Origin of the sequence: Mesorhizobium sp. WSM3860, assembly GCF_002294995.1 — a bacterium.
Lineage (GTDB): Bacteria > Pseudomonadota > Alphaproteobacteria > Rhizobiales > Rhizobiaceae > Mesorhizobium.
The window spans coordinates 170,938-283,553 of record NZ_NSGF01000006.1; the positions used below are offsets into that span (position 1 = coordinate 170,938).

At 62.6% G+C, this 112,616-nt stretch carries 112 protein-coding genes, 4 tRNA genes and 2 pseudogenes (2 of these 118 only partly in view); 74 read left to right on the forward strand and 44 right to left on the reverse strand.

The features are described from left to right. On the forward strand, positions 1 to 721 hold the 3' portion of the coding sequence (locus CK220_RS12745) for an FHA domain-containing protein (RefSeq protein WP_095811860.1). Its footprint begins 170 nt before the window's first position; 721 of the gene's 891 nt are visible here — the last part of the coding sequence; its start codon lies beyond the left edge, outside the window; its stop codon occupies positions 719 to 721. Positions 722 to 946: 225 nt separating this feature from the next. Here the strand turns inward: CK220_RS12745 and CK220_RS12750 are convergent, their stop codons facing one another. From CK220_RS12750 to CK220_RS12760, 5 genes are all read right to left on the reverse strand, one after another. Then, a complete protein-coding gene (locus CK220_RS12750) occupies positions 947 to 1,150 on the reverse strand; it encodes a hypothetical protein (protein WP_095811861.1) in 204 nt (67 codons plus the stop codon). 2 nt (positions 1,151 to 1,152) lie between these two features. Further along, the gene (locus tag CK220_RS31895; RefSeq protein ID WP_176479070.1) at positions 1,153 to 1,311 is read right to left on the reverse strand and encodes a hypothetical protein; all 159 of its coding nucleotides are present in this window, start codon (positions 1,309 to 1,311) and stop codon (positions 1,153 to 1,155) included. 404 nt (positions 1,312 to 1,715) lie between these two features. Further along, complete coding sequence (locus CK220_RS31900; protein ID WP_176479071.1) at positions 1,716 to 1,892, reverse strand: hypothetical protein; 177 nt, start codon at positions 1,890 to 1,892, stop codon at positions 1,716 to 1,718. Positions 1,893 to 2,386: 494 nt separating this feature from the next. Beyond that, positions 2,387 to 2,572, reverse strand: a complete 186-nt coding sequence (locus CK220_RS31395) for a hypothetical protein (protein ID WP_141245131.1) — start codon at positions 2,570 to 2,572, stop codon at positions 2,387 to 2,389. 111 nt (positions 2,573 to 2,683) lie between these two features. Then, positions 2,684 to 2,758: transfer RNA gene (locus tag CK220_RS12760), tRNA-Asn, on the reverse strand. A gap of 216 nt (positions 2,759 to 2,974) precedes the next feature. Between CK220_RS12760 and CK220_RS12765 the strand changes: the two genes are divergently transcribed. The 9 genes from CK220_RS12765 to CK220_RS12805 all read left to right on the forward strand — a co-directional run bounded on the left by CK220_RS12765 (position 2,975) and on the right by CK220_RS12805 (position 14,351). Continuing rightward, the gene (locus tag CK220_RS12765) at positions 2,975 to 3,235 is read left to right on the forward strand and encodes a hypothetical protein (RefSeq protein ID WP_095811863.1); all 261 of its coding nucleotides are present in this window, start codon (positions 2,975 to 2,977) and stop codon (positions 3,233 to 3,235) included. 177 nt (positions 3,236 to 3,412) lie between these two features. Continuing rightward, a tRNA-Cys gene (locus CK220_RS12770) sits at positions 3,413 to 3,486 on the forward strand. A 126-nt stretch (positions 3,487 to 3,612) separates the two neighbouring features. Continuing rightward, a complete protein-coding gene (locus CK220_RS12775) occupies positions 3,613 to 4,287 on the forward strand; it encodes a protein-L-isoaspartate O-methyltransferase (RefSeq protein ID WP_095811864.1) in 675 nt (224 codons plus the stop codon). A gap of 183 nt (positions 4,288 to 4,470) precedes the next feature. Further along, positions 4,471 to 5,865, forward strand: a complete 1,395-nt coding sequence (locus tag CK220_RS12780; protein ID WP_095811865.1) for a TolC family outer membrane protein — start codon at positions 4,471 to 4,473, stop codon at positions 5,863 to 5,865. Positions 5,866 to 6,097: 232 nt separating this feature from the next. Further along, entirely contained in the window at positions 6,098 to 6,907 is an 810-nt protein-coding gene (locus CK220_RS12785) for a PopZ family protein (protein WP_095811866.1), read from the forward strand. Positions 6,908 to 7,129: 222 nt separating this feature from the next. After that, a complete protein-coding gene (locus CK220_RS12790; protein WP_095811867.1) occupies positions 7,130 to 9,913 on the forward strand; it encodes a valine--tRNA ligase in 2,784 nt (927 codons plus the stop codon). A gap of 361 nt (positions 9,914 to 10,274) precedes the next feature. After that, positions 10,275 to 11,522 (forward strand): OmpP1/FadL family transporter, encoded by a 1,248-nt coding sequence (locus CK220_RS12795; protein ID WP_095811868.1) that lies wholly within the window; start codon positions 10,275 to 10,277, stop codon positions 11,520 to 11,522. A gap of 290 nt (positions 11,523 to 11,812) precedes the next feature. After that, positions 11,813 to 13,537 carry a dihydroxy-acid dehydratase gene (ilvD, locus tag CK220_RS12800; RefSeq protein WP_095811869.1) on the forward strand — a complete coding sequence of 575 codons (1,725 nt, stop codon included), beginning with the start codon at positions 11,813 to 11,815 and terminating at the stop codon, positions 13,535 to 13,537. Further along, a complete protein-coding gene (locus CK220_RS12805) occupies positions 13,524 to 14,351 on the forward strand; it encodes a tetratricopeptide repeat protein (protein WP_095811870.1) in 828 nt (275 codons plus the stop codon). Before ilvD ends, CK220_RS12805 begins: the two co-directional genes overlap by 14 nt. A gap of 15 nt (positions 14,352 to 14,366) precedes the next feature. Here CK220_RS12805 and CK220_RS12810 read toward each other — a convergent pair whose 3' ends face one another. The 4 genes from CK220_RS12810 to erpA form a co-directional block, all read right to left on the reverse strand. Beyond that, the gene (locus tag CK220_RS12810; RefSeq protein ID WP_095811871.1) at positions 14,367 to 14,642 is read right to left on the reverse strand and encodes a hypothetical protein; all 276 of its coding nucleotides are present in this window, start codon (positions 14,640 to 14,642) and stop codon (positions 14,367 to 14,369) included. Between the two features lie 80 nt (positions 14,643 to 14,722). Continuing rightward, a complete protein-coding gene (gene xth, locus CK220_RS12815) occupies positions 14,723 to 15,517 on the reverse strand; it encodes an exodeoxyribonuclease III (protein WP_095811872.1) in 795 nt (264 codons plus the stop codon). Between the two features lie 7 nt (positions 15,518 to 15,524). Beyond that, a complete protein-coding gene (locus CK220_RS12820; protein ID WP_095811873.1) occupies positions 15,525 to 15,917 on the reverse strand; it encodes a VOC family protein in 393 nt (130 codons plus the stop codon). A 9-nt stretch (positions 15,918 to 15,926) separates the two neighbouring features. Continuing rightward, positions 15,927 to 16,274 carry an iron-sulfur cluster insertion protein ErpA gene (erpA, locus tag CK220_RS12825; protein WP_095811874.1) on the reverse strand — a complete coding sequence of 116 codons (348 nt, stop codon included), beginning with the start codon at positions 16,272 to 16,274 and terminating at the stop codon, positions 15,927 to 15,929. A 70-nt stretch (positions 16,275 to 16,344) separates the two neighbouring features. On the opposite strand from erpA, the gene CK220_RS12830 reads away from it, so the two are divergent. The 13 genes from CK220_RS12830 (at position 16,345) to CK220_RS12890 (ending at position 32,807) form a co-directional block, all read left to right on the forward strand. Beyond that, the gene (locus tag CK220_RS12830) at positions 16,345 to 17,562 is read left to right on the forward strand and encodes a deoxyguanosinetriphosphate triphosphohydrolase (protein WP_095811875.1); all 1,218 of its coding nucleotides are present in this window, start codon (positions 16,345 to 16,347) and stop codon (positions 17,560 to 17,562) included. Positions 17,563 to 17,623: 61 nt separating this feature from the next. Beyond that, positions 17,624 to 19,381, forward strand: a complete 1,758-nt coding sequence (gene argS / locus CK220_RS12835) for an arginine--tRNA ligase (protein WP_095811876.1) — start codon at positions 17,624 to 17,626, stop codon at positions 19,379 to 19,381. 103 nt (positions 19,382 to 19,484) lie between these two features. After that, on the forward strand, positions 19,485 to 23,270 hold the full coding sequence (locus tag CK220_RS12840; RefSeq protein ID WP_095811877.1) for an SPOR domain-containing protein: 3,786 nt from the start codon (positions 19,485 to 19,487) through the stop codon (positions 23,268 to 23,270). Positions 23,271 to 23,507: 237 nt separating this feature from the next. Then, on the forward strand, positions 23,508 to 24,527 hold the full coding sequence (gene nagZ, locus CK220_RS12845; protein WP_095811878.1) for a beta-N-acetylhexosaminidase: 1,020 nt from the start codon (positions 23,508 to 23,510) through the stop codon (positions 24,525 to 24,527). 62 nt (positions 24,528 to 24,589) lie between these two features. Further along, positions 24,590 to 25,390 carry a ScpA family protein gene (locus tag CK220_RS12850; RefSeq protein ID WP_095811970.1) on the forward strand — a complete coding sequence of 267 codons (801 nt, stop codon included), beginning with the start codon at positions 24,590 to 24,592 and terminating at the stop codon, positions 25,388 to 25,390. Next, on the forward strand, positions 25,387 to 26,142 hold the full coding sequence (gene scpB / locus CK220_RS12855; protein ID WP_095811879.1) for an SMC-Scp complex subunit ScpB: 756 nt from the start codon (positions 25,387 to 25,389) through the stop codon (positions 26,140 to 26,142). Before CK220_RS12850 ends, scpB begins: the two co-directional genes overlap by 4 nt. Before the next feature lie 179 nt (positions 26,143 to 26,321). Beyond that, positions 26,322 to 26,540 carry a twin-arginine translocase TatA/TatE family subunit gene (locus CK220_RS12860; RefSeq protein WP_095811880.1) on the forward strand — a complete coding sequence of 73 codons (219 nt, stop codon included), beginning with the start codon at positions 26,322 to 26,324 and terminating at the stop codon, positions 26,538 to 26,540. Positions 26,541 to 26,623: 83 nt separating this feature from the next. Next, a complete protein-coding gene (gene tatB, locus CK220_RS12865; protein WP_095811881.1) occupies positions 26,624 to 27,334 on the forward strand; it encodes a Sec-independent protein translocase protein TatB in 711 nt (236 codons plus the stop codon). Continuing rightward, positions 27,331 to 28,197, forward strand: a complete 867-nt coding sequence (gene tatC, locus CK220_RS12870; protein ID WP_095811882.1) for a twin-arginine translocase subunit TatC — start codon at positions 27,331 to 27,333, stop codon at positions 28,195 to 28,197. Before tatB ends, tatC begins: the two co-directional genes overlap by 4 nt. Before the next feature lie 109 nt (positions 28,198 to 28,306). Beyond that, positions 28,307 to 29,611 (forward strand): serine--tRNA ligase, encoded by a 1,305-nt coding sequence (serS, locus tag CK220_RS12875; RefSeq protein ID WP_095811883.1) that lies wholly within the window; start codon positions 28,307 to 28,309, stop codon positions 29,609 to 29,611. Between the two features lie 4 nt (positions 29,612 to 29,615). Continuing rightward, complete coding sequence (gene surE / locus CK220_RS12880; protein ID WP_067329562.1) at positions 29,616 to 30,374, forward strand: 5'/3'-nucleotidase SurE; 759 nt, start codon at positions 29,616 to 29,618, stop codon at positions 30,372 to 30,374. Beyond that, positions 30,371 to 31,024, forward strand: a complete 654-nt coding sequence (locus CK220_RS12885) for a protein-L-isoaspartate(D-aspartate) O-methyltransferase (RefSeq protein ID WP_095811884.1) — start codon at positions 30,371 to 30,373, stop codon at positions 31,022 to 31,024. Before surE ends, CK220_RS12885 begins: the two co-directional genes overlap by 4 nt. Positions 31,025 to 31,283: 259 nt before the next feature. Continuing rightward, complete coding sequence (locus CK220_RS12890) at positions 31,284 to 32,807, forward strand: LysM peptidoglycan-binding domain-containing M23 family metallopeptidase (protein ID WP_095811885.1); 1,524 nt, start codon at positions 31,284 to 31,286, stop codon at positions 32,805 to 32,807. Positions 32,808 to 32,909: 102 nt separating this feature from the next. Here the strand turns inward: CK220_RS12890 and CK220_RS12895 are convergent, their stop codons facing one another. After that, positions 32,910 to 33,782 carry an ATP-binding protein gene (locus CK220_RS12895; RefSeq protein ID WP_095811886.1) on the reverse strand — a complete coding sequence of 291 codons (873 nt, stop codon included), beginning with the start codon at positions 33,780 to 33,782 and terminating at the stop codon, positions 32,910 to 32,912. Between the two features lie 267 nt (positions 33,783 to 34,049). On the opposite strand from CK220_RS12895, the gene yajC reads away from it, so the two are divergent. The 4 genes from yajC to CK220_RS12915 all read left to right on the forward strand — a co-directional run bounded on the left by yajC (position 34,050) and on the right by CK220_RS12915 (position 38,391). Further along, on the forward strand, positions 34,050 to 34,388 hold the full coding sequence (gene yajC, locus CK220_RS12900; protein ID WP_067000009.1) for a preprotein translocase subunit YajC: 339 nt from the start codon (positions 34,050 to 34,052) through the stop codon (positions 34,386 to 34,388). Between the two features lie 54 nt (positions 34,389 to 34,442). Further along, positions 34,443 to 36,998, forward strand: a complete 2,556-nt coding sequence (gene secDF, locus CK220_RS12905) for a protein translocase subunit SecDF (protein WP_095811887.1) — start codon at positions 34,443 to 34,445, stop codon at positions 36,996 to 36,998. A gap of 127 nt (positions 36,999 to 37,125) precedes the next feature. Next, positions 37,126 to 37,515, forward strand: a complete 390-nt coding sequence (locus CK220_RS12910) for an Mth938-like domain-containing protein (protein ID WP_095811888.1) — start codon at positions 37,126 to 37,128, stop codon at positions 37,513 to 37,515. After that, positions 37,516 to 38,391, forward strand: coding sequence for a phytoene/squalene synthase family protein (locus CK220_RS12915; protein WP_176479072.1), 876 nt, complete (start codon positions 37,516 to 37,518; stop codon positions 38,389 to 38,391). A 38-nt stretch (positions 38,392 to 38,429) separates the two neighbouring features. Here CK220_RS12915 and CK220_RS32450 read toward each other — a convergent pair whose 3' ends face one another. From CK220_RS32450 to CK220_RS12940, 5 genes are all read right to left on the reverse strand, one after another. Continuing rightward, positions 38,430 to 38,585 carry a hypothetical protein gene (locus CK220_RS32450; protein WP_245429155.1) on the reverse strand — a complete coding sequence of 52 codons (156 nt, stop codon included), beginning with the start codon at positions 38,583 to 38,585 and terminating at the stop codon, positions 38,430 to 38,432. A 151-nt stretch (positions 38,586 to 38,736) separates the two neighbouring features. Further along, the gene (locus CK220_RS12925; protein WP_176479073.1) at positions 38,737 to 39,189 is read right to left on the reverse strand and encodes a hypothetical protein; all 453 of its coding nucleotides are present in this window, start codon (positions 39,187 to 39,189) and stop codon (positions 38,737 to 38,739) included. Positions 39,190 to 39,255: 66 nt separating this feature from the next. Then, on the reverse strand, positions 39,256 to 40,665 hold the full coding sequence (gene trmFO, locus CK220_RS12930) for a methylenetetrahydrofolate--tRNA-(uracil(54)-C(5))-methyltransferase (FADH(2)-oxidizing) TrmFO (RefSeq protein ID WP_095811890.1): 1,410 nt from the start codon (positions 40,663 to 40,665) through the stop codon (positions 39,256 to 39,258). Between the two features lie 349 nt (positions 40,666 to 41,014). Then, the gene (locus CK220_RS12935; RefSeq protein WP_095811891.1) at positions 41,015 to 41,155 is read right to left on the reverse strand and encodes a DUF1127 domain-containing protein; all 141 of its coding nucleotides are present in this window, start codon (positions 41,153 to 41,155) and stop codon (positions 41,015 to 41,017) included. Between the two features lie 51 nt (positions 41,156 to 41,206). Next, on the reverse strand, positions 41,207 to 41,347 hold the full coding sequence (locus CK220_RS12940) for a DUF1127 domain-containing protein (RefSeq protein WP_071031999.1): 141 nt from the start codon (positions 41,345 to 41,347) through the stop codon (positions 41,207 to 41,209). Between the two features lie 235 nt (positions 41,348 to 41,582). Between CK220_RS12940 and CK220_RS12945 the strand changes: the two genes are divergently transcribed. Together CK220_RS12945 and CK220_RS12950 are read left to right on the forward strand one after the other, a co-directional pair. Then, complete coding sequence (locus tag CK220_RS12945; RefSeq protein ID WP_095811892.1) at positions 41,583 to 42,701, forward strand: DUF2157 domain-containing protein; 1,119 nt, start codon at positions 41,583 to 41,585, stop codon at positions 42,699 to 42,701. After that, positions 42,698 to 43,279 (forward strand): GDYXXLXY domain-containing protein, encoded by a 582-nt coding sequence (locus CK220_RS12950; RefSeq protein WP_095811893.1) that lies wholly within the window; start codon positions 42,698 to 42,700, stop codon positions 43,277 to 43,279. The genes CK220_RS12945 and CK220_RS12950 overlap by 4 nt, the downstream gene beginning before the upstream one ends. Before the next feature lie 51 nt (positions 43,280 to 43,330). On the opposite strand, the gene CK220_RS12955 is transcribed toward CK220_RS12950, so the two are convergent. Both CK220_RS12955 and CK220_RS12960 read right to left on the reverse strand, forming a co-directional pair. Beyond that, a complete protein-coding gene (locus CK220_RS12955) occupies positions 43,331 to 44,263 on the reverse strand; it encodes a hypothetical protein (RefSeq protein ID WP_095811894.1) in 933 nt (310 codons plus the stop codon). 324 nt (positions 44,264 to 44,587) lie between these two features. Continuing rightward, positions 44,588 to 44,672 (reverse strand) — tRNA-Leu (locus CK220_RS12960). A 343-nt stretch (positions 44,673 to 45,015) separates the two neighbouring features. Here CK220_RS12960 and tig point away from each other — a divergent pair. The 4 genes from tig (at position 45,016) to CK220_RS12980 (ending at position 49,177) form a co-directional block, all read left to right on the forward strand. Then, positions 45,016 to 46,500 (forward strand): trigger factor, encoded by a 1,485-nt coding sequence (tig, locus tag CK220_RS12965; RefSeq protein WP_095811895.1) that lies wholly within the window; start codon positions 45,016 to 45,018, stop codon positions 46,498 to 46,500. Between the two features lie 178 nt (positions 46,501 to 46,678). Next, positions 46,679 to 47,203 (forward strand): hypothetical protein, encoded by a 525-nt coding sequence (locus CK220_RS12970; RefSeq protein WP_245429157.1) that lies wholly within the window; start codon positions 46,679 to 46,681, stop codon positions 47,201 to 47,203. 288 nt (positions 47,204 to 47,491) lie between these two features. Continuing rightward, positions 47,492 to 47,872: a cytochrome c family protein gene (locus tag CK220_RS12975; RefSeq protein WP_095811896.1), complete on the forward strand. Its 381-nt coding sequence runs from the start codon at positions 47,492 to 47,494 to the stop codon at positions 47,870 to 47,872. A 486-nt stretch (positions 47,873 to 48,358) separates the two neighbouring features. Further along, complete coding sequence (locus CK220_RS12980) at positions 48,359 to 49,177, forward strand: DUF2189 domain-containing protein (RefSeq protein WP_095811973.1); 819 nt, start codon at positions 48,359 to 48,361, stop codon at positions 49,175 to 49,177. Between the two features lie 39 nt (positions 49,178 to 49,216). Here CK220_RS12980 and CK220_RS12985 read toward each other — a convergent pair whose 3' ends face one another. The 8 genes from CK220_RS12985 to CK220_RS31405 form a co-directional block, all read right to left on the reverse strand. After that, complete coding sequence (locus CK220_RS12985; RefSeq protein WP_095811897.1) at positions 49,217 to 49,690, reverse strand: aminoacyl-tRNA deacylase; 474 nt, start codon at positions 49,688 to 49,690, stop codon at positions 49,217 to 49,219. 116 nt (positions 49,691 to 49,806) lie between these two features. Continuing rightward, positions 49,807 to 50,199 carry a cytochrome C oxidase subunit IV family protein gene (locus tag CK220_RS12990; RefSeq protein WP_095811898.1) on the reverse strand — a complete coding sequence of 131 codons (393 nt, stop codon included), beginning with the start codon at positions 50,197 to 50,199 and terminating at the stop codon, positions 49,807 to 49,809. Between the two features lie 26 nt (positions 50,200 to 50,225). Beyond that, complete coding sequence (locus CK220_RS12995) at positions 50,226 to 50,945, reverse strand: heme-copper oxidase subunit III family protein (protein ID WP_095811899.1); 720 nt, start codon at positions 50,943 to 50,945, stop codon at positions 50,226 to 50,228. A gap of 10 nt (positions 50,946 to 50,955) precedes the next feature. Next, positions 50,956 to 51,660: a cytochrome c oxidase subunit 3 gene (locus CK220_RS13000; RefSeq protein ID WP_095811900.1), complete on the reverse strand. Its 705-nt coding sequence runs from the start codon at positions 51,658 to 51,660 to the stop codon at positions 50,956 to 50,958. Continuing rightward, positions 51,657 to 53,426 (reverse strand): cytochrome c oxidase subunit I, encoded by a 1,770-nt coding sequence (gene ctaD, locus CK220_RS13005; protein WP_095811901.1) that lies wholly within the window; start codon positions 53,424 to 53,426, stop codon positions 51,657 to 51,659. The genes CK220_RS13000 and ctaD overlap by 4 nt, the downstream gene beginning before the upstream one ends. Before the next feature lie 17 nt (positions 53,427 to 53,443). After that, the gene (locus CK220_RS13010) at positions 53,444 to 54,328 is read right to left on the reverse strand and encodes a cytochrome c oxidase subunit II (RefSeq protein ID WP_095811902.1); all 885 of its coding nucleotides are present in this window, start codon (positions 54,326 to 54,328) and stop codon (positions 53,444 to 53,446) included. A gap of 243 nt (positions 54,329 to 54,571) precedes the next feature. Next, positions 54,572 to 54,817 (reverse strand): hypothetical protein, encoded by a 246-nt coding sequence (locus tag CK220_RS31400; protein WP_141245132.1) that lies wholly within the window; start codon positions 54,815 to 54,817, stop codon positions 54,572 to 54,574. A gap of 92 nt (positions 54,818 to 54,909) precedes the next feature. Next, positions 54,910 to 55,212: a hypothetical protein gene (locus tag CK220_RS31405; RefSeq protein WP_141245133.1), complete on the reverse strand. Its 303-nt coding sequence runs from the start codon at positions 55,210 to 55,212 to the stop codon at positions 54,910 to 54,912. A 205-nt stretch (positions 55,213 to 55,417) separates the two neighbouring features. Between CK220_RS31405 and CK220_RS13015 the strand changes: the two genes are divergently transcribed. From CK220_RS13015 to CK220_RS13050, 8 genes are all read left to right on the forward strand, one after another. Beyond that, positions 55,418 to 56,575, forward strand: coding sequence for an AraC family transcriptional regulator (locus tag CK220_RS13015; RefSeq protein ID WP_245429159.1), 1,158 nt, complete (start codon positions 55,418 to 55,420; stop codon positions 56,573 to 56,575). A 665-nt stretch (positions 56,576 to 57,240) separates the two neighbouring features. Beyond that, a complete protein-coding gene (locus CK220_RS13020) occupies positions 57,241 to 57,855 on the forward strand; it encodes a DNA ligase (RefSeq protein WP_095811903.1) in 615 nt (204 codons plus the stop codon). A gap of 367 nt (positions 57,856 to 58,222) precedes the next feature. Beyond that, positions 58,223 to 59,872 (forward strand): bifunctional diguanylate cyclase/phosphodiesterase, encoded by a 1,650-nt coding sequence (locus tag CK220_RS13025; protein ID WP_095811975.1) that lies wholly within the window; start codon positions 58,223 to 58,225, stop codon positions 59,870 to 59,872. Between the two features lie 155 nt (positions 59,873 to 60,027). Then, positions 60,028 to 60,549 carry a ubiquinone biosynthesis methyltransferase UbiE gene (locus CK220_RS13030; protein ID WP_095811904.1) on the forward strand — a complete coding sequence of 174 codons (522 nt, stop codon included), beginning with the start codon at positions 60,028 to 60,030 and terminating at the stop codon, positions 60,547 to 60,549. Next, positions 60,546 to 61,724, forward strand: a complete 1,179-nt coding sequence (locus tag CK220_RS13035) for a class I SAM-dependent methyltransferase (RefSeq protein ID WP_095811905.1) — start codon at positions 60,546 to 60,548, stop codon at positions 61,722 to 61,724. The genes CK220_RS13030 and CK220_RS13035 overlap by 4 nt, the downstream gene beginning before the upstream one ends. Continuing rightward, a complete protein-coding gene (locus CK220_RS13040) occupies positions 61,721 to 64,087 on the forward strand; it encodes a SpoIIE family protein phosphatase (RefSeq protein ID WP_095811976.1) in 2,367 nt (788 codons plus the stop codon). Before CK220_RS13035 ends, CK220_RS13040 begins: the two co-directional genes overlap by 4 nt. A gap of 1 nt (position 64,088) precedes the next feature. Beyond that, on the forward strand, positions 64,089 to 64,649 hold the full coding sequence (locus tag CK220_RS13045) for an ATP-binding protein (protein ID WP_176479074.1): 561 nt from the start codon (positions 64,089 to 64,091) through the stop codon (positions 64,647 to 64,649). A 17-nt stretch (positions 64,650 to 64,666) separates the two neighbouring features. Beyond that, the gene (locus CK220_RS13050; RefSeq protein WP_067000080.1) at positions 64,667 to 65,005 is read left to right on the forward strand and encodes a hypothetical protein; all 339 of its coding nucleotides are present in this window, start codon (positions 64,667 to 64,669) and stop codon (positions 65,003 to 65,005) included. A gap of 103 nt (positions 65,006 to 65,108) precedes the next feature. Here CK220_RS13050 and radC read toward each other — a convergent pair whose 3' ends face one another. The 4 genes and pseudogenes from radC to CK220_RS13070 all read right to left on the reverse strand — a co-directional run bounded on the left by radC (position 65,109) and on the right by CK220_RS13070 (position 67,514). After that, positions 65,109 to 65,870: a DNA repair protein RadC gene (gene radC, locus CK220_RS13055; RefSeq protein ID WP_095811906.1), complete on the reverse strand. Its 762-nt coding sequence runs from the start codon at positions 65,868 to 65,870 to the stop codon at positions 65,109 to 65,111. A 164-nt stretch (positions 65,871 to 66,034) separates the two neighbouring features. Continuing rightward, a complete protein-coding gene (locus CK220_RS13060; RefSeq protein WP_095811907.1) occupies positions 66,035 to 66,613 on the reverse strand; it encodes a DMT family transporter in 579 nt (192 codons plus the stop codon). After that, complete coding sequence (locus CK220_RS13065) at positions 66,604 to 66,933, reverse strand: EamA family transporter (RefSeq protein ID WP_095811908.1); 330 nt, start codon at positions 66,931 to 66,933, stop codon at positions 66,604 to 66,606. Before CK220_RS13065 ends, CK220_RS13060 begins: the two co-directional genes overlap by 10 nt. A gap of 8 nt (positions 66,934 to 66,941) precedes the next feature. After that, positions 66,942 to 67,514 (reverse strand): annotated as a pseudogene (locus CK220_RS13070) (NAD(P)H-dependent oxidoreductase). Between the two features lie 96 nt (positions 67,515 to 67,610). On the opposite strand from CK220_RS13070, the gene CK220_RS32785 reads away from it, so the two are divergent. From CK220_RS32785 to CK220_RS32795, 3 genes are read left to right on the forward strand one after another with little or no spacing between them, the layout of a single operon-like run. Further along, positions 67,611 to 67,889, forward strand: a complete 279-nt coding sequence (locus CK220_RS32785; RefSeq protein WP_280952728.1) for a LysR family transcriptional regulator — start codon at positions 67,611 to 67,613, stop codon at positions 67,887 to 67,889. Beyond that, positions 67,873 to 68,175 (forward strand): LysR family transcriptional regulator substrate-binding protein, encoded by a 303-nt coding sequence (locus CK220_RS32790; protein ID WP_280952729.1) that lies wholly within the window; start codon positions 67,873 to 67,875, stop codon positions 68,173 to 68,175. Before CK220_RS32785 ends, CK220_RS32790 begins: the two co-directional genes overlap by 17 nt. Continuing rightward, a complete protein-coding gene (locus CK220_RS32795; RefSeq protein ID WP_280952730.1) occupies positions 68,172 to 68,537 on the forward strand; it encodes a LysR substrate-binding domain-containing protein in 366 nt (121 codons plus the stop codon). Before CK220_RS32790 ends, CK220_RS32795 begins: the two co-directional genes overlap by 4 nt. Positions 68,538 to 68,590: 53 nt before the next feature. Here the strand turns inward: CK220_RS32795 and map are convergent, their stop codons facing one another. Next, a complete protein-coding gene (gene map / locus CK220_RS13080) occupies positions 68,591 to 69,418 on the reverse strand; it encodes a type I methionyl aminopeptidase (protein ID WP_095811909.1) in 828 nt (275 codons plus the stop codon). 210 nt (positions 69,419 to 69,628) lie between these two features. On the opposite strand from map, the gene CK220_RS13085 reads away from it, so the two are divergent. From CK220_RS13085 to CK220_RS13095, 3 genes are all read left to right on the forward strand, one after another. Then, on the forward strand, positions 69,629 to 70,024 hold the full coding sequence (locus CK220_RS13085; RefSeq protein WP_245429161.1) for a hypothetical protein: 396 nt from the start codon (positions 69,629 to 69,631) through the stop codon (positions 70,022 to 70,024). A 114-nt stretch (positions 70,025 to 70,138) separates the two neighbouring features. After that, a complete protein-coding gene (locus CK220_RS13090; RefSeq protein ID WP_095811911.1) occupies positions 70,139 to 70,375 on the forward strand; it encodes a hypothetical protein in 237 nt (78 codons plus the stop codon). Between the two features lie 199 nt (positions 70,376 to 70,574). Next, positions 70,575 to 70,880: a DUF982 domain-containing protein gene (locus CK220_RS13095; protein ID WP_095811912.1), complete on the forward strand. Its 306-nt coding sequence runs from the start codon at positions 70,575 to 70,577 to the stop codon at positions 70,878 to 70,880. A gap of 4 nt (positions 70,881 to 70,884) precedes the next feature. Here the strand turns inward: CK220_RS13095 and CK220_RS13100 are convergent, their stop codons facing one another. Continuing rightward, positions 70,885 to 71,571, reverse strand: coding sequence for an aspartyl/asparaginyl beta-hydroxylase domain-containing protein (locus CK220_RS13100; protein ID WP_095811913.1), 687 nt, complete (start codon positions 71,569 to 71,571; stop codon positions 70,885 to 70,887). Positions 71,572 to 71,925: 354 nt separating this feature from the next. On the opposite strand from CK220_RS13100, the gene CK220_RS13105 reads away from it, so the two are divergent. Beyond that, entirely contained in the window at positions 71,926 to 72,591 is a 666-nt protein-coding gene (locus CK220_RS13105; RefSeq protein WP_095811914.1) for an outer membrane beta-barrel protein, read from the forward strand. A 198-nt stretch (positions 72,592 to 72,789) separates the two neighbouring features. On the opposite strand, the gene CK220_RS13110 is transcribed toward CK220_RS13105, so the two are convergent. After that, complete coding sequence (locus CK220_RS13110) at positions 72,790 to 73,491, reverse strand: GNAT family N-acetyltransferase (RefSeq protein ID WP_095811915.1); 702 nt, start codon at positions 73,489 to 73,491, stop codon at positions 72,790 to 72,792. Positions 73,492 to 73,935: 444 nt separating this feature from the next. Beyond that, the gene (locus CK220_RS31415) at positions 73,936 to 74,118 is read right to left on the reverse strand and encodes a hypothetical protein (protein ID WP_141245134.1); all 183 of its coding nucleotides are present in this window, start codon (positions 74,116 to 74,118) and stop codon (positions 73,936 to 73,938) included. Between the two features lie 332 nt (positions 74,119 to 74,450). On the opposite strand from CK220_RS31415, the gene CK220_RS31905 reads away from it, so the two are divergent. Continuing rightward, positions 74,451 to 74,624 carry a hypothetical protein gene (locus tag CK220_RS31905; protein WP_095811916.1) on the forward strand — a complete coding sequence of 58 codons (174 nt, stop codon included), beginning with the start codon at positions 74,451 to 74,453 and terminating at the stop codon, positions 74,622 to 74,624. Between the two features lie 982 nt (positions 74,625 to 75,606). Then, the gene (locus CK220_RS13130; protein WP_095811919.1) at positions 75,607 to 75,888 is read left to right on the forward strand and encodes a hypothetical protein; all 282 of its coding nucleotides are present in this window, start codon (positions 75,607 to 75,609) and stop codon (positions 75,886 to 75,888) included. A 196-nt stretch (positions 75,889 to 76,084) separates the two neighbouring features. Here CK220_RS13130 and CK220_RS13135 read toward each other — a convergent pair. The 3 genes from CK220_RS13135 to phaC form a co-directional block, all read right to left on the reverse strand. Then, positions 76,085 to 76,159, reverse strand: a tRNA-Glu gene (locus tag CK220_RS13135). A gap of 451 nt (positions 76,160 to 76,610) precedes the next feature. Continuing rightward, positions 76,611 to 77,906 carry a YcbK family protein gene (locus tag CK220_RS13140; protein ID WP_095811920.1) on the reverse strand — a complete coding sequence of 432 codons (1,296 nt, stop codon included), beginning with the start codon at positions 77,904 to 77,906 and terminating at the stop codon, positions 76,611 to 76,613. A gap of 200 nt (positions 77,907 to 78,106) precedes the next feature. Then, entirely contained in the window at positions 78,107 to 79,948 is a 1,842-nt protein-coding gene (phaC, locus tag CK220_RS13145) for a class I poly(R)-hydroxyalkanoic acid synthase (RefSeq protein WP_095811921.1), read from the reverse strand. A 97-nt stretch (positions 79,949 to 80,045) separates the two neighbouring features. Between phaC and CK220_RS13150 the strand changes: the two genes are divergently transcribed. From CK220_RS13150 to recJ, 5 genes are all read left to right on the forward strand, one after another. Further along, a complete protein-coding gene (locus CK220_RS13150) occupies positions 80,046 to 80,456 on the forward strand; it encodes a hypothetical protein (protein WP_176479075.1) in 411 nt (136 codons plus the stop codon). 48 nt (positions 80,457 to 80,504) lie between these two features. Continuing rightward, on the forward strand, positions 80,505 to 81,722 hold the full coding sequence (locus CK220_RS13155; protein ID WP_095811922.1) for an LL-diaminopimelate aminotransferase: 1,218 nt from the start codon (positions 80,505 to 80,507) through the stop codon (positions 81,720 to 81,722). Between the two features lie 47 nt (positions 81,723 to 81,769). Next, the gene (locus CK220_RS13160) at positions 81,770 to 83,083 is read left to right on the forward strand and encodes a homoserine dehydrogenase (RefSeq protein ID WP_095811923.1); all 1,314 of its coding nucleotides are present in this window, start codon (positions 81,770 to 81,772) and stop codon (positions 83,081 to 83,083) included. Between the two features lie 148 nt (positions 83,084 to 83,231). After that, positions 83,232 to 84,215 (forward strand): class II fructose-bisphosphatase, encoded by a 984-nt coding sequence (gene glpX / locus CK220_RS13165; RefSeq protein WP_095811978.1) that lies wholly within the window; start codon positions 83,232 to 83,234, stop codon positions 84,213 to 84,215. A 141-nt stretch (positions 84,216 to 84,356) separates the two neighbouring features. Next, positions 84,357 to 86,141 carry a single-stranded-DNA-specific exonuclease RecJ gene (gene recJ, locus CK220_RS13170; RefSeq protein ID WP_095811924.1) on the forward strand — a complete coding sequence of 595 codons (1,785 nt, stop codon included), beginning with the start codon at positions 84,357 to 84,359 and terminating at the stop codon, positions 86,139 to 86,141. 13 nt (positions 86,142 to 86,154) lie between these two features. On the opposite strand, the gene CK220_RS13175 is transcribed toward recJ, so the two are convergent. From CK220_RS13175 to folE, 3 genes are all read right to left on the reverse strand, one after another. Continuing rightward, entirely contained in the window at positions 86,155 to 87,126 is a 972-nt protein-coding gene (locus tag CK220_RS13175; RefSeq protein ID WP_067000906.1) for a patatin family protein, read from the reverse strand. Positions 87,127 to 87,210: 84 nt separating this feature from the next. Next, positions 87,211 to 87,669 (reverse strand): phosphoribosyl-AMP cyclohydrolase, encoded by a 459-nt coding sequence (gene hisI, locus CK220_RS13180; RefSeq protein ID WP_095811925.1) that lies wholly within the window; start codon positions 87,667 to 87,669, stop codon positions 87,211 to 87,213. Between the two features lie 95 nt (positions 87,670 to 87,764). Next, complete coding sequence (gene folE, locus CK220_RS13185) at positions 87,765 to 88,391, reverse strand: GTP cyclohydrolase I FolE (RefSeq protein ID WP_095811926.1); 627 nt, start codon at positions 88,389 to 88,391, stop codon at positions 87,765 to 87,767. Positions 88,392 to 88,627: 236 nt separating this feature from the next. Between folE and CK220_RS13190 the strand changes: the two genes are divergently transcribed. From CK220_RS13190 to CK220_RS13210, 5 genes and pseudogenes are all read left to right on the forward strand, one after another. Continuing rightward, positions 88,628 to 89,074, forward strand: a complete 447-nt coding sequence (locus tag CK220_RS13190) for an iron-sulfur cluster assembly scaffold protein (RefSeq protein ID WP_095811927.1) — start codon at positions 88,628 to 88,630, stop codon at positions 89,072 to 89,074. A 191-nt stretch (positions 89,075 to 89,265) separates the two neighbouring features. Beyond that, positions 89,266 to 89,640 (forward strand): membrane protein insertion efficiency factor YidD, encoded by a 375-nt coding sequence (gene yidD, locus CK220_RS13195; protein ID WP_095811928.1) that lies wholly within the window; start codon positions 89,266 to 89,268, stop codon positions 89,638 to 89,640. 142 nt (positions 89,641 to 89,782) lie between these two features. Continuing rightward, a pseudogene (locus CK220_RS13200) lies at positions 89,783 to 90,101 on the forward strand (penicillin-binding transpeptidase domain-containing protein); the annotation flags it as partial. A gap of 240 nt (positions 90,102 to 90,341) precedes the next feature. Further along, positions 90,342 to 92,315, forward strand: a complete 1,974-nt coding sequence (gene thrS / locus CK220_RS13205) for a threonine--tRNA ligase (protein WP_095811929.1) — start codon at positions 90,342 to 90,344, stop codon at positions 92,313 to 92,315. A gap of 86 nt (positions 92,316 to 92,401) precedes the next feature. Next, a complete protein-coding gene (locus tag CK220_RS13210) occupies positions 92,402 to 93,343 on the forward strand; it encodes a lysophospholipid acyltransferase family protein (protein ID WP_095811930.1) in 942 nt (313 codons plus the stop codon). A gap of 93 nt (positions 93,344 to 93,436) precedes the next feature. Here the strand turns inward: CK220_RS13210 and CK220_RS13215 are convergent, their stop codons facing one another. Next, positions 93,437 to 94,402 (reverse strand): hypothetical protein, encoded by a 966-nt coding sequence (locus CK220_RS13215; protein WP_095811931.1) that lies wholly within the window; start codon positions 94,400 to 94,402, stop codon positions 93,437 to 93,439. 163 nt (positions 94,403 to 94,565) lie between these two features. On the opposite strand from CK220_RS13215, the gene CK220_RS13220 reads away from it, so the two are divergent. Genes CK220_RS13220 through CK220_RS13230 form a run of 3 tightly spaced genes read left to right on the forward strand, consistent with a single transcriptional unit; the run spans position 94,566 to position 96,464 of the window. Next, a complete protein-coding gene (locus CK220_RS13220; RefSeq protein WP_095811932.1) occupies positions 94,566 to 95,150 on the forward strand; it encodes a nitroreductase in 585 nt (194 codons plus the stop codon). A gap of 1 nt (position 95,151) precedes the next feature. Continuing rightward, positions 95,152 to 95,760, forward strand: a complete 609-nt coding sequence (locus CK220_RS13225; RefSeq protein ID WP_095811933.1) for a flavin reductase family protein — start codon at positions 95,152 to 95,154, stop codon at positions 95,758 to 95,760. 29 nt (positions 95,761 to 95,789) lie between these two features. After that, entirely contained in the window at positions 95,790 to 96,464 is a 675-nt protein-coding gene (locus tag CK220_RS13230; RefSeq protein ID WP_095811934.1) for an isoprenylcysteine carboxylmethyltransferase family protein, read from the forward strand. A gap of 8 nt (positions 96,465 to 96,472) precedes the next feature. Here CK220_RS13230 and CK220_RS13235 read toward each other — a convergent pair whose 3' ends face one another. Then, positions 96,473 to 97,354 carry a CoA ester lyase gene (locus CK220_RS13235; protein WP_095811979.1) on the reverse strand — a complete coding sequence of 294 codons (882 nt, stop codon included), beginning with the start codon at positions 97,352 to 97,354 and terminating at the stop codon, positions 96,473 to 96,475. Then, complete coding sequence (locus CK220_RS13240; protein ID WP_067000165.1) at positions 97,354 to 97,806, reverse strand: MaoC family dehydratase; 453 nt, start codon at positions 97,804 to 97,806, stop codon at positions 97,354 to 97,356. Before CK220_RS13240 ends, CK220_RS13235 begins: the two co-directional genes overlap by 1 nt. Positions 97,807 to 97,956: 150 nt before the next feature. Between CK220_RS13240 and CK220_RS13245 the strand changes: the two genes are divergently transcribed. Together CK220_RS13245 and CK220_RS13250 are read left to right on the forward strand one after the other, a co-directional pair. Continuing rightward, a complete protein-coding gene (locus CK220_RS13245; protein WP_095811935.1) occupies positions 97,957 to 99,078 on the forward strand; it encodes a DUF2336 domain-containing protein in 1,122 nt (373 codons plus the stop codon). A gap of 59 nt (positions 99,079 to 99,137) precedes the next feature. Next, a complete protein-coding gene (locus CK220_RS13250; RefSeq protein WP_095811936.1) occupies positions 99,138 to 99,479 on the forward strand; it encodes a nucleotidyltransferase domain-containing protein in 342 nt (113 codons plus the stop codon). A 471-nt stretch (positions 99,480 to 99,950) separates the two neighbouring features. Here CK220_RS13250 and CK220_RS13260 read toward each other — a convergent pair whose 3' ends face one another. Both CK220_RS13260 and parE read right to left on the reverse strand, forming a co-directional pair. Further along, positions 99,951 to 102,017 carry an FUSC family protein gene (locus CK220_RS13260; RefSeq protein WP_095811938.1) on the reverse strand — a complete coding sequence of 689 codons (2,067 nt, stop codon included), beginning with the start codon at positions 102,015 to 102,017 and terminating at the stop codon, positions 99,951 to 99,953. A 43-nt stretch (positions 102,018 to 102,060) separates the two neighbouring features. Next, positions 102,061 to 104,115: a DNA topoisomerase IV subunit B gene (gene parE / locus CK220_RS13265; protein WP_095811939.1), complete on the reverse strand. Its 2,055-nt coding sequence runs from the start codon at positions 104,113 to 104,115 to the stop codon at positions 102,061 to 102,063. Positions 104,116 to 104,369: 254 nt separating this feature from the next. On the opposite strand from parE, the gene cpaB reads away from it, so the two are divergent. The 9 genes from cpaB to CK220_RS13310 all read left to right on the forward strand — a co-directional run. After that, positions 104,370 to 105,308, forward strand: a complete 939-nt coding sequence (cpaB, locus tag CK220_RS13270) for a Flp pilus assembly protein CpaB (protein ID WP_095811940.1) — start codon at positions 104,370 to 104,372, stop codon at positions 105,306 to 105,308. Between the two features lie 115 nt (positions 105,309 to 105,423). Then, a complete protein-coding gene (locus tag CK220_RS13275) occupies positions 105,424 to 106,785 on the forward strand; it encodes a type II and III secretion system protein family protein (RefSeq protein ID WP_245429162.1) in 1,362 nt (453 codons plus the stop codon). 4 nt (positions 106,786 to 106,789) lie between these two features. Next, the gene (locus tag CK220_RS13280; protein ID WP_095811942.1) at positions 106,790 to 107,065 is read left to right on the forward strand and encodes a hypothetical protein; all 276 of its coding nucleotides are present in this window, start codon (positions 106,790 to 106,792) and stop codon (positions 107,063 to 107,065) included. Positions 107,066 to 107,078: 13 nt separating this feature from the next. Next, positions 107,079 to 108,293, forward strand: a complete 1,215-nt coding sequence (locus CK220_RS13285) for a response regulator/pilus assembly protein (protein WP_095780697.1) — start codon at positions 107,079 to 107,081, stop codon at positions 108,291 to 108,293. Further along, the gene (locus CK220_RS13290; protein ID WP_095811943.1) at positions 108,290 to 109,711 is read left to right on the forward strand and encodes a CpaF family protein; all 1,422 of its coding nucleotides are present in this window, start codon (positions 108,290 to 108,292) and stop codon (positions 109,709 to 109,711) included. Before CK220_RS13285 ends, CK220_RS13290 begins: the two co-directional genes overlap by 4 nt. Positions 109,712 to 109,714: 3 nt before the next feature. Beyond that, on the forward strand, positions 109,715 to 110,680 hold the full coding sequence (locus tag CK220_RS13295) for a type II secretion system F family protein (RefSeq protein ID WP_095811944.1): 966 nt from the start codon (positions 109,715 to 109,717) through the stop codon (positions 110,678 to 110,680). A 1-nt stretch (position 110,681) separates the two neighbouring features. Then, positions 110,682 to 111,644, forward strand: a complete 963-nt coding sequence (locus CK220_RS13300; RefSeq protein ID WP_095811945.1) for a type II secretion system F family protein — start codon at positions 110,682 to 110,684, stop codon at positions 111,642 to 111,644. Between the two features lie 134 nt (positions 111,645 to 111,778). Continuing rightward, positions 111,779 to 112,252 (forward strand): hypothetical protein, encoded by a 474-nt coding sequence (locus CK220_RS13305; RefSeq protein ID WP_095811946.1) that lies wholly within the window; start codon positions 111,779 to 111,781, stop codon positions 112,250 to 112,252. 174 nt (positions 112,253 to 112,426) lie between these two features. Beyond that, positions 112,427 to 112,616, forward strand: partial view of a GGDEF domain-containing protein gene (locus CK220_RS13310; RefSeq protein WP_095811947.1) — the 5' portion only. Its footprint extends 983 nt past the window's final position; the window shows 190 of its 1,173 coding nt (coding positions 1-190); its start codon is at positions 112,427 to 112,429; its stop codon lies beyond the right edge, outside the window.

Below are 112,616 nucleotides of genomic sequence, written 5' to 3' on the forward strand. Positions count from 1 at the left end.
CGATGACGTGCTCAGCCTTTTCGAGAGCTCGGAGGCGGCGCTGACGGCCGTACGCCAAATCAGCAGCCGACTGACGAAAGGGCCGTCGAGCGCCCGAATCGGATTGCATTTCGGGGCGGTCATTCGCGCGCGGGGCGCGGTATTCGGCGACGTTGTCAATGTCACGGCAAGGTTGTCCACCACGGCCAACCCCGGGGAGGTGCTGATCAGCCAGAGCTTCTTCGAAGCCCTTTCCGCGGATAGCCGCGGTGCCTTACGGCTCCTCGACAAAATGGCCTTCAAGGGAAAGCAAGAACTCTTCGATGTTTATACCCTGGGGAGCGACGACGGCGCCCTCAGTACGCAAATCGTCAGCCGGGGCACAATTGTCGAGAGACGCTCCGCCCCGCCGCGGCAGATCAATCTGGTCATCCGCTATGGAGATCAGTTGCGATCCTGCCGAAACAACGAATTCGTGACGATCGGCCGATCTCCGGAATGCAATATCGTGATCCAGCGGCCCTGGGTCTCAAGGCACCACGCAACCTTCACCATTTCGAATGGCAAGGCCGTGCTTATCGAGCGGAGCTCGTCGGGCACATTTGTGTCGATGGGACCTGACCATGAAGTATTCGTGCGCCGCGAAGATATTCTCCTCTTCGGCTCCGGCGTCATCTCGCCTGGACGGAGATCGTCCCTCGGCGACGGCCAGGTCCTTCACTACGAAATTATCTCAGGCTGACCCGGCCCCGGCTCGTTAGCCGCGACCGGCTGCAAAGCGGCCGCGACGATCTCTACAGCAATTCTGCAAGCGCGCGGCGCTGGATCCGGCAGCAGGCGGCAACGGTCAAGCCCTGCTGTCCTGCCCTTCTTCGCCGGCTTTGCCGCGGGCACCAAGGGCGTGGCCCGCTACAACGGCGACAGCGGCTTTACCGCGCCGACGGCGGCTTTTCCGAGGTCGTGACGATCAAATGGCCTTCAGCACGATCAGCGTGACCGAAGTGGCCATCGCAATCACGATCAAGGCCCAGATGACGGCGTTTTTGCTCAGGCGCCAGCGCTGGCCTTCTTCCTTTCGCTTGCGCCATCGATCGGCATGGTTGGCGCCTTCGTATTTTCCAGAAGAGGGACCTGGAGGCAGCGGCTTCTTGCGCTGGGGTCTTGCTGGCATGCCTAATTTGCGATGAAGTGGACGATCGCGAAGCCCACGCCCATCGCGAGGCCGGCGGCGAGGCTTTCAGCCAGGCGGAGCACCAAGGCGCCGTAGCGGTCCCGCAGGCGGGTTTGCGGGGTCTTCAGGATGCGAGCAAGATCATCCAGCGCGTGTTCCATTCCTGAATCTTAGATCGAAATCGGGAATCTGTGAATCCCCCACCGGCTGGCGTCTTCGCACCAGTTCTTAGCGATCGCTTAAGTAGGCTTATCCACGAGCGGCGTCTTCCTCGTCGGCGGCTTGTATGGATGATCCGAGAAGGATGACGGCCGTCGAACGGGGCGGGGGGCTCGGGGTGTGTCGACGGTCGTCGGAGCGAGAGGGGCCATAAACCTTAGCAAACTGCGTTGCGCGAGGCCCTAGCTCGATCATGTCATTGATTCGGACCTAGCGAATTAACAAATGTTGCACCATCAAATCCGCTGGCTAGGCGGTTGTTATTCCGCTGCCCGAGCGGCGTGCATCAGCCTCTCGGACTTCCGTCCCATCGGGAGTTGGGGGAACATTCTACCAGGCGGTTAGATCAACGAGATGGCACAATTCCGAGCCGCTTCCTTTCGCTCGCGGCGAAGGACTCGGCTTCTGTCGGGGAACCGAATGCCTTGATACTCACAACGCCATTTTCGATGACCCGCACGTAATGCCTGCTTTTGAATTCCCCGATGATTTCGACCGCAGTCTTCCACGATTGCTTGTCCATTTTAGCCGCCCTTGAAAGCTCTCCGATGCCGCGTCAAACGCCAGCAAGAGGGCTTTGTTTCCCCGTTGCTAAAATTCCATCTGGCAAGAGCGTTAGGCAACTGCAACTCCGCGCCCGCTGCCTCACGGTGGCGGGCTTTTCCGTTAGCTCACTCTCCGGCTGGACCGCCAGCGCGCGGTCTCGATGTCGTCACGGGAAATCCCGATGTCGCTGAGCATGTCGTCCGGTGACTCGCTCAGATCGTCCGTTGCCTTCAACCGCGCCTTCTGATCGGCTCGGCGACCGAGCCAATCGACAAGGGGACCGGCTACGACAATAGGAAGGTTCATAAGCATAGGAAGGTTCACGAGCATCCGGAGTTACTCCTTTCCGCTGCAGGAACTAAACGCTGCAAGCTAGACCGATGCGTCGATGCGTCTGTGACAAAACTCACATTGGTTAGTGGTCTCTAAAATATCTGCGCTCGGTCTCGGCTGCTCAGGTGGCCGGGCTTTTTAGTGGTGGAAGGCGGTCCAGATCAGAAAGCCGGCCAATACCACGGCAGCCGCTGCGACTGCGCCCACCACTCCGCGATGTAACGGCGCGGTGAGGCCGTATTGTTCATAGGCTTTGCGGGGGTTCGAACGGAAATCGGCTTCCATCTGGCGACGAATTTTTCGCTCTAGATCTTCGTCCGACATTCCAGCTCCTCGGCCCGGCAGCTTCGGCTTCCGCGTTGCCCCAGATGTTGCCCCGAATGGGCCGCCTGGAAACGTTCTAGGGTGAGAAAACTCTGCAAGCCTTGAAAAACTTGGCTCCCCGGGCCGGATTCGAACCAGCGACCAACCGGTTAACAGCCGGTTGCTCTACCACTGAGCTACCGGGGAACGGAGGCTCTTGACGTGAGTGGCGCAGCCTATAGCAAACACCTTTCGGCTTTGCAAAGCAGCAATTCGCAATTTTTCTGCAGTTTTTCGTGCGGCGATTTGCGGCATCGTTTCGGCGTGCCCACATATGAGCGGCTTCACACAGGCATGGAACAATGCGGCTGGTCGTCCTTTGGTATCTATGACATCGGCCGCGCAGATGGGGATCTGGCTTGAATGACGGCAGCTGACGACGATAATCCACCGGCGCGCAAGATTACGGTCTTCGGCCGCGACTTCGCCATGCCGCGCTCGCGCGGATTGCGGATCGCGATCGGCGTGCTGCTGACAATCGGCGGGATTCTGGGCTTTCTGCCGATTCTCGGTTTCTGGATGGTTCCGATCGGCCTGCTGGTTCTGTCTTACGAATTCGCAATGGTGCGTCGTCACAGGCGGCGCTTCGTCGTCTGGTGGGAACGCCGCCGCCGGCCGGATTGAGAGCCTTGCAGGGAGAGGGTCCGGAAGGTGCCGGCGACACCATCGCGACCGGCCGCAAGCAATCGGCAACCACTGCCTTCGATGTCGAATGGGAAAGCATCGGGAATGACTTGCCGGTGCTTGACGACCTTTCACGGCCAACATATTGAGTTGCCCCGGAACGCCGGGAGCATGGAAGGCCTCGTGGCGGAGTGGTTACGCAGAGGACTGCAAATCCTTGCACCCCGGTTCGATTCCGGGCGAGGCCTCCAATGCCCGGACTCCGGCGCTGTCGCGCCGGAGCCCTAGGTTCCGGTCGAATTGGCCCGCGTACTTTGCCTGGAAATCGGATCGGGCGCGGGCAGCGAATTGGGCGCGGGAAGCGGGTTGGTTGGGACATGAACGCTGATTTCTCCGAACGCCGCGTGAAGATGGTCGATGGCCAGATCCGCACCACCGATGTGACCAGCGCGCCGCTGATCGAAGCGATGCTTTCCGTGCCGCGCGAGGCTTTTGTCGGCGCCGGGCAACGGGACCTGGCCTATATCGACGAGGACATCCGCATCTCCGATGGCGTCAATGGCGGCGGAGCCCGCTACCTGATGGAACCGTCACCGCTCGCCAAGCTTTTGCAACTGGCCGAAATCAGCGACACCGATTCGGTGCTCGATGTCGGCTGCGGCACCGGCTATTCGGCCGCTCTGCTTTCCCGAATCGCAAGATCGGTGGTTGCGCTCGAAAGCGACCCGGCGCTTGCCGAAGCCGCGAAGTCGACTCTTTCGGCACTGGATTGCCAGAACACCACGGTGGTGACCGGGCCCTTGCCGCAAGGGCATGCCGCCGCGGCACCCTATGACGTCATCTTCATCGGCGGCAGCGTCGAGGAGGTGCCCGCGGCATTGCTAGGCCAGCTCGCCGAGGATGGGCGGCTGGTTGTAGTCGAGGGGCAGGGCAACTCCGGCGTTGCGCGTCTTTTTGTCAAGGCCGGGGGGGTTGTAAGCGGCAGACGCGCATTTAATGCGGCAATTAAGCCACTACCGGGCTTCGAACGTGCTCATGCGTTCGAATTTTGAGCGGTTTTGCCTTGCAGCGAAGGCGCTGTCATGATCGCTTGCGCTTGAACAATCGTTGCTGATTTGCTTCACGGGCGTTTTCGGGGGCTATCAGCGGGGGAACGATAAACACGCGGCGCTGGCTGATCCAGAAGGAAAAGGCTGCGTGGCGTGGTTCCCATGCAAACGAATGAGGGATAATACGTGCCGCCCCTACACAAGACTTTTCTATCAGCCATACTAGTTTCGGCCACCGCGCTTTCGCCGTTGGCCGCATCCGCCGAAACCATCACCGGCGCGCTCGCCAAAGCCTATCAATACAATTCCCAGCTGAATTCCGCCCGCGCGGGCACCCGTGTCACCGACGAGGGGGTGGCCATCGCCAAGTCCGGCTACCGCCCGACGATCAGGGGATCGGCAAGCATCGATTATACGAGCAGCCGCAACAACAACCTGGGTCAAACCTTAAATATCACTACGGGCAATTTCGGCGTTGAGATCGACCAGACGCTGTTCGACGGCTTTCAAACCAAGAACAATGTCGCCGCTGCTGAAGCGCAGGTCAGGGCCTCGCAAGAAAGTCTCCGCAACACCGAAGAGAACATCCTGTTCAACGCGGCAAGCGCCTACATGGATGTGATCCGCGATCGCCAGATCGCGGTCCTGACCGCACAGAACCTGCAATTCCTGACCGAGCAGGCGCGCGCCGCACGGTCGCGCTTCGAGGTCGGAGAGGGCACCCGCACCGACGTCGCGCAGGCCGATGCCTCGCGGGCGACGGCGGTGGCGCAACTCGCCAGCGCTCGCGCGACGGCGCTGGCGAGCGCCGCGACCTACCACCAGATCATCGGCGACGAGCCGGGCAAGCTCAGGGCTGCCGCGCCGGTTGGAAAGCTGCTGCCGGGAAGCCTCGATTCGGCCTTCACCATCGCCGCCGCGGAGCATCCGGCCATCCTTGCCACCGAGCATCTCGTCGACGCCGCGGCGTTTTCCGTGAAGTCGGCCGAAGGGGCGCTTTTGCCGCAGCTTTCCGCCAGTGCCGGGATTTCGAGCCAGTATCGCAACACCTCGCCCGGCGTTTTTGCATCGGCGGGATCCGAAGGAACGACCAATTCGGCCAATATCGGTGCGACGCTTACCGTGCCGATCTATTCGGGCGGGCGCACCTCTGCGCTGGTCCGCCAATCGAAGGAATCGCTCAGCCAAGCCCGCATCGAGGTCGACGTCAGCCGCGACCAGGTGCGCCAGGCCGTGGCTTCGGCGTGGACGCAATACACCGCCGCGCGCGAAAGCGTGGATGCCAACAGGCAGGTGATCGCCGCCGCGCAACTGGCGCTCAACGGCGTCATCGAGGAACGCAATGTCGGCCAGCGCACCACGCTCGACGTGCTCAACGCGCAGAACGCCGTCATCACCGCCAAGATCAACCAGGCGAGCTCCGAGCGCGATGTCGTCGTGGCGAGCTACGCCATCCTGTCGGCGATCGGCCGCCTGTCCGCCGGCCAACTCGGCCTGGCGGTCACGAAATACAACCCGGAAGAGCACTATAACGCCGTCAAGGACAAGTGGATCGGGCTGCGCACGCCGGACGGCCGCTGATCCTTTGGCAATTCCTAAAGCGCCGCGTGTCCAATGGATGCGCGGCGCTTTTGCGTAGGAAGCCAACGGTCTGCTGCCGACGGCGTAGCGAGCTAATCTGTTGAAATCCAACGTCTCCCCAGATTGGGGATTCTCGGATGACGATCGGTCGGTTACGCTGTCCGTATTGATTCGAATTCCGGCCTGGCCGGAATGGAGATCTTGAAGAGTCACAAGGGCGGCGGATGTGACGATGGCGTCAGCAAGCAGCGCGCAGCGCGAGCCTTCCATGGAAGAGATACTTGCTTCCATCCGAAGGATCATCGAGGACAGCGACACCGGCCGAAAGCAACCGGCGGCGGACAACGGTGACGTGCGCCAGGACCTCCGGCCGACGCCGGCGGCGCAGACGGCCGACGTTGATGCCTTTCGTTCCGAGCTCAACGCCGGATACGCTCCCAGCAAGCCGGTGAGTCTGGCGGAGATACAGGCCCAGCTTGCGGCGTCCGATCCGACGATCGCCGAGACGAGCCCGGAACCGGTGAAGACCGCACCTGCACCCATCACCCTGGCGGAAGTCGGGGCCAGGGTGGCCGCCGAGCCGGACACCCCGACGGTTGCGGGGGCCGCGGCGAGCGTGCCGCAAAGTGCCGATACCATCGTCGCCGATTGGCGGCGCGAGATCGCCGCCGTTGGCGGAAATTCCGTCAAGGCGAAGGTAGCAACCCGTCCGCCGGAACTGGCGCCCGAAGTCGAGATCGACGAGGAAGATCTTGCCGCGCCAACGGCCGAAACCGCGGCGCCCGACAACGTTTCGACGCCATCGTCGGCCGACCTGCCGCCGGCCCGGCCGGCAATCCTGTCCGAGCATGCGGGCCGTCAGGTCGCGGCGGCCTTCGGCGAGCTTTCCGATGCCTTCGCCAGCCGCAGCAAGAAGAGCTTCGACGAGATGGCCGAGGAGATGCTGCGGCCGATGCTGCAGGATTGGCTCGACAACAACCTGCCGACACTGGTCGAACGGCTGGTGCGCGAGGAAATCGAGCGCGTGGCGCGCGGCGGGTAGTGATTTCGTCTGGGCTTTCAGGGTAGAAGGCGCCGCCATCGGGCGGTGCTTTTATTTCCGCGAAGATGCGGTCGCGCGATTTGTTTTGCGATGAGCCATGGGCTTGCCGCTGATCGCCGCAAGCCTATCTGGGCAAGGCGGGCCCTTCCTTCTCGCGGTTGACTCGGCCAAGAGCTTCCGATTTACACCGGACGCTTGTTCCCGACAGTTCGGACTTCCTCCATGCTTGAAAAAACCTACGACGCCAAGACCGTCGAGCCGAAGATCGCCAAAATCTGGGAAGAGGCCGATGCGTTCCGCGCCGGCGCCGGCGCGGAGGAAGGGGCGGAGGCCTTCACCATCGTCATCCCGCCGCCGAACGTTACGGGCTCGCTGCATATGGGGCACGCGCTCAACAACACGCTGCAGGATATCCTGGTGCGGTTCGAGCGCATGCGCGGCAAGAATGTGCTGTGGCAGCCGGGCATGGATCATGCCGGCATCGCCACACAGATGGTGGTCGAGCGGCAGCTGATGGAGAGGCAGATCCATCGCCGCGACCTGACGCGCGAGGAGTTCATCGAAAAGGTCTGGGAGTGGAAAGCCGAATCCGGCGGCGCGATCTTCAATCAGCTGAGGCGGCTCGGTGCCTCGGCCGACTGGAGCCGAGAGCGCTTCACCATGGACGAGGGTCTGTCCAAGGCGGTGCTGGAGGTGTTCGTCACCCTCTACAAGGAGGGGCTGATCTACAAGGACAAGCGCCTTGTGAACTGGGATCCGAAGCTGTTGACAGCCATTTCCGACCTCGAGGTCGAGCAGCATGAGGTCAACGGCAATCTGTGGCATTTCCGCTACCCGGTCGAAGGCCTGGCCTTCGATCCCGAGAATCCGAAGACATTCATCACCGTCGCCACGACACGCCCGGAAACGATGCTGGGCGACACGGCGGTGGCGGTTCACCCCGACGACGAGCGGTTTCGCGACCTGGTTGGCAAGAACGTCATCCTGCCGATCGTGGGCCGCAGGATACCCGTTGTGGCGGATGAGTATTCGGACCCGGAAAAGGGCTCGGGCGCGGTCAAGATCACGCCGGCGCATGACTTCAACGACTTTGAGGTCGGCAAGCGCCACAAGCTGCCGGCGATCAACATCCTGACCGTCGAAGCCTATATCAAGCTCAAGGATAACGAGGAGTTCCTTGCCGGTCTTGAAGTGACGCCGCAGCACCAGGCGGTCTGGGAAGAGCTCGATGGGCTGGATCGTTTCGTGGCGCGCAAGAAGATCGTCGAGCTGATGGAAGCGGGCGGATTTCTGGAAAAGGTCGAGCCGCATCGCCACACGGTGCCGCATGGCGATCGCGGCGGCGTGCCGATCGAGCCGTTCCTCACCGACCAGTGGTACGTCAACGCGGCGGAGCTCGCCAAGCCGGCCATCGCCTCTGTGCGCGAGAGCCGCACGAACTTCGTGCCGAAGAACTGGGAGAAGACCTATTTCGACTGGATGGAGAACATCCAGCCCTGGTGCATCTCGCGGCAGCTGTGGTGGGGGCACCAGATTCCGGCTTGGTACGGGCCGGACGGGCGCGTCTTCGTGGAGAAGACCGAAGAAGAAGCGCTAGCCGCGGCGGTCGAATATTATTTGGCGCTGGAAGGCCCGTGGAAGGCCTGGGTCGAGGACAAGCTTGAGAATTTCAAGCCGGGCGAGATCCTGACGCGCGACGAGGACGTTCTCGACACCTGGTTCTCCTCGGCGCTGTGGCCGTTCTCGACGCTCGGCTGGCCTGACCAGACGCCGGAGCTGAAGACCTACTACCAGACCGACGTGCTGGTGACCGGCTTCGACATCATCTTCTTCTGGGTGGCCCGTATGATGATGATGGGCCTGCATTTCATGAACGAGGAGCCGTTCCACACGGTCTATGTTCATGCGCTGGTGCGCGACAAGAACGGGCAGAAGATGTCGAAGTCGAAAGGCAACGTCATCGACCCGCTCGAACTGATCGACGAGTATGGCGCCGACGCGCTGCGCTTCACCTTGACCGTGATGGCGGCGCAGGGGCGCGACGTGAAGCTCGACCCGGCGCGTATCGCCGGCTACCGCAATTTCGGCACCAAGCTCTGGAACGCCACGCGCTTTGCCGAAATGAACGAGGTTGCCAGGAATGACGATTTCTGGCTCCACGATGCCAAGCTCGCGGTCAACCGCTGGATCCTGACCGAGCTGACGCGGGCGGCGCGCTCTGTCACCGAGGGCATCACCACCTACCGGTTCAACGAGGCGGCGGGTGCCGCCTATCGCTTCGTCTGGAACTTGTTCTGCGACTGGTATCTGGAACTGCTGAAGCCGGTGTTCATGGGCACGGACGAGGCGGCCAAGGCGGAGAGCCGGGCCTGTGTCGCCTTCGTGCTGGACGAGATCTACAAGCTGCTGCACCCGATGATGCCGTTCATGACCGAGGAACTCTGGGCGCAGACCGCGGGCGAGGGGAAGGAACGTACCTCCCTGCTTTGCCACGCCGCCTGGCCCTCGCCCGATTTCGAGGATGAGGAGGCCGCCGCCGACATCAACTGGCTGGTCGAGCTCGTCTCCGGTATCCGCTCGGTGCGCTCGGAAATGAACGTGCCGCCGGCCGCGATCGCGCCGCTGATGGTGATCGGCGCCAATGCTCTTACGCAGGAAAGGCTGGAGCGCCACGCCCAGGCCATCAAGCGGCTGGCGCGCGTCGGCGACATCGCGCTGGTCGATTCGCCGCCGAAAGGCTCGGCCCAGATCGTTCTCAACGAGGCGACCGTCTGCTTGCCGCTCGGCAGCCTGATCGACCTCCAGGCCGAAGCTACGCGGCTGCAGAAGGAACTGGCCAAGGTGACCGAGGAGATCGCCCGCCTGCACAAGAAGCTTTCCAACGAAAAGTTCGTCGCCAACGCGCCGCAAGAGGTGGTCGAGGCAGAGCGCGAAAAGCTCGCCGAATATCGCGAGGCGCAAGAGAAGCTTTCGGTCGCCCTGACCAGGGTCCGCGACGCCGGCTGAACGGCAAGATTCGGGTGTCCGGAAGGTCGCTTTCCGGCGCGTCAATTGCCTCTAAAACAGGCATGCCGTTGCGTTAATTTTGACGTAAACGGAAAGTTTTGGCCCTATTGTTGCCATAATGTAACAATGGGGCCAATTTCCCGCAAAATCACCCGCTTTTGGCCTGTATTGAAAGGGTTTTGCAGCTTTTTCCTGTCATTCGGTGTCTGTTAAGCCGCGATTAGGCTCGATTTCGCGGCCGGGCACGATGGCGAAAATGCGAGCTGTCAAGAGTGTACGTGTACGCCTTTCGAATTCGTTGTTGCGCCGTTAACCCGAATTGGTTCTAGCTTCACCCACTCGTATTTCGGGAGGGAATTCCATGACTAATCTGCGGCTCAAGGCACTGCTCGGGGCGGGGTGCTTTTCGCTGGCTTTGGTCGGCGCGGCGATGCACCCGGCGCATGCCGGCGGCATCGAGCGCGGCGGCTATGACATCGACCTGTTGTTCGATCCAGCTCCGTTTGCGACCGAGGCAGAAGCCACCTTCGTGATGCCCAACCGCAAGCTCAAGAACGCGGTGGACACCGACCCGACCGACGGCAATGTGACCGCGCTCGGCAGTACTGCGAAGGACAGCGAGGACTATTGGGTGCCGCGCATCGGCGTCAAGGCACAGCTTGTCCCTGGCGTCGACTGCATGGTCGATTATTCACAGCCGTGGGGGGCGCACACCGCTCCGGGTCTCTGGGCTGGTGCGCAGTCCAACATGGAAACGGACATCAAGAGCAACAACTACGCAGGTACCTGCTCATATAAGATGGACGTCGGCAAGGGCCAGCTTCGCTTCATTGGCGGCGTGTTCTACCAGGAAGTCTATGGCTTCAAAGAGAGCCTGGTGTCGCCGCTGGTGCCCAACTTCCAGGGCACCGGCCGTGTTGATCTGGATAGCAGCGGCTGGGGCTGGCGCGCCGGTATCGCTTACGAAATTCCGGATATCGCGCTACGCGCCAGCCTCGTCTACAATTCCAAGGTCAAGCTCGACAACATCTCGGGTACGCTTGACCTGACCAATCTCGGGCAGGGCACCACAGCAATCTACGCCCCGACGCAATACATGCCGGATACGGTGGAATTGAAGTTGCAGTCGGGCATCGCACCCGGTTGGCTTGCCTTCGGCTCGATCAAGTGGGTGAACTGGAGCCTGCTGCAGAGCATTCCGATCTGTTCGCAAGCCTCGCAAGGACTTGCTACCTGCACTACTGTTTCGCCGCTTCCGATCAGGTTGACGTCCCTTGACCTTATGTATCGCGACGGCTGGACAATTTCTGGGGGTATCGGCCACAAGTTCAACGATCAGTGGGCTGCTGCCGGCCAGCTGACGTGGGACCGTGGCACCTCGCACGGCTATGGCTCGCAGACCGACACCTGGACGCTTGGCGGCGGCGTTGCCTATACCCCGAAGCCGAACATCGAAATTCGCCTGGCCGGCGCTATCGGCGTCATGACCAGCGGTCACTCCGGTACGTTGACCGATGAGAACGGTTATGTGGCCGGTACGGACGTCAGCTACGACTTTGGCAACGATCTTGTCACCGCGATTTCTGGTGGCGTGAAGATCAAGTTCTAAAGACCTGAAAATTCAGCACAAAGGCCGGGCATTGCTCGGCCTTTTTTGTTGTGCGATCGGCTGTCTGGTCTCGCCGACCGGCGCGATGCTGCAGATTCGCGTCGCAACCGGCGTCCCTTACGATTGTGACGTTTCAGCAACAGTTTATGAACAACCCCGGAGCTAAAAGGCTAACCGAGGGAACTGCCCATTTCCCGCCATAAACCCGGAGCAACTCGAATAGGTCTCGGGATGCGTGTCAGGTTGGCCCGGCGATGGGACCGGCCGCGGGGTGTGCGGCAAGGACGACGATGGACGCCAAGGCAATCTCCAAGGCCAAGCTGCCAAGCCGCTACGTGACCGTGGGTCCGGCGCGCGCGCCGCATCGCTCGTATCTCTACGCCATGGGGTTGTCGGCGGCCGAGATCGCGCAGCCGCTGGTCGGCGTCGCCAGCTGCTGGAACGAGGCGGCACCCTGCAACATCTCGCTGATGCGCCAGGCGCAGGTGGTGAAGAAGGGCGTCGCGGCCGCCAACGGCACGCCGCGCGAGTTCTGCACCATCACCGTCACCGACGGCATCGCCATGGGCCATCAGGGCATGAAATCGTCCCTGGTGTCGCGCGAGGTGATCGCCGATTCAGTCGAGCTCACCATGCGTGGCCATTGCTATGACGCGCTGGTCGGGCTCGCCGGCTGCGACAAGTCGCTGCCCGGGATGATGATGGCGATGGTGCGGCTCAACGTGCCGTCGATCTTCATCTATGGCGGTTCGATCCTGCCTGGCAGCTACCGCGGAAGGCAGATCACCGTGCAGGACGTGTTCGAGGCGGTCGGGCAGCATTCGGTCGGCACGATCTCCGATGCCGAGTTGCTCGAGATCGAGCAGGCAGCCTGTCCGTCGGCAGGGTCGTGCGGAGCTCAGTTCACCGCCAACACCATGGCGACGGTCGCCGAGGCGATCGGCCTGGCCTTGCCCTATTCCTGCGGCGCGCCGGCGCCCTACGAAATGCGCGACCGCTTCAATTTCGCCTCCGGCGAAAAGGTCGTGGAGCTGATCGCGAAAAACATCCGACCGCGCGACATCGTCACCCGCAAGGCGCTTGAGAATGCCGCGACGGTCGTGTCGGCCACTGGCGGCTCGACCAACGCTGCGCTGCATCTGCCGGCGATCGCGCATGAGGCGGGTCTCAAGTTCGACCTCTTCGACGTGGCGGCGATCTTCGAAAAGACGCCATATATCGCCGACCTCAAGCCCGGCGGCAAATATGTCGCCAAGGACATGTTCGAGGCCGGCGGCATTCCGCTCTTGATGAAGACGCTGCTCGATCACGGCTATCTGCACGGCGACTGCATGACGGTCACTGGCCGCACTTTGGCCGAAAACATGGAGCACGTTGCCTGGAATGAGAGCCAGGATGTTGTGCGTCCCGCCAATCGGCCAATCACCAAGACAGGCGGCGTTGTGGGCTTGAAGGGCAACCTCGCCCCCGAAGGCGCGATCGTGAAGATCGCCGGCATGTCGGAACTGAAATTCTCTGGTCCGGCGCGCTGCTTCGATTCGGAAGAGGAGTGCTTCGAAGCGGTCACGCAGCGCAATTACCGGGAGGGCGAGGTTCTCGTCATCCGCTACGAGGGGCCGCGCGGCGGTCCGGGCATGCGCGAGATGCTGTCGACGACAGCAGCGCTCTACGGCCAGGGCATGGGCGGCAAAGTGGCGCTGATCACCGACGGGCGTTTTTCCGGTGCTACACGTGGCTTCTGCATCGGCCATGTCGGGCCGGAGGCGGCGGTCGGCGGGCCGATCGGACTCATCAAGAATGGCGACGTGATCTCTATCGACGCCGTGAATGGCACGATCGAGGTGGCGCTGTCGGATGCCGAGCTGGCGGCCCGGGCCAAGAAATGGAAGGCGCGCAAGACCGACTATCAGTCCGGCGCGATCTGGAAATATGCGCAGACCGTAGGGTCGGCCCGCGACGGCGCGGTCACCCATCCGGGCGGTGCGAAAGAAACACACTGCTATGCGGATATTTGAGGTGTTGAGGTCATTTGTCTTGCCGGCACTGGTCGCGGTCGCGACCTTGGGCGCCGTCGGGCAGGCCATGGCCTTCGACGACAAGGTGTTCGACGACAAGACGGGGGTCAAGCCGCAGTCGAGCCCGTGGGCGGTGTTCCAGTTCGGCTTCTCCGCCTACAAGAACGGCCACAAGGACCAAGCGGTCGAGGCCTATAAATATGCCGCCGAGAACGGCCAGATCGGCGCCACCTGGAAGCTTGCGCGCATGTACGCCCAGGGCGACGGCGTGGCGCGCGACGACTATGCGGCCTTCAAGTTCTTCTCCGAGATCGTCGACCAGGATGTCGAGCCCGGCTCGCCCGAGGAAAGCTATGTCTCCGACGCGCTTGTCGCGCTCGGCGACTATCTGCGCAAAGGTATCCCCGGCAGCCCGGTCGAGGAGAACGAGGTCGCGGCGCAGGAATACTACATGCGCGCCGCCGCCAACTACCGCAACCCGAACGCGCAGTTCGAGATCGGCCAGATGTTCCTGAAAGGCGAGGGCGGCGTGAGGGCCAGCGTCAAGCAGGCCGGGCGCTGGCTGCAGCTCGCTGCCGAAAAAGGTCATGCCGGCGCGCAGGCGACACTCGGCAACCTGTTGTTCCAAAGCGGCAAGATCGTGCGTGGCCTGGCGATGATGACGGCCGCCTTGGAGCGTGCCCCGCCGGCGGATCAGCCCTGGATCCGCAGCATGCAGGAAGAGGCCTTCGCCGCGGCTGGCGAAGCCGACCGTCGCACCGCGATTTCGCTCGCCGACGACATCCTGACCAAGGGCAACAACGGCGACCAGTAGGCCGCAGCTTCGGCTTCAATTTTCGGGAGGTTCCGTCGGCACCGTGATTGAGGTCGGGTGCAGTTTCGGCGCCTGATTCTCGCCGGGGCAGTCGTCCTGGACCTTCGTCCAGGACGTGTTGTTGAGAACCATGTCGCAGCGGGCGAGGTGACTTTCGCCGGCAATGGTCAAGCAGGCCGTCTCACCGATCTTGAACGATTTGCCGTTGGCAAGACACTCCGGTGCCGCGAACGCCGGCGCGGCAAACGCCAGCGCGAGGCCGATCGGGCAAAGAACAAATCGGATCGCCATCGAACCCCCGCAACAATCCCGCATCAGACACGCGATTTGTGGCGACATCAGGGTTCGGCAAGAGTCCGCAAGCAGCGCTTTCAGGCCGGCTGCAAGCGGAGATCGATGGCCACCGGCACGTGGTCGGAAGGTTTTTCCCAGGCGCGGACGTGCTTTTCCACCGAGGCTGACGAGAAGCGGTTGGCGGCTTCGGGAGACAGCAACAGATGGTCGATGCGGATGCCGTTGTTCTTCTGCCAGGCGCCGGCCTGATAGTCCCAGAAAGTATAGACATCGGGCGAATCGGTCACGGCGCGCACGGCCTCCGTGAAGCCGAGATTCTTCAGACGGCGGAAGGCTTGCCGCGTCTGCGGCTGGAATAGCGCGTCACTGCGCCAGTTTTCGGGGAACCTGGCGTCGGCGGGCTCGGGGATGACATTGTAGTCGCCGGCCAGCACCAGCGCTTCCTCGAGCCTCAGCCGCTCTTGTGCCCAGCGCTCTAGCCTCGCCATCCACGACAGCTTGTAGGAAAACTTCCGCTCGTCATCGACTGGGTTGCCGTTCGGCAGATAGAGCGAGGCGACCCGCAGCGCGCCCTTGTCGGTCGAGAAGACGCCTTCGATGAAGCGCGCGTGGTCGTCGGCATCGTCGCCAGGCAAACCGCGATTGACCTCGTCGAAGGGCAGCTTCGACAGGAGAGCGACGCCGTTGAAGCTCTTTTGGCCATTGGTCTCGACATTATAGCCCAGCGCCTCGATCTCGGCGCGCGGGAACTGGTCGTCGACCGTCTTGATCTCCTGCAGGCACACAATGTCCGGCGCGCTCTCGGTCAGCCAGTGAGTGAGGTTGCCGATGCGGGCGCGAACGCCGTTGATGTTCCAGGTGACGATCTTCATGCGGACCTCAATGTTCTTCCGGCGCAAGGCGCTCGACGAGGCCGATCGTATTGCCTGCCGGATCCTTTAGAAAGGCCATCCATTCGCTTTCCCCCGCCGGGCCGAACCGGCCCTCGGTGTCGCGATGGACCAGCGCCGGCGGCGCGGTGAAAGGAACACCGGCGGCTTTCGCCTCGGCATGGAAAGCCTCGAGGCCGGCAATGTCGAGATAAACGGTGCCGGGGGGCACGCCGTCGCCAAAGAACAGCCGCACGCCGCCCGCGATGATAAAGGCAATGCCCGGCGGATCGTAGCGCGCATGCACGCTCATGCCGAGCACATCGTGCCAGAAAGCAAGCGTTCTATCGAGATCGCGCCCGGCCGACAGCGCGACCTGGCGGACCGCGCCGAGCGCAGGCATGCCGGCCCGCTAGACGGAGAAACTGGTGCCGCAGCCGCAGGAGGCGACGGCGTTCGGGTTTCGGATCTGGAAGGACTGACCCATCAGGTCGTCGACGAAGTCGATCACCGAGCCGCCCATATAGACCAGCGAGAGGTCGTCGATGAGGATCGTGGCGCCATCCTTCTCGATGGCCACGTCGTCGTCGTTGCGACTACCGACGAGATCGAACTTATAGGAGAAGCCGGAGCAGCCGCCGCCTTCGACGGAAACGCGCAAGGCATTCTTGCCCGGCTCGCCGGACAGAATCCTGGCGATCCGCTTCGCGGCCGCTTCGGTCATTTCGACCTTCATGGCAGTCTTGGCATCCGCGCCCATCGGCGTCACCTTGCTTTCGGTTTCCCATGATAGGTATGAAGCGGACGGGGGCAAGTCAACTGGTGGGCGAATGAGCAAGGATGCTCTCGGCGATATCGGTTTCGGCTACCGGCCGCGCGCCGTTTACGCGAGCGATCCGGCGCGCTCGCGCGGCCGCCTGTTCGATGAGCCGGAAAGCCCGACCCGCACGCCATTCCAGCGCGACCGCGACCGCATCATCCATTCCACCGCCTTCCGCCGGCTGAAGCACAAGACGCAGGTGTTCGTTGCGCATGAGGGCGACCACTACCGCACCAGGCTGACGCATTCGATCGAGGTGGCGCAGATTGCCCGCGCCCTGGCACGCGCGCTGCGTGGCGATGAGGATCTGGCGGAGGCAGTGGCCTTGGTGCACGATTTCGGTCACACGCCTTTCGGCCATACCGGCGAGGAGGCGCTGAATGAAAAGATGGCCGGCTGGGGCGGCTTCGACCACAACGCGCAGTCGCTGCGCGTCGTCACCCGGCTCGAGCGGCGCTACGCCGAGTTCGATGGGTTGAACCTCAGTTGGGAGACGCTGGAAGGGCTGGTCAAGCATAACGGGCCGCTCACCGATGCAAGCGGGAAGGGGCTCAAAGGCCCCGTGCCGCAGGCGATCCGCGACTATTGCGAACTGCACGACCTCGAGCTCGACCGCTTCGCCGGCATCGAGGCGCAGTGTGCCGCGATCGCCGACGATATCGCCTACAACACGCATGACATCGACGACGGCCTGCGCGCCGGCTTGCTGACGCTGGACATGCTGGAAGATGTCGGCCTGCCGGGCTCGATCCTGAAGCGCGTGCGCGCCCGCTACCCGCAACTCGATGACGTTCGCACCGGCCACGAGCTGATGCGCCGGCAGATCACGCTGATGGTGGAGGATGTCATTGCTGCCGCTACCGCCAATATCGAGCGCCTCAAGCCGGACAGCGCCGATGCGGTAAGGGCGGCGGGTGAGACGATGGTCACCTTCTCGGCCGAGATGGCGGGAGCCGAAAAGGAACTGAAGGCCTTCCTCTACAAGCATCTCTACCGGCATGCCGAGGTGATGCACGTGCGGGCCGATGCCGAGCAGATCGTCCGCGACCTGTTCGATGTCTATTTTGCCGACCCGCGCTCCATGCCGGACGGCTGGCGCGAAGGGCTCGACAGGGCGCAGGATCGCATCAAGGCACGCAGCGTCGCCGATTTCCTGGCCGGCATGACCGATACCTATGCGCTCAAGGAGCACAGGCGATTGTTTGACCATACGCCGGATTTGGGCTAGGGCGAGCCACGATTTTGCCGGCCAAGCCGCCGGTCCCCTCTTAAAGCCCAGAGCATACCCGATGAATATCTTCGCCGATTTCAACGCGCGGATCGTAAAAGCCGTCGAAGCCCTTGATCTGAAGGACAAGGATGGCGGAGCGCTGGACCTTTCGCGCATCGCGGTCGAGCCGCCGCGCGACGCCAGCCATGGCGACCTTGCCACCAATGCGGCGATGGTGCTGGCAAAGCCCACAGGTCAGAACCCGCGAGCGCTGGCCGAGAAGCTGACCGAGGCGCTGCGCGGCGATGCCGATATCGCGTCCGCCGATGTCGCCGGCCCGGGCTTCGTCAATCTTCGGCTGAAGGACGGCTTCTGGCAGGCGCACTTGGCGGTGCTGCTCGGCGAGGGCCGCAACTATGGCCGCTCCAAGATCGGCGGCGGCCGGAAGGCCAACGTCGAGTATGTCTCGGCCAATCCGACCGGCCCGATGCATGTCGGCCATTGCCGGGGCGCCGTCGTCGGTGACACTTTAGCGAACCTGATGGCCTTCGCCGGCTACGACGTGACCAAGGAATATGTCATCAACGATGCCGGCTCGCAGATCGACGTGCTTGGACGCTCGGCCATGCTGCGCTACCGAGAGGCGCTCGGCGAGGCCGCCGGCGACATTCCGCCAGGCCTTTATCCAGGCGACTATCTGATACCCGTCGGCCAGGCGCTGGCCGAACAGTTCGGCCTCGGCCTGCTGGAGATGCCGGAAGACGAGGCGCTGGCGATCGTCAAGGATCGCACGGTCGACGCGATGATGGCGATGATCCGCGAGGATCTGGCGCTGCTCAACGTGCATCACGACGTGTTCTTCTCCGAACGCACGCTGCATGCCGACAACGCCAAGAAGATCCGCGCGGCAATCGCCGACCTGACGCTGAAGGGCCATATCTACAAGGGCAAGCTGCCGCCGCCGAAAGGCGAGAAGCCGGACGACTGGGAAGACCGCGAGCAGACGCTGTTCCGGTCGACCGCGGTCGGCGACGACATGGACCGGGCGCTGGTGAAGTCGGACGGCTCGTTCACCTATTTCGCCGCCGACGTCGCTTATCTCAAGGACAAGGTCGAGCGCGGCTTCGTCGATCTGATCTATGTGCTCGGCGCCGACCATGGCGGTTACGTCAAGCGGCTCGAAGCGCTGGCGCGGGCGGTCGCCGGCGACACGGTCAAGCTCACGGTTCTGCTCTGCCAACTGGTGAAGCTGTTCCGCGACGGCGAGCCGGTCCGGATGTCGAAGCGGTCAGGGGATTTCGTCACGCTGCGCGACGTTGTGGAGGAGGTCGGCCGCGACCCGATCCGCTTCATGATGCTCTACCGCAAGAATGATGCGCCGCTCGATTTCGACTTCGCCAAGGTCACCGAGCAGTCCAAGGACAATCCGGTGTTCTACGTGCAATACGCTTCCGCGCGCTGCCACTCGGTGTTCCGGCAGGCGAGCGAGCAATTGGCCGAAGCGAATTTCGACCGCAACCGTCTTGTGGCCTCGGTTGCGTCGCTGACGGACGAGGGCGAAATCGGCCTGATCCGGAAACTGGCTGAATATCCACGGCTAATCGAATCCGCGGCGCTTGCGCTGGAGCCGCACCGGCTGGCATTCTATCTCTACGATCTGGCGTCGAGCTTCCACGCACACTGGAATCGGGGCACCGACAATCCAGACTTACGTTTTGTTAAGGTTAACGACCCACAATTGACGTATGCCAGACTAGGGCTGGTGCAGGCTGTTTCGGATGTTTTGACCTCCGGCCTGACGCTGATAGGAGCCGATGCGCCTACCGAAATGCGTTAGGTTTGACTAAAAAGCCTGTCACCTTTTGCCCACATTGCGCTGGTAAGGGCCAACCCTGCGCGACGTCCATGGCGTCCGACTGTGTGCGAGTTCGGGAACAATAATGGCAGACAGAACCCAGCTGAAAGTAGCCGCAAGCAATCACATCGCCGACGACGATCCGTTCGCCGAACTGACCCGCATCATGGGTTTCGATCCGCGTCAGCCGGTCAGGCCGCAGTCGCCGGCAGCCGCAAAGGCTGCGCCCGCAAACCAGGCTGCCGATGGGGCCGACTTCGACATCGACCTCGAAAAGGAGCTGATGGGCGACTTCGACATTTCCGAGGAAAACGAGCCGGTCGCGCAACAGGCTGCCCAGGCTGCGCCGACTTACGCGGCTGCCAATACTGCTCTCAGCGACGACGAGCTGGCCGCTTCTCTCGAACGGGATTTCGTCTTTGACGACGCGGCGGATCACGCCCATTTTGCTACGCCCCGTGCGCCGGAGCCGGCCGCGGACACGGCCTTCGACGATGATTTTGACAAGGCGGTCGCGAGTTCGTTGGAAGTCTCGCCCGTGCAGGACGACCTTTCCGTCGACCAGGAAATGGCGGCCTCATTGGATGAGGACTTCCGGATCGACGAACAGCCCGACACGGACGAGGGCGCCGCCCAGCCTGCGGCTGTCGAGCCTGCTGTCGTTGAGCCTGCGGCCGAGACGGCGTTCGACGCCGATTTCGACAATGCGGTCCAGATGTCGCTCGAGGACGAGTTGGCCTTCGATGGCCTTGATATCGAGCAGCCCGAAGGCGCCGACGTGCAGCCGATGGAGGCTCGCGCCGCTGTCGACCAGCCGATCGCCGCCGAAGATTACGAGAGCCGGTCCGATCAGGCCGAATCCGTTCAGGCCGCATTCGATCAGCCCCAATTCGATCAGGCCCGGTTTGATCAGGCTCAATTTGATCAGGCCCAATTTGACGAGGCAATGGCTGATGTCGTCATGGATATCGATCAGCCGCAGGACCTGATCCTGGAACAGGAACTGTCGGTCCATGACGAGCAACCCCCGGCCGTCGAGGCGCCCGTCGAGGCCGAGCATTTCGCCGCCGATCCCGAGCCCGCCTTCGATCCCGAACCCGGTCACGGAGCTGCAGCCGATCAGGTCTTCGAAGACGATTTCGAGCTCAGCTTCCGTGACGCGCTTGCCGAGGAGCCGAAAGCTCCGTCTGTCGATCCTGAACCAGTCGCCGGTCACGAGGCCGCGGCCGAAGAGGTCTTCGAAGACGATTTTGAACTCAATTTCGACAACGTGCTGTCCGGGGAACCGGAAGCGCCGGCCGCCGAGCCCGTCGCCGCGGCGGAGCCGTCATTCGCGGAGCCTGCTCCGGCTGTATCGGCACCGGTTCCGCCGGTTGCGGCAGTCGAGCCGGCTAAGCCGGCCGCAGGCGAGCGCAGCCTGGAAGACGAACTCAATGCGCTGCTTGGCGCCATGACGGCGCGATCCATTCCGGTTGCGCCGGCCCCGGTTGCTTCCATTCCGGCCGCCGCTCTGGCGCCGCGGCCGGTCGTTCAGCCGGCCGGCCACACCGACCAGAAGGCAGGCGTGGCCGATGAGCTCGATTGGGATCTCGACGCACGCAACGAGCCCGCGTACGGGACGCAGATCGCCCAGTCCGCCGATGCCGATCTCGATACGCTGCTCGCCGGTGAACTCGACCGGCAGAGCTTCGAAGGCGCGGCTTCCGAACAGGATGCCGAACCCAGCATCGATTTCGATGACGAGGCTTTCGATGCCGCCTTCGCCAAGGGCATCGAGATGGACGCGCCGGTCGCGCCCGCCGAACCGTCCAAGTCGTGGAGCCGCGTGACCCCGGTCGCAGCGCCGGTGCAGGCCTCTTATGCCGCGCAGCCCGCGGCTACGGCGCCGCAAACCGCGGCTCCTGCCTACGAACCGGTGAAGGATTATTCCTCTTACGCCAAGCCGGCGCCGCAGATGTCGGCGCCTGCCTATCGTGAGGAGCCGGCGAAGGACTATTCCGCTTACGCCAAGCCGGCCTCGGCGCCGCAGATGTCGGCGCCTGCCTATGGTGAGGAGCCGGCGAGGGACTATTCCGCCTACGCCAAGCCAGCCGCGGCGCCGCAGTCTCGCCAGCAGGAGGAAATGCCCGATGTCGAGACGGTCGACGTGCCGGAGCGCGTGGTAGCGTTGGCCGACGACCTCGACATTCCGGAGCTCAGCTTCGAGGAGGATCAGCCTGCGGCGCCTGCCTATGACGATCTCGATGCCGAGTTTGCCGGCCTGCTTAGCGAGATGAACGCAACCGAGATCGCTCACGCGCCTGTGCAAAGCCGGGGCTATGAGGATGACTCCCACAATGCCGGATTCAAGGCTGGCTACGACCGCCGGGAACTGCGGGCCGAGACGGCCGCTGCACCGGCGCCCCTGTCCTATGCCGCAGCTGCAAGCCAATTCGATGCAGACGATTTGCCCGGCAGCCGGCCGGTCTCGCAGGGGGCCGACTTCGCCGTCGACGAGCTTGACTACGATCCTGAGCTCGACGAGGCGATGACTGTGCCGGGCTTTGCCGAGCGCGAAGCTGCGAAGCCGCGAAGCCGTGGCATGATGCTTGCCGCGCTCGTCGGCGCCGTTGTGGTCGTGGGCGGTCTCGGCGCTCTCGCCTTCTCCTTTGGCGGCAAGGGTGGCAGCGAAGCGCCCGTGATCGTGAAGGCGGACAATTCGCCGATCAAGGTCAAGCCGCAAAACCCGGGCGGCACGGTGGTGCCGAACCAGGACAACAAGGTCTATGACGCCGTGGCCAAGGGTGGGGCGGCCAAGCCCGCCGAACCGGCGCAGCAGAAACTGGTGACCAACACCGAGGAACCTATCGACGTGGCCTCGAAGGAACCGCCGCAGAGCCGGATCGTCGACCTTTCGTCCGACGACAGCGACGCCGCGCCTGGCACCAACTCAGCCGGCAATGCGGCCGCGGCAGCGCCGGTTCCGGACACAGCAGCTCCGGCCGCCGCAGCGCCGGCACCGGCCGAAGCAGCGCCGGCTCTGGAGGCCGCAGCGCAGGCACCGGACGCAGCAGCGCAGGCACCGGACGCAGGAGCGCCGGCACCGGACGCAGGAGCGCCGGCTAACGCTGAGGCCGCCGCCCCCGCAAGCCCACAGCAGGCCGCTCCGGCGCCGAAATCGGAAGACCGCATCGCCCAGGTTCTGCAGGAGGCAGACAAGGGGACCAACAACGATGTCGTTGCCGTGGCGCCGCGCAAGGTGAAGACCATGATGGTGAAGCCTGACGGCTCGCTGGTTCCGCGCGAGGACCCGGCTCCCGCGCCGCAGGTCGCGGCAACCGAACCAACCGATCCGGCGCCGCAGCACGTCGCTTCCGCCGGACAGGGCGATGCCCAGCCGACGGGCACCGTCACGCCGGCAACCGATCAGGCTGCCGACCAGGGCGGCGACGACCAGAGCGATGCCGCCAATACCGCCGCGGCAGCGAAGCCCGCCGCCGCGCCGAAGACCGGAGCCAGGGTCCAGTCCGCCAACACGCCGGCGAAGGTGCCTGTGGCGCCGCCGCGTCCGTCCGATCAGCCGGTCGATATCGTCGGCGAGGTCAAGCCCGACCAGGTCGCCTCCATCGATCCGGCGGCGGCAGGCGGCGGCTCGTGGTCGATGCAGATCGCTTCGCAGCCGACGGTTGAAAGCGCCCAGTCCACCTACCAGGACCTGCAGCGCCGTTACGGCAGCGTGCTTGCCGGACGCACAGCCAACATCGTCAAGGCGCAGATCGCCGGCAAGGGCACTTTCTACCGCGTCCGGGTTCCAGCCCAGTCGCGCAACGACGCGATCAATCTGTGCACCAACTACAAGGCGGCCGGCGGCACCTGCTTCGTGTCGCGCTGACCCATCTCGCACCGTTCAAAGCCGGCGCCGTCGCGAGGCCGCGCCGGCTTTTTCGTTGTGGACGGCTATCGGCATTCGTGCGGCAGCGGTCAGGGGGTGATTCCCTTTGCTTTCGCATTTTTTAGAGCGGTTCAGCGCTCGGCGGAATCGCCGAACCCGCGTAACTCCTTGTTTTTACGCAGCTCCGGACGCAAAACCGTTACACATTCTTCCTGGAATTGCTCTAAGCTTCGATTCATGACCGAATCAAAATCCATGATCCTCGGCTGTGCCGGGAAATCCCTCACTGAAGATGAAATCCGCTTCTACGGCGACGAACGTCCTTGGGGCTTCATCCTGTTCGCGCGCAATGTCGGCGAGACCGAGCAGATCCGCGACCTGGTCGCCTCCATGCGCGAGAGCGTCGGACGCCCGGATGCCCCGGTCTTCATCGACCAGGAGGGCGGCCGGGTGCAGCGCCTACGGCCGCCGCTGGCGCCGAACTATCCTGCAGGCGGCGCGCTCGGCGCGCTTTGGCGCGACGATCGCGAGGCGGGCCGCCGCGCCGCGTGGCTGCTCGCGCGGCTTCACGCCTTCGATCTGCTGCGCCACGGCATCACCGCCGACTGCCTGCCGGTGCTCGACGTCCCTGTCGCGGGCGCCAGCGATGTCATCGGCGCGCGCGCCTACGGGATGGAACCAAATCCGGTGATCGAGCTTGGCCGGGCTTCGGCCGAGGGCCTGATGTCCGGTGGCGTCCTGCCGGTCATGAAGCATATTCCCGGCCACGGCCGCGCCTTTGCCGATACGCATTTCGCGCTGCCGACGGTCGACACGCCGCTCGCCGAGTTGCGGCAACATGATTTCGCCCCGTTCAAGGCGCTCAACCACCTGCCGATGGCGATGACGGCGCATGTCGTCTACAGCGCGATCGACCCGGACAATCCGGCGACGACCTCGGCCAGGGTCGTCAACGAGGTGATCCGTGGCGAGATCGGCTTCGACGGGCTCCTGATGAGCGACGACACCTCGATGAAGGCACTTTCTGGGGATTTCCCGACAAAGGCGGCCGCGATCCTTGCGGCCGGCTGCGATCTCGTCCTTCACTGCAACGGCGTTTTCGAGGAAATGTCGGGGATCGCGTCGCGTACGACGGTGCTCGAAGGCAAGTCCTTGGCGAGAGCGGAGCGGGCCCTGGCCTATATAAAGGACCGAGACGTCGCGGACGAAAGCACCATACGCGCGGAATTCGCCACCTATTTCGACGCGGTGGCCTGAACCGAAGGGAACAAAGGCAAGTGGCGGAAACATTGGACAGCAAGGCCGCGAAGGCCGCACCGATGGACCGTCTGTGGGCCGAGAACGACGAGTCACGTCTGACCGGCGATCCGTCGCTGGTGGTCGATGTCGCCGGCTTCGAAGGCCCGCTCGATCTTCTGCTGCATCTGGCGCGCAACCAGAAGGTCGATCTCGCCCGCATCTCGATCCTGGCGCTCGCCGAGCAATATCTGGCCTTCATCGAGAAGGTGAGGGCACTGCGACTGGAGCTCGCGGCCGACTATCTGGTCATGGCGGCATGGCTTGCCTTCCTCAAGTCGAAGCTTTTGATCCCGAAACAGCCGGGCGAAGAGGGCGAGAGCGGCGAGGAACTGGCGGCGGTGCTGCAATTCCGGCTGAAGCGGCTGGAGGCAATGCGTGATGCCGCGGCGCGGCTGGTCAACCGCAACCGGCTCGGCCGCGACGTCTTCGCGCGCGGCATGCCGGAAATGGTGATCGTCGAGAAGCGCAATGCCTATTCGGCCTCGCTCTACGATCTGCTAACCGCCTATGCGCAGCAGCGCCAGCGGCAGGCGATCAACAACGTGACGATCGCCAGACGCGCCGTATGGTCGCTGAAGGACGCACGCGACGTGCTGGCACGGCTGGTCGGAACGATTGGCGACTGGACGGCGCTCGACAGCTTCCTGATCCAATATCTGGCGGCGCCGGAAGAAAGGCGCACGGCAGTCGCCAGTTCGTTCGCCGCGACACTCGAAATGGTGCGCGAGGGCAAACTGGAAGTGCGGCAGGATCAGGTCTTCGCGCCGATCTATCTGCGCGGCCGCGTACAAGGGGTCAAGGCAGTCGAGGTGGCATCATGAGCGAACGCGCCAACGCTTCGGTCATTCCGTTCAAGGTCGAGGACGAAGCGGAAGACGAGATGGCCGAACAGGGTTCTATCGAGAACCCCGCCGAGCGGCTGCAATTGTCGGAAGCCGTCCGCATGGCCGAGGCGATCATCTTCGCCAGCGCCGAGCCGGTCAGTGGAAGGCAACTGGCGGCGCGCCTGCCCGAGGGAGTCAACATCGCGGCGGCAATGGCCGATCTGCAGGAAATCTACGCCAAGCGCGGGGTCAACCTGGTGCGGGTCGGCGACGCCTGGGCGTTCCGCACCGCCGGCGACCTGGCTTTCCTGATGAGCCGGGACTCGGTCCAGCAGAGAAAGCTTTCGCGCGCGGCGCTCGAAGTGCTGGCGATCATCGCCTATCACCAGCCGGTCACCCGCGCAGAGATCGAGGATATCAGGGGGGTCGAGACCTCTAAAGGAACGCTGGACACGCTGCTGGAGACGGAGTGGGTCAGGATGCGCGGCCGGCGCCGCACGCCCGGCCGTCCCGTGACCTACGGCACGACCGACGCTTTCCTCGATCACTTCGCGCTGGAGGAGATCCGCGATCTGCCCGGCATGGAAGAGCTGAAGGGCGCCGGATTGCTTTCGACGCGCATGCCGTCCAATTTCTCGATGCCGGTGCCGCCGGCCGATCCGGACGCGCTGGCCGAGGACGAGGATGCGCTGACCGATATCGACCTCGAGGAGCTCGGATTGCTCACGCCGCGCGTCACCGAAGAGTGAGCGCGAAGCCGACGCGAATGGTCTATTAGCAGGGGCTGCGCGGATTCGTAGCAAGGCGCTCACGCCGAAAGTGCGTGACATCCGCTAGCCATTTTACCAACTTCATTGCGGTTGTGTTTGAATCCCCGAGCGAAAACGCATAGATCATCGCCGAGGGAAAACATTCGAGAGAGATTGTTATGGGTTCACTATCGATATGGCACTGGCTGATCGTTCTGGTCATCGTGCTGCTCCTGTTCGGCCGCGGCAAGCTGCCGGAGCTGATGGGCGACATGGCCAAGGGCATCAAGAGCTTCAAGAAGGGCATGGCTGAGGACGATACCGAGGACAAGCGGACCGTCGAGCATCGCGCCGACGAGACCGTTTCGCCGGGCAAGGAAAAGGTCAGCAAGAGCTGAGTCCGGTTGTTGCTTTGAGCATGTCGTTGTCTCAGAACCGGTTCATGTTTTTGGGCGACATGCTCTCGTTGGAATAGATTGCCATGTTCGAAGTCGGCTGGAGCGAGCTGCTGGTGATCGCGGTCGTCATGATCGTGGTCGTCGGGCCGAAGGATTTGCCCAACATGCTACGCACGTTTGGCCGCACCGCGGCCAAATTGCGCGCCATGGCGGGCGACTTCCAGAAGCAGTTCAACGACGCCCTGAAAGAAGCCGAGCTTGACGATGTCAAGAACTCGGTCGACGGCCTTCGTGGCCTCAACCCGATGACCGAAATCCGCAAGCAGCTCAATCCGTTCGAGCAGGCGGCGGCCGATGTGCGAGCCGGCGTCGATACGATGATGAAGCCCAAGCCGGCTTCCGATCAGGCGCCGTCGGATGCAACGACGCCGCAGCCTGCCGAGCCGCTCAAGAACGGCGCGACGGAGATTCCCGGCATCAACGGAACCGAGGTCGCCCCGGCTGCGCCGACTGAGGCCTCCGTGACTACACCCATTGCGGAGACCGCCGCGCCCGCCCAGCCGGCGAAAAAAGTGGCCGCGGCTAAGACGAAGACGGTAGGTGGTGCAGCGGCGAAAGCGGCATCGGCCAAGGCTCCGGCGGCAAGAATCCCGGCAAAATCTGCGCCGGCGCCGGCAAAGGCCGCAACGCCTGCTAAGAAGGCGGCATCCAAGGCTGAGGCCAATCCCGCGGCGACGAAGCCGGCCGCGAAAAAGGCCGCCAATGCCAAGAAGACGGCAGGAGCCGCCAAGTGAGCGTCTCGGACAAGGAGAGGGAAGAGATCGAGAAATCCTCGGCGCCGCTGATCGAGCACCTTGTCGAGCTGCGCCGGCGCCTGATTTGGTCGCTGGGCGGCTTCTTCATCGCCTTCCTCGTCTGCTTCTTCTTCGCCAAGCGCCTGTTCAACCTTCTGGTCGTCCCGTTCAAATGGGCGACGCAATGGGCTGGGCTGGACCCGCACAAGGTCGAGCTGATCTACACGGCGCCGCAGGAGTTCTTCTTCACCCAGGTGAAGCTCGCCATGTTCGGCGGCATGGTCATCGCTTTCCCGCTGATCGCAACGCAGATCTATAAATTCATCGCGCCGGGTCTCTACAAGAATGAACGCAGCGCCTTCCTGCCGTTCCTGATTGCGTCGCCCATCCTGTTCCTGATGGGCGCGTCGCTGGTCTATTTCTTCTTCACCCCGATGGTGATGTGGTTCTTCCTCGCCATGCAGCAGGTCGGCACCAACGACCAGGTGCAGATCTCCTTGCTGCCGAAGGTGTCGGAATATCTCAGCCTGATCATGACGCTGATCTTTTCTTTCGGCCTGGTGTTTCAGCTGCCGGTGGTGACCAGCCTGCTGACGCGCGTCGGCCTTTTGTCGTCGCAGGCGCTGGCCGAGAAGCGCAAATGGGCGATCGTCATTGCCTTCGTCGTCGCCGCGGTGCTGACCCCGCCCGATCCGATGAGCCAGATCGGCCTCGCTCTTCCGACCATCGTGCTCTACGAGGTCGCCATCTTCACTTCGCGCCTGATCGAGCGCAGCCGGGAGCGCGACCGGCTGGCACGCGAGAGGCAGGAAGAGGCAGGCAGCGCTGTCGCCGGAAAAACGCCGGACGCGCCGTCGACCTAGCGCTAAAACCCGGTCCTAGGCCTGAAAAACACGGCTGCCGGCTGCTGCCGTCTTGCATCGATCAGGGATGCGGTTTACGCCCTCGAACCTTGCTCGAGGACGGAAAGCCATGCTTGACATCAAATGGATTCGCGACAACCCGAAGGCCCTTGTCGATGCGCTGGTGAAGCGCTCGTGGTCGGCTGACGACGCGCAGTCCGCCGTCGAGGATCTGATCGCCAGGGACGAAGAGCGCCGCGCGCATCTCAGCGAATTGCAGGTCAAGCAGGAGCGCCGCAATGCCGCTTCGAAGGAGATCGGCAACGCCATGCGCTCGGGCGAGGCCGCGCTTGCGGAAAAGCTCAAGGCCGAGGTCGGCGAGATCAAGGCGTTCATCCAGAACGGCGAGGCGCGCGAGCGCGAGCTCGACAAGGCGCTGAACGACGCGCTTGCGGTCCTGCCCAACGTGCCGCTCGATGACGTGCCGGCCGGCAAGGACGAGCACGACAATGTCGTCACGCGCGTCGTCGGCGATGTGCCGACCCGCCCGAACTGGGTCAAGGAGCATTTCGAGATCGGCGAAGCGCTCGGGATGATGGATTTCGAGCGTGCGGCGAAGCTGTCCGGCTCGCGCTTTACGGTGCTGAAGAGCCAGCTGGCGCGCATGGAGCGAGCCCTCGGCCAGTTCATGATCGACCTGCACACGACAGAGCACGGCTATGAGGAGATCCAGCCGCCGCTGATGGTGCGCGACGAGGTTCTCTTCGGCACCAACCAGCTGCCGAAATTCGAGCTGGACCTGTTCTTCACGCCGCATGGCGACGGACGGCTGGGGCTGATCCCTACGGCGGAAGTGCCGCTCACCAACCTGGTGCGCGAGGAGATCACGCCGCATGAAAAGCTTCCGCTGCGCTACACGGCGCTGACGCCGTGCTTCCGCTCGGAAGCGGGCTCGGCCGGCCGCGACACGCGCGGCATGCTGCGCCAGCACCAGTTCTACAAGGTTGAGCTGGTGTCGATCACCGACCAGGAAAGCTCGCTCGCCGAGCATGAGCGCATGACGCAATGCGCCGAAGAGGTGCTGAAGCGGCTCGGCCTGCCGTTCCGCACGGTGACGCTCTGCACCGGCGACATGGGTTTTGGCGCACGCAAGACCTACGATATCGAGGTCTGGCTGCCGGGCCAGAACGCCTATCGCGAAATCTCGTCCTGCTCGGTCTGCGGCGACTTCCAGGCCAGGCGCATGGATGCCCGCTACAAGGACAAGGACGGCAAGGGCAACCGCTTCGTGCACACGCTCAACGGTTCCGGCACCGCGGTCGGCCGCGCTCTCATCGCCGTCATCGAAAACTACCAGAATGAGGATGGCAGCGTAACCATTCCTGAAGTGCTGCGGCCTTACATGAGTGGTCTCGCCAAGATCGAATCGAAATGAGTACATGCGCATCCTGCTGACCAATGATGACGGCATCCACGCCGAAGGCCTTGCGTCGCTCGAACGCATCGCCCGAACGCTGTCGGATGACGTCTGGGTGGTGGCGCCCGAGCAGGATCAGTCCGGCTACGCGCATTCGCTTTCGATTTCGGAACCGCTCAGGCTGAGGAAGGTCGGCGAGAAGCATTTCGCCGTGCGTGGCACGCCGACCGACTGCGTCATCATGGGCACGAAGAAGATTCTCCCCGGGCCGCCTGACCTCATCCTGTCGGGGGTCAACTCCGGCGCCAACATCGCCGACGACGTCACCTATTCGGGCACGGTCGCCGGCGCCATGGAGGGGGCGCTGCTTGGAATCCGTTCGATCGCGGTCAGCCAGGCCTATTCCTATCTCGGCGAAGACCGCGTCGTCCCTTACGAGACGACCGAAGCGCTGGCACCGGCGCTGCTCGAAAAGCTGATCGCAACGCCGCTGCCGGAAGGCGTGCTGCTCAACGTCAATTTCCCGAACTGCGCACCCGACGAAATCGAGGGCACGGTCGTCACCGCTCAGGGCAAGCTCGTGCACAGCCTTTGGGTCGACGAGCGCCGCGACGGTCGCGGTCTGCCTTATTACTGGCTGCGCTTCGGCCGGGAGCCGGTCGAAGGCAAAAAGGGCACGGATCTTTACGCGCTGCGTAACCGGCTGGTCTCGGTGACGCCGTTGCAGCTCGACCTCACCGCCCATGAACTCCGCGACCAGCTGACCAAGGCGCTGTCATGACCATGGCGATCGACGACCGTGAAGGTTTTGCCGCTTTCCTGCTGCGGCTGCGCGGCAGGGGCACGGCGCCGAAGGCGCTGGTCGCTGCTTTCGAGGCGACTCCGCGGCGCGGCTTCGTGTCCGCGCAGTTCCATTCGATGGCCTGGGCGGAAGGCATGCTGCCGATCGAATGCGGCGAGGCGATCGAGGGTGCGGACCTGCAGGCGGCGGTGATTGCGGCTTTGGCCATCGAGCCGGGCAACCGCGTGCTCGAGATCGGCACCGGGTCCGGCTATACGGCAGCCGTGATGTCCAGGCTCGCCGCGCGCATCGTCACCGTCGACCGCTACAAGACCTTGACCGAGCAGGCAAAGCAGCGTTTCGAGGCGCTCGGCATCAGCAATGTCATCGTGCGCCAGGCCGACGGCTCCAACGGCCTGCCCAACGAAGGGCCGTTCGACCGCATCATCGCTTGGGCGGCCTTCGACAGCCTGCCGCGCTTCCTGCTCGATCAATTGTCGAGCGGTGGCGTCGTCATCGCGCCGATCGGCCCGGAGGAGGGCGAGCAGGTGCTGGCCAAGCTCACCAAGATCGGCAGCCGTTTCGAGCGCGAGGACATCGGCATGGTCAGGCTGCAGCCGATCCTGCGCAGCGTCGCCGCGGTGATCTAGCGATCGTCGGCTATCCGCGTCGAACGCGCGTGCATGCTAGCCGTACTCAACCCGGAAATGCTGTTACCCCGGCGCAACAGCAAGGCTATTCCGAGCGTCCTGGACGAACTGCGGCCGGCACGAGCTGTCCGGACTTCGTGGCGCCCCTCGAAAAATGTTTTAAGAAAATTTTCGCCGAATTCTAATGGGTTAACCGGCCAGTAACATTAACGCGCTTTAATCATGACCAGTTTGTACCGGGTCTGTGCGGGTTAGTGCGATGCAATTCAATGGTTTGAAGGCAAACGGACGCAATCTGGCGCGCGGCTGCGCCGTCCTCATGATCGCCGGTGCCGCGGCAGGCTGCAGCTCTCAGGCGATGCGCTTCAATGGTGTCGACGACGTCTTCACATCGTCCACCAACAACCAGCGCGCCATCATCAACAAGCAGAATGCCGACCAGCCCTACCCGGGCGATACGGTCGCGCCGGCGCCTGTCGACGGCAGTCACACCCAGTCGGTGAGCCGCTCCAGTCTCGAACCGGTGACGTCCCAGCAATTGCCGCCGCCCTCGGCGCCGGCCGCCGCCAAGCCGATGCGGACCGCCTCGGCCCCGGCACTCGCGCCGGCTCCTGCCGCGCCGCATCTCGACAGGACGGCCACCAACACAGTCGCGCCGGCCAAGCCGTTCAAGACCGCCGAGCCCGACGCGGTGCGCAACGCAAGCGCGGCGCCGCACGCGACCGAGATCGTGGTGAGGGAAGGCGAGACGATTTCCGGTCTCGCCCGCCAATATCATGTGCCGGCCGATGCGATCATCAAGGTCAACGGGCTGGATGCCAACAAGGGCATCAGAACCGGCCAGAAGATCGTCATCCCAGCCTATGCCTATTCGAGCAAGGGCGGGCCGAAGGTTGCCGACAGCACCAAGCCCGCCAACACGCCGAAGCAGCCCGCCGGCGCGCCGGAAAAGGTTGCGGTGCTGCCGCAGCAGCCGAAGCTCAAGGACGGCAAATCCGCCGCGCAGGTCGATGCATCGGCGGCGGCCAGCGGCTCGAAGAACGCCACGCCCGCCCAGATGGCCGAGGCAAAGCCGGCCGGCGCCGGCGGCACCTACACCGTCCAGCAGGGCGATTCCCTGTCTTCGATCGCCCGCAAGACCGGCGTCGGCGTCACGGCGCTCAAGCAGGCCAACGGCATGAAGGACGGCCTCTTGAAGATCGGCCAGACACTCAAGGTTCCGGCCGGCGGCACCGTTGCCGTCGCTGCAGCGAAGCAAGCCGCGACCAAGCCCGCCGTCGATCCGGTGACGACTTCGACCACGGAGCCCCCCGCAAAGACCACGCCGTCGGAGACGCTCGCCTCCTACACGCCGCCGAAGAAGGACGCCAAGGTCATCCAGCAGGCCGAGGACGACGATGCGGTGGCGCCGGATGCGACCGGCATCGGCAAGATGCGCTGGCCGGTGCGCGGCCGCGTCATCTCCGGCTTCGGCTCCGGCAAGGACGGCGTCGACATCGCCGTGCCGGAAGGAACGCCGATCAAGGCGGCCGAAAACGGTGTCGTCATCTATGCCGGCGACGGCCTCAAGGAGTTCGGCAACACGGTGCTGGTGCGCCACGAGAACGGCTTGGTCACCGTCTACGGCCACGCCAGCTCGATCGAGGTGCAGCGCGGCCAGAAGGTCAAGCGCGGCCAGGAGATCGCGCTGTCCGGCATGAGCGGCACCACGGACTCGCCGAAGCTGCACTTCGAGGTGCGCAAGAACTCTGCCCCGGTCGATCCGAGCGGCTATCTCGAATAGAACAAGAACAAATTGCGGGCCGCCTGACCTCCAGTCCGGCCCGCCGGCTTCAGCCCGCTCCGCCAGGAGCGGGCTTTTTCAGTTGCAGCCGAAGGCGGACCGTCAGTCCTTCAACGGCTTCCCAAGCCTGCCTGCCAGGTCCTGAGTGAACTGCCAGGCGACGCGGCCGGAGCGGCTGCCGCGCGTCGTTGCCCATTCCAAGGCTTCCGCGCGCAACGTCTCGGGATCGATCGCGAGGCCGTGGTAACGGACATAGCCGTCGATCATGTCGAGATATTCGTCCTGCGAGCATTTGTGGAAGCCGAGCCACAGGCCGAACCGGTCGGAGAGCGAGACTTTTTCCTCCACCGCTTCCGACGGGTTGATGGCGGTCGAGCGCTCATTGTCGATCATATCGCGCGGCAACAGGTGTCGCCGGTTCGACGTGGCGTAGAAGATGACATTGGCCGGCCGGCCCTCGACGCCGCCTTCGAGCGCTGCCTTGAGCGACTTGTAGGAAGTGTCGTCATGGTCGAAGGAAAGGTCGTCGCAAAACAGGATGAAGCGGTAGGGCGCCGCCTTCAAAAGGCCCATCAGCTTGGGCAGCGTGTCGATGTCCTCGCGATGGATCTCGATCAGCTTCAGCGGCCGGTCGAGCTTGTCCGAGGCATTGACCTTGGCGTGCACGGCCTTGACCAGCGACGACTTGCCCATGCCGCGCGCGCCCCAGAGCAGCACATTGTTGGCGGCGAAGCCGGACGCGAAGCGCTCGGTATTGTCGAGCAGGATGTCGCGGACCCGGTCGACGCCGCGGATCAGGCCGATGTCGACGCGGTTGACCTTGCGCACCGGCTCCAGATAGCCGGGATCGGCCTGCCAGACGAAGCAATCGGCCGCGCCGAGGTCGGTCTCGGGAACCGGTGGCAGCGCGAGGCGGGAGACCGCGTCGATCAGGCGGTCGAGCTTTTTGTTCAGGGCATCCAGGCTATCGGTCATTTCCGGTCTTTTTCGCTTTGGCAGTCACGGAACGTGAAACGGATCCGGGGCTGCGCACCAAGAACCAACTGCAAGCTTCTGTTGTAGCACGATCTTTTCGGCCAGCTCTAACCGGCTTCCGGCTGCGACGCTCTAGCACGCGCCAAACGGCTGGAAAAGCAACGGATTCGGCGGGTCGCGCAGTTGCATTGGCAACTTTACCGACTATATTCCGGCCAAATTTCGCGGGGCCGTCCCGGCGGTATTCAATCATCCAGGAGTTTCTTGATGTTCGTCACACCGGCATACGCCCAAGGCGTCGGCACCTCGCCCGATATGTTCATCAGCATTTTGCCGTTTGTCCTGATTTTCGTGATCATGTATTTTCTGATCATCAGGCCGCAGCGCACGCAGTTGAAGAAGCGCCAGGAAATGCTGGCCGCAGTGCGCCGCGGCGATACGGTGGTGACCGGCGGCGGCTTCGTCGGCAAGGTGACCAAGGTGATCGACGACAATGAGCTGGAGATCGACCTTGGCGGCGGGACCAAGGTGACGGCGCTGCGCTCGACCATCTCCGACGTGCGGGTCAAGGGCGAGCCGGTGGCGAACCAGAACGCCAAGAAGTAGTCACCACCTCATGGCGGAACGCTGCCGCTTGTACGCCTGAACGGATAAGAACGAATGCTTTATTTCTCGCGCCTGAAGATGATCCTGATCTGGCTGGCCGTGGCCGTCACAGTGGTCCTCGCCGCGCCCAACCTGTTCCCTGCAAGCATGCTGGCGCAACTGCCGAGCTGGGTGCCGAAGCGGCAGATGACGCTCGGCCTCGACCTTCAGGGCGGCTCGCACATCCTGCTTGAGATGAATCAGAACGATCTGATCAAGGATAGGATGGAGACGACGCGCGACGAGATCAGGACGCTGCTGCGCGACGCCAATCCCAGGATCAACTACACCGGCCTTTCCGGTTCCGGCCGCACCGTGCAGGTCCGCATCACGGACCAGGCTCAACTCGACCAGGCCAAGAAAGTCCTGAAGCCGCTGACCGATCCGGTGGCGGCGGGACTGTTCAGCGGCGGCTCCATCCAGGAAATGTCGCTGGATGACTCCGAGCCCGGCCTGCTCAAATTCACCGTCACCGACGCCGGCCTGAAATACCGCACCTCCACGGCTCTGTCGCAGTCGATCGAAGTGGTCGAGCGGCGCGTCAACGAGCTCGGCACGACCGAGCCGATCGTGCAGCGGCAGGGCGACGACCGCATTCTTGTCCAGGTGCCGGGCCTGCAGGATCCGCAGCGACTGAAGGAGATCCTCGGACAGACCGCCAAGCTGACCTTCCAGATGGTCGACCAGTCGATGCCTGTGCAGGATGCGCTGAAGGGCCGTCCGCCCGCGGGTTCTTCCGTCCTCTACTCGCAAGACGATCCGCCGGTCCCCTATCTCATCGAAAACCGCGTCATCGTTTCCGGCGAGAATCTGGTCGACGCGCAGGCGACCTACAATTCGCAGACCAACGAGCCGGTGGTTTCGTTCCGTTTCGATTCCAAGGGCGCGACACGGTTCGGCCAAGCGACGGCGCAGAATGTAGGCAAGCTGTTCGCCATCATCCTCGACAACCAGGTGATTTCGGCGCCGCAAATCCGTGAGCCGATCCTGGGCGGTACCGGCCAGATTTCCGGCAATTTCACCCCGCAGAGCGCCAATGACCTTGCCGTGCTGCTGCGCGCCGGCGCGCTGCCGGCAACGTTGACGGTCATCGAAGAGCGCACCGTGGGTCCAGGCCTCGGCCAGGATTCCATCCATGCCGGCAAGGTCGCCGGCGTGATCGGCTCGATCCTCGTCGTCGCCTTCATGTTCGTCGCCTACGGCTTCCTCGGCTTTCTTGCCAATATCGCGCTGGCCGTTCACGTGGCGATGATCGTTGCGCTGCTGTCGCTGCTGGGCGCCACGCTTACTTTGCCCGGCATCGCCGGTATCGTGCTCACCATCGGCATGGCGGTGGACTCCAACGTTCTGATCTATGAACGCATCCGCGAGGAGCGCCGACTTGGCCGCTCGGTGATCCAGTCGATCGACACCGGCTTCGCCAAGGCGCTGGCGACGATCGTCGACTCCAACGTCACCTCGCTGATTGCCACCGTGGTGCTGTTCTGGCTGGGCACCGGTCCGGTCAAGGGCTTCGCGATCACCTACGCGATCGGCATTCTGACCACGGTCTTCACCGCCTTCACCTTCACCCGCATGCTGGTGTCGATCTGGCTGCGCCGCGCCCGTCCGAAGGAATTGCCGCGGGCGCCGGTCACCTTCATTCCGCCCGGCACCAGGATCCCGTTCATGGGCATCCGCCGCTGGACGTTCGCTTTGTCCAGCCTGTTGTCGATCCTGTCGGTCGTCGGATTCCTGACCATCGACATCAACTACGGCATCGACTTCAAGGGCGGCTCGATGATCGAGGTGCAGTCCAAGCAGGGCGACGCCGATCTCGGTGACATCCGCAACAGGCTCTCCGAGCTCAACATAGGCGAGATCCAGGTGCAGCAGTTCGGCGCGCCGAACGACGTGCTGATCCGCGTCGGCACGCAGGACGCCGGCGAGAATGCCGAGCAGACCGTCATCGACAAGGTGCGCGGCGAACTGCAGGATCACTATGATTTCCGCCGCGTCGAGGTGGTGGGACCTACGGTCTCCGGCGAGCTCGCCAAGCAAGGCACGATCGCCATGCTCATCGCGCTGTTCGGTATCCTGCTCTATGTCTGGTTCCGCTTCGAATGGCAGTTCGCCGTCGGCGCCATCGTCGCCACGGTGCACGATGTGGTGATGACCATTGGCTTCTTCGTCATCACTGGGCTGGAGTTCAATCAATCGTCCCTGGCGGCGATCCTGACCATCATCGGCTACTCACTGAACGACACCATCGTCGTCTATGACCGCGTCCGCGAGGATCTGCGAAAATACAAGAAGATGCCGTTGCCCCAGCTGTTGAACAACGCCATTAACGAGACGCTGTCCAGAACCACGCTGACCTCGGTGACCACCATCCTGGCGCTGTTGGCACTGGTGCTGTTCGGCGGCGAGGTGATCCGCTCCTTCACGCTGGCAATGCTGTTCGGCGTGGTGTTCGGCACCTATTCGTCGATCTTCATCGCCGCGCCGCTGCTGATCCTGTTCAAGTTGCGGCCGCAGGCCGCGACAGCCGAAGAGGACAAGCAGGTGAACGGCAAGGCCGTGGCGACCTGATGCCGCCAGAGCCGGATGATTTCAGGTCGAGTCGACCTGAAATCTGAATCCGGCTCTAAGTCAAAGAGATAGAGCATGATGTCGTCCGAAAACCGCTCCACACTTTTCGGCATCATGCTCTAGACCCATGGCCAAAGGCATCATCATCCGCGAGGCGCATTTCCCGGGCAGGGCGCCGATCGAGGCCTATGGCAATGGCGGGTTCCGCTTTGCCGACATGTCGCATCGGGGCTCGCTGCTCTGCCTGCCGTCAGGCATCCATGGCTGGGAGCCGGCCGATCCGCTGGCACTGAAAGCTTCGGACTTCGACAAGCTGTTCGCTCAGGGCGACAAGGTCGAAATCCTGCTGGTCGGCACGGGCAAGGATCTGCGGCCGCTGCCGGCGGCGCTGCGCTCCACGCTGAAAGAGGCTGGCATCTCGGCCGACCCGATGTCGACGGGTGCGGCCGTGCGGACCTACAACGTGCTGCTGGCCGAAGACCGTGCTGTGGCCGCAGCGCTCATTGCCGTCGATTGAATGGCCGGCGGATCGACCATTGTCATGGAGGCGGTGCGCGCCGCCGATCCTGACCGCTATCTCTCGGCACTCTACGCCCCGGCCGACAAGCGCGACGCGTTGCTTGCGCTCTATGCCTTCAATGCCGAGGTCGCCAGCGTTCGCGACCGCATCCACGAGCCGCTGCCGGGCGAGGTTCGGCTGCAATGGTGGCGCGATGTCATTATGGCCGAGGGCGAGGCGGAGACAGGTCATCCCACCGCCGACGCGCTGAGGGCGGCGATCGCCGCCAACCATCTGCCGAAGGCCGCTTTCGAGAACATGCTCGAAGCGCGTATCTTCGATCTCTACGACGATCCGATGCCGTCGCGGACCGACCTGGAGGGATATTGCGGCGAGACGGCCGCGGCGCTCATCCAGCTTGCGGCGATGGTGCTCGATCCGAATGCCGCGCAACGCTTTGCCGAACTGGCGGGCAGGGCGGGCTGCGCGCAGGCCATCACCGGCTTGCTGCTTTTGTTGCCGCTGCACCGTCGGCGTGGACAGTGCTTCATCCCCTCCGATATCCTGGCAGCCGCGGGCTCGTCGCCGGAAGAGTTCGTCAAGGGCGACGGCGATGCCGCCGCGGAGCGCGCGGTTGCGGCGATGATCGCGCTGGCGCGAGAGCATCTCGGCGCTTTCGAGAAGGGCGCGTCGGCTCTCCCCGCGTCGTTGCGCCCCGCCTTCCTGCCGCTGGCGCTGACCCGTGCTTATCTCGACAAGATGGAGAAGGCGGGTCGATCGCCCCTCGGCAACACTGCGACGCTTTCAACCTTGGGCCGGCACTGGCGGCTCTTGCGTCATGCGATGCGAGGCTGGGCAATGGCGGCTTCGCTAAGAACGACGGCGAGGCGCTGAATCATCAGCATCTCGTGCCAGCTACGAAATCCGGTTCTTCATTCTGTATCGCCTCGTCGAGTGGCACAGCGGGCCTCTTGTCCTCGATCGAAGCCTTCACGCGCGCCCGAATTAAAGCCATGCGCGCTCGGCATTTCTTCCTCCTCGCGCTGGAAGGCGCGCAGCGCTGCGCGAATGACTTCGCGCAGATCCAAACGAGCCGTCCTCGTCTTTCTCGCGGATCGTGCGCGCCATAGCCGGCGTGACGGCGACGGACAATTTCTCGGCGGATTCCATCGCACTTGCTCCATGCATGAAGTAGGATGGTATCTTGCTCCGCCCGAGGATCAATGCCCAAGTGCGCTCTTAGCTGATACGCTGGCCAGAGCCGAGATAGCGTCCGGATTCGCCACCCATCGCATCAGTGAAATTGGCCTCCAGCTCGACCAGCGCGTCGACGACTGCTGGTGCCTCCGAGGGCGGAGTTACGGATTTGAAGCTGGCGCACACGTAGACACCGCGGGGGTGCGACGGGTCCAGCCGGGCTTGAATGGTCCAATACGCAGAGAGCGAATATAGCGTCTTCATGAAATCGATCAGGATTTGCTCGGTGTAAGGGCCGGGAAGGCGCCTTACAGCAATAATCCTCTTCAGGCTTCGGTCCCGATTCTCGATGTAACGTTCATTGTCGTATAGCCAACCTTTGCCGCCATGTGGCTGGCCAATCAGTGCCTCCAGCGCCGGTATATGAACCTCGCGCAGTTTCTGCAGGCTCTTGCAGCGAAGATAGATGCTCCAGACACTGTCGTAGCCACCCACATAAGGCTCTTCGCTTACTGGCAAGCCAGGCGGAAGGAGCTGAGGCAGGGAGCGCGCCGGCATAGGCTACGCTGCCGCATCCGTCTCGGAAGCCAGCCCCAGCCATTCGCGGCAATCGGCCAATGCGCGCGCCGTGATCGCGCGGCGCTTGGCGACGGTCTTGTCCTTGCCGCGCAGGCGCTTGCCTTCGGACTTTGGAGCCTCGACCGGCGGGAACAGGCCGAAATTGACGTTCATCGGCTGGAACGAGCGTTTGCCCGGCTCGTCGTCGGAGACGATGTGGCCGCCGGTAATGTGGTTGAGCAGCGCTCCGAAGGCCGTGGTCGACGGCGGCAGCGAGGCCGCCCGGCCGAGCCGTTCGGCCGCGGCGAAGCGGCCGGCGAGCAGGCCAATCGCGGCGCTTTCGACATAGCCTTCGCAACCGGTGATCTGGCCGGCAAAACGCAGGCCAGGGCGCGACTTCAGCTGCAGCGAGGGATCGAGCAGCGTCGGCGAGTTGATGTAAGTGTTGCGGTGCAGGCCGCCGAGGCGGGCGAATTCGGCATTCTCCAGTCCGGGAATGGTGCGGAAGATGCACACCTGCTCGGCATGCTTCAGCTTGGTCTGGAAACCGACCATGTTGTAGAGCGTGCCCAGCGCATTGTCCTGGCGAAGCTGCACGACCGCATAGGCCTTGACCGACGGATTGTGGACGTTGGTCAGCCCCATCGGCTTCATCGGCCCATAGCGCAGCGTCTCGACGCCGCGCTCGGCCATCACCTCGATCGGCAGGCAGCCGTCGAAATAGGGCGTGCCTTCCCACTGCTTGAACTCGGTCTTTTGGCCCTCCAGCAACGCCGCCACGAAGGCGAGATATTGCTCCTTGTCCATCGGGCAGTTGATGTAGTCCTTGCCGGTGCCGCCGGGGCCAACTTTGTCATAGCGCGACTGGAACCAGCAGGTGTTCATATCGATGGTGTCGAAATGCACGATCGGCGCGATGGCGTCGAAGAAGGCCAGCGCATCGGCGCCGGTTGCTTCGGCAATCGACTGCGCAAGTGAGGGCGCGGTCAGCGGACCGGTGGCGATGATCGCCTGGTCCCAATCCGCCGGCGGCAGTCCAGGCACTTCCTCGCGCTGGATGGTGATCAGCGGATGCGCTTTGATTTTTGCGGTTACTGCATCGGAAAAACCGTCGCGGTCGACGGCTAAAGCGCCGCCGGCCGGGACCTGGTGCGCGTCGCCGGCGCTCATAATCAGCGAGCCGGCGAGCCGCATCTCGGCATGCAGCAAGCCAACCGCATTGGTCTCGGCGTCGTCCGAGCGAAACGAGTTGGAGCAGACGAGCTCGGCGAGCCCGTCGGTCTTGTGCGCGTCGGTGCCGCGCACCGGGCGCATCTCGTGCAGCACGACCGGCACGCCGGCTTCTGCGATCTGCCATGCGGCTTCGGAGCCGGCGAGGCCGCCGCCGATGACGTGAACGGGATCTTTGCTCATGAGCGCCGAGATAGTCGCTTGGCGCGGCGAATGCAATTGCCGGCTTCGACGGGCCGACTACCTCCAAAACAACAACACCCGCCGGGGGAGGAGGTCCGGCGGGTGTCGTTTTGGGGGTCGATCCTCGGGAGGAGGTGAAGATCGACCATATTCGTCATTGCCGGGGAGGAGGTCGGCTTTGACGAAATTCCTTCCGCCAAATGAAGGGGCGGATCCTTTCTGGAGAACAACGCCCGCCGGGGGAGGAGGTCCGGCGGGCGCCGTTTCGGTGGTCAACCTTTGGGAGGAGGTAAAGGCTGACCGTATCCGTCAGGGTCGGGGAGGAGGTCGACCCTGGCGAGATTCCTTATCAAACCGCCTTGCGGGCGATCATTTTGATCTCGTTGCGAACGATGCCGAGATCATGGAGCTGGCGGTTCGAAAGCCGACCCAGCTCAGAAACCGTCTCGCGATAAACGCGCCAGTTACGGTAGCTGCGGATCAGGTTCATTGTCTTGCTCTTCTCAAAAACTGGTTCGGACCATTCGGGGTCCGAAGCGGATTAGACCGCCTTGCGGGCGACGTAGTGGATGTCGCTGCGGCTGATGCCGAGGTCGGTCAGTTCACGGTTCGACAGGCGGCTCAGCTCGGAAACGGTTTCCCGGTAGCGGCGCCAGTTGCGGTAGTTGCGGATCAGGTTCATGGTAGTGCTCGTTTCGTCTTTGGTTCGGATCATTCCGTTTGCGTACGAACGGAAAATAGGCAGGGTCATATCGGTTTAAAAGTGCCATTGGCGCATGGCAGCAATGCAAATTGTGCAATGCAACATTAGCGGCGATTCACGCTTGCGACATAAGAAAGACCCGAATCGGAAAATGCCGTTGCGTCAACGATTTGGCGCCTGCGGTTGAAAAAATGGCCAAGCTCGGGGGGAAGGAATGGCGGGCTATGCGACGAAGGTGAGGGCCGATATCGCCCGCTGGCGGGAAACGGGCCTGATCGACGCGTCGACCGCGGACGCCTTGACGCGCGACATTGCCGCCAACGATCGCACCTCGCTGAGCTTCGGCTCGATCCTGGCGATGATGGCGGCGTTGTTGTTCGGCGCCGCGATCCTGATCTTCGTCGCCGCCAACTGGGAAGCCATTCCGCGCCTGGCGCGCGTGACGGCGCTGTTTGCCGTCATCCTCGGCGGTTATGTCGGTGGCGCCGTTCTGAAGACACGCGACCATACGGCGATCGGCGAGGCGCTATGGCTCGTCGCCGCCGCGGCCTTTGGCGGGTCAATCGCCTTGATCGGTCAGATGTATCATCTATCGGGCGACGAGGCTTCGGCATTGCTGACATGGTGCGCCGGCACGGCGCTGGCGGCGGTCGCATTGCGCTCCAACCCGCTCACTGTCGCCTCCGTCGCCATCGCCGATGCCTGGCTGTTCCTGAAATGGGGAGGATTTTTCCGCCGGGCCGAGTTTCCGTATTTCTTCGTCGTTATCGTGCTGGTGCTGTTCGCCATTTCGTTCTGGACACGCAGCCAGGCGGCGCGGCACGTCATTATCCTTTCGATCGTATTCTATCTCCTGCTGCTGGCGATCGACCACAACAACACGCTCCAGGTCGCCATTCCGCTCGTGCTCGTCTCGGCGCTGCTGTTCGCGGCGGCGATCTTTGTCGCCGAACCCGTCGACAGCGTCGTGCAACTCGGCGGCAGGCTGCCCTTGCATGCGCTCATCGGCTTTCTTGCCGGCCTCGCAATGGTCCAGTTCGAACTGGCCGATGAGGCGAGCTACAACAGCGGCTTTGCCATTGCCTCGGCGGCCGCGCTTGCCGGCATCGTCGCGGCGACCATGCTCGGCGGCCGTGAAAGCAGAGGCTTGCGCTGGGTGGCCTATGCCGGCTTTGCCTTCGAGCTCGCCATTATCTATGTGGTGATGTTGCAGTCGATGCTCGACACGGCGGGCTTCTTCCTGTCCGCGGCCGTGCTGCTGGGGATACTGGCGCTGGTCATCATCCGCGTTGAAAAACGAATGAAGACGCCCGCCGGAGGAGCAGCGGCATGAGCGGCAAAAGACTGATCATCGCGGCGGTGGTGACGGCGCTTGTCCAGATCGGCTTGCTGGGCTGGATTATCGCGGGGCGCGCCGCGATCCTGCGCAACGGCAAGGAGGTCCTGCTCAAGGTCGAGCCCGTTGACCCGCGCGATCTTCTGCGCGGCGATTACATCTCGCTTGGCTATGACATCTCGCGCATCCCGGTGAAGCTTATCGCCAACATTCCGCCAGGCAAGTTCACCAGCAACGACTCCGAGCTCGTCGTCAGGTTGAAGAAGGCTGTCGACGGCTACTGGCAGCCGAGCGCGGCATGGTTCGATCAGGCGCCGGCGCCTGCCGCTTCCGACGAGGCCGACATTGTCGGGCATGTAGCGGATGGCTGGGATCTACGCTCACCCGACATGACGATCACGCCTGAATACGGGATCGAGCGTTTCTACCTGCCGGAGGGCACGGGGATGGCGATCCAGAACGACATGGGCGTGCGGCCGTTCGGCATCAAGCTGGCGCTCTCGGCCAATGGCACGGCGCAGATCAAGGCGCTGATGGACGGCGACAAGACGCTGTTCGAGGAGCCACTTTATTAGTGTGTAGAGCCTGGGCGTCAGCGCGACGGTCCTCGTTAACGATGGTCCTGGTTATGGCCGCACATCGCCTCTCTCGGCGATGATTTTGGGATAGGGACCGATCGCTATCTCATAGCTGAAGTCCGCTACGCCTTTCTCCTGCTTGTGTGTCGAGGGGCTGCGCACAATCCAGTCGAAGATGCCTGAGACCTTGCAGCGATCGTTGGCGCAGCTGACCACAATGCTGTCATTGCGGACGTTGTATCCGCGTTCAGGCCATCGCTGGTAATAGCTCCTCTTGTCCTCCATGATCGAACTTAGGTTCGTCAACTTGCCATGATAGTCCACCATGGGAGCGTAGGACGCCTGAGCCTGAGCTAGAGCGAAATCGTTGTTATCGCCATGATGCTCGATGAGGTCCCTGACGAAGGCGACCGCAACGCTTTCCGGCTGTTGCCTGGCGTCGGGCGCAGGAGCGGATACGGACGCAGGATCTGGCGTCGTTGACACCTGCAATGCATCTGCTGGCGACTGGTTCGCTGCGGCATTGGTCACACGCAACTCTGCCATTTCGCTGGCCGACAGGTACCGTATGTCATGCTTGTCATAGCTCGAAGCCAATTCCATCAGCTTGGGATCCGCTCCCATCTCGACCACATAGGATATGATTGCGGCCGTGCCGAACTGGAAACGGGCCTCCGCGTCTTCATTTGACATCCCGTCAGCCGGTTTGAGGGACGGCCGATGAACGCCGATGGAACCTGGTTCGGCAACGCGGTGGACGCCGCCCAGGAAGGCCAGTGAGCAGGCTGAAGCGCACTGCAATTGGCGAAGCTGAAGAGTATCCAACCCTGCCGCGCGGATTATTCGCCCCAAGCGGATCGCACTGCCGACGTTGCCGCCGGGGGAGTTGAATACGACCACCCTGGCCCTGCTGCTCGCAACCGCGTTGGTAAAGGCGTTCAGGGGTTCATTGGCGCCAAATTCACCGGATACAACAAGCATTGGCTGCTGGCCCGGAGAGGAAACCGAAGTGTACTCTAGGGCCTCAACGTGACATGTCGCTGCCGCGACAGCCGACCCAACCGCCAGAACCAGAGAAACTACGCGCACAACCTGACAGAGCCCCAACCTGCCTCTTGCGACTAAGAACCTGTTGACGGGCTATTTCAAGGGCATTGGACGCGAAAAAGCGGGATTGTCCTCGAGCCTTGCTTGCGCCGCCAGGAGTTGATGGCTCCGGTCCTTCCTTGCCAAGGCTTCGGAGGACACCCCTTGCTCTGACGACCTTAGGGCGGCCTGCCGCCCGAAGCTCGCCAGAGCGAAGGGTGGTGCGGATGAAGGGACTCGAACCCCCACGCCTTTCGGCACTGGAACCTAAATCCAGGGCGTCTACCAATTCCGCCACATCCGCGTTCCCCGGCAATCCCATGTAGCCATCATTCTGTCAATGTCGGGGTCCAAGTCGCCGTCATTCTCGTAAGCGCGAAGATGGTTGAAAATTAGCCTAGCCTGTGACAAAAGGCGTGTCGAATGTGACGGGACGCGACTATCCGCTTCTGCCGAATGCAAGAAGAAGTAGGAAAAACAAAGACTTCTTCACATTTTGGAAGCGCAGTTCAGGAGGGTTTGAGCCGCATTGGCGGTCAAATCACCAGGTTCCGTACCAAAAGCCATTTCCGGCAAGATTATACCGGCAGGCTGTGAACGGCTAAGGACCGTTTGGCAGCCTCATTGGTGAAAACAAAGGTTTTAGGATGCAGGTCACCGAAACGCTCAACTCCGGTCTCAAGCGCGAGATCAAGATCACCGTGCCGGCCGGTGACATGGAAGCCAAGCTGATGGCGCGGCTGAACGACGCTCGCGGCAAGGTGCGGATCAACGGTTTCCGCCCGGGCAAGGTGCCGGTGCAGCACCTGCGCAAGATGTACGGCAAGTCGTTCATGGCCGAGGTTGTCAACGAGATCCTTAACGACTCGACCCGCTCGATCATCTCGGGGCGCGGCGAAAAGGCCGCCATGCAACCTGAAGTCATCATGACCGAGGACGAGAAGGAGGCCGAGAAGATCCTGGCCGGCGGTGCCGATTTCGAGTTCCGCCTCAATTACGAGGTCATCCCGGCCATCGAGGTCAAGGATTTCTCCGACATCAAGGTGACGCGTCAGGTTTACGACGTGCCGGAATCGGAAGTCGACGACCAGGTGAAGCGGGTCGCCGAATCGGCTCGCAGCTACGAGCCCAAGGAGGGCAAGGCCGCCGAAGGCGATCGCGTGAGCATCGATTATGTCGGCAAGATCGGTGGCGAGGCTTTCGCCGGCGGCGCCGGCACCGACCAGCCGCTGGTGCTGGGCTCGAAAGAGTTCATTCCGGGCTTCGAGGACCAGCTGGTCGGCACCAAGGCGGGCGATGAGAAGCAGGTCACCGTGACCTTCCCGGAGAACTACCAGGCGGCGCATCTGGCCGGCAAGGAAGCCACCTTCGACGTCACCGTCAAGGAAGTGGCGAAGCCCGGCGCGCTCGATATCAATGACGAGACGGCCAAGAACCTTGGCCTGGAATCGCTGGAGCGCCTGCGCGAGATCGTGCGCGGCCAGATCGAGAACCAGTTCGGTTCGATGACCCGCCAGAAGGTGAAGCGCCAGCTGCTCGACCAGCTTGATGCCGCCTATTCCTTCGAGGCGCCGTCGAAGCTCGTCGAGGCCGAGTTCAACAACATTTGGGCGCAGGTCAACCGCGACCTCGAAGCCGCCGGCCGCACCTTCGCCGACGAGGAGACGACGGAAGAGGAGGCGCGCGCCGAATATATGCGCCTGGCCGAACGTCGCGTGCGTCTCGGCCTGGTTCTTGCCGAGATCGGCGAGAAGGCCGGGGTCACCGTGTCGGACGATGAACTGCAGCGCGGCCTGTTTGAGCAGGTTCGCCGCTTCCCGGCCAACCAGCAGCAGGAAGCTTTCGAGTTCTACCGCAGCAACCCCGAGGCGATTAATTCGCTCCGCGCGCCGATGTTCGAGGAAAAGGTCGTCGACTATTTGCTGGGCCAGATTTCGGTCGAGGACCTGAAGGTCAGCAAGGAAGAGCTGATGGCGGATGACGAGGAGGCTGAGACCGCCACCAAGGCGAAGCCGGCGAAGAAGGCTTCCTCCAAGAAAGCCGAGGCCAAAGCAGGCGAAGCAGCCGGTGAGGAGGAGGAGCCCAAGAAGAAGGCCGCCCCGAAGAAGAAGGCCGCCAAGGACGCCGAGTAAAACCGGCGATCAGCTGATTTCGAAAGGCCGCCCACGAGGCGGCCTTTTTCGTTCATGTTCTCTGTTGTTGCTGTGGGGCAACACAACCCGCTTCAGATGAATGCACGCTGCTGGCGATACCGAACATTGATGATTATCTGCGCGGTATCACATTGCGCAGGGTCGTTTGGAGGCATCGGTGGGTGTGGCATTCAAGATGAGGAGCGTGGTCGTTAGCGCGGCGCTCTTGCTTGCCGCAGCCGGTGTGGCAGAGGCCGGACCCGATCTCGGCAACTGGCGCGTCGACGCCGGGAGCGACGGCCAGGTGACCGCGTCGCTTTACGCCACCAACAAGCTGATCACCGGCGGCGGCGCGCTGGGCTACAGTCCGGTGCTGACACTGGCCTGCCGGCCGGACGGCGAACCGCGCTGGAGCGAATGGCTGGAGCTCAACGACTCTGTCTCCGCCAGCCGCAGGATCACCATGTCGGTCATGGTCGACGGCAGCGGCAAGTTAGATGAAAGCTGGTCTGTCGGCCCACGCGGCAAAATGCTGGTCAGGGACGGAGCCGATGGCATCAAGCGGCTGGTTTCGGCGAGCCGGCTGTTGCTGTCATGGCGCTTCGGCCTGCTGTCGGGACGCGGCGAGGCCGATTTCGAACTCGCCGGACTGTCCGAGGCGATCGGACAAATGGCTGCAAGCTGCAATACCGATCCGCCGTGACTCTCAGCAGACGGCCTAAAGCGCGTCGCGTGAAACGGACTGAGGCGACGCGCGTAGGTCCTTGTTTCGATGCATGTCGTTCTACCAAAACCGCTGCGCAACTTTGGGCTACATGCACCTTCGCGGAAACCGGCGTTTCTACCCATCGGCTCGATACCGTGGTATGTAGATGCCGCAATTCCACTGGAAGGACCACGGATATTCCGCTCTACCGGGCAGGCCGCGCCAGCGCAGCTGGCGTGGTGCGGATCGTCCGGCGCAAACGACGATCGATCAGGGAGGAATGCCATGCGCGCGATCGTACTTTTCATCGCCTCGTCGGCCACGATCTTCATTGCAAGCCCATCGCCGGCGCAGGATGCCGCCGCAGGCGAGAAGGTCTTCACCAAATGCAAGGTCTGCCACATTGCCGACCAGGACCAGAACAAGGTCGGCCCGTCTCTGCAGGGCGTCATCGGGCGCACCGCGGGCACGCATCCCGGTTTCACTTATTCCCCGGCCATGATCGAGGCCGGAAAATCCGGCATGAAATGGGATGAGCCCACGCTGGCAAAGTATCTTCAGGACCCCAGGGGGATGGTCAAAGGGGCGAAGATGGCGTTTCCCGGCCTCAAGAACGATCAGGACGTAGCCAACGTCATCGCTTACCTGAAACAGTTTTCCAAGTAAGCGGGCCCTTCCAGGCCCTGTCGGTGGCGCCGGCTCGCCTCGACCGAAGGCGGCCGGCAATTACGCCGCTGAAGTGTGGCCGCCGGCGCCGTCATGCAGGCAGCGCAAAGAATCCCAGCACCAACAGAATGGCTATGCCAAGGCCGAGTATGAGAAGCGTTCGCGTGTCCATGACGTTCGCCTTCGATCGGGCGCATGTCCCCGAAAATCGGGAAAGGATCACGGGCCAATCAAAGTGATCCAGCGTTCTTTGCGCGCCCCGTAGGGCGCTGCGCCGTAGCTGTATAAGAATACCGCAAAAAAACCTCTGGAACCAGCGTGCAGCTCTGGCCGGCCACCGCACCCTCGTCCCAATGAAAAGAGACAAATCGGGCGCAATGGAGTATGTTGGGTGCCGGTGCAGGTCGCGGTTTTGCGTGGCCAGCCATGCAGAGCGTAGCACCGCGAATCCGCGACCTTGCCGGACCCTGGTCTGGAGGAATGGTCATGGCAAGCTTTCACGTCATTGCAGGCGCTAGCGAAACGCTCGAGCATACCAGAGTGAGAAAGATCGGCCTTTCCGATCTTTTCGACGCTCTCAGGCGCGGTGTCGACGATTTCATGGTGAAACCCTCGCACATCGTGTTTCTGTGCATGATCTATCCGCTCGTCGGCGTGGTGCTTGCTACCTGGACATCGGGAGCGAACGCGCTGCCACTGCTCTTTCCGCTGGTGTCCGGTTTTGCGCTGATCGGCCCATTCGCGGCGATCGGTCTTTACGAGATCAGCCGCAGACGGGAAGCCGGGCTCGATGCATCCTGGCGCCATGCCTTCGAGGTCAGGAACTCCCCGGCGCTGCCGGCCATCGCCGCGGTCGGCATCATGCTGTTCGCGATCTTCATCGCGTGGCTTTTGACCGCCAAACTCTTCTACGAGCAACTGTTCGGTCCCGCGCCCCCGGCATCGCTGTCCAGCTTCATCGCTGAGATATTCGCCACCGGCCGCGGTTGGACCCTGATCGTGCTGGGTCACGCCATCGGATTCGTATTCGCCGTGGTCGTGTTGTGCACCACCGTGGTGGCTTTCCCGCTGCTGCTTGATCGCGATGTCGGCGCCTACGAAGCCATTCACACTTCCGTACGCGTAGTGCTGGCGAACCCCATCGTAATGGCCGTCTGGGGACTTATCGTCGCCGTTGGGCTGATCGTCGGTTCGCTGCCGGTGTTCGCGGGGCTGGCGGTTGTGCTGCCAATCCTCGGCCATGCCACCTGGCACGTGTATCGCAAGGTCGTAGAGGCGCCGGCCGCCCCAAGACCGGCGAACTAGCAAACCCTGTCAGGAGCACGGGCGGGAGTGCCGGTGCTCTCACAGGGCCGGGTGGCTGAAGCGTGCCCGTCGCGCGCCTGTGGTCAGGTCGCGGAAATCCTTGCCGCTGACATGCACAAGGGTCTTGTGGTCGCCGCCCTCGAAATAGATTTCGGCGGCATCGCCGAGGCTTTCGTCCAAAATGACCGGCACGTCATAGGCCGCGCCGATCGGCGGTACGGCGCCGATATCGCAATCATCGAAGAGCGATACCACCTCGTCTTCGGAAGCGAGCCCGAGGCGCTTGTCCATGACGTCCTGGAGCTTGGCGAGTTCGATCCTGTGGGTGCTTGGGACCACGGCCAGCGCATAGCCGAGCTCGTGGTGAACAACCACGGACTTGGCCATCATGCTGCCGGGCACGTGGGCGGCAATGGCGGCCTGCCTGCTGGTTGCAGTCCGATGATGCGCGACGGTGTCGTACGGGATTCCCTTGCCGTCTATGAAATTCCTCAGTCTGTTTGCTATCGTCATTTTCCGCGTCCTTTGCTTGAGTTTACGACGCATATCAAAACGAAGCCGCCGGCCGGTTGTTTCGAGGCACCGGCCATTTCGGGCTGATCAGGCGGCGGATTGATCCGAACCGCGCGTCAGGGGCCGGGCCCGAAAAACGCGATACGGGTCAGCAGCGTATAGTCGGCCTCGAAGACCATCATCATTACGAAGACCAGCACCAATATCGGCGGCAGGATGATCGCATACATCATCGCCAACCGCTCCCAGGCCATGTGCATGAAGACGGCCACGATCAGTCCTGCCTTGAGCATCATGAAGATCAGGATCAGCGACCATCTGAGATAGCCGTGGAGGCCGAAATAGTCGACCAAATAGGAGCAGGCGCTGAGTAGGAACAGCCACACCCAGACCACCAGATAGAGTTTGATCGGGTGTTCCTGATGCGTGTCCGACTTGGCGGCGGTCGCCGCATCGTGGCTGGAGTGCAGTGCCTGTTGTCCGAGACCGTTTGCGGTTGCTTCAGCCATTTCGTCCTCTCAACAGAGCCTGCCTCTCACCAAAGATAGAAGAAAGCGAAGATGAACACCCAGACCAGGTCGACGAAATGCCAGTAGAGTCCCATGATCTCGACATTCTCGTAGTGGCCTCGGCGACTGGTGAAAAAACCTGGGCGCCCGGTGTCGAAATCGCCACGCCAGACTTTTCGCGCCACGATGATCAGGAAGATGACCCCGATCGTGACGTGCGTGCCGTGGAAGCCGGTGATCATGAAAAAGCACGAGCCGAATTGCGCGGCACCCCAGGGATTGCCCCAGGGCCGCACTCCTTCAGTGATCAGCTTGGTCCACTCGAAGGCTTGCATGCCGACGAAGGTCGCCCCCAGCGCGGCGGTCAAAAGCATCAGGATCGCGGTTTTGCGGCGATCGCGGCGGTAGCCGAAATTGACCGCCATGGCCATGGTGCCGCTGCTCGAGATCAGCACGAAGGTCATGATGGCGATCAGGATCAGCGGGACCTCCGACCCGCCGATGTGCAGCGCGAAAACCTTGCTTGGGTTGGGCCACGGCACGCGTGTCGACATGCGGGCGGTCATGTAGGAGAGCAGGAAGCAGCCGAAGATGAAGGTGTCGCTGAGCAGGAAGATCCACATCATGGCCTTGCCCCAGGACACGTTCTTGAACGCGCGCTGATCCGAGGCCCAGTCGGCGGCGATCCCGCGCCAGCCCTCCGGGCGATCCAACTGGCTGGTATGTGTCAGTGTCGTCTCGGCCATCGCCAGTCTCCTAGGTCAGCAGCCGTTGGCAAATGCTCACGAATGTCGCCGCCCAGCCGGCCAGAACGGCCAAGATGCCGAGCCAGACGAAAAGCAGGAAATGCCAGTACATCGCGCAGAGCTCGATACCGAGGCGAAGCCGCTCCGGCCGCGCTCCGTTCCATGCGCCGGTGCTCGTCCTGCCTAGGCCGACCAGCCCGCCCAATATGTGCAGGCCATGCATTGCGGTGATCAGATAGAAGAAGCTGTTGGCCGGGTTGGAGTCCAGCAGGTAGCCGTCATCGGTCAGCTGCCGCCAGGCCATCAACTGGCCGATCAGGAAGGCGAGGGCGGTCAGTCCGGCCGTCGCAAGGCCGAGCCTGACCATGTCCGTCTGGCCTCTGCGCGCCGCGATCACGGCGCATTGCAGCGCGACGCTGCTCAGCACCAGCACGCCGGTGTTCAGCCAAAGCAGGCGCGGCAGCGGCAGAGGCCGCCAGTCCGGCAGACCCATGCGCATGAAATAGGCGCTGGTGAACAGCGAAAACAGACAGCCGACGACGGCGAGGAAGACGCCAAGGCCGATCTTGGCGGTGGGCAGGGCCGACCGCTCGAGGCCGACGAGGTCCCCGGCCAGGCCTTGCTCGAGCCACGGCTTCGCCGTCAGCCGCTGGTGGGAAAGCCACCATCCGGCAAAGCCGGCGATCACGAGCAGGAATACCAGGATGACGCTCATGCCGGTTCTCTCGTCGGCCTGAAGTCGCCCGGCACGTTCTGCGGGATGAAATCCTCCTTCGCGCCCGGCACGCTGTAGTCATAGGCCCAGCGATAGACGATCGGCAGCTCCTTGCCGAAATTGCCGTGCGCCGGCGGGGTCTGCGGCGTCTGCCATTCGAGCGTCGTCGCTCGCCACGGGTTGCCGCCGGCCTCGCGGCCATGGCGGATGCTCCAGATCAGGTTGAACAGGAACACCATCTGGGCGAACCCGACGAGGAAGGCGATGATGCTGATGAACGAGTTCAGATGATGGGCCGACTCCGTCATGATCGTCATGTCGGTCAGTTCGGCGTAGCGGCGTGGCACACCAATCAGGCCGATATAGTGCATGGGGAAGAAGATCAGGTAGGCGCCGAGGAAGGTGACCCAGAAGTGAAACTGGCCGAGCGTCTCGTCCAGCATCCGTCCGGTGACCTTCGGATACCAGTGATAGATCGCGCCGAAGATCACCAGGATCGGCGCGACACCCATCACCATGTGGAAATGGGCAACGACGAACATCGTGTCCGATAGGGGAACGTCGACAACGACATTGCCGAGGAACAGCCCCGTCAAACCGCCATTGACGAAGGTGACGATGAAGGCGAGCGCGAAAAGCATCGGTATGGAGAGGTGGATGTCGCCGCGCCACAGCGTCAGCACCCAGTTATAGACCTTGATGGCTGTCGGAACGGCTATGATCAACGTCGTGGTGGCGAAGAAGAAGCCGAAATAGGGATGCATGCCGCTGACATACATGTGGTGTGCCCAGACCACGAAGCTCAGGGCGCCGATGGCGATGATCGCCCAGACCATCATGCGGTAGCCGAAGATGTTCTTGCGCGCGTGCGTGCTGATCAGGTCGGACACGATGCCGAAGGCCGGCAGGGCCACGATGTAGACTTCCGGATGGCCGAAGAACCAGAACAGATGCTGAAACAGGATCGGGCTGCCGCCACTGTGCTGCAGCTGCTGGCCCATCTCGACGATCGCCGGCATGAAGAAGGAGGTGCCGAGCAGGCGGTCGAGCAGCATCATGACACAGGCGACAAACAGGGCCGGAAAGGCAAGCAGCGCCATCACCGTGGCCGTGAAGATGCCCCAGACGGTGAGCGGCAGGCGCATCAACGTCATGCCGCGGGTGCGGCCCTGCAGCACCGTCACGACATAGTTCAGGCCACCCATGGTGAAGCCGATGATGAACAGGATGAGGGACGAAAGCATCAGGATGATGCCCCAGTCATTGCCGCCCGGTGTCCCGGTCATGATCGCCTGCGGCGGGTAGAGCGTCCAGCCGGCGCCGGTCGGTCCGCCCGGCGCAAAGAAGCTCGACACCAGGACGAGCACAGCCAGCAGATAGACCCAGTAGCTCAGCATGTTGACATAGGGAAAGACCATGTCGCGGGCGCCGACCATCAGCGGAATGAGATAGTTGCCGAAGCCGCCGAGGAAGAGCGCGGTGAGCAGGTAGATCACCATGATCATGCCGTGCATGGTGATGAACTGGTAATAGGCCTCCGGAGTGATGAAATCGAACGTGCCGGGGAAGCCGAGCTGCAGGCGCATCAGCCAGGACAGGACCAGCGCTACAAGGCCGATCGCCGTTGCCGTTGCCGAATACTGGATCGCTATGACCTTGGCGTCCTGCGAGAAGACGTATTTCGTCCACCAGCTGTGCGGATGGTAGAGTTCCATTTCCCCGACTTCGGCGGGGGGAACGGCATCTGCGGGTGTGACGTCGACCATGGGAGCACCTCCCCTGTTCAGCGGGCCTCGACAGTTTCGACTTTTGCCGCGACGTCCAAAGCGGACGCCATCGTGTTTCCTGGCAGCGGGTTCGCCGAGCCCGTTTGCTGAGGCGCCGACAGTTGCGCAAAAGTCTGCTGCTGCCCGAGCCAGGCCAGATAATCCTGCTCGGTGTCGACCATCACCATGCCATGCATCAGCGGATGTCCCTGGCCGCAGAGCTCGGCGCACAGGACCTGGAAGGTTCCGGTCCTTGTTGGAGTGAACCAGAAATAGGTGACCGATCCCGGGATCATGTCCATCTTGGCGCGGAATTCCGGGATGTAGAAATCATGCAATACGTCGATAGAACGCAGCAGCATCTTGACCGGTTTGTCGACCGGCAAGTGCAGGTCCGCCGCCTCGACCACGACGTCGTCCTGGCCGTTGGGATCCTTGGGGGCGATGCCTAACGGGTTCTCAGCGGTTACTTCACGGGTGTCCGAAGTGCCGAGCTTGCCGTCCTTGCCCGGCAGGCGATAGCTCCACTGCCATTGCTGGGCGACGACCTCGATTTCGGTCGCATCGCTCGGCACGTTGACGAAGCGGCTCCAGACGAACAGGCCGGGAACCAGCAAGGCGGTGACGCCGATCGCGGTGACGATCGTCAGCCACGATTCGAGACGCTTGTTCTCCGGTTCGTATACCGCGCGATTGCCTTCCCGATGGCGGAAACGGAAAACGCAATAGGCCATAAAGAGGACGACCGCGGAAAAGACGACGCCGGTGATCCAGAAGCTGATGGTGATGGTGTGGTCGATATAGTCCCAATTCGAGGCAATCGGCGTCCACCACCATGGGCTCAGGAAGTGGAACAACACCGAGCCCACGACGATCAAAACGAGTACAAGCGCGATGGCCATGTCCCGTCCTCCGGTATTTCATGGGAGCGCGAAGCATCCAACGCCAATACCAAGCCGCATCATGCTCGATTTCCGGTTGAAATTCCAGAGCCGACTAGCCGATGTGCAAAACGTTGCTGCGCGCCCGGGCCTTTTTGGGCGCCGGAGGCCTTGGCAGCAGCAGGCTTTCGTCGAGGCATTGCCCTTAGAGCCGATGTGCAGAGGACCAAATGGCCGGCTTGATGCCGCAGGCGGGTAGATCAACTAGTTCATTTTAGGCGTTCGGACGGCTGCCCCGGCCTTTTGCCGGCGAGATTTGACCGCCTCCAGAAGTTCGCGCTCGCTGGTGTGAGCATTTCGAAAAATGGCCACAACCAATACCGCTAAAATTTCGGCGTCCGGGTCCAAAGGATCGAGCTGTTCATCCGCGCAGACCTGATTGAACACGCGTTCGCAAACAGCCAGATCGAGAGGGCTAAGGCAGGTGCGATTGAAACGCCGACGCAGCATTTGAGCGAACCTTTCAGCGCCCGCCGCCCGTGCTTTGCGGCGGGCCTTATCACCGAGGCTTGAAAGATGTTGTCCACAGCTTTCTGGTAACGTTACTCCATAACCGGCGATTGCGTTGTCAATAATCCCAAAATCTGTGCGCAGTCCCGGGATCTATATTGCCCAACCCGCATCAGCTGATAATAATCTTGTCGTTTGTTTTCGGGTATACGGAAGCCGCGTCGAAAGTCAGCCGCTTCTTTTGGGGCCCGAGTGCAGCCAAGTTTGCTGGCGCTGACTTTCAAACTCGCCAGTGAGCATCCGAGCTTTGCCGCAATGTCTTTCAATGGTTCGTTATTGACGTATCCATCAAGAATTATCTTGCGGCGAGCTTCTCCTTTGACCTTTTCATTCATTTCCTGGTCTCCTCAACGTCGCTTTCACGATGTCGGAATCTATAGGCGCCGGTCTGAAGTGTGTCGTTAGCCTCGTATCCAGAAACTTATCTCCGGATGCATTTCTTATTGTAACCCAGCGTGATCGAGGATGCGGTCGACAGGCTTGCCAGACACCCGGGATACACCACATGATTGCGGGGGCATGGGCATACCGGAATCGGATATGGCACCACGCGCGATGGACGCTAAGGAGCAAGACGAGGCGCATACCGGGCCGGCGCCGGAGCGTGAACGACGTCGTTGGCCTCGCGACGTTCAACCCGACAACGAGGCGGCTCCGCCAATCGCGCCGGCACTGGAACCCCTGTCCTTTTCAACGCTCGAACTGGCACCAAAGGATCAATTCCCCGCTTGGCAAGCGCATGTGGCACCGCTTGTCGAGGTCAGGTTGCCGGACAACAAATCGCTGGACGACGGCTTCCCGGCCGCCCACACGGCATGGAATCTTGGCGGCATGCTGATCGTTCAACAGCGGACGCCGGCGCACAGTTATATCCGTTCCGCCGCAAAGCTTCGGTCCAGCTCGGTCGATCATTGGTATGTCGTCTTGCCACAGACTGGCCGGTCGTGGACGGAGGTCAATCGCCGTGTCGCGGAGGGCCAGCCGGGCAGACTTGAGATCAGGTCGCTGGGCTACCCGTTTCGCGGGAGAATGACGGAATCCGAAAGTCTCGTTCTCTATTTGCCGCGTGATTTGTTCGCCGACGCGGCGGCAACCCTCGACGCAAACAACAATTCAATTCTTTCCGGCAATCTTGCTAACCTTTTGATCGACTATGTCGACGGCATCGTAACAAGACTGCGCAGTCTCACGAAGGACGACTTGCCTCGCATCGTACACGCGACGCGCAGCATGATCATTGCGTGCCTCGCGCCGCCGGCCGAACAAGCCGCTGCGGCCGAACAACTGGCGAGTGTCGCGCTGATGGAGCGGGCGCGTCGATACGTCCAAAACAATCTGGACGCGGCTCATCTGACGCCGGATTCAATGTGCCGGGCACTCGGCGTTTCGCGATCTCGTCTTTATCAGCTGTTCGAACCGAGCGGTGGGGTGCTCCATTACATTCAAAGTCGCCGACTTTTGGCAGCCCATTTAGCGCTCAGTGATCCCGCGGACAGCCGGCGCATTGTTCAAATTGCGGAGGCCTTCGGGTTCAATTCAGCGGCAAATTTCAGCCGAGCATTCAGCAAGGAGTTCGGTTACAGCCCCCGCGAAGGGCGCAGGACGACGGTGTTGCCGCGCCCCGCCAACTCTGGTTCGCTTGGCGAGCACGAGAAGGCCTCCTCCTTTGAAGGATGGCTCAAGGCGCTTGGAAGCTGAGCATAGCATCGGCGGCGGTTGAAATCGGCGACGTCTCATCAGAATGCCGCCCGGAGTGATACTGGGAGCCGGGCGGCAATCCCTGCCGGGCAAGGGACCCATGGCTGCTAGCACCCAAATGGCAAAAGCCTTGGGCGAGAGATGCCGCGCCGATCGAGATATGTACGCCCGGACAAGTATTTGGATGCGCAGCTAACGACAACGCGGCCATATTCGTAGATGTTCGCGATGACTTGGCGGGGGGCTCGGCACAGGCGGCAGGTTTCCAAGTTGGGGGGAATATCGCACCGCCTGTGCCGACCGCGCCGCCGCAATCCGTCAAGCGTAAGCGAGTTAGCGTGCCAAGGCCGAGGCGGCCGGCTGGTGTTCATTCCGTCGCGAAATGGCTTACTGGGGGTCGATGGTTTAGTGGGGGGCTCGGCGCAGGCGGCAGATGTCCAAGTTGGGGGGACATCGGATCGCCCTGTGCCGCTCGCGCTGCCGCTATCCGTCAAAGGTGGTGGCGTATTGAGTAGGCGTGCCAATGGCCGGGGGGCGGCTGGCCGGTGTTCATTCCGTCGCAGAATGGCTTAGTGGGGGCTCGGCGCAGGCGGCAGGTGTCCAAGTGGAGACCGGATCGCCTGTGCCGCTCGCGCCACCGCTATCCGGCAAAGATGGTGGCGTAGTTGAGTAAGCGTGACAAGGTCGACGACGAACGGCTGGAGTTTATTCCGCCGCAGATGCCAACTCTTGTCGAGCGGCCGCCCGAAGACGAGGGGTGGGTCCACGAGGCCAAGTTCGACGGCTACCGCACGCAAATCATCATCGATAGGGGCGGCGCGCGCATTTACAGCAAGAACGGGCGTGACTGGACGACAAAATACTGGCCCATCGCGCTAGCGGCCGACCTGCCATGCCGGGCTGCCATTCTCGACGGCGAGGTGATTGTCTCAGGCGAGCGGGGCACGCCCGATTCTCCTGCGCTGGAAGCCGCGATCTGGAACGAGCCGAGCCGGCTGGTGTTCGTCGCTTTCGACATCCTCCATCTCGACGGTCGCAATCTTATCCCCTTGCCCTTGCTGCAGCGCAAGCAAGCGCTGTGGCGACTGGTTGAGCCTGGCCTCGGCAAGATCCAATACAGCGAGCATTTTGAGGGCGACGCGCTCGCGATCTTTCGCGCCACCGAGAAAACAGAACTCGATGGCGTCATCTCGAAACGCGCCGATAGCCCCTACAAGAGCGGACCGTCGAAAACGTGGCTGAAAACCAGATTTTTGAGAAAGCCGATTTCGAAACACTAGGTGTGTGATCGAGCCGAGGTCGCGAACTCCGCTCTGTCCTGTGGGTCGCAATATTTCGGATCACGTCTGGCGCGACGCTGATTATCTGTCGATTCCCGATTCATTAACAATCAATGAACGTCCATTGTGGAATAACCTGCCGCCAATCACAGCGCAGCATCCAATGCAATATGCGGCGCTTGTTGAAACAGCGAGTTGAAAGTTTGCCAAGCTTGTTACTTATGCTATTTCTAAACTGGGGGACGCTAATTTTCACCGCCTACGGAGGTGGCTTTTGCGTTCAGAGGCATCAGGCGTCAGCGCGCAGAACGAGGAGTCTTCCTCGAGCGATGTTTCACGTGCCGATGAAGCGCTTCTCGCTAATCTTTTGGCAAATACGACCGAACTTTTGTCGTTCTATGATGGCGACTTCCGCCTAACTCACTACGCCGCCGCGCTCAAACGCCTGTACGGAGGTGCGGTGGTGCTCGGCGCCGCCATTTGGGAGATCTACCCAAGCTTCCTCGACACGAGGTGTCGCGACGAATTTCTTCGGGTGTTCCAGGGCGGCTCTGCAGCAAGCATTGACCTGCCGCGATCATCGGGCGAAGCGCCCCGGTCCGTTTTCGTCTTCGGCACTGCAGATGGTGTGGGAATCATCGAATCACGGGAGCAGGGGGAGCGCAGCGCGGCGCAGGAGCAGGAGCATATGATTCTGCTCCATCAGGCGACGCACGACGTGCTGACCGGACTGCAGAATCGGCGGCGATTCGGCGAGCGGCTGCAGCAGGCGCTGGCGGCCATCGGCGGATCTCAGCCAAAAGCCGCCCTGCTGCAAATCGATCTTGACGATTTCAAAGCGGTCAACGACACGCTCGGCCATGGGGCAGGCGACACGCTTCTGCAACTCGCAGCAGGTCGAATCCGCGACGCCTTGCAGGACGGCGAATCTGCGTACCGGTATGCCGGCGACGAGTTCGCCGTCATCCAATTGGGCAAGGAGCAGCCCGCGGAAGCCGAGCGCCTCGCCGGATCGCTGGTCAACGCGTTCAAGGACCCGTTCGTCATCAACGGCATTCCCGTCTTCGTCGGTTCAAGTATCGGAATTGCTTTCGGGCCGGAGCACGGGACCGATGGCGAGCAGCTGATGAAAGCGGCCGACATTGCTCTTTACGCAGCCAAGACGGATGGTCGCGGCTGCGCTCGAACGTTCAATCGCTCGATGCTGTTGTTGCTCGAGCAACGCGAAAATCTGAGACGCAGCCTTCGAACCGCGCTGGAGCGGGGCGAGCTTTATCTGGACTATCAGCCGCTCATCAGGCCTCCCTCGTCGGTGATTGGTTTCGAAGCGCTGCTGCGGTGGCGGCACCCCGAAATCGGGGTCATTCCGCCCGGCGTGTTCATTCCGATCGCCGAAGCCGACGGTCTGATGGACGAGATTGGACGATGGGTGCTCGAGCAAGCCTGTCGCCAGGCATTGGCGTGGCCTTCCGCGCTGACAGTGGCAGTCAACCTGTCGCCGGCTCAGTTCCTGAGCGGTTCGCTGACAGACACGGTCGCTCAGATCATCGACGCAGTTGGAATCCGGGCTGAAAGGCTTGAACTCGAGATAACCGAAACGGTTCTTCTTGAGAAGACTATCGACAATATCGATACATTAAATACTTTGAACGTCTTGGGAATACGAATTTCGCTCGACGATTTTGGAACGTACTATTCATCCTTGAGCTACCTTAAGAATTTTCCGTTCGACACCTTGAAGATAGATCAATACTTCATCGCGGACCTGGAGACAGATCTGAAGAGCCAAACGATCGTGCGATCGATCATAAGTCTGGCGCACGGCCTGGGAATAAGCGTCACCGCGGAGGGGGTCGAAACGTCGGGGCAGGCACGGTGGCTGATCAAGGAGAATTGCGATTACCTGCAAGGCAATTTCGTGGGACGGCCACTCGGAGCCGAGGCAACCAGCGAATTCATCAGGCGGTCGCCGCCGAAGGGGGTGGGAGCGATGGAGGAATCAAATCGGGCGCGCTAGCGCCTTGCACCGTTTGTAAATCGGACAGCTGTAAAACGATCGGGGCTAGATACCGCGCAATGCGGGACTGGCTCATCAGGAGGCGGTCAAATTTCCGTCCCGGAGCTCAAAGCGTCACCCGGGCTCAAATACGGATGGAATAGGAGAGGATGCGGATGGGATCTGTTCTTCATGACCCGGCTGGCGAACCGACTTTTGAGCCGATGATCCAGATCGACATGGAAATCAAGACCTTTGTCTCCGCTTGGAAACACTGCGATTATGTTTCGACGTACATCGCCCGGATGATCAGTCAAAACAGATCAGATTCGGTCCGGCATTCGAATCTCTTTTCCTCTGCCTTCAACGAATTGCTGGAAGTCGCCTTTCGTACCCGCCACGCCGACGGCGAACTGGCATGCAGGGTGTCTCGCCATGGCGCGACGGACAGGATCGAGCTGACATTTCCCTGTATGCCGGAGGAGCGCCAATTCTACCAAGAAGCCGCTTCGCAAGTCGCGGGATTCGAGGCCAGGGAACGATATCTCAATTCTGTGTCTGGGGATCTGGCGCCCAGCCGGGAGGTGGTACTGCTGGAGCTGGCTGTCGACTACGACGCGACACTCAGGGTCGAGGAAGCCGACGGCGATGCGATCACGCTTGTCATGGATCTTCCGCTTGAGGGCCTGCAACATTGAGCCCTTACAACCTGCACCCGCGCTTCAAGACGCAATACGATGCGAACAACCAGGAGTTCTCCATATCTGGGGTGATCCGGCCTCAGGCGATCGATGAGCTTGGGCCTAGCCTGGCATTGCTTCGCGATGCGATCGGCCGAGTACGCGGCGTTCTCTACGTCAATGTCAGACGCTTGGCGCAGATGAACAACGCTGCATTTCACGCTTTTTCGAGGATCATCCTCGATGCCTGTCGCGCTCGACCCGATCTCAAATTTGTTGTGATCACGTCAAGCGTCGTCGGATGGACCTCGCGAAAATTCGGTCGGCTGAGCGGAATCGAACCGAACATCACGGTCGAGGAGTATGACAGCGAATTCTATCCAGGGCAGGGCTTCCTCGAGGAAGGCGGGTTCGTTCCAATTCTGCGCACGCAGACAAAGATGACCTGGCGCCACGAGCGTGCAATCTTGCCGCGACACGGCATGAGACCCGGGGTCGTTATGGCCGACATCTGTTGCGGGATCGGGGATTTCGCCGTGCTCGTGCAGAAAGAGTTCCAGCCTTCGCGGATCGTCGCCCTCGACCACTCCATATCAAGCCTGGACTACGCCCGACGAGTGATGCGGGAGTTCGATATCCGGGGCATCGAATATACTTATGGCGATGCGTCGGAAATGCTGCTCGACGAGGCGCAGTTCGACTTGGTCACCTGCCGACATTCGCTTCAAATCTTCAATCGACCGGAACTCATCCTCAAGGAGCTCTACCGCATATGCAAGCCAGGCGGGCGGGTCTACATCACCAACGAGAAGAATTCGCATTGCCTCGGCGAGCCGCGCGCTGAAAGCATCCGTTGGACATACAATGAAGTGGCGAAGCTGTTCGCGCATTTCGAGATGGACGTCGAACTCGGGCCCAAGAGTCGGCGATATCTGATTGAAGCCGGATTCGACGACATACGTGTCGAGACCTTCACGGTCACCAACCTGGACGGAGATCCGCAGGACTTCGCCGATGTCATTGTAGCCTGGGCCGATGTCTATGCCGGCGAGATGGCCACCAAACGCGGCGATGGGCCGGAGTTCGTTGCACGGTTCCGGCAGGGCTTCCAGGATCACATATTCGCTGCGCTACACCCCAAGGGTTATGCGGGTTGGCCAATCTGGGTCGCATCGGGGCGAAGGCCGCAATGAAAGCCGACGATCAGCCTACACCGCGCTTTGGCCTGCGCTCCTTCCGAGCGAAATTCGTCTTGGTCGTTGGCGGCGCCGTGCTGTTCGACCTCTTGCTGAGCGGTGGCCTGGCGCTCTGGAACGTTCAAAAGCTGTCGCGCGACGCGGCGTCGGAAGTCGGTGAGGGCCTGACCACCGCAAACGAGGAATACATTCGCTCTTATGCCGACTCGACGGCGTTAAGCGTCGACCTCCTGCTCGATCGAGTTCATGGGGACGTGAAGGCGCTGGCCGGCGTTCTGCAGGCCCAGATCGACGATCCGAGCCGGCAGCGACAGGTCGGAGCAACCCTTTCGCATGAAGCACCCGCCTCCGTGAAAGTCGTCTATGACGCGCAGGGCGATTGGGCGCAGAACCTGCCGGGCGCGCCTTCCGTGATTAGCGTCTGGGGCTACCTGCTGGGCGCCGACCATACGCCGCTGCCGAGCGTTGAGCGGGAAATCGAAGACAGTACCGTTCTGGATCTCGTCGCGCCGACCCTTATGGCCAGCGGATCGCCAAAACTGCAGATGTACTATATTGGTCCGAAGGAACGGCCGATCTTCAGGACGGTACCGTATACGGACCAGGCACAGACCTTCGACCGACTCTATCCGGGCCACAACAAGGCGGAGTTCTGGGAGTTCTTCTTTCCGGGGATCTATGGGTCATGGCAGCAATGGACGAGGGATCCAGCCTCACGTCCAGTCGCCGACGACATCACTCAGACAGCGCCTTACACCGATGCGATCACGGGAAAGCTGATCGTCAGTTTTTTCCACCCGCTGCGGACGCGCGAGCGTACCGGTATCGCCGGTGTAGCGGGTGCAGACATCACTCTCGATCAGCTCGCTGAAGTCGTCGAGCGCGTCAAGATTGCCGAAACCGGGTTCGGCTTCCTCACCATGTCGACCGGCAATGTAGTGGCGATCAATCCATCGGGCGAGGCGATCATCGGCCTGACTTCGTCCAACGATGCAGGCACGCAGGGCGTCACCGGTCTGGAGAGGTCCCTGCGGGGAAGCACGCAGCCGGCCATCGCGTCGCTGCCGCTCGACCAGAACAATGACGGTGTCATTCAGCATATCACGCTCGACAACAAGGGCGAACGCGTACCCTACATAGTTGTCCTCAAGAGATTGAAGCCGACCAATCTGTGGAGTTCGGGACCGATCAAGTCCGAAACGATGTCGGTCGGAATCGTCGTTCCCGAACGCGAAATCTATGCGTCTCTGTTCGCCGCGCAGAAGAGTATTTCCCGCGCGACCAATCGTATCCTGCTCTTTCAGATCGCCGCCATCGTCGTTTCGCTTCTGATCGTTTTTGCGGCAGTGCTCGGCATCTCGAAGCGAATCACGGCCGGTCTCAGGGCGCTTGCCAGCGCCGCCCAGAGGCTACAGTCCAAAGACTATTCCGTCCGCGTTCGCGTTCCAACGCGCGACGAGGTTGGAGCGGTTGGGGTCGCCTTCAACCGAATGGCCGAGCAGATCAGCTTCCACACGGAAAACCTCGAGCAACTCGTCGACGAACGAACCAGGGAGCTCGGTGACGCAAATCAGGAGATTTCCGCGCTCAACGAAAAACTGCGGGACGAGAACGTCCGTCTCGGCGCCGAACTCGCGGTTGCCAGGCAAATCCAGATGATGGTCCTGCCGAAACCATTCGAGCTCGAAGCTATTCCGGGGCTGGAGATCGCAGCGTACATGCGGCCGGCCGACGAGGTCGGCGGGGACTACTACGACGTCCTGCAGAACGGATCACGGGTCAAGATCGGCATCGGCGACGTGACCGGTCATGGTCTCGAGAGCGGCGTGCTGATGCTGATGGTCCAATCCGTTGCACGCGCGCTGCAGGAGGCCAACGAAGGAGATCCGCACCAGTTTCTGGTTCGTCTGAACAGAGCGATCTACAAGAACATCGAGCGGACGAACACCGACAAGCATCTCTCGCTAGCCTTTCTTGACTTTGAGGATGGGCGGGTAACGCTATCCGGCCAGCATGAGGACATTCTCGTCGTGCGTGCGGATGGGGACGTCGAACGTATCGATACGCTGGATCTGGGTCTGCCGGTTGGCCTGGAAAACGACATCTCGCAGTTCGTCGACACGCGAGACATCGTGTTCGGGAGCGGCGACGTAATCGTGTTGCACACCGACGGTGTGACCGAGGCGGAAGATGAAGACAGAAGACTGTTCGGATTCGATCGCCTCTGCAAGAGCGTGCAAAAGCGTCATGGCAGGAGCGCCGAGGACATCAAGACCGGAATTATCGAGGATTTGATGGCCCATATCGGAATCCAGAAGATCCACGACGACATCACACTCGTGATCATAAGGCATACGTAGGATGACAGCGCTGTTCGGTACTCCTGACATTGCAATCGGGATGAAGGGGAGTGTCAGTCGCGTGCGGCTGTTCGACGGACCTCTCGACTTGAGCTGGCGTCATTGCGCCACGACCTCGGACTTCATTGCCGATCTTTTCGCGTTGCGCTTTCAGTCGTCCCGCAATGACTACATGGAGGTGCGGCACAGCATCGGATATCTGGTCAACGAACTCATCGAAAACGCCGTCAAGTTCCGCGCACCAGGCGAGATCGTGGTTGAGGCGTCGATGGATTCGGAGTGCTTCAAGCTCAAGGTGTCGAATGACGTCCTAGGTGAAATCGCGTCCGAGTTTCAAAGCCTCCTGGCGGACATCACGGTTGGCGACCCAAAGGACCTGCTGATACAGCGGATTGAGGCGAATGCCGCGAACCCCGATGTGGGGAGCTCCGGGCTTGGATTGCTGACGTTGATGAGCGACTATGGCGCACGCTTGGCCTGGATATTCAGCCCCGCCGATGAAAACGACCGTATTTGCCTGGAAACATATGCCTCCATTCCGATCTCGCAAACTCACAACTAGATGAAACGAAGCCAGATATGGAAATCAAGACAGACGACTACCGCGTGTGGACTGAGGGAAGCGATATCTTTTTCGACGGTGCAATGCGGCTTGCCAGTTCTGAGGCGGGTGCGCCGATCACGGCTTTGGCGACCAGTGTTCTTGCCTCAAACCCCGCTTCCATCACACTCAATTTGAAGGACCTTCACTTTCTCAACTCGTCCGGCATCAACCTGCTGGCGAAATTTACCATCGAGGTGCGCAAGCATCCCGATGTTCGACTTGTCGTGCGCGGAACGCCCGACATACCCTGGCAATCGAAATCATTGCCGAACCTGAAGAAGCTGCATCCCGCTCTGGTGCTTTTGATGAACTGACCTGCTTGTCCGAACGGTCAATGCGTCTCGATCGAGCCATTGCCAGCGACGTGCCCGCCCGTCCGACGATTCCTGATCGGTATCCAGCTGATATTCGGGACTGTCAGATCAGCAGCAGGCCCTTCATCGAGGCATTGCCCTTGCGGCCGATGATGATGTGGTCATGAACGGCGATCCCGAGCGGCTTGGCCGTCTCGATGATCTGCTTGGTCATGTCGATGTCGGCGCGCGAGGGCGTCGGGTCGCCGGACGGATGGTTGTGCACCAGAATGATCGCGCTGGCGGAAAGCTCGAGCGCGCGCTTGACCACTTCGCGCGGATAGACCGGCGTATGGTCGACCGTGCCGGTCTGCTGCACCTCGTCGGCGATCAGCCCGTTCTTCTTGTCGAGGAAGAGGATGCGGAACTGCTCGCGGGCTTCGAAGGCCATGGCCGAGCGGCAATAATCGAGAAGCTGCGTCCAGTTGGACAGCACCTCGCGGCCGCGCACTTCGCCGCGCGCCATGCGCTGCGCCGTTGCGGCGATGACCTTGAGATCCGTCGCCACCATCGGCCCAATGCCTTTCACTTCCTCGAGCCGGGACGCCGGCGCGCCGAGCACTTCGGCAAGCGAACCAAAGCGGGCGATCAGCGCCTTGGCGATCGGCTTGGTGTCGACGCGCGGGATCAGCCGGAAGAGAAGCAGCTCGAGCAGTTCATAGTCGGGCAGGGCGTCCGGACCGCCGGCCAAGAAGCGTTCGCGCAGACGATCGCGATGGCCGTGGTAGTGCGGCTTCTCCGCTTCCACGGTCTTTTTTTGTGGCTTCTGCGGTGGTTCGATCCAGGCTTCCGAAAAGAACGCCCGCTCGTCTTCGACTTTCCCCATGGCCCGCCCGCATCGCTGATCGAAAAGAAGACCTTTGTCAGACACTAGAGCATGATTCTGAAACGCGAAACGGTTCTCGATCATTTCAAGAAAGTAGCCGGGAGCGTTGCTGAGACATACCAAGACGCCGTGACGATGTGGGCTGCATCGCATATTGGCGAGCGTTAAACATGAGCACCCTCGGCAGCCTGCTTCTTCACTGTTCTTGCTCCGCTGACGGAAACAGCGATGCCGAGTACGACAAGGGCGGTTCCGAGGATGTGGATCGGCGTGATGGTCTCGCCGAGAAGAAGAAACGAGAGCGCGAGTGCCGCGACCGGCAGCACTGCCATGAACACGCCAGCCTCTCCGCCGCTGGCGCGCGCGGCTCCTGAATACCAGAGCCAGAAGCCGATCACGGTGGGAAAAATGCTGACATAGACTGTCGCCAATAGGGCGGCAGGTGCTGCTGCAACGGTGCTAAACGCGACAAGGGCAGCGGCGAGCGGCAAGGTCAGCACCAGTGAAATGCTACTCATCAGCGCCGCGAGATAGAGCGGCGCCAGCGGCGTGCTGATTCTCTTGTTCAGGATCGCAAACAGTGCTTCGCCGGAAACAGCGAGGACCACCAGCAGGTTACCCGCTAGCAGTTTCAGATCGAGGCCAAAGCCCTTGGCAGAGGCGACATTGACAAGAAGTGCACCTGCCGTGACAGCGCCGACCGCGATCCAAAGCTGGGCGCCAAACCTCTCCTTCAAGGCCAACGTTGAAGGCCGTGGATGACGCTGGCATTTGCACTCGTGGTCAAGGTCAAGGCGAGGATTATTAGAATGCTATAGCCCGCGCTGCCCGCGGCCGCCTGAAGCGTTACAATCACATATTCCTTTGCCAAGAGCTGCGGCCGCGGCGTGCTTGTCAGGAAGACGAGTCCCCAGAGGATGGGCGTCGAAATCAGGAAACGCAGGGGAACGGCGAGGAAAGGGTGCATGCCGCCGGCAATGATTTTTGATGCCACCACGCCCGATCCGACCAGCGTCATGGCTATGGTCATGAGGGCGCCTGCAATGATGCGTTGCGAGTCCATGTGACTCGTCAGCCTACGGTATAGGCGGCGCGCGAACGCGCCTCCTTCAGCGCAAGAGCCCACCACTTGAGTTGGTGGAACATGGTCTTGACAGCGCGGGAGCTGCGCTCCGGATCGAGCGGGCCCGCACCATCGGCAAAATGCTCCCACACCCCGTGAAAGCTTACTGCCTCCCGGACGGTGACGGTGTGGAGCTCGGCAAATACCTGCCGAAGGTGTTCGACGGCCCTCAACCCGCCGGAGACGCCGCCATATGAAACGAAGCCGACCGGCTTGGCGTGCTACTCTTCAGTAGCCTGGTCGATAGCGTGCTTAAGATAACCGGGCATGCTGTGATTGTATTCGGGGGTGACGACAACGAAGGCGTCTGCCTTGGCGAGCTTACCCGTGAATGCCTTCATCGCCGGTGTCGGCTCCGCCAAGTGCCGGCTGGGCAGATCAATGTCTGCAACATCGATGAGGGAAAGCTCGAAATCGTCCAGTCTCTGCGCCTCTTGGGCAAACCAGTGTCCGACTTTGTCGCCATAGCGTCGTTCCCGCGTGCTGCCGATCAGCGCTGCGAGCTTGAGCCGTTCAGTCACTTCCGCTCTCCTGTATCAGGCCAGGAAAGTGATGACACATCGGGACGATCGATGGGATTGCTAAAAGTTAGCGCCTTCTGATCTAATTGATCGATCATGCTCGACGCGCTCACTCTCGATCAGATGCGGATGTTCCTAGCCGTGGCGGACGCGGGTAGCTTTCGCCTGGCTTCCATGCGGCTCGGTCGCGCGCAGTCGGCAGTAAGCCACGCGATTGCCAATCTGGAGACCGAACTCAAAACGGTGCTGTTCGACCGGTCGACTCGTCGGCCGACTTTGACCTCGGACGACGGGCCCTGCTGGACGACTGTCGCTCGCTGGTTCTACGCGCCGATCTGCTGCGCGCGAAGGGCAGGGCATGGGCAGCGGCATTGAAATCGAGCTTGCGCTCATGGTGGACACGCTTGTTCCATTGCCGGCCGTTGGCAGGGCTCTTGAAGCCCTCCACGCCACCTATCCGACGGTTGGCGTCCGCTTGCAAATAGGTACCCTTGGGGAACCGATCGATTGCCTCCTGCAGAGCACGGTCGACCTTGCGATAACGGTGGGCGAAGACCTGCGCGATCCGCGCCTGGAATTCGATTCCCTCTCGCCTCTGTCGATGGTGGCGGTTGTCGGTGCTGGGCACGCTCTTGCCTTCATTGCGAAGAAGGGCGGGTGAGTACGCCAGAGCTGGCCGATCACATCCAGATCGTCCTGATGGACCCTTCACCTCGCTCCCACGGCCGCGATTATGGCGTGCTCTCGCAGCGCAAGTGGCGGGTGGGTAGCCAAGAGGCGAAACTGGCTTTGATCAGAGCAGGCATCGGCTGGGGGCGGCTTCCACTTTGGTTGATCGAGCAGGATCTTGTCGAAGAGCGGCTCGTGCAGCTTTCAGCTGCTGCGCTTGGTGAAAATGGGACAACGAAGAGCTGGGTCTATCTTGCCCGACGGCTCGACAAACCCTTGTTGCCAGCAGCCAGGTGCCTCAGGTCCGCACTTCTAACCGGAGCCGGGCTTGGTGATACTGCCGGGCTTCGATAGCCTAGGCGCGCCTCGCCAATTAGAGACCTTGCCGATGCTGTGCCTGCGGCAGACTAATCCGGCAGGCCGGGCCGGTCGAGCTTCTTTGGCGAGAGCGTGAAGATCTCGGAGCCGGCATCGGTGACGCCGATCGTATGCTCGTACTGTGCCGACAGCGAACGGTCGCGCGTCACCGCCGTCCAGCCGTCAGACAGCACCTTCACATGCGGGCGGCCGAGATTGATCATCGGCTCGACGGTGAAGATCATGCCGGGCCGCATCTCGACGCCTTCGCCAACGGTGCCGTAATGCAGGATGTTCGGCGCATCATGGAAAAGCTGGCCGACGCCGTGGCCACAGAAGTCGCGCACCACCGAGCAGCGCTCGGCCTCGGCATAGGTTTGGATCGCGGCGCCGATGGCGCCGGTGCGGGCGCCGGGCCTGATGGCGGCGATGCCGCGCATCAGGCATTCGTAAGTCACCTCGAGCAGGCGCTCGGCGGCGCGCTTGATCGTGCCAACCGGATACATGCGCGAGGAATCGCCGTGCCAGCCGTCGAGGATGTAGGTGACGTCGATGTTGACGATGTCGCCATCCTTGAGCGGCTTGTTGTCGGGAATGCCGTGGCAGACCACGTGATTGATCGAGGTGCAGGACGATTTGGTGTAGCCACGATAGTTGAGCGTGGCCGGCAATGCGCCGTTATCCATACCGAACTCGAAGACGAAACGGTCGATGGTCTCGGTGGTGACGCCGGGCTTCACCATCGACACAAGCTCGTCGAGACAGCGCGCGGTGAGGTCGCAGGCCTTGCGCATGCCCGCAAAGCCTTCCTCGCCATACAGGCGGATCTGGCCGGTGTTTCTCAAGGGGGCCGTTGCGGCGTCGAGATAGGTAACCATTCTTGTCCGTTCGCAGGTTGGCTCCTGACGCGAGCCGATGCGGAAATTTTCTCCAGATTTGGCACTGGAAGCCGCAAGGTTCAAGGACGAAGTGCCTGCAACCGGTTTGCCGCGGGAATATTCGCCGGATCGGCGCGTCTGGGTGTCGCAAGCTTTCCTTTCACCACTCCATGAGGTAGGCCGGGTCCGGATATAGGAGATTTACGCCCGTTGACGGCACCGGAGCGCGCAAGATCGACGCTGCCGCCAATCAGGACCGCGTGCTCGGCCCTGATGGCGCTGCTTGCGCTTGCGCTGGTGAGCTTCGCCCAGGCTGAGGTCTCCGCCTCGACAGCGTTTGCCTCGGGCCGTGCCGACATCAGCGCGACGCGCCAGGGCGAAACGCTGGCCTTGCTGAGGGTCGCCGGCAAGACGCAGGCCCTCGAAGCCCGCGCCGGCCGGCCGCTGCCGGTAAAGCTCGTCAGCGGCAATCCCGGCATTCTCGCTCCCGCATCCGCTTTCCTTGTCGGTGGCGGGGCTTTGCCGGCGCAGGCCGGCATTGCGCCTGTCTTTGTGGCCGGGCCGCTCTCGCATGCCAATCAGCCTCGCGCGCCACCAACCGCCTGAATCCGGCGGTCGCTGACCGCAGCTTTCTCACCTCAACTATTCCCTTCGCGCCGTGACCTGGCGACGGCTATCGGCCGTCCGCCGGTTGCGTGGCGCGTCCATGGACATTTCTCGATGCAACGTCTCAAGACATTCAAGACACTCACGCGCGCTGCTTCGGCAGCCGCGTTTCTCGCCGTCCAGGCAGTCATCTGCATAGGCACCGTTTATTGGGCTGTAGCCGCAACGCTGCGCATGGAAGGGACGGCGGCGATCGTGCTCGGCGTCATCTTCGCCGTGCCGTCCGCCTATCTGCTGATGGTGGTTTCGCGCATGGCCTATGAGGCGGAGACGGACCCGGCGAACCAGTAGACGCGATGGGATGGCGAAACCTCGACGGGGCGATGCCGGTTGCATCGCCCTGTGAATGGTGTGGCCAGAGCGCCGATCTGCCGCAGCAATTGCTGGGCCCGCACCGCACTGAGGTCACATTCCTGCGTCAAAAACCGGTCAAAGAAACTTTTCGGAACGGAAGGCGTTGCTCCGGCTGCACCAGTTCGGGAGACGGGGAATGGACAGACTGCAATTCGAGGTGCCGGTGCGCATCACGCCCGCGCCTGGCCTGCCGGTCGAGGAAATCTACAGCGTCGAGCAGGCGCTCGATTTCCTGCAGAACTGGCCGAAGCGCCGGCAGGGCAAGGTTTATGACGCCGCGTTCAACGCCTGCTTCGGCGCGACGGTCGATGTGGCAAGCGCCGAGGAAGCGTGCCGGGCCTTCATGGCGTTCTGCCGGGTCAGCGGTTTGCTCGCAAGGGACATGATGTTGCCGCTCAGGCGCGGCGGCAGCGCAAGAGGGTTCCGCGAGGCGAGGGCGTAAAGCTTCAACCGCCGAAAGATACCCCTCTGTAGTGCATTCCCACCTGCACGCCGCGAACGATCAACCTGGACAGGATCTCCATGTCCAGCGGCATCTCCGGCCGCCACACATCAAGCAGCAAGGCAATACGCGCCTGATCGGCGTTGTTCATGACCTCGTGCTCGAAAGTGTCGTCCCACAGCAGGCACTCGCCGTCGGCGATCCGCTTTTCCTCCTGGTTGATCATCATGATCGTTGCCGGGCGGCCGTCCGACTGTTTCGGAATGACAAGACCGAGGTGAAATCTCATGATGCCGCGAAAGGGGCCGCGGTGAGGCGGGATGTGCTTGCGCGGCGCCAGGAATGAAACAGCCGCAGACTTCACCTCGGGGCATTCGGACAGCAACCGGCCGAGGGCAGGCATCTTCCCGAGGTTTTCCGGGATGGTCATGTCGTAGGCCTTGAGCACGAACATGCGCCAATCGAGGCCGTCATTGGCCGAAATCTCGGTCTGTTCCGGCATGATGTCGTGGAAACGCGGCACCCGGTTCAACTGCACCGACAGCGCTTCATCGCGAATACTCTGCCAGGCGGCCGCGAACTTCGTTGCGTTGGGAAAATGCGTGCCGGCATCAAGAACCGCTGGTGCATCTATGCGCTTTTCATAGATCCGACGCACCAGATCGGTTCCAAGATCGTAGACGTTCGACATCGCATTGCCTCGACCATGTTATAATATAGTGCGCAATTTCTTTCAGCCATGGGTCACGGAGATTTGTTCCCGCGGATTCAGGCAGACGTTCGGTTTGTATCACTGCGTCTTCGATGCCAGCCGCGGGCCAGTCGTGGCGTCGACGACTTCGGGCGTCGTGCTGTCGATCGCGCCGTCCCAGCCGCCGGCGGCAGACGTCCGAAACGCGCTGCCAGAAACGCGCCGTCCAATCTTCCTCGCCTGTCCCTATCGGACCTGAATCGGGCAGCGCGCGCCCCAACCTAGTGTGGTACCGCTGCTACAGCATTTGCCTGTCACGTCGGCTATGGGTGAGCTTACGGGTGGGGATGATTCATGATCAAGATTTTGTATGCGTCGGTCGCCTTGGCTGCCCTGGCAGCGCCAGCGAGCGCTCAGGACGGTAGCTGGACGGGATATTACGCTGGCGTGGAGATCGGAGCCGGGTTTTCGCATCCCGGGTTCGATGGTGCTTCGGCCGTCAGCAGTTCGGATTTCAGCGACACGGCGTTCATAGGTGGGGTCTACGCCGGCCACGACTGGCAGGCAGGCCAATTCGTCTACGGCGGCGTCGCAAGTTTCGATTTCCTGGGCTTTCACAACCAGAGTTCGTCTCATGTCGTGATGGACCCGATTTTCGGCGGAAAGACCCACTCATACAATTACGATTTGGACTGGGTAGCGTCTGCCCGGGCGCGTGCGGGCTTCCTGGCGTCGGATCAGTTCTTGCTGTACGGCACAGCCGGCGTTGCCGTTTCCCGCTTTGAGACATCCTCTTCGACAACCGGAATCTTGGGCGGGGCGGACGCAGTCAACACGACCAAAGTTGGCGGGGCATTCGGTGCAGGTGTCGAATACGCTTTTGCTCCGCATTGGGCGCTCAAGACAGAATACGTCCACTACGTGTTCAACAATGTTCACGCGGGCGGCAATGGCGCCGACCAGGTGACATTCAAACCGTCGTTTGGCACCTTGAATTTCGGCATTTCGTACCGCTTCTAGAGCATGATGCCGAAAAGTGTGAAGCGGTTTTCGGACGACATCATGCTCTATCTCTTTGATTTAGAGCCGGATTCAGATTTAGGCCGATTCGACCTGAAATCATCCGGCTCTAGCGAGAAAAGCGCGTCCCGCTTTAAAGTCTTTGGATTTGACGCATGTCGTTTCCCCAAAAGTCCTGCGCAGCTTGGGCGACATGCACTAGGAAAGCTTGCGGCCGAATGACTTGGCTGTCTCGCGCACAAAGTGGCGCGACAAGCCGGGTCCCTGAAAAACCGGAAGGGTCGGAACAACTCGCACGCGCTTCTTGAACTCGTCCAAGGTCAACGCAAAGACAAGCTGATCCAGGCGTTCACCCGTTTTTATGTCGAGTCGGTGGGACAGCAACGTGCCCTCTTGGCGCAGCATTCCAAGCCGGCAAGCTGTCACTGCTGCTTGATTTCGAGCCAGCGGCTCAAACATCAGCTTTTCCAATCTGCGTTCGACGAACAAATGCCAGATTGCGAGGCGAGTGGCCTCGATGGAAATCTGGAGCTTCCGCTGTGCCTTATCCCCGACGATGATGTGCAGCGACCCGATGCGGTGACGTGGATCAATCTCGATCATGATCAAGCCGATCGGGTCGTCGTCGAGCAGGCGGATCGCCAGCAGGTTACGCCATACATTGTCGAAACTATTGACATACGAGCGGAACGATTCGAGCCCCATTGCCGTGCCAGGCATGTTCAACCCGGCGCTGACGGCGGGATCGGCAAGCCAGCGGGTGAAGCGTTCATTCACTTCATTCGGCCGCAAGGTGCGGATTCGGCAGGTTTCGCCGGAGCGGTCAACAAATATTGCTTTTTGAGCTGCGGCTATTGGTGGCAACCCTACGCGTTGACCGGCGTGAGGCATCTTGGGCATCTGCGGGACTCACATCAAAAACTCTGGCCGGACAATGTCATCAAACTCCCGCCGAGGGGAGGATCCAATTTCGCCGACCTATTGGAAAAGGCATTCGAGCCGTTCTTCCGCGTCGACCCGTCGCGCACGCCATTTGTTCCGGGCGCCGGGCTGGGCTGACGATCGCCAAGGACATCCTCGAGCACTATGCGGGACGATCCGGCTGGAGAACCGGCAAGGCGGAGGGTAGCTGCAGACGGTGGTGTTTGACGCTGTTTCCTAGTGGATCCGCTGTTCAACCACCGGAGCCGACAGCTGGTCGGCTGCAGGCCCCGCCGTGCAACTCGGGACACCGCAAACGATTGGCCGCTGCGCGACGTGCTGTGATCACAAAAAAGATTGCCAGGACGCAGAAAGCCCCGCCGGCAACTTGCCAGCGAGGCTTTTATCAAAACCCGACCGTAATCAGCGACGATCGTGTCCGCGGCCGCCGCTCTGGTGGCCGTTGTTTGCGGCACCCAGGCACTGGCTCCAGTAGTCATCGTGATTGCTGCAAGAAGTGATAGTCTGCTGCTGAGCATAAGCCGAACCGGCCAAGCTGAAAACCGCGACAGTAGCAAGAATTGCATTACGAATGATGTTGGTCATTTGAGTTTCCCTTTGCTCTTATTTCCGGCAGTGCCGGTCGACGCCGTTTTTGCAGCGATCATGTTTCGATCTGATGGCGGGCAATTTCGGCTTTGTTTCGAGGAGGCAACTCCGCACGCTCGCTGTCCGGGGATGCCTGGGGACGGCTCTGTTCACCTCAAAACCCTTGGACCAGCTTGTTTGTATGCGAACGTTTCAGCGGCACCTGTTTGGTTACAGCCCGTGAGCTTGTGTGTGACGCAGCGGAAACAATCATCGACCATTTAGTACGGATCGAAAGCAGCCGAAGATCGTTCGCGGGACGGCTTCGGCACATGGAAGGATGATGAGCTATGCCGATCTTAAAAACGCTCAGCCGCATGGGAGCGGCCCTGAAATATGCGCATGATGCCCAAAAAACGACGCGGATGCTGAACAGCCCGCCGCGCGAAATGCAAATGGATTTTGGCTGGGCAGTGATGCCGACAACCAAGTATCTTTCTTTCAACACGTGGGACGGTATCTGACAAAGTTTCAGCGTGGAGCCGGCTTAAGCCGCACTTGTTCGGCAGGAATGCAAATCCGCAGCGTGCCGATGCGCAGTCACTGGCGACGAAGGCGAGTGGCTTCCGCGTCATGGGAGTGTCCCGTTCACTCGTTCGAACGTTCTGCTCGGTACGAATAGTTTGCGCAGGACTTCCAGCGGCTAGGTCGCCGTCTTTCAACACGAGCGGTCTCCAGCCCTACCAGACGGTCATGGCCGCCCATATGAGCTGCTCAAGTTCATGCAACTGTTTAGGTGGCGGATGCCTGGCACGCGACTGACATTTTGCACCGCGGCCGACGGAGCCGCAGAGGTCAAGGCGAAGCCGGCCCAAGTCGATCTTACTGCGCGATTCCTAACCCACTCGATGGAAACCCTTTACGGCGATCCGTACGGGAATGGTATCGACCACCACTCCACTGGCTTCGTCCTGGTTCGGGTGGAGCATGTTTCGAAGCGGAAGCAGACGGGCTGCTGATCGATTCTCTTCGGACGAGGCCCGGCTGCTCAGGTGGCCCGGCTACTCCTTGTGCGGAACCATATACCTGACAGCGCTGTCGCCGTGCGTAACCGTAACTGTCGTATAGCCGGCTGGCAGAGAGCCCGTGACAGTCGGATCGACCACGTCGCATCGGCCGACCATTCTTCCGCCAGGAGCGCCGGCGAGTTCTTCTGCCAGCGAAATGCGGCATTCGTTGAGGGAGGCGTACACCCGAGGCGCCGTATTGACCGGTTTGCAGATGGAAGGTTCGCCTGGGCTGCACAAAAGTAAAACCATCACCGCTGTTGTAGCCGGGTCCATCGTCGGAGCTCCTTTGTGGAGCTTTAAACGCTCGCGAAATCGCTTTGTTTCAGATTTTGCTAAAATACCAGGCAGGGCCCGGCGATTTCGGTGGCCGGACCCTGTCGGTTCTCGGGAACAAGTCACGTTAGTCCCCCGTTGATTATTAGCAGAGACTAATACGATGGCTTTTAGCGTCACCAGTGCGTCTTCGGATGCTGTTCTCGAAGCCAGGAATTGTGACGCTGAGATTCTTGGAGTCGTCGATCTCGCCAACAAGATCGATGCCAAGATCGGCACCATGCGCCTGGGGCAAGCTATCCAGTTCGTTGCGAATGCATCCGTGCTTGGATACGGCGTTCGCGGAGCGATGGTGTTTTACGGAAAAGCAGGAACACCGAGCCTCAGGGCGAGGGAATGTGAGCAGTTGTGGGCGCTATATGGTCTCGCCCTGCTTGAGCCATAATGTCTGACTCGATGGAGCGCTGGAAGGCGTTCACGTTATGAAAAGCGCGAACGCATGATTTGACACGAGCCCGCTGCGGATCGCAGAGCGCTTTATTTTTCGCGAATCGTGCGTGACCGTCGGTCGAAATAGCAGACGCTTATTTGACGTTTACTGGATGATTTGCCGGGAGAGGGTGCTAACTCGCTGACAGTGCTGGTACGCCCAAGGGGAATCGAACCCCTGTTACCGCCGTGAAAGGGCGGTGTCCTAACCGCTAGACGATGGGCGCGCTCAGACGAAGCGGCTTATAATTGCGTTGTTCGCAACCGGCAACCCATCTGCCGCCACATGCGACAACTTTTTTCAAGAGCGGCAAAAACCGCTCTTTCGTCGAGCTCGGACACTATTTGCGACCGCACTTGATCCTGCAGCCTCAGAGGTTAGCTGGAATGCCTCTCTCGCGGTCGTCATTCTATGGCGGAGCAAGGAGCGACGCGACGCGGTCGCAGACCATAGAATCCCCTGCCGCGACGTTAAGGCGTTGCAACAGCTCAGAATTCTGCTCCGCAGGATATTTTCCGCCCAGGTCACGGCATAGATCCTTGGGTCTTGGCTCCGCTTCGCGTCGCTGCGCTCCAGGATGATGAAGTTCGACGGCTTCGGCCAATCGCGAAATGCTTGTGCGGCAGGACTCGTCCAAATGGAAGCTGTTGGCGGCCGAGCGCCTTTCTACCGAGGACTCAGTCGTCGCCACCGCCGCCACGCCGGCGGCAGCGCCAGTTCCAGTCGCGCTCGGGGCCGACGTCGATATGGACGGATTCGGTGTGGCAGTAGGTTCCGACGCCGCCGCGGCCTGGCATCGAGCGCACATAGCTCGCCAGCTCCCATTTGGAGACGCCGGGCATCTGGATGTCGGCGGCGGCGCAATACATGTGCAGCGAGTTCTTGGCGCCGTTGGCGCGGCGGTTGCGGGCAGGGTCGCGATAGCCGGAGGTGACGATCATCTTGCGGCCGAAATGACCCTCAATCGTCTTCAGCACGCGCACCAGCGACGGCTTCAGGCAGGCGACGTCGACGCTTTCGTTCTGCTTCAAGAGGCCGTTGGGCGCGAGCCTCGCCATGCCGGCGGCTGACGCCACCTGGTAGGAGCCGCCGCCTTCGTCCTCGTTGAGATCGACGTCGCTCTCGTCGTCGATGCCGGACTTGCGCTTGATCTCGAACAGCGCCGTCTGGCGCACGCCGGGCAAGGCATCGGCGCCGGTGATGTGGTTGCTGCTGTCGTCACCGAGAGAGGCCAGTTGCACCGGCTTGGCGCCCGGGGTCGCGGAGGCGAGGGTGACGATCGGCTTTGCCGGCGGCGGCGTGGTCTTGGCTTGTGCGGCGGGCTGGTCGCTGGAGCGCGTATTGATCAGGGGGGCAGGCGCGGCCGAGGCCGGCGTGGTGCTGAACAGCGAAGCGAACAGCCCCTTCTTCGGCGCGGCGATCGGCTGCTGCTGGGGCTCGCCCGCTGTCACATAGACGCCTTTGCTCATCGCCTGCACGGTTGCCTGCGCTTGCGATGCGACCGCGGCGGCATCGCCGGCAGCAACCTTGTCGGCGGCCGCTTTCGTCTCCTCTGCCGTCTGCGGCGGCTGTACCAGCGGTTGCGGCGTGTTGCCGGCGATCGAGGCGGCGTCAGCAGGTACCGCTACCGCAGGAAAGGCTGCTCCGGGCCGGGTTTCCGGCACATAGGCAACTTTTTCCGGCAACGGTTTGTCGTCATCGCCCATCACGGTCGATGCCGTCTGCGGGGATGTCGGGGAGACCGCCGCCGCCTCCGAGGTCGAATCGGCCGACGCCTCGGACTGGGCGCTGGAAGCCGCGCTCATCTCGGTGGCGGTTGAATTGTAGGCGGGAGTGACGACCGACATCGTCGGGTCGCCGGTCGAGGTACAGGAGGCCAGAAGCACGGAGAAAAGCGCTGCCACGATGCTGCGGCTTTCCCTTCGTGCGAGGCGCCAACCTGCTGATTTCAAAATAAAATTCCCCCTCGGCATCCGGTCCGTATATCGTCGCCGCAGCGCTCCAGTGCCTCTAGCGACGACCTCCTGTTCCCGAACCGGAAACGGGATCTGAATCGATCTGCAAAGCCTCGGATTTATTACTTGTCTGAAGGCGATTGAGGCTGCGAAAACGATTAACATCCCCATTTCGCCCTGTTTTGGCGGGCCGTCAACTCACCACACATTACAGCGCGTTACACACGCACCTTGACATAGGTGCCCGGCGCGTCTCCCAAGGTTTTCATACGCTTGCCCGGTTTGCGGGCGGGCACATGCATGTTGTCCTGGCTTTCGATCCAGTGCTGCCAGTGCGTCCACCATGAGCCGGGATGCTCATGCGCGCTGGCGAACCAGGTGTTGAAATCCCCCACCGGCTTGCCGCCGGTCCAGTACTGGTACTTGTGCGCCGCCGGCGGATTGACGACGCCGGCGATATGGCCGGAGCCCGCCATGACATATTCGACCTCGCCACCGAAATAGCGCGAGCCGAGGAACACCGAGAGCGCCGGCGCGATGTGGTCTTCTTTCGTGGCGAGGTTGTAGACAGGGATCGTGATGTCGGCCAGCGAGACGGTGCGGCCCGCCAGCTCCATCGTGCCGCGCGAGAGATTGTTCTCGAGATAGCAATTGCGCAGATAGAAGGAATGGTTGGCTGCCGCCATGCGGGTCGAATCGGCATTCCAGTAAAGCAGATCGAAGGGCAGGGGATCCTTGCCGCGCATGTAGTTGTTGATGACATACGGCCAGATCAGGTCGCCCGAACGCAGCATGTTGAAGGCGGTCGCCATCTTGGTGCCGTCGAGATAGCCCTTCTCGTTCATCGAGCGCTCGACCGCCGCGACCTGGTCCTCGTCGACGAACACTTTGAGGTCGCCGGCATAGGTGAAGTCGACCTGCGTAGTGAAGAAGGTCGCCGATTTGATACGGTCGTCGCCCTCCTGCGCCAGGAGCGCAAGCGCCGCGGCCAGCAGCGTGCCGCCGACGCAATAGCCGATGGCGTTGACCTCCTTCTCGCCGGTCGCCTTCTCGACCATGTCGAGGCCATATTGCAGGCCCTCGCGGATATAGGCCTCCCAACCCTTGGCGCCGTGGCGCTCGTCCGGGTTGATCCAGGAGATGACGAAGACCGTGTGGCCCTGTTCGATCGCCCAGCGGATGAAGGATTTCTGCGGGTTGAGGTCGAGGATATAGTATTTATTGATCCAGGGCGGGCAAATGAGCAGGGGGCGCTTCAGCACCGTCTCCGTCGTCGGATTGTATTGGATGATCTCGGCGACATCGCTGCGGCCGATCACCTTGCCGGGTGTCGTGGCGATGTTCTTGCCGATCTCGAACGGCGCGTAGTCCGCCTGGCGCAGCTTCAGGTCGCCCCGGCCGGCGGCGATGTCCTCGGCCAGCATCTTCATGCCGCGCACCAGGTTCTCGCCGTTGGAGGCGACGGTCTCGCGGAACAGCTCGGGATTGGTCAGGATGAAATTCGACGGCGCGATGGCGTTGGAGACCTGCTTGACGTAGAAGCTCGCCTTGTGGCGGGTGTGCTCGTCCAGGCCCTCCGCATGATCGACGAGATCCGAGGCCCAGCGCGAGGTGACGAGATAGGCCTGTTTCAGGAAATCGAAGAAGGCATTGCGGCCCCATTCCGGGTCCTGGAAGCGCTTGTCGCCGCGCTCGGGCTTGACCGCGTCCTCGGGGGCTTCGGCGTTGGGGTCGGGGCTGACCTTCTGGATGGCATTCGCCCAGACCGTCATATAGCCGGCGAAGAGCCGCGTCTGCGCTTCCAGCGCGCGCTGCGGGTCGGCCAGCCAGTACTCCGAAAGCTTGGAGAAGGTCTTGACCATGTCGACCACGGGCTCGGCGACGTGGTCGCGCACCTCACCCTTTTCGCGCGGCTCGGCCCAGGCGGAGGCCGCCTTGCCGGCCTGCTCGATCATGCGCGCCATGTTCAACGCGAAGCGTTCGGGATCTTTCACCAGATATTGCTCGACGGTCGAAGGTCCGCCATTTTCCGCTTTGTCCGAATCGGGCGCTTTGGACATGGTTCGCGGGGTTCCTCCCGGAGCGTTTTCTTGACATATTACCATGGGACATCTGACCGGGTCCAACACGCTCTAACCCGGCTGCCAGGAAAACAATATGACGATTAATGATGGCGGGACTTATTTTCTCGGCGCCGATTCGATTTGCCGCATCGCCGCCGCGGCCATAGTGCTATGCACGCCGTTGCTTGCGGGCGGCTGCGAGACCAGCAGCAACACCAACAATGCGAGGCCGACGGCGGTGACCGAGGGGCCGAAGGACACCGGCTCCTATCCGAACCTCAACATTCCGCCGCAGGTAGCCGCCAAGCAGCTGACGAAGGAAGAGACCGCCGCCAAGCTTGCCCAGCTCAAGGCCGAGCAGCAGGCGCAGCTTGCCAAGGGCGGCCGCGCGAAGCCAGCCGCCAATACGGCGGCGCTGAACACGCTCGCCAGGACGCATGGCGACGACGCGCTGAAGCAGATCGAAGGCAAATGCGATCCCTCCCTCGACCCTAACTGCAATTAGGTCTATATCGCGCGCCGAAAAGCGCCCCCTTGATCGTCTGGAACTCCAATGGAAGAATTTCATAAGGTTCGCCGGCTTCCGCCTTACGTGTTCGAGCAGGTCAATCGGCTGAAGGCCAGCGCCCGCTCGCGCGGTGCCGACATCATCGACCTTGGCATGGGCAATCCGGACCTGCCGACGCCGAAGGCCATCGTCGACAAATTGTGCGAAGTGGTGCGCGATCCGCGCACGCATCGCTATTCGTCCTCGCGCGGCATTCCGGGCTTGCGCCGCGCCCAGGCGAGCTACTATGCCCGCCGCTTCGGCGTGAAGCTCAACCCGGACACGCAAGTGGTGGCGACGCTCGGCTCGAAGGAGGGCTTTGCCAACATGGCGCAGGCGATCACCGCGCCCGGGGACGTCATCCTGTGCCCCAATCCGACCTATCCGATCCACGCCTTCGGCTTCATCATGTCGGGCGGCGTCATCCGCTCGCTGCAGGTGGAACCGGACGACGGCTTCATCCCGGCGGTCGAGCGCGGTATCCGCCACTCGATCCCGAGGCCGCTGGCGCTGATCCTGAACTATCCGTCGAACCCGACGGCGCTGGTCGCCTCGCTCGATTTCTACAAGGACGTGGTCGCCTTCGCCAAGAAGAACGACATCGTCATCCTGTCGGACCTTGCCTATTCCGAGATCTATTTCGACGGCAACCCGCCGCCCTCGGTGCTGCAGGTGCCGGGCGCGATCGACGTCTGCGTCGAGTTCACCTCGATGTCGAAGACTTTTTCCATGCCCGGCTGGCGCATGGGCTTTGCCGTCGGCAACGAGCGGCTGATCGCAGCGCTGACGCGCGTCAAATCCTATCTCGACTACGGCGCCTTCACGCCGATCCAGGTGGCGGCGGCGCATGCGTTGAACGGCGACGGCGCCGACATCGCCGAGGTGCGCGAGGTCTACCACAAGCGGCGCGACGTGATGGTCGATTCCTTCGGCCGTGCCGGCTGGACCATTCCGGCGCCGGCGGCCTCGATGTTCGCTTGGGCGCCAATCCCGGAACAGTTCCGCCAGCTCGGCTCGCTTGAATTCTCCAAGCTGCTCATCGAGCACGCCGATGTGGCGGTGGCACCGGGCATCGGCTTCGGCGAGCACGGCGACGATTTCGTTCGTGTGGCGCTGGTCGAGAACGAGCACCGGATCCGCCAGGCGGCGCGCAACATCAAGCGCTTCCTGGCCTCGACCGCCAAGCAGCCCAACAATGTTGTGCCGCTCACCGCGCGCCGCTGAATTCACCGCACATCATACCCACCAATTTTTGAGGGGCGTCGCCGGACATGGCTGAAGCATTGCGTGTTGGAATTGCCGGCCTCGGCACGGTGGGCGCCTCGGTGGCGCGCGTGCTCAACGACAAGGGCGCCGAACTCACCCGCCAGTGCGGCCGCGACATTGTCGTCACAGCGGTTTCGGCGCGCGATCCGAAGCGCGACCGCGGTGTCGATCTGGGCGGCACCAAGTGGTTCGACGATGCCGCGAAGATGGCTGAGAAGGCCGACATTGATGTCTTCGTCGAGCTGATCGGCGGCGACGAAGGGCCAGCGCGTGCATCGGTGAAGACGGCGCTCGAGGCCGGCCGCCATGTCGTGACGGCCAACAAGGCGCTGTTGGCCAAGCACGGCGTGCAACTCGCCGAGATCGCCGAGAAGAAGGGCGTGCTGCTCAACTACGAGGCTGCGGTGGCCGGCGGCATCCCGGTCATCAAGACGATGCGCGAGGCGATGGCCGGCAACCAGGTCACCCGCGTCTTCGGCATCCTCAACGGCACCTGCAACTACATCCTGACCCGCATGGAGGCCGAAGGCATCTCTTTCGATGCCTGCCTCAAGGACGCGCAGCGCCTCGGCTATGCCGAAGCCGACCCGACCTTCGACATCGAAGGCCACGACACAGCGCACAAGCTGTCGATCCTGACCAGCCTTGCCTTCGGCACGAAGATTGCCGCCAACGATATCTATATGGAGGGCATCTCCAACATCACCCAGGCCGACATCCGCGCGGCGGCCGACCTCGGCTACCGCATCAAGCTGCTCGGTGTCGCGCAGCGCACCGACAGCGGCATCGAGCAGCGCGTGCATCCGACCATGGTGCCGACGGCCTCGGTCATCGCGCAGGTTCATGGCGTCACCAATGCCGTGGCGATCGAGACCGACATCCTGGGCGAACTTTTGCTCTCCGGCCCCGGCGCCGGCGGCAACGCGACCGCCTCGGCGGTGGTCGGCGACATCGCCGACATCGCCAAGAGCCGGCCAGGCTTCCAGCACGGGCCGGTCTTCGGCTGGCCGGCGAAGGAATTGAAGCCCTACAGGAAAGCGCAGATGCGCAGCCATGCCGGCGGCTATTTCATCCGGCTCACCGTGCACGACCGCATCGGCGTCTTCGCCGCGATCGCCAAGCGCATGGCCGACAACGACATCTCGCTGGAATCGATCGTCCAGCAGGCCGCCGGGCCGGCAACCGAAGCGCAAAAGACCGTCATCCTCGTCACCCACGAGACAACGGAAGCGGCGGTGCGCAAGGCGGTCGACGGCGTCACCAAGGACGGCCATCTCACCGACAAGCCGCAGGTGATCCGTATCGAGCGGGCGGAATAGTTCAGGTCATACTTCACCTTTAATCGATTGATATTGCTGCCATTTCAAAAATTGACATGGCAAGTCTTGCCGTTGTCATGGAGCTTTGCCAGAAGAAGCGCGCCTCTGGCGGGAGGCGAAGCGCAGTTTCAACGAGGAATGCCCATCCATGAACATGGCCCAGAACATCGCAGCCGGTCTCGATCGTATCCTCACCATGGAAGTGGTGCGTGTGACCGAAAGGGCCGCGGTCGCCGCTGCCAGGCTGCGCGGTCGTGGCGATGAGAAAGCGGCCGACCAGGTCGCCGTCGACGCCATGCGCCAGGAACTCAACCGGCTGGCAATCAAGGGTACCGTGGTGATCGGCGAGGGCGAGCGCGACGAGGCGCCGATGCTCTATATCGGCGAAGAGGTCGGCACCGGCAAAGGCCCGGCGGTCGACATCGCGCTCGATCCGCTCGAAGGCACGACGATCTGCGCCAAGAACCTGCCCAACGCGCTTGCCGTCATCGCCATCGCGGAAAAGGGCAGCCTGCTGTTCGCGCCCGACGTCTACATGGACAAGATCGCCATCGGGCCGGGATACCCGGACAGCCTGATCGACATCGACGCGCCGCCGGCCGAGAACATCGCCAATCTCGCCAAGGCCAAGGGCGTGGCGGTGTCCGACATCACCGCCTGCATCCTCGACCGGCCGCGCCATGCCAAGCTGATCGACGCGGTGCGCGCCACGGGCGCCGCCATCCGGCTGATCGGCGACGGCGACGTCGCCGGCGTCATCCACACCACCGATCCGGAAGAGACCGGCATCGACATCTATCTCGGTACCGGCGGCGCGCCAGAAGGGGTGCTGGCCGCGGCGGCGCTTCGCTGCACCGGCGGACAGATGCAGGGCCGGCTGATCCTCGACACGCCGGAGAAGATGGCGCGGGCCGAAAAGATGGGCATTTCGGATCCGAAGCGGGTCTATCGCGCGCAGGACATGGCGCGAGGCGACGTGCTGTTTGCGGCGACCGGCGTCACCGACGGCAATCTGCTCGGCGGGGTGAAGTTCGGCCGCACCTTCATCACCACTCACACCATCGTGCTGCGCTCGTCCTCGCGCACAGTGCGCGAGATCAAGGCGCGTCACCAGGATCTGGAAAAGTTTTGATTTCGCCCTTGTAGAGACTTTCGCGCAGTTTCGGCCGGAGAGCCCGTCCACAGCTTTCCTGGGGTGGTTCGCTTTCCCGGAATTGCTAGGGCTGTCGCATATTGATATCTGCCGAAGGATGGTGTGCAGACGGCGCGTCTCATGATGGGCGAGAGACGCTTCTTCCTCGATGTCAGGCAGTCGGCGACCGGTGTTTCCTGGGAGCACCGGCTGACCGAGCGGCAGGACATGGCCGCTTTGGCCATCGCGCAGGGCCATGGCGTGCCGGATATCGTCGCAAGGGTGCTGGCTGGGCGCGGCGTGACGGTCGAGCAGACCGAGCGCTTCCTCGATCCGACCGTTCGCGAGCTTTTGCCGAACCCAGCCTCGCTGACCGACATGGAGAAGGCGGCGGCGCGCATCGCGGACGCGATCGTGGCCGGCGAGAAGGTGGCGATCTTCGGCGACTATGATGTCGACGGCGCTGCGTCGTCGGCGCTGCTGAAGCGCTTTCTGGCGCATTTTTCGGTGCCGTCCGAGATCTATATCCCCGACCGCATCTTCGAAGGCTACGGCCCCAATCCGGAAGCCATGCGCGAACTGATCTCGCGCGGCGCGAAGCTGATCGTCACCGTCGACTGCGGCACCAACAGCGCCGTGTCGATCGAGGCAGCGAAAGAAGCCGGCGCCGATGTCGTGGTGCTCGACCATCACCAGATCGGCGGATCGCTGCCGGCGGCCGATGCGGTGGTCAATCCGAACCGGCAGGACGACCTTTCGGGGCAGGGGCATCTCTGCGCCGCCGGCGTGGTCTTCCTTTGCCTGGTGCAGACGGCGAAGGTGCTTCGCGAACGGTTGCCAAACGCCGCGCCGGTCGACCTGCTTTCGCAGCTCGACCTCGCCGCGCTGGCGACGGTTTGCGACGTGGTGCCGCTCACCGGCGTCAACCGCGCTTTCGTGGTCAAAGGCTTGCAGGTGGCGCGCCAGCAGAAGAACGAGGGGCTGGCGGCGCTTGCGCGGATCTCGCGCATCGGCGAGCCGATCAACACCTTCCATCTCGCCTATCTGATCGGTCCCCGCATCAATGCCGGCGGGCGCATCGGCGATGCCGCGCTCGGCAGCAGGCTGCTTGCCACCGACGATCCCGTCGAAGCCGCAAGCATTGCCGAGACGCTCGACCGGCTGAACCAGGAACGGCAGCAGATGGAACTGGAGATGCTGGCCCAGGCGCGCGCCGAGGCCGACGCGGAGCTAGCCGGCGGCAACGGTCCCGGCATCGTCGTGACCGCCAGCAACAGCTGGCATCCCGGCATCGTCGGGCTGCTGGCCTCGCGGCTCAAGGAACATGCGCGCCGTCCTGCTTTCGCCATCGCCTTCAATTCCAATGGCATCGGCACCGGCTCGGGGCGCTCGGTCTCCGGCTTCGATCTCGGCCGGCTGGTGCGCGAGGCAGCGGAGGCCGGGCTGATCGCCAAGGGCGGCGGCCACGGCATGGCGGCAGGCATCACCGTCGAGCGTGCCAAGCTCGGTGCGCTTCGAGCTTTCTTCGAGGAGCGCGCAGCGGCGGATGTGTTCCGGCTGCAGAGTGAGGAAAGCCTGGCGATCGACGGCGCCTTGGCCGCCGAGGGCGCGACGCTGGCGCTTCTCGACGCGTTGGAGAAAGCCGGCCCGTTCGGCGCCGGACATGTCGCGCCGGTGTTCGTGCTGCCGCGGCACAGACTTACCGATGCGCGGCCGATCGGCACCAACCACATCCGCGCCGACCTGCAGTCGCAAAGCGGCGGCCGCCTCCAGGCGATCGCGTTCCGCGCCGTCGACACTGCGCTTGGCGACTTCCTGTTCAAGAACAGGGGCAGGACCGTGCACATAGCCGGTTCGCTGTCCGGCAATTACTGGAACGGCAACCGCTCGGTGCAATTCCGCATCACGGATGCCGCGATTGATTGACTGACGCTTCAGATCAGGCGAGCACCGTCTGCAGCCGCCTCAATTCGCTGATCTGAGACATCGTCGCCTGATAGCCGATGCGGATCGCCTCGTCGGCGCGGTGGAACTCGGTCAGTCCGATGTGGCTGAGCTTCGGCTGCAGCGACATGTCGGGCGGATCCCCGGCGAGCCTGGCGCGCGAGATCCGGTCCTGGATGATGTTGAAGGCCTCGACCATGACGCCCGTGATGCCGAGGCGGGTCTGGTGCGGCGGGTGCTGGGGGTTGACCTGGCCGGGACGCGGCGCGTCGTTCTCGATGACGAGTTCGCCCGCGCTGTGCTTGATGACCGCGGCACGCCCGAACAGGTCGTAGTGCAGGTTGACGGCAACGACCAGCGGCTGCTCGTAGGCGCGGCAGACCGAGACCGGCACCGGATTGACCAGCGCGCCGTCGACCAGCACGCGCCCGTTGCAGTTCACGGGTTCGAAGACGCCGGGCAGCGCGTAGGACGCACGCATGGCGGTGATGAGCGAACCTTTCGACAGCCAGATTTCGTGGCCGGTGCGGATTTCTGAAGCGACGGCGACGAAGGGCTTCGACAGTTCCTCAAAACGGATACCGTCCACGTGTTCGCGCAGCCGCGCATCGAGCTTCATGCCGCCAAACAGGCCGCTGCCGCGCAGATTGAGATCGAGTAGCCCGAAGAGGCGCCGCTTGGTCAGGCTTCTGGCGAACTCTTCCAGTTCGTCCAATTTGCCGGCGAGATAGCAGCCGCCGACCAGCGCACCGATCGAGGTGCCTGCGATCATCGAAACTTCGATGCCGGCTTCGTCGAGCGCGCGCAACACCCCGATATGGGCCCAGCCACGCGCACAGCCGCCGCCGAGCGCCAGCGAGATGCCCATCTTCTTCGCCGATTTCGGATCGAGCACGCCGCCGGACGATGCAAGGCCGTTTGCCTCCTGAACGTCAGGTCTGCTGCGCAATGACGCCCATTCGAGCATCATGATCTCCCTTGTCCCGTGTCCCTTCTATCACAAGGATGTTTGAGAATAGTGAATATGAGTGGTTTGTGAATATCGAATGGTTCACGCCGGCTTCCGATACGTTTCTTGCGCATCGAACAGCGGCTTGCTGCCATCGTCGGCAAGCACCGCCTTGCCGTCGCTGAGCCCCACCGTCCGATAAAAGCAGGAACGTCTACCGGTGTGACAAGTTGCGTCGTGGCCCAATACTTTGACGCTCAACCATATCGCGTCCTGGTCACAATCGGTGCGCATCTCGACGACGCGCTGGACGTTGCCCGAGGTCTCGCCCTTTTTCCACAGCGCGTTGCGGGAACGCGACCAATAGTGGGCGATGCCGGTTTCGAGCGTCAGCGCCAGCGCCTCGGCATTCATATGCGCGACCATCAAAAGCATGCCGTCGCCGGCGTCGGTGACGACGACGGTCACGAGGCCGGCAGCATCGAAGCGCGGAGAAAGGACGGCGCCTTCCTCCAGCGCCTTCTTGTCTGCCGGGGCTTTGGGAAATTGGGGTGCCGACATTGCCGGTTCGTCTTTATTGTTTGACCATGATCTTATCCGAAAACCGGGTCCCACTTTTTCGGGACCATGGTCTGAACGCCGGCAACAGCCGGCGATCAGGCACGCACCATGGTGACGAAGCGCACCTGTTCCTCGGGCGTGTCCTTGAAGACGCCGGTGAAGGTCGAGGTGAGCGTAGTCGAGCCCTGCTTGCGGATGCCGCGCATGGCCATGCACATATGCTCGGCCTCGATCATGACGGCGACGCCGCGCGGGTTGAGCACGTCCTGGATGACGCCGGCGATCTGCGCCGTCATCGCTTCCTGCGTCTGCAGGCGATGGGCGAAGATGTCGACGACGCGCGCGATCTTGGACAGACCCACGACCTTGCCGTCCGGCAGGTAGCCGACATGCGCCTTGCCGATGATCGGCACCATGTGGTGCTCGCAATGGGAGTGGAACTTAATGTCCCTGACGATGACGAGATCGTCATAGCCGGCCACTTCCTCGAAAGTGCGGCCAAGCTCCTCGGCCGGGCACATGTCATAGCCGTTGAACATCTCGCGAAAGGCCTTGGTGACGCGCTTCGGCGTGTCGACCAGGCCCTCGCGATCAGGGTTGTCGCCGGTCCAGCGCAAAAGTGTGCGCACGGCGGCTTCGACCTCGGCCTCGCTTGGGCGATCGGTGACAGGTCTCTCCATATAGGAGGAAGGGGGCATGAGTTTCTTGATGACGGCATCCATAAAGGCGTCTCCCGTAGTCCCACTCAAAGGTGGGACGAGTTGAACGGACCACGACCTTTCGGGTGAAACTCGCCCGGTTTCCAGCCCGTAAGCGGCGTGAACAGATGAGCAATGACAATGGCTTGAGTTTGCCTTGTCGATGCCCGGCTGCCATCATTATATATGGTCGTGCACAGCGAAAGGAAGACGCAACAGCGGCAAAGCCTGTTCGCTTGGCGGCGACGGATTGGAAAAAAATGATCGACGACGTCTACAATGCGAAAATTCTGAGCTTCGCTGGAAACATCGCCAAGATCGGCCGGCTCGACCACCCCGATGCCACCGCCAGAGCGCACTCCAAATTATGCGGCTCGACTGTCACCGTCGACCTCAAAATGGATGGCGACGTGGTGACCGATTTCGCGCATGACGTGAAGGCCTGCGCGCTTGGTCAGGCATCCTCCTCGATCATGGCCCAGCATGTCATCGGCGCGAAAGCCGATGAGCTGCGCGCAGTGCGGGAGACCATGCTGAAGATGCTCAAGGAAGACGGCGCGCCGCCGGAAGGCCGGTTCGCCGATCTCAAATATCTGGAGCCGGTGCGCGACTACAAGGCACGTCACGCCTCGACCATGCTGACCTTCGACGCAGTGGTTGACGCGATCGGCCAGATCGAGAAGCAGCGCGCCGGCCAGGCGGCTTGACCGCAAGCGCCTAGAGGCCGCCGCTCGCCTGGTCGTGGCGAACTCGCCTGCTCGAGATGTTTTGGTGTGTACCATGCCCCGTGGGCCGAGCGGCTGTCGCTCAAGGCCATGAATGACTGAGAACGGCATTGCGTTCCAGGTCCGCAACCCACATTTATCGCTAAGCGAAAAGTCGCTGTGGAGAGAGGTGGGTGCACGACCACCAAGGACATGCGCATGGCGTCCGGCCGGTCCGGCATGGGCGAAACTGGCGGGGACCCTGGCGCAAGACGCCGGGCCGTGTCCTAGGCACGTCGCTCGTGCGCCTCTACCAACTGACGCTTTCCGGTTTCGTCGGCAATAGCTGCCGGCATCTGCCGACCTGTTCCGAATACGCGCATGAAGCGATCGCCCGCCATGGCTTGTGGGCCGGCGGCTGGATGGCGCTGTTCCGGGTCTCGCGCTGCGGGCCATTCGGAACCCATGGCATCGACCGCGTGCCGGAGACGCTTGCGCCACGCTATGTCTGGTTCACGCCGTGGCGCTATTGGCAGCTCGGCAGGAAGCACGGCGACGCAGATGGCTGACTATGTCAGCGTTTCGCAGCCCGTGTTTACGCTCCGGTAGGGTTAACATCAGCCTGCACAAACACTGCCAATTTGAGACAAAATCGAGACAAGACGCCTCGCTAAGCCGCTCCGCGTAATCCCTTTTCCGGAGTGAGCTTCGATGCGCCAGATGGACCGCTATCCGTTCTTCATTGCCATTATTCTGTTCCTGCTGGCCTGGATGCTCGGCCTGCCGATGCGGGCGCAGTCGGCGCCGCTCAAGGACATCCACTGCACGCTGATCCAGGATTCGACGGGCGGTGCGACGCTTTACCAGGATCGCGTCTGCGACCAGCGCGTCAGCTCGGCTTCGACCTTCAAGTGCCTTTGGCGCTGATCGGCTACGCGCTGGGATTTTGAGCGACGAGTTACGCCGAGCTGGGATTACCAGCCGGGAGTTCAGCGCGGTGAAGCGCGACCGGAAAACCGTCGACCCGACGCCAAGCGCGGCGACATGCCGAAGGGGCTCGCGACGCGGGCGGCTTTCCTGAAGGATCTTCCCGGGCTCATCAAATAGAACGGCTTGCGGCTTTACGGCGGCGGGAACTCCTCATAAAAGACTGCCGCCCGCCAGCGTCCAAGTGATGGACGCCTCCGGCCAACCCTGCATGCTCCAGCACATTCCTGCGACATGCATTCACCACCCGCGCTCGTTTGCGGGACTGGATAGGAGAACTCTGATGCTGAATTCCGTTTCCCTGACATTTCCCGATGGTTCCGTCCGCGAGTACGACGCGGCGATGACCGGCGCCGGTCTTGCCGAATCGATCTCCAAATCGCTGGCAAAAAAGGCTGTTGCCTACAGCCTCGACGGCGCGGTCCGCGATCTTTCCGATCCGCTCGGCAGTTCCGGCAAGGTCGAGATCATCACCCGCGAAGATCCGCGCGCGCTGGAACTCATCCGCCACGACGCGGCGCACGTGCTGGCCGAGGCCGTGCAGGAGCTTTGGCCGGGAACGCAGGTGACCATCGGGCCGGTGATTGAGAACGGGTTCTATTACGACTTCGCGCGCAACGAGCCGTTCACGCCGGACGATTTCCCGGTGATCGAAAGGAAGATGCGGGAGATCATCGCGCGCAACAAGCCGTTTACCAAGGAGGTCTGGTCGCGCGAGAAGGCGAAGAAGGTCTTTGCCGACAAGGGCGAGCGCTACAAGGTCGAGCTGATCGACGCCATCCCCGAGGATCAGGACATCAAGATCTACGCGCAGGGCGACTGGTTCGACCTCTGCCGCGGTCCGCACATGGCTTCGACCGGGCAGATCGGCAATGCGTTCAAGCTGATGAAGGTGGCTGGCGCCTATTGGCGCGGCGATTCCAACAACCCGATGCTGACGCGCATCTACGGCACCGCCTTTGCCGACCAGGCGCAGCTCGAGGCATACCAGATGCTGCTGGAGGAAGCCGAGAAGCGCGATCATCGCAAGCTCGGCCGCGAGATGGATTTGTTCCATTTCCAGGAAGAGGGACCGGGCGTCGTCTTCTGGCACGCCAAGGGCTGGAAGATGTTCCAGAACCTGGTCAACTACATGCGCCGCCGCCTCGACGAGCACGGCTACCAGGAAGTCAATGCGCCGCAGGTGCTGGACAAGAGTCTCTGGGAGACGTCGGGGCACTGGGGCTGGTACCGCGATGCGATGTTCAAGGTCACGGTTGCCGGTGACGATACCGACGACGACCGCGTCTTCGCGCTAAAGCCGATGAACTGTCCCGGCCATGTGCAGATCTTCAAGCATGGGTTGAAGTCTTACCGCGAACTGCCCGTAAAACTTGCCGAGTTCGGCAATGTGCACCGTTACGAGCCGTCGGGCGCGCTGCATGGGCTGATGCGTGTGCGCGGCTTCACGCAGGACGATGCGCATATCTTCTGCACCGAGGAGCAGCTCGCCGCGGAATGCCTGCGCATCAACGATCTGATCCTGTCGACCTATGCCGATTTCGGCTTCGACGAGGTCGCGGTGAAGCTGTCGACGCGGCCCGACAAGCGCGTCGGCACAGACGAGGCCTGGGACCATGCCGAGGCGATCATGAGCAATGTGCTGGAGACGATCCGCACGCGCTCCGGCAATCGCATCAAGACCTCGATCAATCCGGGCGAGGGCGCCTTCTACGGGCCGAAGTTCGAATATGTGCTGAAGGACGCCATTGGCCGCGAATGGCAGTGCGGCACCACGCAGGTCGATTTCAACCTGCCGGAACGCTTCGGCGCCTTCTATATCGGCTCGGATTCGGAGAAGAAGCAGCCGGTCATGGTGCATCGCGCGGTGTGCGGCTCGATGGAACGGTTCCTCGGCATCCTGATCGAGAATTATTCCGGCCATTTCCCGCTTTGGTTCGCGCCGCTGCAGGTGGTGGTGGCGACAATCACCTCCGACGCCGATGAGTATGCCATGAAGGTGGTCGAGCGGCTGAAGGCGGCCGGCCTCCTGGCCGAGGCCGACCTGCGCAACGAGAAGATCAACTACAAGGTGCGCGAGCACAGCCTAGCAAAGGTTCCGGTCATCCTGGTCTGCGGCAAGCGGGAGGCGGAAGAGGAGACCGTCAATATCCGCCGTCTCGGCTCCCGTGACCAGGAATCGCTGAAGCTCGGCGACGCGGTGAAATCGCTGGCCGACGAGGCCGTCTCTCCGGATCGCAAGCGTCGCGCGGCCTGACATACCGGCACGTCCTAAAATGGCGGTGGCATGGTCCACCGCCATTTTTCACACCCCTGTCACGCCAACCTTGTAACCGAGCCGCCATGCTCAAGCTGAAACCGCGGGAAAGGCCGTTTCCCGAGCTCTCTTACGCCAACCGGCATCAGCCGGCGCTGACGCGGTGGTTCATCCATTCCGTCGAAGGTCTGTCGGGCCGCGGCCGCTTTGCCGCGCTCTACGAATTGTGGCGGCGCCAGATCGCTCCAACGGGCGAACGTGTGTTCAGCCGCATGCTGGAATTGATCGACGTCAGGGTCCACCACGCCGGCCGTTGGCCGCCGACGAATTTGCCGGATACCCCGCTGGTCATCGTCGCCAACCATCCATTCGGCATCGGCGACGGCATTGCCGTGCTGTCGCTCGCCGAGCAGCTCGGCCGTCCGTTCCGGGTCATGATCCACAAGGACCTGCTCAGGATCCGCGAGATGGAAGCCTATTCGCTGCCGGTCGATTTTTCCGAGACCAAGGAAGCGTTGAAAAACAACATGGCCGTGCGCCACGAGGCGGTGCGGCTGTTGAAGGAAGGCGTCACGATCGTCGTTTTTCCGGCCGGCGGCGTCGCCACGGCGCCGAAGGGATTCGGCCGGGCGATCGACCTGCCGTGGAAGATGTTTCCGGCCAAGCTCATCCAGGAGGCCAAGGCCTCGGTCATCCCTTTGCATTTCTCCGGCCAGAACGGCCGTCTGTTCCACCTCGTCAGCGGGCCGATGAACATGGCCGAGCGCGACAACCGCGTGGCGAAATTCGTCGGCAAGGCGTCGCTGACGCTGCGCACCTCCTTGCTCATCCGCGAGTTCGCCCGGCTGTCCGGCAAGGCGATCGAGGTGCGCATCGGCAATGTGCTGAAGTGGAACGAGTTGGAGCCGCTGCGCGACCGCAAGGCGCTGCTCGACAGGCTCTACCAAGCGGTTTTCGATCTCGCTCCGGCGGCAGCGCAGCGCGGACGCTTGCCGTTTCTACCCAAGCGGATGCGCAAGGCCGCCTGACCGTATCACAGAGCGGTTCGCCGACCCTCTCCAGGTATTCGTTCTTGCGAGGTTCCGGACCGGAAAGGCGCTGCGCGCTTTCCTGAGATTGGCCTAGTCCGCGCCCTCCTCGGGATCAATGGCGGACGATTCGTTGGCCACGACCTCGATTTCCTGGTTCTGGCCGGCCACGACGGTAAAATCCTTCTGGTAGATGCGATCGCGGTTCTTGGCGATGATGGTGTATTGGCCTTCGGCCAGTACCATCGAGGCGAAGGCGCCGACGGCTTCCTTGATCGGATCGCCGGATTCGTTGAGCAGCGACCAAGAGGTGTCGGCTATGGCTTCGCCGCCGGGCTCGCGCACCAGCTTCATCGTCATCTCGGCCGCGCGGTGCTCGACGGTGGCCTCGGTCAACTTGCCGGCCTCGACGCGGATGTCGGAGCGGATCACGGCGTTGACCGCGCCATAGGTGGAGACGACATGGTAGGTGCCTGCATTCAGCCGCACCACCGTGTTCGGCTCGACATCGGGGGCGATCAGCGCCCGGTCGCCATTGGCCTCGGCCTGGCCCTCATAGATGGCGAAGCGGAGCTTCTTTGGCGCGATATGCGCGCCGCCGGACGTAACCGCATCGAGTTTCAAGCCGCCGGCATCGAGGACAAGGCTCTCGCGCTTTGCGTCCTTGCCGACGGTGATGCGCTTGGTGGCGCCGGCCCGTCCGTAAGAGGCGTGGACCAGGTAGCTGCCGGGGTCGAGCTGGAACACCGCCGTGCCGCCATGCGCGGACGCCACCATCGGCAGCTTGCCGTCGCTGGCCGGTTCCGGCTTGAACACGCGCCAGACGATGCCGCGGGTGATGTCGGCGCCTTTGTCGGTCAGTTGCGCAGAAAGGGTGATCGCTCCGCCGCTACCGAGCGCTTGCGACCTCTCGTTCTTCGGCGTCGCATAGCTCGAAATGCCCGGCAGCTTGATATTGCCGACATCGTTGGCGTTCTGGGCGAGCGCGAACGAAACCGGCACCGCGAACAGCGCAGCGATGAGCCCGATCACGAAAAGGCGCAGAGTCCCCTCAAACATGCCTTGCGTTGAAGCCCAAGGCGGTGGCAATTTCAAGGCTCAAGAGCCTGCCGCCCTCCGCCAGGGCTCTTTATCCGGCGTATAGTTGCGCCATTGCCCGAGCCGCCCGACCTCCCGATGGCGCGCTTCAGCTCAAAATTGAAATGCTAGGAGACTTGCGCCCATGGCGTCGCCGATCATCGACTTCCTGCTGACCCGCAATTCAGCGCCGATTCCGGATCTCAAGGAGCCGGCGCCGAGCGATGCGGAAATCGCCACGATGATCGCCGCGGCCTCGCGGGTACCGGACCATGGCCGCCTCGAGCCCTGGCGGTTTATCGTCTACCGCGGCGAGGCGCGGGTCGAGATCGGCAAGAAGCTCGCGGCGCTTGCCGAGCAGCGCGAAGGACCGCTGCCGGAGGGGCGCCGCAACCAGGAACTGGCGCGCTTCTCGCGCGCCCCGCTGGTGATCGGCGTAGTCTCCGTGCCGCGGGAGAACCCAAAGATCCCGCAATGGGAGATGTTCCTGTCGGGCGGAATGGCGGCTATGAATCTGATGATCGCAGCCAACGCGCTGGGCTATGGCACCAACATGATCAGCAACTGGTATTCCGACGTTGCGGAGGGCAGGGCGATCCTCGGGCTGTCGCCGCAGGAACGCGTCATCGGCTTTGTCCATATCGGCTCGTACCAGGGACCGGCGCCCGAGCGGCCGCGGCCCGATCCGGCGAAGCTTTATGCCGAGTACACCGGGCCGTGGGCCGGCTGAGATGTTCTACGAGCCATCCAAGGGGCACGGCCTGCCGCACGATCCGTCGAAGGCGATCGTTGCACCCCGCCCCATCGGATGGATCTCGACATTGAACAAGGCCGGTGAGATCAACCTAGCGCCCTATTCCTTCTTCAACGCCTTTTCGACACGTCCCTTCATCGTCTGGTTCTCATCCGAAGGCGCGAAGGACAGCGCCACCTTCGCTGAAGAAACCGGCGAATTCGTCGCCAATCTCGTCAGCCGCGAGCTTGCCGAGAAGATGAACCGCACGGCCGTCGATGCGCCGCGCGGCGTCAGCGAGTTCACCTATGCCGATCTCGCCATGGCGCCGTCGCGCCTCGTCGCGCCGCCGCGCGTGGCGGAAGCGCCCGCCGCCCTCGAATGCAAGGTGACCGAGATATTTCGGCCGCGGGCGCTGGACGGTACGGAAACCAGCGCCATCGTCATCGCCGGCGAGGTCGTCGGCGTCCACATCGAGGATGCTTATCTCAGGGACGGCCTGTTCGACATCGTCAGGGCCGGCAATGTCGCCCGGCTCGGCTATATGGACTATGCCAGCGTCAACGAGATTTTCTCGATGCGGCGGCCGCGCTGGGGCAAGGATTGACCGGAGGAGCATGTCATCGAAGGTGGGGCATGGTCGCGAAATTGATTGCCCAGACATTCCTGTGGTTCGGCTTCATGGGCGCACTGCTCTTCATGTCGGCCGGAACGCTGAACTGGCCTCAAGCGTGGGTGTATCTGGTGCTGATGGTCGGGCTAAGCCTGACGCTGGGCGTGGGGTTGGCCCAGCGCGATCCCGGCCTGATGAAAGAAAGGCTGAGCCCGCCAATCCAGAAGGGTCAAAGCTCGGCGGACAAGGTGCTGCTCTCGACATTGCTCGTCGCCATCTTTGCATGGTTGGTCTTGATGGGGCTCGACTTCCGCAACGGCTGGTCGCCAGTTCCCGTTTGGGTCCAGGTTGTCGGCGCGGTCGTGCTGCTGCTCGGAATCTGGATCTGTTACCTGACGATGCTGGAGAACAGTTTCGCGGCGCCTGTCGTGAAGATCCAGGACGAGCGCGGGCAGAAGGTGATCACCAGCGGCCCCTACAGCTATGTCCGTCATCCGATGTATGGCGGCGCCATTCTGTTTTTCGCCGGCACGGCGCTGCTGCTCGGCTCGTGGTGGGGGCTGGCGTCAGTGCTCCTTTTCATCGTGCTGCTGGCCATCCGCACGTTCATCGAGGAGAAGGCGCTGCGGACAGGTCTGCAAGGCTATGACGACTACACGGCTCACGTTCGCTACAAGCTGATCCCCATGGTCTGGTAATAGGCGGTTCAGGCTGAAAGTCCCGCCGCTCTCGCGCGTGCCAGCAGCCGCTCCGCGAGCCGCAGATGCGGCCGATCATACATCTTGCCGCCGATGCCGACGACGCCCGGATTTCCCGCCGCCGCGAAGGCGTCGACGATCGCACGCGATCGTTCGAGCGCCTCGGCCGACGGCGTGAAGGCGGCGTTGATGACTGGTACTTGCGCCGGATGGATCGCCAACTTGCCGGTAAAGCCGTCGCGCTCGGCCTCTCTGCATTCGGCTTCGAAAGCGGCCATGTCGCGGAAATCCGGAAAGACGGTATCGATCGCCGCGACTTCGGCCGCGCCTGCCGCCAGGATGGTCATCGTGCGCGCCAGGCGGAAGACATCGGTGTAGCGGCCGCTCTCGTCGCGTGCCGAACGCGCGCCGATCGCGGCGGACAGGTCCTCTGCTCCCCAGGTCAGGCCTGCGAGACGCGTGCTTGCCCCGGCGTAGCTCGCCGCCGCCAGCAGGCCGGACGCGGTTTCGGTGATGATCGGCAGGATCTTTATGCCGCCATCCGGCAAGCCGCTTTCGGCTTCGTGCACCCGAAGCTTGGCCGCGAGCTGCTGGACGTCCTGTCCGCTGTTCAACTTCGGCAGCATGACCCCGTCCGGCTTCACCGGGACGAGCGCCGCAAGATCATCGTCGGTCAGGCCGGTCGATAGGTCGTTGACGCGCACGTAGATGGCGGAGCTGGTCTGCTGTCGGTGGCCGGCGATGAAGTTCGCCGCGGCTTCGCGGGCGGTCGCCTTGTTGCCGGCAGCGACCGAATCCTCGAGGTCGACGATCACCACGTCGGCGCCGGCGCCAAAGCCCTTTGCCAGCTTGCGCTCGGAATCGCCCGGCACGAAGAGCAGCGAGCGCATCAGGACGCCTTCTTCATCATCATCGCCTGCCGCGTGCATTTGGCGACAAGAACATCGTTCTGATTATAGGCGCGGTGCTCGAATTCGACGATGCCGCGATCGGGCTTCGACCTGGACTCGCGCACCGAAACGACCGTGGTTTCGACCCGGATCGTGTCGCCATGGAAGACCGGGTGCGGGAAGACGGTCTCCTTCATGCCAAGATTGGCGACGGTGGTGCCGACGGTGATATCGTTCACCGAGATGCCGATCATCAGGCCGAGCGTGAACAGCGAATTGACCAAGGGCTTGCCCCATTCGCTCTTCGCGGCGAAGTCGAAGTCGATGTGGAGCGGCTGCGGGTTCAGCGTCATCACCGAAAACAGCATGTTGTCGCTTTCGGTGACGGTCTTGCGCAGCGTGTGCCGGAAGACGCGGCCGACGACGAACTCCTCCAGATAAAGCCCGGCCATAGTCGATCTCCTCCGCTATCCCTGTTTGATAGGCGTTGGCTGCAAAGCCATCAAGCCGGTTAAGAAACATGGTGAACCGTTCGTAAACCATTTCCAGCTTATCGTTCCCAACGGGGCCGAAACGTTTCGGCAAGGGCGTAGCTGATCGGCATGGTTGTTTCGCATTTTCTAAAGTGGATCGATAAGGCAAGGGTTTCCGAGCGCGCTGCCGCCGCAAGCGCGCTGGCCCGCGCCTACATCAATTCCGACCTGCCGTTCGAGGATCGCTGCGCCGCCGAGGCGGCGCTCACGCTGCTGCTCGACGACGTTTCCGCCAAGGTCCGGCAGGCGCTCGCCGAAGCGCTGTCGATGAGCCACCAAGCGCCGCCGCAGGTGATCGCAGCGCTCGCTTCCGACCAGCCGGAAGTGGCGGCGCTGGTGCTGGCCCGTTCGCCCTTGCTTACCGATGCCGATCTGATCGAGCGCGTCGCCTGCGGCCAGAAGGCCACCCAAAAGCTGATAGCCAACCGTCCCGTCGTCTCAATGTCGTTGGCGGCAGCCATCGCCGAGATCGGCGAGCCGGAAGCCTGCGCCACGCTGGTCGCCAACAGCCGCGCCGATATTGCATCGCTGAGCTTCCGCCGCATGGCCGAACGGCACGGCCACCTGCCGCTGGTGCGTGAGGCGCTGATCGCCGACGCGCGGCTTCCCGCCGACTGCCGGCACATGCTTTTGGTCAAGCTTGGCGAGACGCTGAAGGGATCGCCGCTGGTGCTGGCGCTGATGGGGGCGGCACGGGCAGACCGCGTGATGCGCGACGCCTGCGTGAAGGCTTCGGTGACGCTGATCGAGGGCACGCGCGCCGAGGAGCACGCAGCACTCATCGAGCATCTCAGACTGCGCGGCGATCTCACCGCGAGCTTCATCATCCGCACCATCGCGCATGGCAAGGTCGACTTCTTCGGCTCGGCGCTGGTGGCGCTGGCCCAGCAATCCGAGCAGCGGGTGAGGGCGCTGCTCGCCGGCGGGCACGACGTTGCGCTGCAGGCGCTGTTCCGCAGCGCAGGCCTCGCCGCCGCCACGCACGGCATCATCCTGCGCGCGCTGAAAATCTGGCGCGAGGTCGCCAACGGCAAGCGCGTCGCCGGTGTGCAGGAGGTGAGCTGGCTGATGCTGAAGGAACTCGGCGGGCAATCGGCCGAGGGCGTTCTTGCCGGACTGGTGAAGTCGATCCATCTCGACGCGCTGCGTGAGAACGCGCGCGGGCATGCGCTGGCAATTGCTGCGGCGTAGCCGGATCGCCGCACTCCCGTAACGTTGTACGCTGTGAAATCTGGTACTATGTGTGAGCGATGCGCCGACTTGCCGAAAAACAACGTGCCCAAGTCCCGGTTGAAATTCAACCGCTGATTGACGCGATCAAGGTTCGCTTGAATCCAGAATCTATTTGGCTGTTTGGGAGCCGAGCTCGAGGAGATAATCGTCCCGACAGCGATTGGGATATTCTCGTTGCACTGCCGGACGATGCGAAACCCGAATTGCTCGATCCCCTGGTGGCCTGGACGATAAAGAATGAGATCGGAATTCCCGCCACTATTCTTTCCACGACATCCAGTGACCTGGCGGCTAGCTGGAACTCCAAGAATACGATCGCATATGACGTTGCTCGAGGCGGCCGCCGCCTAGATGTCTGACCAGTGGACGATAGCCAGCGCCCTTGATTGGCGAATGGATGCATCAGCGACGCACGTCTCCTGGCCGGTTCAGGGTCCCGGAACGCGGCGTATCTGAGCGAACAGGCGCTCGAGCAGATTGTCCGGGCTCTGGCGACTTCCGAAGCAATTCACATAGAGCGTCACGATGCCCACCAACTGGACAAGGTGATAAGGCGATTTCCGGAAGACAGTGCCGAGAAACTGGCATTGAAGTCTTTTGCATGGCTGGAGGCCTACGCGACAACTTTTCGATACCCGTCGCCGTCTGGTCGGATACCTCCCGCCCCAGATAAGTTAAAGCTTGATGAGGCCATCGATGGCATCTCGAATCTTATCTTGCGGGTCGCGGGCCACTTCGAGGTCGATCTCACGGATGACGCCAAGCCGGCAAGAGTGGTTGTACCGATGCGTAAGCCGCAGGCTAAGACGTGAGATCGGCCTGGTCGAGCGCTACACCCGGCCCTTCGCGAAGAAACCCGGATAGCCCTCCATCGCCGCGGCGATGATGCGCAGCGACGCGGCGACCTGCAGCATTTCGGCGCGGTCGCCGCGGTCGGCGATGCTGGCCGCATATTGCCGCGCCACGGCGATGGTCGAGGTCTGCGGCTCGCCATGCCTCCTGAACAGCAATTCCCGCGCCAGGCCGCGCAGGAAGTTGCCGATCGACTCCACCGTCTCGCGTGGTACGGCGGAGTTCAATTGCGCTTGGCGCAGCCGCAGCACTTCGAGGCCGACGGTCACGGCGCCAATGCTGCCGCCAAGAATAGGGTCGCCTTTCCTGCCTGTCTGCTGCAGTTGCGGCATCAACTGGTTGATCCGGTCATAGGCCAGGCTTTCGAAGGCCGAACGCCTGGGGACGCGCTCATGCAGGCAAAGGCGCGCCAGGTCCTCGCGCATCGCCTGCGAGATGCGCTCAACGGTGGCCCAGGGATTGGCCGGCAGAACGACGATGAACACGCCGATGGCGATCAGGATGCCGGCCAGGATCGATGCCGACCCGGCGAAGAACGGGCCGGGATCATAGGTCATCATCTGGTGCGGGCTGAGGAAAGCCAAGAAATTGATAGCGAAGGCGGTGGCCACGCCGACATGCCGCGGATTGGCCATGCCGAGCGCCGCCGGCACCAGGATCGGCACGACAAAGATCGTGAACCAGCCGAAGCCGGGCAGCGCCGGCATTGCGATCTGGCCGACGAGGAAAGCGAAGGGTAGCGCGAGGAGCGTTCCGGTGAAGAAGCCCCAGGCCGACTGAACCGGATCGGGACGTGCCGCGAACAGACTTGAGACGACGGCGACGAGAATGACGCTGCCCGCCGCCTCCGACCATTTGGTGGTCAGCCAGAAGGCGGCCACCAGAAGCGTGGCGAGCGCGGCGCGCACCGCATTGCGCCAGGCAGCATGATAGTCGCGGTGCACGATCAGGGCCGGCTGCTGCCGCTCACGGGACGCCTTGGAAACCGGGGAGCGAAGCGCGTCCAGGCCACGCATCACCTGCTTCAGCGCCTCTGCGAAATCGGCGGCGATGGTGAGGCGGGTGATGGTTCCGACCTTGTCTTCGCCGGGATCGCTGGCCACAGGCGGCGTCTCTCTTGCCTGGGTCGCTATCGCGTCGAGCCGCGCCACCCATGGGCCGGTGTCGTCCAGCGCGCCGGGCGTCATCGCGAGTTCGCCGACGAACGCCTTCAACTCGCTGCGCACCGGAATGAGCGTCGCATTCTTCGGCGCGGCGTGGGTATGCAGCGCGCGGGCCGCCGAGAGTGCCCACAGGAGTTGTCCGATCGTGCGCCGGACCGGATGGGCGCGGGTGGCGAAGCTCGGCGCCTCGAGGCGCGCATAAGTGCGCATTTCGGCAAGCGTCTGGGCGTCGGTGATCAGCTTGCGCTGAAGAGCGGCAAGGCCGGCCGGATCGCCGCCGGAAAAGGCGCCTGAGGCATAGTCGGCGAGATCGAGGATGCTGCGCTTCAGCCTGGAGATGATGGCGTCCGCCGCAAGCTTCGGCAGGATCAGCCGGCTGGTGACGCCGGCGCAGACGATGCCAAGCACAATTTCGGCGCAGCGCGCGACGGCGAGATCGACGACGAGATGCGGCTGCCCGAATGCCGGCAGGCTGATGATCATCGCCGTATAGCCGGCAAGGGCGGCGCCGTAGGCTTCCGGATTGCGCAACAGCGAGGAGACGAGGGTGCAGACGCCGATCCATTGTGCCAGCACCGTCACCAAGAACCAGGGATTGGAGCTGAACAGCAATGTGATGCCAATCGCTGCCAGGCCGCCGGCCAGCGTGCCGAGCAGCCGGTAGAAGCCCTTCGCCAGCACCATACCGGCCACGGGCTGCGCGACGATGAACACGGTCATCATCGCCCATTGCGGATGGTCGAGCTCCAGGGCGTAAGCGGCAAGCAGCGCGATCAGCCCGGCCGAAACCGTGCGCAGGGCGAAAATCCAGTCCGAGCGCGTCGGCTGAGTCAGCTCACTTAACGATGTCCCGGCTAGATCCTTCAGCCGCGTCCAGGTCACATGCAAGTCTCCGTGCCGGAGCCTGTTATGGACCAGTCGGCGTTCAGATATCCAGCACGTCGGCCTCGGCGAATTCGGCGCGTTCCTGGATGAAGCGGAAGCGCGCCTCGGGCTTGGTGCCCATCAGCGCGTCGACGGCGTCCTTGGTCGCCTGCTCGGCATCGATCACGTCGACCCTGAGAAGCGTGCGCTTCCTCGGGTCCATTGTGGTTTCCTTGAGCTGTGAGGCCATCATCTCGCCAAGGCCCTTGAAGCGGCCGATCTCGACCTTGCCGCGCCCGGTGAATTCGGTGCGCAGCAGTTCGTCCTTGTGCGCGTCGTCCCGCGCATAGGCCACCTTGCCGCCCTGACGGATCGAATAGAGCGGCGGCACGGCCATATAGAGATGGCCACCGCGGATCAGGTTCGGCATCTCCTGGTAGAAGAAGGTGATCAAAAGCGAAGCGATATGCGCGCCGTCAACGTCGGCGTCAGTCATGATGATCACGCGGTCGTAGCGCAGGTCCTCGTCGCGATATTTCGAGCGCGTGCCGCAGCCGAGCGCCTGGATCAGGTCGGAAATCTGCTGGTTGGCGGCAAGCTTGTCGTTGCCGGCGCTGGCGACGTTGAGGATCTTGCCGCGCAGCGGCAGCACCGCCTGGCTGGCGCGGTCGCGCGCCTGCTTGGCTGAGCCTCCGGCCGAGTCGCCCTCGACGATGAAGATCTCGGCGCCGGCCGCGGCATTCTGGGTGCAGTCGGCGAGCTTGCCCGGCAGTCGCAGCTTGCGCACCGCGCTCTTGCGCGACACTTCCTTTTCCTGGCGCCGGCGCACACGCTCGTCGGCGCGCGCGATGACCCATTCGAGAAGCTTCGAGGCTTCCTGCGGGTTGTCGGCCAGCCAGTGGTCGAACGGATCGCGGATGGCGGTTTCGACGATGCGCATCGCCTCGATGGTGGCCAGCCTGTCCTTGGTCTGGCCGACGAATTCCGGCTCTCGGATGAATACCGACAGCATGCCGGCGGCCGAGATCATGACGTCCTCGGTCGTGACGATCGAGGCGCGCTTGTTGCCGATGAGGTCGGCATAAGCGCGAAGCCCGCGCGTCAGCACGTTGCGGAAGCCCGCCTCATGCGTGCCGCCCTCGGGAGTGGGAATCGTATTGCAGTAGGAGTTGAGGAAGCCGTCGCCACCGAACCAGGTCACCGCCCATTCGAGCGAGCCGTGGCCGCCCTGCTTGTCGCTTTTCCCCGCGAAGACTTCGCGCGTGACCTGGAATTCGTCGCCGAGGGTGGCCTTGAGGTAGTCCTTCAGGCCGCCCGGGAAATGGAACTCGGCTTTGGCCGGAGTCTGATCCTTTTCCTTGATCAGCGAGGGATCGCAGGTCCAGCGGATCTCGACGCCGCCGAACAGATAGGCCTTCGAGCGCGTCATGCGGTAGAGCCGGGCAGGCTCGAAGGCGGCGCCCTTGCCGAAGATCTGCTCATCGGGATGGAAGCGGGTCCTGGTGCCGCGGCGGTTGTGCACTTCGCCGAGATGCTCCAGCCCGCTCACCGGAACGCCGCGCGAGAAGCGCTGGCGATAGAGCTGGCGCCCGCGCGCGACCTCGACCTCGAGGTGATCGGACAGCGCGTTGACTACGGATACGCCGACGCCGTGCAGACCGCCGGAGGTCTCGTAGACCTTGGAGTCGAACTTGCCGCCCGAATGCAGCGTCGTCATGATGACTTCGAGCGCCGGTTTCTTGAACTTCGGATGCGGATCGATCGGAATGCCGCGGCCATTGTCGGTGACGGTCAGGAAGCCGTCGGCCGAAAGCTCGACGTCGATGAAGGTGGCGTGGCCGGCCACCGCCTCGTCCATCGAATTGTCGATGACCTCGGCGAAGAGGTGATGCATCGCCTTGTCGTCGGTGCCGCCGATATACATGCCTGGGCGGCGGCGCACCGGCTCCAGCCCCTCCAGAACCTCGATGTCGGCGGCGCTGTAGCTCTCGCTGCCGTCGCGGGCGGCGGCCGAGCGCTTCGCGGCCTGCACCAGCGGATCGGCCGGCCGCGAGGGGGCGCGCACTTGCTGGGGCTGCTTTTCCGGGTTGCCGAAAAGATCGCTGGTGTCGTCCATGCTAGCCATTAAGTCCGGTACTGCGAATCATTCCTCGATACTGCCACGCTTTTGGCGGGCGAACGAGTTCCTGTTCCGTTCAGGGATCAAACTGTCTCTTATTCTAAAACCATTCGATAACCAAGCCGCCGGAAATAGGGCGGGCTCCGCACCTTTGGATTCCTGATTCTTTAACATTAACGCCTAGCGTGAGCCTCAACGACAAAAGACCACGGGGCGTCAGGGGTTTCGTTGTGAAGGGCAGGGCCATAACCATGATCGGCATCGCCGCCGTTTTCGGCGCGATCTCGATCTTTGCCGCGGACTTCTGGGTCAAAAGCCAGGCGAGGGCCCAGTCCGAGCAGAAGACGGCATCTATCGTGGTGCCGCACGAGCCCAAAGTCGAGTTCAAGACCATCGTGGTGGCCAATGCGCCGCTGCGCTACGGCATGCAGCTCGACCGGTCGCAACTCACCGAAATTCCGTGGCCGCAGGATTCTCTGCCGCAAGGCGCCTTCCCGACCGTCGACAAGCTGCTGGCCGGAGGCGGCCGCGTCGTGCTGTCGCCGATCGAGGTCAACGAGCCGGTGCTGCTGGCCAAGCTGTCGGGGCCGAATGGCCGCGCGACGCTCTCCAACATGCTATCGCCGGGCATGCGAGCCGTCACCATCCGCACCGACGAGATCGCCGGCGTCGGCGGCTTCATCACGCCGGGCGACCGGGTCGACGTCGTGTTGACGCGCGATGCCGGCGAAATCCAGGAAGTGTCCAAGAATGCGCAAGGGGCAGCCGGCTCGACGGTCACGTCCGAAATCGTCGTCTCCGACGCCAAGGTGCTTTCGGTCGGGCAGGGGGCGGACGAGCGCAAGACCGAGCCGCAGGTCGCCAATTCCGTGACCCTCGAGGTCACGAACGAAGGGGCGCAGAAGGTGGCGCTCGCCCGCACCGTCGGCTCCTTGTCGCTGTCTTTGCGGTCCGCCGCCGATGCCAGCGCCGGCGGCAACGGGCTTACCACCATCTCTTCCTTCGGCGGTTCGGTTGCCGCGAGCGCGGAGGCAAGCGCCGCCTCGCTGGTCAATGCGGTGGCGAAGGAGCCAGAGGAGCCAAAATTCAAGACGGTGATCGTGTCGCGCGGCACGAAGGTGGAGGAATACAAGGTTCCCTCCAAGCCCGCCGACGGAGACGTCGTTCCTTCCAAGGAACAAGAACAATAGCCGGTGGGGACCGGCCGGGAACGGGACAATGCCTGTGTTGAACAAAGAACGGACGACGAGAGGGCTGCGCCTTCTGCGTGGAATGGCGGCGGGCGCCTTTCTGGCAGCCGCCGGAATGTTAGCCTTTGGGGCGCCGGCCCAGGCAAACAACGACGTCGTATACGTCTCGGCGACCAAGAACGCCACGATCAAAGTCGCCAAGGGCAAGCCCAAGACGATCATGACGAACGCCGCCTTCTATCAGATCGTCATCGGCGATCCGGAGATCGCCAACGTCAACCCGCTGACCGACAAGTCCTTCTATGTGCTGGGCAACAATCTCGGCACGACCGGCATCGCGCTGTTCGACCAGAACAAGCAGCTCGTCGGCACCATCGACGTCGAGGTGACGCTGGACACCGACCAGCTCGCCAACACCATCCGCTCCAGCGTGCCGGATGCCAAGATCAAGGTCGGTTCGGCCAACGGCCGCGTGGTGCTTTCGGGCGAGGCGGAAGACGCGGTCGCGGCCGACAAGGCGAGCAAGATCGCGTCGCGCTTTTCCGGCAATGAGGAAGTGATCAACTCGGTCAACATCTCGTCCTCGCAGCAGGTTCAGCTCAATGTCCGTTTCGTCGAGATCAACCGGCAGGCGGGACAGGACCTCGGCGCCAAATACGGGGCCAACTTTGGCTTGGGCATCGGCGGTCGCGACGTCATCATCGACCCGGGCACGGTGCCGACCGCCGGCACCGGCGAGATCATCGGCCGGTTGCTCTCCAACGGGGTTTCGATCGACATCGCCATCAAGGCGCTGGAAGAGCGCGGTCTGGCCCGGCGGTTGGCCGAGCCGAACCTGATCGCACGCTCGGGCCAGACGGCGAGCTTCCTTGCCGGCGGCGAGTTCCCGATCCCGGTATCCGAGGACAACGGCAAGATCAGCGTCACCTATAAGAAATACGGCGTCGGTCTGGATTTCACGCCGACCGTGCTCAAGGGTGGACTGGTCAGCCTCGATATCGCGCCTGAAGTTTCGTCGATCGATCCCTCCGCGTCGATCGAAGTCAGCAGCGGCATTTCCATTCCTGCCTTCATTGTGCGCCGCGCCAAGACGTCGGTCGACCTGAAGAACGGCCAGAGCTTCATGATCGCGGGCCTTCTGCAGTCGCAGAACGACATCACCACCTCGCGCCTGCCGGGGCTCGGCAAGCTGCCGGTGCTTGGCCCGCTGTTCTCCTCGAAATCCTATCAGCGGCGCGAGACCGACCTGGTGATCATCGTCACGCCCTATCTGGTCAAGCCGGTCGACCCGTCGAAGAAGATGGTCGAGCCCACCGACGGAACGCGGCCTCCAAGCAATGCCGACTACTTCCTGAACAACACCGAGGAAGTCGACGCTTCCGCTCCCAAACGCCCCTTGGCGCTGGCCGACGGCAGTGCGGCCCGTCCGGTGGCGGCCACGACGTCGGGCCACTTCCTCGATCTGCCGAAGGACTGAAGCCATGCGTCTGGCTCCTTGCATCGCTCTGCTGCTCGCCGGCGCGCTCGCCGGCTGCACCAGCGACGACTATGTGCGCACCGAAGGCGTGACGCCGGCCGCCGGCAACGCCCAGGCGTCCAACACGGCCATGCAGATGGTCGATCCCTGGCAATACGGCGTCCAGAACACCAGGCTTCTGGTGCCGGCTCCGAGCACGAACTCCACGGCCGCTGCCGCGGGCGCGAAGGCCGGCGCGGCGGCGGCTTCAACGACATCGGTATCAACGACAGCAGACTGATGAGCTGACGACCATGGCATCCGGCACCAAGACCAAGAAGATCCTGCTCGTTTCGACCGACCGGGCGTTTTCGCAGGACACGCGGACGGCTTTCGCCGCATCCGAGGTCATCGAGCTTTTGACGGTCGAGAAAAGCGTCAACGAACTGCGCGGCGAGGTCCAGGAGACCGATTTCGGTGCCGTCATTGTCGACATGGACGCGGCCAAGCTCGAAGAGATCGAGTCGCTGCAGCGCATCATGCGCCGCATCGAAGGCCGCGTCCCGGTGGTTGTCGTCACGCAGGAATTCAATGCGGCGGCGGTGCGCATCCTGGTCCAGCTCAAGGTCGCCGACTTCCTGGTGAAGCCGATCACCACCGCCGATCTGGTGCGTTCCGTCATTCGCGCGCTGCAAGGGCCGGGGCGGGAGGAAAACACCGAATCGCAGATCTACACCTTCATGCCGGCGGCCGGCGGTGTCGGCACCACCACGCTTGCCCTGCAGACCGCCTTCCAGCTGCATCATTCGGTGACGCGCGGCGCCTCGACCTGCGTGGTCGACCTCAATTTCCAGCAGGGCGCCTGCGCCGAATATCTCGACCTCGAACCGCGCTTCGACATCACCGAAATCGAGAACCAGCCCGAGCGCCTCGACCGCCAGCTGCTGGACGTGATGCTGTCCAAGCATGCAAGCGGGCTCTGCGTGCTGGCGGCGCCGACGCGCCCTTCCGAAATGCGCTCGTTCAAGACCGATGTCGTGGTGCGCATGCTCGACCTCGTTTCGGCCTATTTCGACAATGTCGTCATCGACATGCCGCGCACCTGGTTCCCGTGGACCGAGACGGTGCTGCTCGGCTCCAACAAGCTCTATATCGTGGCCGAGATGACGGTGCCTTGCCTGCGCCACACGCAGCGTCTCATCCAGGCCATCTACGAGACGGCCGGCAAGGAAGTGAAGCCGAACGTCATCGTCAACCGCTTCGAGCAGAAGATGTTCGACAGCGGCATCAAGCAGGCCGACGTCCAGGATATCCTGGGCGAGCATTTCGTCGGCGGCATCTCCAACAACTACCGGCTGGTGCGCGAAGCCGTCGACCGCGGCGTGCCCCTGCACGACATCGATCCCAACGCCAATGTCGTCAACGACCTGAAGAAAATCATTCTGCCCGAGGAGGCGGTGGCGACGACGGCGAAATCGAAGTCGCTGTTCGGCCTCGGCAAGGGCCTCTTGAAGAGGAAAGCAGGATGAGCAGCCGCTTCTCCAACCTGCAGAATCGCGATGTCCGTCCGCTGCGGGTGCCCGAACCCGCGCCCGTTCCGCATCACGCCGTGGTCATTCCGACGACCCGCAAGCCGGCACCGCCGAAGCCGGAAGCAGCACCCGCAAAGAGCGCCAACAAGGTGCTCGACGCGCGCGTGCGCATTCACCGCATGCTGCTCGAAGAAATCAACCTCGTCGCGCTGGAGCGGCTGCCCAAGGACGAAATGCGCCGCCAGGTGCATGAGTTCGTCTCGGAAAAGACCCGTCAGGAGCGAATGGCGATCAACACCGCCGAGCTGGACGCGCTGGTCGACGACATCGTCGACGAGATGGTGGGCCTCGGCCCGCTGGAGCCGCTGCTGAAGGATCCGGAGATCAACGATATCCTGATCAACGGCCATCAGAACTGCTTCGTCGAAAAGCGAGGCAAGCTGCAGCAGGTCCATATCCCGTTCAAGGACGAGGCGCATCTGCTTCGGATCATTAGTAAAATCGTCGCGGCCGTCGGCCGCCGCGTCGATGAATCGCAGCCGATGGTCGACGCCCGCATGCTCGACGGCTCGCGTTTCAACGCCGCCATCAGGCCGGTCGGCGTCGACGGGCCGCTGGTGTCGATCCGCAAATTCTCCAAGAACAAGCTCGGCCTGCATAAGCTGGTCGAGTTCGGCGCCATCACCCAAAACATGGCCGAGGTGCTGGCAGCGGCCGTTCATGCGCGCAAGACCACGATCATCTCGGGCGGCACCGGTACCGGCAAGACGACGATGCTCAATGCCTTGTCGGCCTTCATTCCCGAGGACGAGCGCCTGATCACCATCGAGGATGCCGCCGAGCTGCAGCTGCAGCAGCCGCATGTCGCGCGCATGGAAACGCGCCCGGCCAACATCGAGGGTCATGGCGAGCTGAAGCAGCGCGATCTGGTCAAGAACGCGCTGCGCATGCGGCCCGATCGCGTCATCCTTGGCGAGTGCCGCGGCGAGGAGGCCTTCGACATGCTGCAGGCGATGAACACCGGCCATGAAGGGTCGATGGCGACCATTCACGCCAACACGCCGCGCGACGCCATATCGCGCCTCGAACAGATGCTCGGCATGACCGGCATGCCGATGACGGTGCAGTCGATCCGCAGCCAGATCGCCAGCGCCATCGACATCATCGTGCAGCTGACGCGCCTGTCCGACGGCAAGCGCAAGGTGACCAGCGTCGCCGAGGTGACGGGCATGGAAGGCGACGTCATCCAGATGCAGGAGATCTTCCGCTTCGTGCGCACCGGCATGGAGGCCGACGGCAAGATCGTCGGCCATTTCGAGGCGACGGGCATCCGCCCGCGCTTCCTCGAGGACCTGCGCAACATGGGCATCGAATTTCCGGGCAAGTATTTCGAACCCGGCCGGCCGCAGGAGTAGCCGGTGCTCGAGGGATTCAGCCCGATCTACGCCGTCTACGCCGCGGCGGCGCTCACCGGCATCATGATCGCCGAAGGCTGCTACCTGCTCTATGCCGGCCGCAGCGACAAGCGCACGGCGATCAACCGCCGCATGAAGCTGGCGGAGAACAAGATCAGCCAGGAGCAAGTGCTGATCCAGCTGCGCAAGGAGCGCGGCATGGAAGATGGCACGCCCCTACTTTCCTTCGACCGCTTTCGCGCCTTGCGCACGCAGTCCGGCATGATCATGCCAATGCCCAAATTCCTCACGATCACGTCGGGGATAGCGTTCACGCTGGCGCTTTTGGCCATCTGGTACGGCCTGCCCTTGTTGTTCGGGCTGGTCCTGCTTCTGATGCTGCTGCCGGTATTGCCGCTGATGGCGATGCGTTTTCTGCGCAAGCGCCGGCATAAGCGCTTCGGCATGCAACTGCCGGAAGCGCTGGAGCTGATCACGCGCGGCCTCAAAGCCGGCCACCCGGTGCCGGTGGCGATCGCGATGGTGGCGCGCGAGATGGCCGATCCGATCGGCACCGAGTTTGGCGTCGTGGCCGACGAGGTGACCTATGGCTCGGACCTCGTTTCAGCGCTCAACAACCTGTTCGACCGCGTCGGCCATGAGGACCTGCCGCTGTTCGTCACCGCCGTGTCGATCCAGAGCAGCTCCGGCGGCAATCTGCGCGAGATCCTCGACGGGCTGTCGTCGACCATCCGCGAGCGCGGCAAGCTGCGGCGCAAGGTGCGCGCCATTTCGACCGAAGGCCGGATGTCGGCCTATATCCTGACCGCCGTGCCGGTGCTTCTGTTCACCGCCATCATGGTGCTGATGCCGCAATTCTACCGCGAGGTGTGGGGGATACCGAAGACCTGGTACATGCTGGGCGGCTCCATCCTGTGGCTGCTGCTCGGCAATGCCATCATGTTCAAGATGTCGAATTTCAGGTTCTGAAATGGAAGAGGTCATCCGCTTCCTCGCCTCGCTAGCGCCGACATCGCTGATGCCGGTGGCGGTGCTGCTGCTGGTGATGGGCGGTGGCGCGGTGGCCTGGCCGCTGGTCGTCGCCCAGGGCGATCGCAACGAGGTCAAGCGCCGGCTGAAGGTCGAGGCGGCGCAGCCGATCGAGCAGCCCGAGCCGGCGCCGAGGAAAAACGCAACCGCCGTGCGCGAGAAGGCGGTGAGGCGGGCCCAGGAATTCTATGCCAAGAGCGATCCGGAGAATGTCGCGCGATTGCGCATGAAGCTCATCCAGGCCGGCTACATGGAGCCGCGCGCCGTCGGCATGTTCTTTCTGATCCGTTTTGCCGCGCTGGTCGGCGCAGCACTTGGCGCGTTCCTGGTCAACCATTGGGCGGCCAGCGCCGAGTCGACCGTGACCAGCCGCTGGACCTTCATCATCCTGTCGGGAGCGGCCGGCTATTTCCTGCCCGGCCTGGTGCTGACGCAGAAGGTGCGGGAAAAGATGCGCGAATACCGCAACGGCTTTCCCGACTTCATGGATCTGATGATCGTCTGCTCCGACGCCGGCATGAGCATGGAAGCCGGCATCGAGCGGGTCTCGAAGGAACTCGCCAGGACCTACCCGTCGCTCAGCCAGAACCTGCAGCTGGTGTCGCTGGAGCTGAGAGCAGGCCGCAGCCTCGACGATGCGCTGAAGGCGCTCGCCGATCGCCTCAGCCTCGACGAGGTGCGCTCCTTCGCGACGCTGCTGCAGCAGTCCAAGGAGCTCGGCACCAGCCTGTCGGGAGCGCTGCGCGTCTTTTCCGACGAAATGCGCCACAAGCGCATGTCGCTCGCCGAGGAGAAGGCGCATGCCTTGCCGGCCAAGATGTCGGTGCCGGTGACGGTTTGCATCCTGCCGGTGGTGCTGATGGTCGCCATCATCCCGATTGTCGTGAGGCTGACGTCGCACTGAGGCCGGCGGTGCTGGTTAACGCATCCTTTGCATGCAAATGAAATTTGGGCTGATTTCGGCACCGAAGCTTAATCGCTCTCCTGTACAGTCCTTGCTGAAGAACGACCCGGCAAATCGGGCGATGGGGCAGGGGCATGCGTCACAGACTTTCCACGGCAACGGCGGTATTGGCGGCCGTCTTGATGATCACCGGCTGCACGACGAACAGCAGCGTCGACACGACCAAGACCACCGCGATCCAGGCTACGGCCAAGGACATCAGCGCCGCCGACCTCACGGAGGGCAAGGCGCAGTTCCGGGAGGCGAATTTCGGCCTCGCCGAACAGCATTTCCGCAAGGCGGTGGAGCTCAAGGCCGACAATGCCGAAGCCTGGATGGGGCTTGCCGCCTCCTATGACGAGCTCGGCCGCTTCGACTTCGCCGACCGCGCCTATTCGCAATTGCTGAGGGTCGCCGGGCGCAAGCCGCAGATCGTCAACAATATGGGCTATTCGCAACTCCTGCGCGGCAACAAGAAGAAGGCAAGGGCGCTGCTGCTCGAAGCCAAGGCCGGTCTGGCAGACCAGACCGTGGTCAATGCCAATCTGGCGCTGCTCGACAAGAGCTGATGTGCTTCCGGCTTGTCCCGCCGCGGCACCGTGCCGGAGTTTCAGCGGGCATGTCGACGCTTTGTAAACCCTTTGTCGAGCTAGCAGTGGGCACCGGCCGAAAACGGTTTGCGCCACGCGTCTACAACCTACATTGAGGAAGCAACGAGACTCCCCAACGGTAGATCTTCAGAGATGTTGGATTTCAGCTCGCTCCTGCTCGCGGCGGCGCTGTCGGGCACATGCCTCAGCGTCACGATGCTCGCGATCTGGTTCACCGCGCCGCGGGCGCGTTTCGTGCTTACGGTCGCCTGCGGCATACTCGTGCTCGTTGCCCATGTCGTCCTGTTCTGGCGCTATACCAAGCAAGCGAACCCGTGGCTCT

Coding starts and splice junctions, on each gene's coding strand:
- CK220_RS12795 (WP_095811868.1), top strand. CDS start 10,275: ATGACTAATCTGCGGCTCAAGGCACTGCTCGGGGCGGGGTGCTTTTCG.
- CK220_RS13150 (WP_176479075.1), top strand. CDS start 80,046: ATGACGATTAATGATGGCGGGACTTATTTTCTCGGCGCCGATTCGATT.
- CK220_RS13000 (WP_095811900.1), bottom strand. CDS start 51,660: ATGAGCGTCATCCTGGTATTCCTGCTCGTGATCGCCGGCTTTGCCGGA.
- ctaD (WP_095811901.1), bottom strand. CDS start 53,426: ATGGTCGACGTCACACCCGCAGATGCCGTTCCCCCCGCCGAAGTCGGG.
- argS (WP_095811876.1), top strand. CDS start 17,624: ATGAATATCTTCGCCGATTTCAACGCGCGGATCGTAAAAGCCGTCGAA.
- CK220_RS12895 (WP_095811886.1), bottom strand. CDS start 33,782: ATGACCGATAGCCTGGATGCCCTGAACAAAAAGCTCGACCGCCTGATC.
- CK220_RS12975 (WP_095811896.1), top strand. CDS start 47,492: ATGCGCGCGATCGTACTTTTCATCGCCTCGTCGGCCACGATCTTCATT.
- CK220_RS12985 (WP_095811897.1), bottom strand. CDS start 49,690: ATGACGATAGCAAACAGACTGAGGAATTTCATAGACGGCAAGGGAATC.
- CK220_RS12885 (WP_095811884.1), top strand. CDS start 30,371: ATGACCATGGCGATCGACGACCGTGAAGGTTTTGCCGCTTTCCTGCTG.
- CK220_RS12915 (WP_176479072.1), top strand. CDS start 37,516: ATGGCCGGCGGATCGACCATTGTCATGGAGGCGGTGCGCGCCGCCGAT.
- CK220_RS13190 (WP_095811927.1), top strand. CDS start 88,628: ATGATCGACGACGTCTACAATGCGAAAATTCTGAGCTTCGCTGGAAAC.
- CK220_RS12945 (WP_095811892.1), top strand. CDS start 41,583: ATGGCGGGCTATGCGACGAAGGTGAGGGCCGATATCGCCCGCTGGCGG.
- yajC (WP_067000009.1), top strand. CDS start 34,050: ATGTTCGTCACACCGGCATACGCCCAAGGCGTCGGCACCTCGCCCGAT.
- CK220_RS12955 (WP_095811894.1), bottom strand. CDS start 44,263: ATGCTTGTTGTATCCGGTGAATTTGGCGCCAATGAACCCCTGAACGCC.
- CK220_RS31395 (WP_141245131.1), bottom strand. CDS start 2,572: ATGTCGGACGAAGATCTAGAGCGAAAAATTCGTCGCCAGATGGAAGCC.
- CK220_RS12820 (WP_095811873.1), bottom strand. CDS start 15,917: ATGCCTGCGCTCGGCGCGGTCCGCCAGGTCGCGCTGTCGGCCGGGCGC.
- CK220_RS13210 (WP_095811930.1), top strand. CDS start 92,402: ATGCTCAAGCTGAAACCGCGGGAAAGGCCGTTTCCCGAGCTCTCTTAC.
- CK220_RS13245 (WP_095811935.1), top strand. CDS start 97,957: ATGGTTGTTTCGCATTTTCTAAAGTGGATCGATAAGGCAAGGGTTTCC.
- radC (WP_095811906.1), bottom strand. CDS start 65,870: ATGGGGAAAGTCGAAGACGAGCGGGCGTTCTTTTCGGAAGCCTGGATC.
- CK220_RS31415 (WP_141245134.1), bottom strand. CDS start 74,118: ATGACCAACATCATTCGTAATGCAATTCTTGCTACTGTCGCGGTTTTC.
- CK220_RS12750 (WP_095811861.1), bottom strand. CDS start 1,150: ATGCCAGCAAGACCCCAGCGCAAGAAGCCGCTGCCTCCAGGTCCCTCT.
- CK220_RS12935 (WP_095811891.1), bottom strand. CDS start 41,155: ATGAACCTGATCCGCAGCTACCGTAACTGGCGCGTTTATCGCGAGACG.
- CK220_RS31400 (WP_141245132.1), bottom strand. CDS start 54,817: ATGCTGCGTCGGCGTTTCAATCGCACCTGCCTTAGCCCTCTCGATCTG.
- phaC (WP_095811921.1), bottom strand. CDS start 79,948: ATGTCCAAAGCGCCCGATTCGGACAAAGCGGAAAATGGCGGACCTTCG.
- CK220_RS13230 (WP_095811934.1), top strand. CDS start 95,790: ATGGTCGCGAAATTGATTGCCCAGACATTCCTGTGGTTCGGCTTCATG.
- CK220_RS12950 (WP_095811893.1), top strand. CDS start 42,698: ATGAGCGGCAAAAGACTGATCATCGCGGCGGTGGTGACGGCGCTTGTC.
- CK220_RS13030 (WP_095811904.1), top strand. CDS start 60,028: ATGGGATCTGTTCTTCATGACCCGGCTGGCGAACCGACTTTTGAGCCG.
- CK220_RS12940 (WP_071031999.1), bottom strand. CDS start 41,347: ATGAACCTGATCCGCAACTACCGCAACTGGCGCCGCTACCGGGAAACC.
- CK220_RS31895 (WP_176479070.1), bottom strand. CDS start 1,311: ATGGAACACGCGCTGGATGATCTTGCTCGCATCCTGAAGACCCCGCAA.
- CK220_RS13050 (WP_067000080.1), top strand. CDS start 64,667: ATGGAAATCAAGACAGACGACTACCGCGTGTGGACTGAGGGAAGCGAT.
- CK220_RS13240 (WP_067000165.1), bottom strand. CDS start 97,806: ATGGCCGGGCTTTATCTGGAGGAGTTCGTCGTCGGCCGCGTCTTCCGG.
- CK220_RS31900 (WP_176479071.1), bottom strand. CDS start 1,892: ATGGACAAGCAATCGTGGAAGACTGCGGTCGAAATCATCGGGGAATTC.
- CK220_RS13130 (WP_095811919.1), top strand. CDS start 75,607: ATGGCTTTTAGCGTCACCAGTGCGTCTTCGGATGCTGTTCTCGAAGCC.
- CK220_RS12990 (WP_095811898.1), bottom strand. CDS start 50,199: ATGGCTGAAGCAACCGCAAACGGTCTCGGACAACAGGCACTGCACTCC.
- CK220_RS13305 (WP_095811946.1), top strand. CDS start 111,779: ATGCGTCACAGACTTTCCACGGCAACGGCGGTATTGGCGGCCGTCTTG.
- CK220_RS32790 (WP_280952729.1), top strand. CDS start 67,873: ATGGGCAGCGGCATTGAAATCGAGCTTGCGCTCATGGTGGACACGCTT.
- CK220_RS13225 (WP_095811933.1), top strand. CDS start 95,152: ATGTTCTACGAGCCATCCAAGGGGCACGGCCTGCCGCACGATCCGTCG.
- CK220_RS13155 (WP_095811922.1), top strand. CDS start 80,505: ATGGAAGAATTTCATAAGGTTCGCCGGCTTCCGCCTTACGTGTTCGAG.
- CK220_RS13285 (WP_095780697.1), top strand. CDS start 107,079: ATGGCATCCGGCACCAAGACCAAGAAGATCCTGCTCGTTTCGACCGAC.
- erpA (WP_095811874.1), bottom strand. CDS start 16,274: ATGGGCGCGGATGCCAAGACTGCCATGAAGGTCGAAATGACCGAAGCG.
- CK220_RS13275 (WP_245429162.1), top strand. CDS start 105,424: ATGTTAGCCTTTGGGGCGCCGGCCCAGGCAAACAACGACGTCGTATAC.
- CK220_RS13110 (WP_095811915.1), bottom strand. CDS start 73,491: ATGCCCAAGATGCCTCACGCCGGTCAACGCGTAGGGTTGCCACCAATA.
- nagZ (WP_095811878.1), top strand. CDS start 23,508: ATGACCGAATCAAAATCCATGATCCTCGGCTGTGCCGGGAAATCCCTC.
- CK220_RS31405 (WP_141245133.1), bottom strand. CDS start 55,212: ATGAATGAAAAGGTCAAAGGAGAAGCTCGCCGCAAGATAATTCTTGAT.
- CK220_RS13140 (WP_095811920.1), bottom strand. CDS start 77,906: ATGCCGAGGGGGAATTTTATTTTGAAATCAGCAGGTTGGCGCCTCGCA.
- CK220_RS13280 (WP_095811942.1), top strand. CDS start 106,790: ATGCGTCTGGCTCCTTGCATCGCTCTGCTGCTCGCCGGCGCGCTCGCC.
- CK220_RS13095 (WP_095811912.1), top strand. CDS start 70,575: ATGGACAGACTGCAATTCGAGGTGCCGGTGCGCATCACGCCCGCGCCT.
- CK220_RS13290 (WP_095811943.1), top strand. CDS start 108,290: ATGAGCAGCCGCTTCTCCAACCTGCAGAATCGCGATGTCCGTCCGCTG.
- CK220_RS13235 (WP_095811979.1), bottom strand. CDS start 97,354: ATGCGCTCGCTGCTCTTCGTGCCGGGCGATTCCGAGCGCAAGCTGGCA.
- CK220_RS12830 (WP_095811875.1), top strand. CDS start 16,345: ATGAGCAAGGATGCTCTCGGCGATATCGGTTTCGGCTACCGGCCGCGC.
- thrS (WP_095811929.1), top strand. CDS start 90,342: ATGCTGAATTCCGTTTCCCTGACATTTCCCGATGGTTCCGTCCGCGAG.
- tig (WP_095811895.1), top strand. CDS start 45,016: ATGCAGGTCACCGAAACGCTCAACTCCGGTCTCAAGCGCGAGATCAAG.
- CK220_RS13065 (WP_095811908.1), bottom strand. CDS start 66,933: ATGGACTCGCAACGCATCATTGCAGGCGCCCTCATGACCATAGCCATG.
- CK220_RS12810 (WP_095811871.1), bottom strand. CDS start 14,642: ATGGCGATCCGATTTGTTCTTTGCCCGATCGGCCTCGCGCTGGCGTTT.
- CK220_RS13100 (WP_095811913.1), bottom strand. CDS start 71,571: ATGTCGAACGTCTACGATCTTGGAACCGATCTGGTGCGTCGGATCTAT.
- CK220_RS12840 (WP_095811877.1), top strand. CDS start 19,485: ATGGCAGACAGAACCCAGCTGAAAGTAGCCGCAAGCAATCACATCGCC.
- CK220_RS12910 (WP_095811888.1), top strand. CDS start 37,126: ATGGCCAAAGGCATCATCATCCGCGAGGCGCATTTCCCGGGCAGGGCG.
- parE (WP_095811939.1), bottom strand. CDS start 104,115: ATGGACGACACCAGCGATCTTTTCGGCAACCCGGAAAAGCAGCCCCAG.
- CK220_RS12890 (WP_095811885.1), top strand. CDS start 31,284: ATGCAATTCAATGGTTTGAAGGCAAACGGACGCAATCTGGCGCGCGGC.
- map (WP_095811909.1), bottom strand. CDS start 69,418: ATGGTTACCTATCTCGACGCCGCAACGGCCCCCTTGAGAAACACCGGC.
- scpB (WP_095811879.1), top strand. CDS start 25,387: ATGAGCGAACGCGCCAACGCTTCGGTCATTCCGTTCAAGGTCGAGGAC.
- CK220_RS13045 (WP_176479074.1), top strand. CDS start 64,089: ATGACAGCGCTGTTCGGTACTCCTGACATTGCAATCGGGATGAAGGGG.
- CK220_RS12805 (WP_095811870.1), top strand. CDS start 13,524: ATGCGGATATTTGAGGTGTTGAGGTCATTTGTCTTGCCGGCACTGGTC.
- CK220_RS13215 (WP_095811931.1), bottom strand. CDS start 94,402: ATGTTTGAGGGGACTCTGCGCCTTTTCGTGATCGGGCTCATCGCTGCG.
- serS (WP_095811883.1), top strand. CDS start 28,307: ATGCTTGACATCAAATGGATTCGCGACAACCCGAAGGCCCTTGTCGAT.
- glpX (WP_095811978.1), top strand. CDS start 83,232: ATGAACATGGCCCAGAACATCGCAGCCGGTCTCGATCGTATCCTCACC.
- surE (WP_067329562.1), top strand. CDS start 29,616: ATGCGCATCCTGCTGACCAATGATGACGGCATCCACGCCGAAGGCCTT.
- cpaB (WP_095811940.1), top strand. CDS start 104,370: ATGATCGGCATCGCCGCCGTTTTCGGCGCGATCTCGATCTTTGCCGCG.
- CK220_RS13175 (WP_067000906.1), bottom strand. CDS start 87,126: ATGCTCGAATGGGCGTCATTGCGCAGCAGACCTGACGTTCAGGAGGCA.
- CK220_RS12850 (WP_095811970.1), top strand. CDS start 24,590: ATGGACCGTCTGTGGGCCGAGAACGACGAGTCACGTCTGACCGGCGAT.
- CK220_RS12980 (WP_095811973.1), top strand. CDS start 48,359: ATGGCAAGCTTTCACGTCATTGCAGGCGCTAGCGAAACGCTCGAGCAT.
- CK220_RS13220 (WP_095811932.1), top strand. CDS start 94,566: ATGGCGTCGCCGATCATCGACTTCCTGCTGACCCGCAATTCAGCGCCG.
- CK220_RS31905 (WP_095811916.1), top strand. CDS start 74,451: ATGCCGATCTTAAAAACGCTCAGCCGCATGGGAGCGGCCCTGAAATAT.
- CK220_RS13300 (WP_095811945.1), top strand. CDS start 110,682: ATGGAAGAGGTCATCCGCTTCCTCGCCTCGCTAGCGCCGACATCGCTG.
- CK220_RS13105 (WP_095811914.1), top strand. CDS start 71,926: ATGATCAAGATTTTGTATGCGTCGGTCGCCTTGGCTGCCCTGGCAGCG.
- CK220_RS12775 (WP_095811864.1), top strand. CDS start 3,613: ATGAACGCTGATTTCTCCGAACGCCGCGTGAAGATGGTCGATGGCCAG.
- CK220_RS13250 (WP_095811936.1), top strand. CDS start 99,138: ATGCGCCGACTTGCCGAAAAACAACGTGCCCAAGTCCCGGTTGAAATT.
- hisI (WP_095811925.1), bottom strand. CDS start 87,669: ATGTCGGCACCCCAATTTCCCAAAGCCCCGGCAGACAAGAAGGCGCTG.
- CK220_RS13040 (WP_095811976.1), top strand. CDS start 61,721: ATGAAAGCCGACGATCAGCCTACACCGCGCTTTGGCCTGCGCTCCTTC.
- tatB (WP_095811881.1), top strand. CDS start 26,624: ATGTTCGAAGTCGGCTGGAGCGAGCTGCTGGTGATCGCGGTCGTCATG.
- CK220_RS12765 (WP_095811863.1), top strand. CDS start 2,975: ATGACGGCAGCTGACGACGATAATCCACCGGCGCGCAAGATTACGGTC.
- xth (WP_095811872.1), bottom strand. CDS start 15,517: ATGAAGATCGTCACCTGGAACATCAACGGCGTTCGCGCCCGCATCGGC.
- CK220_RS32785 (WP_280952728.1), top strand. CDS start 67,611: ATGCTCGACGCGCTCACTCTCGATCAGATGCGGATGTTCCTAGCCGTG.
- secDF (WP_095811887.1), top strand. CDS start 34,443: ATGCTTTATTTCTCGCGCCTGAAGATGATCCTGATCTGGCTGGCCGTG.
- CK220_RS13090 (WP_095811911.1), top strand. CDS start 70,139: ATGCAACGTCTCAAGACATTCAAGACACTCACGCGCGCTGCTTCGGCA.
- CK220_RS13160 (WP_095811923.1), top strand. CDS start 81,770: ATGGCTGAAGCATTGCGTGTTGGAATTGCCGGCCTCGGCACGGTGGGC.
- trmFO (WP_095811890.1), bottom strand. CDS start 40,665: ATGAGCAAAGATCCCGTTCACGTCATCGGCGGCGGCCTCGCCGGCTCC.
- folE (WP_095811926.1), bottom strand. CDS start 88,391: ATGGATGCCGTCATCAAGAAACTCATGCCCCCTTCCTCCTATATGGAG.
- recJ (WP_095811924.1), top strand. CDS start 84,357: ATGATGGGCGAGAGACGCTTCTTCCTCGATGTCAGGCAGTCGGCGACC.
- ilvD (WP_095811869.1), top strand. CDS start 11,813: ATGGACGCCAAGGCAATCTCCAAGGCCAAGCTGCCAAGCCGCTACGTG.
- CK220_RS12785 (WP_095811866.1), top strand. CDS start 6,098: ATGGCGTCAGCAAGCAGCGCGCAGCGCGAGCCTTCCATGGAAGAGATA.
- CK220_RS13015 (WP_245429159.1), top strand. CDS start 55,418: ATGGCACCACGCGCGATGGACGCTAAGGAGCAAGACGAGGCGCATACC.
- CK220_RS13010 (WP_095811902.1), bottom strand. CDS start 54,328: ATGGCCATCGCGCTTGTACTCGTTTTGATCGTCGTGGGCTCGGTGTTG.
- CK220_RS12995 (WP_095811899.1), bottom strand. CDS start 50,945: ATGGCCGAGACGACACTGACACATACCAGCCAGTTGGATCGCCCGGAG.
- CK220_RS12860 (WP_095811880.1), top strand. CDS start 26,322: ATGGGTTCACTATCGATATGGCACTGGCTGATCGTTCTGGTCATCGTG.
- CK220_RS12790 (WP_095811867.1), top strand. CDS start 7,130: ATGCTTGAAAAAACCTACGACGCCAAGACCGTCGAGCCGAAGATCGCC.